The organism is Betaproteobacteria bacterium, assembly GCA_016720925.1.
In the GTDB taxonomy this organism is placed as follows: Bacteria; Pseudomonadota; Gammaproteobacteria; order Burkholderiales; family Usitatibacteraceae; genus UKL13-2.
The window spans coordinates 1-88,621 of sequence record JADKJR010000025.1 but is presented as its reverse complement, the minus strand read 5'-3'; the positions used below and the strand labels follow the sequence as shown (position 1 = coordinate 88,621).

Sequence of the window (88,621 nt, the reverse complement as noted above, 5' to 3'; positions counted from 1 at the left end):
CGATATTGTTGTGCGCTGATTGTCGGGTACGCCGGTCAAGGTGACGGTGACGTCATTTCCGCCGGCAAGTGGTGCGGCGGTGGCCGTGCCGATCGTCGTCGTCAGCGATCCTATCAGGAAATCGGCTGATTGAATTCGAATATGGTCTGGTGACCGGCGCCGATGGTCCTCGGCTCCACCTTCATCGGTGCACCGACATTAGTTGGCAGGTCATAGGGACGCTGGCGTGCACTTTGCGGGACAATACGCCAAGCAGTCCTACCGGCGCGACAGTGTTCTTGATCTTGACGACAAAGCCATTGTCGATGGTGCTTCCGGTCGTGCCGTCACCGCGATCCATGTCAAACTGGCTAACTTGCCCGCCTGCGACGATGGTGCCATCCGATAACAGATGGATATCGCCGATGTTCTCGAAATTTGCGGTGATCACGAAAGCATAAATGCCGCCGGTGCCGAAGGTGGTGTCGAGGGATCCGTCCGGGTTATGGCGAACAATGACGCTGTCTGAGCCTGAAAGGCAGGCGCCACCACAATTGCGACGGCCCGCAACGAGAATCTTGCCGTCAGTCATCAATTGCATCGGACCGGCAAGATTGGTGCTAGGCGATCGCGGTTCTTTCCACGCCCGGCGGTGCCGAACAATGTATCGGGTGAACCGTCCGCGTTCAGGCGCGCCAGAACCGTCAGGTAGGTGCCGCTGCCGGAAGCACGTTCGGTGCGCGACATCAGCAGGAGCTTCCCGTCGGGCTGCACTCGCATGTTTCGCACGTTGTCTTCAAGCGCGGTTGCCGCGACGTTTACGCGGCCACCGGTTCCCCAACTCGCATCGATGCCCCCACTCGTAGTGAGCCTGTAGAGGGCAATATCGCGGGCACTGCCCCACCGTACGAATAGGCTACGAATATCTTGCCGTCCGCGGCAAACCGGTGCGAAGCGCGCCTGGGTATGCGGCGGCTGCATGGTATCCGGCACCAGGATGTCCGCGCGTCCGGCAGTTCCAAAGCTGCCATCAAGGCCGCCATCGGCATTCAGGCGGACGAGGCCAATCTTGTTGAAGTTCACATTGTCGGCGTTGCCGCTCGCGAGCATCCGGTCGTCCGCGTAGAACTCCAGGCGCATGGATCGAGATTGGGCACCACGGTACTGCCGCCGGTGCCGAAACGCGTCGACCTGGCCTGCGGAATCTAACCGGTAAATGACCATGTCCGCATTGGCGACTCCATTCGTGGAAGCAAGTGCCACGATCACTTTGCCGGTCGATTGAACATGCACACCGGCGGTGCCGTTGAAGAAGGCGTTCGCCGCAGCGGGCACCAGCCGAACAAGCCCGCGCTGCCCCAGGTCGTGTCAGGGTTGCCATCGGTATTCAGGCAGGCCACACCGGCGACAGCAATGCCATCCTCCACCGCCTTGCGCGCCCACACAAAGGCAATGATCTTGCCGTCGGGCTGTAACGCCAGCCGGTCCACGGACTCCACACCGTACGGGCCAAAGGGAGACGAAGGCCTTTCCGCCACCGCCGGGGTTTGTCGTCGCGCCAAAGGACGGGACAAGATTGCCGTCGTTCGCCATATTCTCGGCGATCCCATAAAGCAAGGAAGGGATAGGACGGATTCTGGATCGGAGAAGGCGAGGTGTGGTTGATGCTCAACGTCTGGTTGGTGGTGCCTGCACCGGTAGGCGCGTAGGTCACATCAAGCTGGCAGCTGCCGCCCGCCGGAATTGTCGTGCCACAAGTGCCACCGAGGCTCATCGGCGCGGAAACGCCAGAGAAGTTCACGGTCGCCGTCGCCGTGCCAACATTTAACAAGTTCACAGAAATGGTCCGCGAGGTGCCGATGCCCTGATTGCCAAAAGTGATTTCCCGCGTGGTCTGCTGCGTGTAAAAACCAGGATACGCGGGCACCATGCCGGTCATTCGACAATACCAACGCGGGTTGCCCAATCTGGATGCCGATTCCATAAGATTGACGGCGACGCCTGTCACAGGCCCCACCGCTGTTAGCACTGCGGAACTGGTGCACTAAATCGTGGTGTAAAGGTAACGTTCGCCATTTACAGACGCTCCCGCCGCTAGCGCGAGCGAGCGGTTGTGACTCAGGACCGAAAACTCATCGTTGTTCGTGCCAAAACCAACGACGGTCGCGGTTGTTAGCGACGTGTTGGTTATGGTGACGGCTTTGCTGGGACTCGTGGTATTCGTTGTCTGGTAACCGAGGAAAACCCTTGAGAATATTCCCGGCGCCTCGGTGATGGCAACCGATAGCGGGACGGAAGGGCGGCGGTCCCGCCGGGTTGTGGGTGTGAATCCGTTTTCAAGAGACAGGGAAAGCATGGTCGAACGATCGGCGGCAACGCCAAAGGTACGGATATCGCTGCCGTTCAATCCGCCGGAATAGGGCGCAAACGAGGTTCCGCCATTTGTCGACAGCAACACGGCTGGATTGCCCGTGGTGGCCGAGATGCCGGCATAGATATCGCCGGTCGACAGCACGCGCACCTGTGATACCGCCTGGCCGGGGAGAATGTTGGTCCAGTTTTCACCGCCATCGATACTCTTGTGCAGGCCCGAAGATGGCGCGAGCGTGCCGTTGGCATTCACGTTATTGTTGCCCATGTCAAGCTCTAGCGAATTGCCGGTGCGGACCCGCAATGCGTGACGGGAAGCGGGGAGCCTCCGTTATCAGTCGCCGAATACTTGAGTGTCCAGTTCGCGCCGCTATCGGTAGACTTATACAAGCCCCGTCGGTTGCCGCATAGACGATGGCGGATTCGTTGTGATCCCGTGTCACCGTGTTGATCGACCGCGCCTCCGGGGTCGTGAGGCCGCTGTTCGATGCCACCCACGTCGCGCCGCCATCAGTGCTCTTGAACACGCCGGCGGCATCGCAACCCTAGATACAATATTTGCGAGTTATTTTCATCGATCGCCAGCCGGCTGGTTTGGCCGATCATGTTTGGCAGGCCATTGTTGATCGCGCTGAACGAGGTGCCGCCATTGGTGCTCTTGAAAATACCGCGATTGGTCGTCGTGACGTAGATAATCGCAGGGTTGGATTTGTCCTGAATAGGCGACACCTTCAATGGTGTTCCCGGTCACCCGAGTCCATCGGCGCGCAACCTGCACTGCAATTACCGTAGATGTAATCAATCCGGAACAATGTGTGCCCGGTCACGTAGCCTTTGTATGGCGTGTCGCGATCATGAGTAATGGCATTGACGCGACCGCCGCCATCGCCCATCTGCACGCCGTTAATCGTCGTGGCGTTGTCTGTTGTTTTCGCCAGACCATTCAGCGTGCCGAAATAGTAGGTCGATCCGGCGGTTGCGATCGCAACTGTGCGCGTGATGAGCATCCTGTCGTCAGTAAGCGGGTTTTCCCCACAGCGTCCAGTTGACGCCGCCGTCGATAGTTTTATATACGCCTTCCTTGTCCAGTCCGACGTGCAGGATTGAATTGCTCGTGGCGATACCGCCGAGTGCCGCGATCCCCTGGCAATGACGTGGGCAATCCCGCATTGCTCAAGGTCAGCTCGCGCCAGTGTAGGTCGAACGATACATGCCGCTGCCGTGGACATACGCCAAAAGATTGGTTGGGGCCAGCGGGCGGACCCGCTGTTGCAGCGGATGTGAATTGAATGTTGAACGTATTGAGGGTTCCATTTGGTGCCGTGATGCCGCTGTTCGCCGCGGACCATGTCGCGCCCGCATCGATGCTCTTGTAAATGCCATAGTTGCTACTGGCTAGGAAGTATGTATTCGAGGCAACGTCCCGGGTCAATGCGGATACGGCGACATCGTCCGGCAAGGTGGCGTTACCCAAGCGGCTCCAGGTGAGGCCATCGTCGATGCTTTTGTAAAAACCGCTGTTGTTGCGGCACGCCGTGCCAATGATGAGCGTGCGGGGTGTTGTCGCGTCGAAGTTAATGCCGGCAAACATTGAGCAGCCCAGCGCCGTCCGCCCGAACCGTTGAGCGGCAGCCAGTTCGCGCCGCCGTCGCTGGTTTTGAACAACCCGGCGCCGTCGGTGCCCGCATACATGGTGGTGAAATCGGTGGTGCTGATACTTGAGTGCGTCCTGACCTCGACGATCGGCAAGCCGTTACTTATTTTCTGAAAGGTCGACGTCTGCGAATTGCCCGTGTCGATCACCTTGTACATGCCATCGGTCAGCGTGGACACAATGAAGCGTATTCGTGCCCGTCACGGGCGTATTGAGGAAGACGCCGATGTTGCGAATGTACGGATCGGTTGCGACGCGATAAGTCCACTGCGCGGCGGCATCCTCTAATGCCGGTTGATAGCGTAAACATTATGAAGCCGGCGAGTGCCAGGAAACGACGAATTGCGGGTGCGCCCATGCTGAGTTCTCCCTGTCCATTCCAGCCGCGGGTGCGCGACTGCAGAAACTGCCTGTCCTTGCGTGGCGCAATGACAGCCTAAGCGATGCGTGTGGTGCGGTTGAGAGACGTGTGCCGGTGCTGATTCTGGTGCAAGCGCGGTCGATGGTGGCGAGTTAGCTCTGCGCATCCAACCGCAATTTAATTTACTCGCTTCACACGGCAGGGTCAATCGGCAGCATCGTCACGATGCGCCGTTGAAATGGCCCGATCCGGCAGGTGAAACTCCGGCACTGGCGCGGCGTTTCAGCCATTTTATGCCTGAGAGGCCCGCCGGTGGTGGAGTTTACGTCCAGCAACTTCTCGAAGCCTCAAATTTCCGTCATTCCCGCGCAGGCGGGAACCAAGTTAAGCACAACGGTAGGGATATCTCAACAAGTTTGGATTCCCGTCTGACAGGGAATGACGAGATCTTGGGGTTCCCTTACTTGAGATAATGCCGCCAGCAGGCGCGCCAGCGCTAGACTTTGCCTACGACCCGTGCGATCAAACGTTTCACCGCGTCGGCATCGACATTCATTACTTCGAATCGCTGTGGAAGCGCCTCGATGCCTTCATATTGCGGCGGCCGTGTGGGTTTTCGTCCGAGCGCCTCGACGATGCTCGCCTCGAACTTCGCCGGCAACGCTGTTTCCAGGCAGATGAGCGGCACACCAGGTTCGCGATGCGCCAGCCCGACCTTCAATCCATCCGCCGTATGCGTATCAATTTCGATTTGATACTTCTGCCAGACGTTGCGGATGGTGTCGATGCGATCCGCATGTGAACTGCGGCCGGAAATGAAACCAAAGGCCGGCATGCGTTTCCAGATGTCGCCGCAGTCGGAGACATTGAAGCCGCCTTCGTGTTCGACTTTGCGCATCAGTTCGCGCACGCAGGCGGGATCGCGCCACAAAAAGTCGTACAGGAAACGTTCGAAATTCGACGCCTTCGAAATATCCATCGACGGGCTCGATGTCTGCAGGGTTTCCGCGGCCTTTCTCGGGCGGTAGTTGCCGGTACGGAAAAACTCGTCCAGCACGTCATTTTCGTTGGTGGCGACGATCAGGTGTTTGATCGGCAAGCCCATCATGCGCGCGATATGCCCTGCCAGCACGTTACCGAAATTGCCGGACGGCACAGCGAACGAAACCTTTTCCTCGTTGGAGGCGGTGACGGCAAAATAGCCCTTGAAGTAGTACACCACCTGTGCAACGATGCGGCCCCAGTTAATTGAATTCACCGCGCCGATTTTGTACTTAGCCTTGAATTCGAGATCGTTGGATACGGCCTTGACCATATCCTGGCAATCGTCGAACACACCGCGCACCGCGATATTGTGGATGTTGGCGTCCTGGACAGAAAACATCTGTGCGGTCTGGAACGGCGACATCTTTTCATGCGGGCTCAACATGAACACGCGCACGCCATGCTTGCCCTTCATTGCATATTCCGCGCTGGAGCCGGTGTCGCCGGAGGTCGCGCCGAGAATATTCACTTCTGCGTGACGTTTAGCCAGCACGTACTCGAACAGGTTGCCGAGAAACTGCATGGCGATATCCTTGAACGCCAGCGTCGGGCCGTTCGAGCATTGCAGGATATGCAGGCCAGGCTCAAGGGTTCTGACCGGCGTGATGTCTGCATTGCCAAATGTTTTTTCCGTGTAAGTCTTGGTGAGCATGGCTTTCAGGTCATCGGCCGGAATGTCATCCGCGAAGCGGCTGATGATCTGGAACGCGAGCGCCGGATACGATAGCGGACGCAGCGCCGCCAGTTCTTCTTCGCTCAGGCTCGGATACGCCTGCGGCAGGAACAGGCCACCGTCCGGCGCAAGGCCCTCCAGCAGGATGTCGCAGAAGGATTTGGGATGGTCGTCCGGCGCGGAACCGGCGCCGCGCGTGCTGATGTATTTCATATTCAACTCACCACTTCAGGCAAACGCCATGGAGGATTGAGCCGGTTGTCACCGGCATGGAACAGGCAAATCGGATTGCCGCTGGGATCACGCAATCGCGCCTCGCGCCAAAGCCAGCGCTGGTCGGCGGGCTCGGAATCAAATGTAATCCCCTCGGATTTCAGTTTTTTGACCACCGCATCGAGTTGTTCGTTCTCGAAGTACACCACGGTTGATGCCACCGCTGACACCTCGCCCAGGTGGATCGAGAACGTGCTTTCTCCCTGCGGGCATTCGAAGCGGGCGTAATGCGGGCTTTTCACAATCGTCTTGAGCCCGAGCGTGCGATAGAACGCGGACGCCGATTCGATGTCCGTCACCGTGACAGTGACCTGGTTGAGGCGCATGTCAGCTCAGTTCTTCCATGCGAATCCGCACGACCTTGCCGGCAATGGTTGGCAGCGCTTCAATGCGTGCGATCGCTGCATTGACATTTTTCTCCAGTGACGGGTGGGTGAGGATGATCACGTCCACGACATCTTCGCCCTCTTCCGCTTCCTTTTGCAGCATGGCGGTTATCGATATGGAGCCGTCGGCCAGAATGCGTGTGACATCGGCCATCACGCCGGGCTTGTCGTACGCACGCAATCGCAGGTAGCAGCCGGTCACGACCTGTTCCATTTTCAGTATCGGCGTGTCGTGCAATTGATCGGGCTGGAACGCGAGATGCGGCACGCGGTGTTCCGGGTCGGAGGTCAGCATACGCGTTACATCAACGAGATCGGCGACCACCGCGCTGGCGGTGGCTTCCGACCCGGCGCCGCGCCCGTAGTACAGCGTTGCGCCAACCGCATCGCCTTTGACAAGGATGGCATTCATCACGCCCTCCACGTTCGCGATCAGCCGCTTCGACGGAATCAGCGTCGGATGCACCCGCAGCTCGATGCCCTCGTTTGCCCGGCGGGTGATGCCAAGGAGTTTGATGCGGTAGCCCAGTTGTTCGGCGTACTTGATGTCCTTGTCGGTGAGTTGAGAGATGCCTTCGGTATAGGCTTTGTCGAACTGCACCGGAATGCCGAACGCGATGGCCGACAGGATGGTGAGCTTGTGCGCGGCGTCGATACCTTCGATATCAAATGTGGGATCGGCTTCGGCATAACCCTTGTCTTGCGCTTCTTTCAGTACCGCCTCGAAACTCGCACCGCGCGAACGCATTTCCGACAGGATGAAATTGGAGGTGCCGTTGATGATCCCGGCGATCCACTCGATGCGGTTCGCCGTCAACCCCTCGCGCAGCGCCTTGATGATCGGTACACCACCCGCGACGGCGGCCTCAAAGGCCACCATCACCCGGTTTTTCAGCGCAGCGGCGAAGATTTCGGTGCCATGTTTGGCGAGCAGCGCCTTGTTGGCTGTCACCACATGCTTGCCATTGGCGATCGCCTTCAGCACCAGTTCTTTGGTGGTGGTGTCGCCACCGATTAATTCACAAACGATGTCGATATCGGGATGGCTGACCAGCGCATCACCATCGGGCAACAACTCAATTCCCTCGAGTGAAAAATCGCGGGGCTTGTTGAGATCGCGCGCGGTAGCATGCGTGACGCGAATTTCGCGTCCGGCGCGACGGGAAATTTCCTCACGATTACGTTTCAATACTTCAATGGTGCCGGACCCGACGGTACCGAGTCCCAGCAGTCCTACGTTGATCGGTTTCATGTTGCGGATTTCTGAATGGGTTTGGAAAAATGAAACGAAGGAATGGTCATGCCTTCGCGAAAGTAAAATTTGTGTGCCTGCTGGCGCTGACAGCCGGAATCCAGCGCGAGGCAATCGCAGCCGCGCTGCGCGGCGATGCTTTCCATGTGCTGCATCAAAACATGGCCGACACCAGTAGACCGTTCGGCTTCGTCGGTGACCAGATCATCGCAGTACATCTCGCGGCCGCTGAAGGTTTTTTCCTGAATGCGGAACACCGTGAGGCCGCGCACTTTGCCATCGCGGACGCATACCGACATTTCCGCGCCGCTGGCGAAGACCGCTTTCATGCGTCCGGCGTAATCCAATGGCAAATGTGGTCGAAGTTGCCGGTGGACGGCCTCGGCCTGGATGAGCCATTCGCGCTCGATGATTTCGCCGATGGCATTGGTGATGGGAATGATTTTCATGGTATCTGCAATGTCATCCCGAGCAATGCAAAGGGTGACTGCGTTGGTGAGGCAGTTTATTTTTGAGGAACGTCCTTGATAAACCCATCCTTGCGAAACATTTCCTTGATGCCCCTCACGGCTTGCCTGGTTCTCTCCGCGTTTTCGATCAACGCGAACCGTACATGATCGTCACCCAGCTCGCCAAAACCCACGCCCGGGGACACACAGACCTTGGCCTCAATCAGAAGTTTTTTCGCGAATTCCAGCGAGCCCATCTTCCGGTATGGCTCGGGAATTTTTGCCCAGATGTACATGGTTGCCTTGGGCTTGGTGGTCACCCAGCCGGCTTCCGCCAATCCCTTGTGCAGCACGTCGCGCCGAGTCTGATATTCCGCGACAATTTCTTTCACGCACTCCTGCGGGCCGTCGAGGGCGGCGATGCTTGCCACCTGGATGGGCGTGAAGGTGCCGTAGTCGTGGTAGCCCTTCATGCGCGTCAGCGCGGCGACCAGCTTCTTGTTACCGACCATGAACCCGACCCGCCAGCCGGCCATGTTGTACGACTTTGACAAGGTGAAGAATTCGACCGCCACGTCACGCGCACCCGGCACCTGCATGATCGACGGGGCTTTCCAGCCGTCATAGGTGATATCGGCGTAGGCCAGGTCGTGCACCACCAGCAAATTGTTGGCCTTTGCCAATGCCACGATACGCGCAAAAAAATCCAGCTCGACGCACATTGCCGTCGGGTTTGACGGAAATCCGAGGATCAGCATCTTCGGTTTCGGATCGGACTCGAGGATCGCCTTTTCGGCCTCCGCGACAAAATCGACGCCCTCGGTCATTTGCACGTGCTTGATTTGCGCGCCGGCAATGACGGCACCATAAATGTGAATCGGGTAGCTGGGGTTTGGTACCAGCACCATGTCGCCGCTATCCAGCGTGGCCAGCATCAGGTGGGCAAGGCCCTCCTTGGAGCCGATGGTAACGATTGCTTCCGTTTCCGGATCCAGATCGACGTCATAACGCCGCTTGTACCAGTCGGCAATCGCCTTGCGCAAACGCGGAATTCCCTTAGAGACAGAGTAGCCGTGCGTATTGGGCCGCTTGGACGCTTCGACCAGCTTGTCGACGATGTGCTGTGGCGTGGCGCCGTCGGGGTTGCCCATCGACATGTCGATGATGTCCTCGCCACGATGACGTGCCGCCATCTTCAGTTCGGCGGTGATATTGAAAACGTAGGGCGGCAGACGCTTGATGCGGGAAAATTCGTGAGTCATGAAATCGGTCTGGTGAGATGGACTGGCTATAATTATCGGCGCGGCACTGACTGGCATGCACCATGTTTGTGCGCCGCAATATGTCCATTCTATCCGAGCACAATGCGGTTTTCATACTACGCCGCTAAAACCATCAAGCCATCACGACGCTCCCTTTCCACTCGCCATGAAACTCCACCTCAATTCCTTCGATGGCCAGAACTCGATTTCTGGTCATGGTCCCGGCTTTGTCATGGTCAACAGCACGCGCCTGGAAACCGCTGCGATCGTCATGCCCGACAAAATCATCTCGCCTTGGGCCGTGTCCGATCCGTCTGCGATGGACATCGCCGATTTCGCCGTCTTGCTGGAGCTTAAACCCGAGTTGGTGCTTTTCGGCTCCGGGGAGTCCTTTCGTTTTCCGCACCCGCGCATCATGGCGGCTTTTTCCCAGGCGCGAATCGGCTTTGACGTCATGGATACCCCGGCCGCCTGCCGCACCTACAATGTGCTCACGAGCGAGGGCCGCATTGTCGCGGCCGCGTTGCTGATTTAGTCCGGCAGGAACGGCTGGCATCCGGTTTGCTTGATAACCTCGGCGCAAACCCGAGCTTGAAAAAAGCGTAATATCTGCCTGTTGGATTTCAGGGCTACGCAGCATCGGCAATTCCAGCAATATTCTCATCATAAATACACGAGGAGCACCACCCATGAAGTTTTCCACCCTTTCCACGCTGAGCGCCGGATTGCTGGCCTCAGCCCTGTTGGCGGTCCCGGCAACAGCGCAAGAACTTACCGGCACGCTGAAGAAAATCAAGGATAGCGGCGCCATCACCATCGGCCATCGCGATGCATCGATTCCTTTCTCCTACTACGATGACAAGCAACAGCCAATCGGCTATTCGATGGATCTTTGCGCGGCAATCGTCGAAGAAGTAAAGAAGGAACTGGCACTGCCGACGCTCACCGTCAAGTACAACCCGGTTACCTCGCAAACCCGTATTCCGCTGATGTCCAACGGTACGGTGGATCTCGAATGTGGTTCCACGACCAATACCCTGACACGCCAAAAGCAGGTTTCCTTCGCACCCGTCACCTTCGTGACTGGCACCAAACTGGTGGCGAAGAAATCCTCCAAAATCAAGTCCTACAAGGACCTGAAGAACAAGACCGTGGTCGTCACACAGGGCACCACCAACGAACGCACCATCAAGGCGCTTTCCGACAAGGAAAACCTGAATATCAAGTTCCTGAACGCCAAGGACCACGCTGAATCGTTCCTGACTGTAGAGTCCGGCCGCGCGGTGGCATTCGCGATGGACGATGTGCTGCTCTATGGCCTGGTGGCGAAATCCAAGAAGCCAAAGGATTTTGAAGTCGTTGGCGATTACCTGTCCTACGACCCATACGGCATGATGTATCGCAAGGGCGATGCTGATTTTGGTGTCGTGGTCAATCGCGCGCTTGCCAAACTGATGGCGACGGGCGACATCAACAAGATCTACGACAAGTGGTTCATCGGCAAACTGCCTTCAGGCGAATCTATCGGCATGCCGATGAGCCCGCTGCTGAAGGCTGGTTTCCAGCTGCAAGCCCTGCCGGAATAAGTTAGCGATACAAAGCGAAGGGGAATCGAGAGATCGATTCTCCTTTTTTGTAGGCATTTACGTGATGTATGGTGGGCAAAGCGCAGCATGTCCACCGTCTGTCATTCGCTTGGGCACGCTGCGCTTTGCCCACCGTACAAGTTCTACACGAAACCGCAGTCCGGCGCGTTTTGCCGCACGCATAAGAACAAAATAAATTTCGTTACCATCCGGTTGATTGACTGACACCCTCAACCATCAGGGGAGCGCGACATGGATTGGAAAGTCTTTCTCGAACAGGCGCCATCCGGTGGCATGACATATCTGGACTGGTTGTTGTCTGGCGTCATGTGGACCATGCTCGTATCGATCGCCGCGTGGATCATCGCTTTTACGCTGGGCTCGATTCTGGGGGTCGCCCGAACCGCGCCGGTTAAATGGCTCCGGGTTCCCGCCACGATCTATGTCGAGATATTCAGGAATATTCCACTTCTGGTGCAGATGTTCCTGTGGTATTTCGTCATGCCCGAGGTACTTCCCACGGCATGGGGTGACTGGCTGAAAGGTACTTATCCCAATCTCATCACCCTGCCTTTTGCGCAGTTCAGTTTGTGGGAGTACACCGCAGCCGTATTGTGCCTGGGGCTATATACCGCGTCGCGCGTCGCTGAACAAGTGCGCGCCGGTATTGAGTCGCTTTCGAAGGGGCAAACCAATGCCGGGCTGGCCATGGGTTTCTCGCTGCCGCAGGTATACAAACACGTGCTGCTGCCGATGGCTTTTCGTCTGGTCATTCCGCCGATGACCTCGGAGTTCCTGACGATTTTCAAGAACTCGTCGACCGCGCTGACCATCGGCGTACTGGAACTCACGGCCCAAAGCCGGCAGATTTCGGAATACACCTTCAAGACATTTGAGGCATTCACTGCCGCCACTCTTCTTTATATTGTTATCACCCTGACCGTCATCTACCTGATGCGTTTGCTTGAAAACAAGTTGCACGTACCGGGCTATGTATCGCAGGGAGGCAAATAGCATGGGTGACTTCGATTTCGCCATCATCATCAAGAGCCTGCCGATTTTGTGGAGCGGCATGCTGCTGTCGCTCAAGTTGTTCGGAATTGCCCTGGCAGGAGGCATTTTCCTGGGTACGCTTCTGGCCATGGCGCGGCTGTCGAGTTTCAAGCTGCTCTCCTACCCGGCAGCCGGATTTGTAAACTTGATACGGGCGATCCCGTTCATCATGGCGCTGTTCTGGTTCTATTTTCTGACACCGATGCTGGTCGAGAAACTAACGGGGCAACAGGGTGAAGCAGTAGGACCTTTCACATCAGCGATCGTCGCTTTCATCATGGTTGGCGCCGCGTATTACTCGGAAATCATTCGCGCGGGCATCCAGTCCGTTCCGCGCGGGCAACCGTGGGCCGCGTATGCGCTGGGACTGAATTACTGGCAGACGATGCGCCACATTGTGCTTCCGCAGGCGTTCCGCAACATGCTGCCGATATTGCTGACCCAGTCAATCATCATGTTCCAGGATACGTCGCTCGTTTACGTGGTCGGTCTCAAGGATTTCCTTGGCTCGGCGAGCACCGCCGGACAACTGACGGGCCGCTCAACGGAGTTGTACGTCTTTGTCGCGCTGGTGTTTTTTATTATCTGTTTCGGCGCGTCCAAGCTGGTGAAATACATTGAGGTCCGCACCCAGCCTGGCAAATAGTTACAGCCGTCCGCCACTGCCGCCAGTTATTGAAGCCCGACGCATTCAACCTCCACTCCACTCATTCATCGAAACAGGAAATCCACCATGGCCATGATTGAAATCAAAAACGTCAGCAAATGGTATGGCGAAAAGCAGGTGCTGGAAGACTGCACCACGCACGTCGACAAGGGCGAAGTGGTGGTGGTCTGCGGCCCGTCGGGTTCGGGAAAATCCACGCTCATCAAGGCCGTTAACGGCCTGGAGCCGATCCAGAAGGGCGAGATCTTCGTCGATGGCATATCGGTCGGCGGCAAAGGCGCCAACCTGTCGAAACTACGCTCGCGCGTGGGCATGGTGTTCCAGAATTTCGAATTGTTTCCGCACATGAGCGTGACCAAGAATCTGACCATTGCGCAAACGCAGGTACTCGGCCGCAGCGAAGAAGAAGCCCTGGCAAAAGGCCTGAAGCTGCTTGAACGGGTTGGACTGATCGAGCACAAGGACAAATATCCTGCCCAGCTTTCCGGCGGACAGCAGCAACGCGTGGCCATCGCCCGCGCGCTGTCAATGGACCCGATCGCCATGCTGTTCGACGAACCCACGTCCGCACTCGATCCGGAAATGATCAACGAAGTGCTCGATGTCATGGTCGAACTTGCCAAGGAAGGCATGACAATGATGGTGGTGACGCACGAAATGGGTTTTGCCCGAAAAGTGGCCGACCGCGTCATCTTCATGGAAAAAGGCGGCACCATCATGGAAGATTGCACCAAGGACGATTTCTTCGGATCACCGCGCAAGCAGCGGACGCAGGACTTTCTCTCAAAGATCCTGCAACACTAATTACTTTGTTACAACTTTAAGGCGGAAAAATGGGGCACTTCGCCCCATTTTGTATTTCAGATCGTCGTTTCCGCTAAGATGCAAGCAACTCCTTTCAGGGCAACGCCCATGAACAAGTCATTGCTGATAATTCTCGGAACATTCGCGGCGGTGGTTTCCGCGAGCTGGTATTTCCTGCGCCCCCCCACTGACGCCGTCATGAATGCTTCGGCGGAAAGCGCAGCCACCTCGAGCAAGGCTCCAATGGCAGCGGGCGGCTCTGCCTCGGTGCTGCCGTTGGACAACCTGCAGCAATCTTCGCCGGTCAAAATTTCTGTCGCGCGCAGCGTGGTTCCACTGAAAAGCGCGTTGGCGCAGGAGTTCGAGAAGGCCCGCCAGTTGAAGGTTTTCTACGATCGCTACGCCGCCAATCCAGAGGGCGCCGATGCCGAAACCAAATTCTTTGCCGCGCTGGCGATGGAACGCTGCGTTGGCCGGGGCCGCGGATCGCAAGGCCCGTCCGAGGCAGACAAGACGCGTTTCCAGAATCGCCTGAAGGAAAATGATCCCAGCAATGCGCAGCGAATCGAGGCATTCAACCGCGTCACCGAAACCTGTGAAGGATTTGCCAGTACCAATATAAGTGCTGCCGATATTTCAAAACTCTACCGCGAGGCGGCAGCACAGGGTAACCCGGCGGCAAAGGTGGCGGTCGCGGCCGACCTGAACCGCGAGCAGAATCGCAACGCCCGTGGCATTGAGGAGCGCCGCATGTCCGAAGACCAGTTGGCGATGGTTCGCGATGCACTCAGTACGGGTGACCCGTTCGCCATTGAACGCGCCGGTCAGTTGCTTTCGTGGGGCTCAACGCAATTGGCCGATCGCAAGGTTGGCCCGAACGGTGACCCGTATACGCCGCGCGACTGGGCGCCGGCGTGGCAGCTCGCCGCGTGCGACCGGGGTGCGAATTGTGGCGCCGATGCCTACAAGGTGCTCTATGGTTGTGCGCACCTCGGTGCCTGCGGCTACGACAATCTGGAAACATATATGCAGTTCAATGAACTGGCGCCCAACACCTACGCCGCGGCCGTGCAGATTCGTGCCACTATTCTTGAAGCGATTGCCCAAGGACGCTGGGACTGGCTCGGTATTGCGGCGGGCATGGGCCGCACCGTCACGCCGGCAGCCGTCGCCAGTAACACCGGCGGAACGCGCACCACATCGGTCGCACCGCCCGGGCCGGCTAAACGCGGCGGATAGCGCGGCGCATCGCAAGTCGCTGGCAATCCATGCCCTGGTTTCGACACGACAAGGACTGCCTCATCCTGTCGGTGCATGCACAACCTGGCGCCAAGCGCACCGGGATCCAGGGGCTGCACGGTGAAGCACTGAAAATACGCGTTGCCGCGCCACCCGTCGAAGGCGCCGCCAACGACGAATTGCGCCGCTTTCTGGCGCAGATCTTCGATGTCGCATTGCGGGATGTCGATCTGGTTTCAGGTATATCTTCACGCGCGAAGCGATTCGCGATTCGCGGCAGCCGCGTGGATCCGCGCGCGTTGTGCGATGCGGAAAATAGCTAAACGCAAGCATTGGCGCGCCTTTCCGGGCATTTTTGCCGGAAACACCGCGCCAAATGGCGATCTACATGCGTTTTCCGGGGGGTGCAATCGGCCACCCGCTTCGGTCCCCGGCCTGCCCGTTACCCGCGGCCGCACGTCGGGGCGCAGCCCCGTGGGGCGTCCACCAGGGCCTCCCCGACCCCCCCCCCTCACCAAATTCGGGTCAACTGCTGACCGGTCGAGGGCGTTTTACTCAACCTCATCCTCTCAACGTTCATACCCACCACCTTTGCGACCCCCACTCCCCCCCATGACAAACCTGCGCCACATCTTGTTTAATTCGTCTTTCCTCGCCTGTGCCGAAACCTGTCCCCCCCCCTAAACCTTGCCCCAGTCTCACAAAGTCCTCTCGACTGCCCTACATTTTCACCCGTATTCCCTTCTAATTCCCCTCCGACCCTCCCACGCTCCCTAAAAACCATTCCTCAATTCACTTTAACCACCTTCTCTCAAAAAATACACACCCTTGAAACCCAAACTGCATTTCACCAATACTTTCGGACGCGATGCGCACCATTGCCTGCGCCAATACCACCGCAACGTGCACCGCCTCACGCTGTGCGCCATCGGCAATCTGGTGGCGACAGCTGGTGCCGTCGGCGACGATGACTGCGTCCTGATCGGCGGCCCGCACGGCAGGTAATAACGACAGTTCGCCCATTTTCATCGATACGTCGTAATGACTGGTCTCGTAGCCGAATGCGCCGGCCATGCCGCAACAACTCGATTCGATAGTCGTCGTTTTGAGTTCTGGAATCCATGACAGGACTTCTTCGACATCACTCATCACACCGAATGCCTTCTGGTGGCAGTGGCCGTGCAACAGCGCACGATTCGCCTCAATTGGCTGTAAAGCGAGCCGGGACGGATCGAAGCGCCCCGCGGTCTTCTCCCGCACCAGAAATTCCTCAAACAGAAATGCATGTGCCGCGAGCTTGTCGGTTTCGTCCCCCGGAAACATCGACTTGAATTCATCGCGCAAAGTGAGCAGGCACGAAGGCTCCAGGCCAATGATGGGCACGCCACGCTCGATGTACGGCTTCAATGCATCGATGGTGCGCCGCGCTTCTTTTTTGGCCTGATCGACCATGCCGGTGGCCAGAAACGTGCGCCCGCAGCACAGCGGACGTTCGCCGGTCGCGCCGCCGATCAGGTCGACGTTGTAACCCGCCTTATGCAATACGATCGATGCGGCCTCCGCGCTGATGCCGGGAAAATATTTGCTTGGGCCTTCGAAGTAATTCGTGAACGTGTCGACCCAAAGGACGACGTCACGCTCCTTGCCAAAATAGGTTTCCGATCCGTCCGCCTTGGCCTTGCGCATCGCCTTCTGCCAACGTGCGGCGCCAATGGATGCCAGCAGTGGCCGGTGCCACAACGGCAACTTTCGCTTCGAGGAAAACCCCATCGTCTTCTCGCCCAGCCACGCCGCACCCGGAATAACATTGCGCAAGTTCATCAGCCAGCCGAATGCCCACGCGTACGGTGCATAGCGTGGCAGCCAGGCAACAAGCCTGTCGTGCAGGGTATGGCCATGTCTTTTCTTGTATTGATGCAGGAACTCGATCTTCATCTTCGCCATGTCGATGCCGGTGGGGCATTCGCGCTTGCAGCCCTTGCAGCTCACGCAGGGTAGCTGGGACACATGGTTCCGGCGTCGAACTTGCGGCAGTGGCCGTTGTTGTTGCACATCTCGACGGCAGGTGCAAATCCGCCCCACTCTTTCCAGTCGAGCGCCGTCTCGAATTTCGTTGCTGCATAGCCCGGCTGGAAGCGGAATAGCGAGCGGTCATCCTGCTTCGACGGGCTGACGATCTTGCCGGGGTTCATCAGTCCTTTCGGATCGAACAAAGCCTTGATTTCACCCAGCGCCGATGTCAAGCGTGGACCGAAAAACGGTGCAATCCATTCGCTACGTACGAGGCCATCGCCATGTTCGCCGGAATAGACACCCTTATATTCGCGTACCAGTTCGGCCGCTTCCTCGGCGATCGCACACATCTTGATCGCGCCGTCGCCGCGCATATTTAGAATTGGCCGCACATGCAATGTCCCGACGGACGCATGCGCGTACCAGGTGCCTTTGGTGCCGTGCTTCGTAAATACTTCGGTGAGCCGGCGCGTGTATTCGGCCAGGTGTTCCAGCGGCACACAGCAGTCCTCGATGAAGCTGACCGGCTTGCCGTCGCCGCGCATCGACATCATGATGTTGAGCCCGGCTTTGCGTACTTCCCACAACGCTCTTTGTGCACCGGCTTCGCTCATCTTCACCACGGACCGCGGCAGACCCAGGTCACCCATCAATACAACGAGGTCATCGAGCTTTTTCAGCAACGGTGCGTGCTCGTCGCCCGCGAATTCCACCAGCAAAATGGCCTCGGGTTCACCGATGAGCGCGGCGTCGATGACCGGGCGAAACGCCGGATTGTTGCGCGACAGGTCGATCATGGTGCGATCGACCAGCTCCACCGCCGTCGGACCCAGTTTGACGAGATGCTGCGTCAGGTCCATCGCCTGGTAGAAGGTCGGGAAATTCACCACGCCCAGCACTTTGTGTTTCGGCAACGGAGAGAGCTTCAGTTCCAGTGATTTGAAGTACGCAAGCGTCCCCTCGGAGCCGACCAGCATGTGCGCGAGATTCGGCACCGGCGTGTTGTAATTGAGCGGATCGCGCGGCGCAAAGATGTCGAGGTTGTAGCCTGCCACCCGTCGCAATAACGGTGGAAAGCGAGCCGCAATTTCATCTTTCTCGCGTTCGCAAATGGCACGGATGCCGGTGAGAATGTCGCGGAACCGTTGTGAGCGGCCCGCTTCGATATTGGCGTTCAATTCACCAAATCGCTCGATGGATCCATCCGCCAGCACCGCCTCAATACCCGCAACGTTGTGCACCATGTTGCCGTAGAAAATCGAGCGCGAGCCGCAGGAATTGTTGCCCGCCATGCCGCCGATCGTTGCTTGCGCGGACGTGGAGACATCGACCGCAAACCACAGACCGGTCGATTTCAATCTGGCATTGAGCTGGTCGAGCACGATTCCCGGTTCCACCGTCGCGCGCCGGTTGGTGGCATCGACGTCGATCAATTTGTTGAGGAACTTGCTGTTGTCGATTACCAGCGCCGCACCCACCGTTTGCCCGCACTGCGAGGTACCGCCGCCGCGCGGCAGGATCGGCACGCCCTGCTCCGCCGCGATTTGCATGGCGCTGATCGCCGCATCGATGCTGCGCGGCACCACCACGCCCACCGGCATGATCTGGTAGATGGATGCGTCGGTCGAATAGCGGCCGCGCGAGGCATTGTCAAACATGACTTCGCCGTCGACCTCACGCACCAATCGTTCCTTCAGGGGATGATCATGGGCAGCGGGTATGAAGCGAATTGACTGGCTTTCTGACATAAGATAATTGACCGGTGGTAATGTCTGGTTTGACGTAACACCATAGTGTACGAAAAACGCCTTCAGGAGTAATCGACATGGCTCAAGACATGACCCACGCAAATTCTGCCGCCGTTTCCACCACCACTTACCGCGCCGGACGCCATTTCCTGCAGATTCCCGGCCCGACGCCGGTGCCCGAACGCATTCTGCGGGCAATCGATCGCCAGGTCATTGATCATCGCGGACCGGAATTTCAGGCGCTGGGAAAGGAAGTCCTCGCCGGCATGAAGGAGATTTTCCAGACACAGCATCCAGTGATCATCTATCCCGCCTCCGGCACCGGCGCGTGGGAGGCTGCGCTGGTAAATGCCCTTTCAGCGGGCGATCGCGTGCTGATGGTCGAAACCGGGCACTTCGCATTCCTGTGGCAGCGACTGGCGACGCGCATGGGCTTGAAGCCTGAGCTGATTCAAACCGATTGGCGGCACGGGGTTGATGCGGCAGCGATTGGATCCGCGCTGGCGGATGACAAGTCGCACTCGATCAAAGCCGTTTGCGTGGTGCATAACGAAACCTCGACCGGCGTCACGTCCAATATTCCCGCCGTGCGAAAGGCCATCGACAAGGCGGGACACCCCGCACTGCTGATGGTTGACACGATTTCATCGATCGGTTCCGTTGAATACCGCCACGATGACTGGGGCGTGGATGTCACGGTGGGCGGGTCGCAGAAAGGCCTGATGCTGCCACCGGGCCTGAGCTTCAACGCGCTTTCTCCCAAGGTGCTGGCCGCGTCGAAATCCTCCACACTGCCAAAGTCATTCTGGTCGTGGGACGAGATGCTGGAAGCCAACAAGACGGGTTTCTTTCCCTATACGCCCGCCACCACCATGCTCTACGGCCTGCGCGAGGCGCTGGCCATGCTGCGCGAGGAAGGCTACGCGAACGTATTCGCGCGCCACCAGCGGCATGCGGAAGCCACGCGCCGCGCGGTGCGCGCGTGGGGACTGGACATTCTCTGCGCAAACCCGGCCGAGTATTCACCGGTGCTCACCGCCGTGATGATGCCGGCTGGTCACGACGCCGACCGTTTGCGGGATTTCATTCTCAAGCACTTCGACATGTCGCTCGGCATGGGACTCAACAAACTCAAAGGCAAGATTTTCCGCATCGGCCACCTGGGCGATTTCAACGATCTCACCTTGATGGGAACCCTGGCGGGCGTGGAGATGGGGCTGGAGGTGGCCGGTGTGCCGCATCAGAAAGGCGGCGTCGATGCGGCGATGCAATATCTGGCGCAATGCGCGGCACGCAATACTCCCGATAGAATGGCAGCTTAGTTTTTCAGGCACCGTCCACCAGAGAGCGGACGTTTTATTACTACATTTGGAGGATTCATGAATCGACGCAATTTGCTTTGCACACTGGTCGCTGGCGCGTTTTCACTGTCGTTCGCATTTCCTGCGTCGGCTCAGACTCCCGCTTGGCCGACCAAAGCCATCAAGTGGGTCAACCCTTTCCCGGCCGGTGGCGGTACGGATGTCTTTGCACGCCCCATGGCCGCCAAGGTGGGTTTATCACTCGCGCAAAGTGTTTACATCGAAAATCTCGGCGGTGCGGCGGGTACCGTCGGCGCGAATGTCGCGTCGAAGGCTGCGCCCGACGGCTACACATTTTTCGTCGGCGCCATCCACCACACCATCGCCGAATCGCTGTACATGAATCGCGGCTACAAGCTGGAGGAAAACTTCGTTCCCATTACTGTTTTTGCCTTTGTACCGAATGTGCTGGTCGTGCATCCGAAACTCGGCATCAAGACCGTCGAGGACTTCGTGAAATACGCCAAAGCCAATCCGGGCAAGCTTAATTTCGGCTCGGCCGGCAGTGGCGCCTCGCATCACATGGCGGCGGAGCTGTTCAAGCGCCTGGCCGGTATCGAAATGGTCCACGTGCCGTACAAAGGTGTCGGGCCGATGATGCAGGATCTGCTCGGTGGCCAGGTTGATCTCTGCTTCGACAGCCTGAGTTCGTCATCGCCGCAGATCAAGGCCGGCAAACTGATTCCGCTCGCCATCACCAGTGCCACGCGCTCGCCGGCCTTCCCTGATCTGCCGACCATGGCGGAAGCCGGTTACAAGGGATTCGAAGTGACCACCTGGTATGCGCTCTGGGGGATCAAGGGCACGCCGCAACCGATACTCGACAAGATGTACGCCGAGAACGTGAAGGCGCTGAACGACCCTGAAATCAAGAAGATCTGGGAAACTCAGGGAGCGACAGTCGGTGGATTGCCGCCGAAGGAATTCGCCACCTTTATTTCTTCCGAAATCACCAAGTGGGGCAAGGTCGTCAAGGACTCCGGAATCAAGATCGATAACTGAAACACATGCACTGGCGCGGCGAGTGGCAGCGTTTCTGGCTGCGAGCCGCGCCAGTGCTGGGGTTTGCCGCTTTTCATGGGTACGGCCAGCGACACAAAACTTCTCGTATAGAATCGGCTTCATGAGATCTCCTTCCACCGCAGCAAGCGCCAACGCCGACACCGACACCGACACTACCACCTCCTCCCTACCCCCCAACAGCGCGACCGATCTACTTACACGCGTGCAACAGGGCGACGCCGCCGCCAAGGATGAGTTGTTCACGCACTGTTACCCTGAGCTGAAGCGAATTGCGCATGTACGGTTGCTGAATACCAACCGGTCCGCGACGCTTGACACGACCGCACTTGTGCACGATGTGTATCTCAAACTCGCCAACATGGGCGGGATCGCCACCGAAAGCCGCGGACATTTCATGGCCTACGCTGCCCACACCATGCGCTCACTCATCATTGACATCATTCGTGCGCGTTCGGCGGAGATTCGCGGCGGCAACGCGCCGCATTTGTCGCTGGACACGGATTTAAGTGATCGAATCGGCCAAAGTGAAGACAACGTGCTGGATATCCACAACGCACTGGAACAGTTGGCACAAGTCGATCCACGCCTGGTGCAGGTGGTTGAGATGCGCTATTTCGCCGGCTTTTCGGAGAACGAAATTGCCACATCGCTCGGCGTGGCGGAACGAACCGTGAATCGGGATTGGCAGCGCGCGCGCGTACTGCTCGCCGCCACATTGGCACCCGACAGATAGCCTGCCATTCGTAGCGTCGCGGACCGCGTGCCACGAATATTGCCGTCCACATGTCTGGTGGAACAGTTTTATTTCGTTTAGTGCGGGAATCCACGAATTTACCTGTCCAGACATGATTTTCACGTTCAATCCCTTGTTATGCCGCTGACGATCGCTGAACTCCAGATCCTGGATCGTTTGCTGCAAGAGGCGCTCGATCTCAAACTGGATGACCGGGCCGCATGGATCGATGCCTTGCCGCCGCCGCACGACCGCCTCGCCCCATTGCTTCGCGCCAATCTGCTGGCTGGCACCGCACCGGATGGCGTGGAGACCGCCGACTTTCTCGATGCGCTTCCAACGTTTCCGCCGCTTGCGCGGCAGGATGGCGATCCGGCGATCGGGGAGCGCGTGGGACCGTATCGACTGCTCCGCCCCTTGGGCGAAGGCGGCATGAGCAGCGTCTGGCTGGCCGAACGAGCTGATGGCACTATCCGTCGCGAGGTGGCGCTGAAACTGCCGCACCGTCATTTGCTTGACCGTGGTCTTGCCGCGCGTATGCAGCGTGAACGCGACATCCTGGCGAGCCTCAATCACGACAACATCGCGCGCCTTTACGATGCCGGTGTCGATGACGCGGGACGGCCGTACCTTGCGCTTGAATTTGTGATGGGCGAGCCCATCAACACCTATTGCGAGACCGCGCAGGTCGATCTACCTGGGCGCATTCGCCTGATGATCCAGGTGGCGCGCGCGGTCGCACACGCGCATGCCAATCTTGTCGTGCATCGCGACCTGAAACCCAACAACATACTGGTGACGCCGGGAGACACCGCGCCCGGCGTGAAGCTGCTCGATTTCGGCATTGCCAAACTGCTTACGCGCGATGAGGATGCCACGCAGGCTCCCGATCTTACGCAGACGCTTGGCAGCGCCCTGACGCCGGACTACGCCAGTCCCGAGCAATTGCTGGAGCAACCCGTCACGACCGCCAGCGACATCTATTCGCTCGGCGTGGTGCTGTATGAAGTACTGACCGGCGAAAAACCGTACAAGTTGAAGCGCCAGTCGGCATCTGCCCTTGCGGAAGCCGTGATCCACGCCGATGTGTTGCGGCCCAGCAGACGGGCAGCCCAGAGCAGGCATCGCCATGAGGCCAGGCGACTTGCCGGGGATCTTGACGCCATTGTCATGAAAACGTTGAAACCGGCGCCGGCCGAGCGATATGCCACCGCCAGCGCGCTGGCCGATGACCTCGAGCGTCACCTCGCCCACCAGCCGGTGATCGCGCAGCCGGACAGCGTGGCCTATCGCACCCGGCGTTTTGTGCGGCGTCATGCGCTGATGGTTGGGGCCGGATCATTGGTATGCGTTGCGCTGGTCAGCGGTACAACCCTGGCACTATGGCAAGCGCAACAAGCGCGACTGGAAACCGCAAAAACCCGCGCGGTGAAGGAATTTCTTCAAAGCATTATCAGCGTCGGCAACGTCGACCAGCAGGACGCCCTGATACGGCGCAGGCAGCCGATCGGCGATGTATTGCTTGATGCGGCCAAATCGTTGCCGGGCCGATTTGCTGATCAGCCTGAAGTTCGCTCGGAAGTACAGGCTGCGCTGGGTGAAGCATTGAACAATCTGTCGTTGGACGAGTCGGCGAGGTCGATTCAGGAAACGCGACTGGCCGAGTTGAATACCCGGGGCGCACCGCTCATCGAGCGCATGCAGGCGCAAGTGGCGCTCGCTTCCACACTGGCCGATACGGGCGAGTTCAAGCGCACCCTGCCGATGCTGCAGGAGGCAATTGCTGCCCTGGATGGCAACACCGATCCCCTCGCGCGACGCACGCTTGTCACGGCGCTACGTGATTCGGCGATGAGCAAGACGCAGCGCTACGACGGAACCAGCGGTGTGGCCGATGCCGCGCGCGCAGTCCGAATCGCCGGGCAGGATGACCCCGGCAGCCGGACGCATGCGGCCGCGCTGTCCGTGCTGGGTTTTGCGCAATCGCACCAGCAGGACATGCCCGGCGCGGAAGTCTCCTTTAACCATGCGATTGCGCTGGCGGAAGCACTGCCGCAGTCGGAGCGGGCATTCGAGGCAACGGTTCGCCGGAATTACGGCGAGGCGCTGATGCTGGGGCGAATGCATATGCGCGCGCTGGGCGAGATGGCCAAAGCCTTGAAGGTGATCGAACGCAGTTCCGGCAATGAGACGTTTCGCTGGGCGCGCACGGCTGTCCTGGTCGCGAATCTGACGGCGGCCAGCGGCGATGCGCCGCGGGCAATCGCCATGTTCGAGCAAGTCATTCGGGTCTACGAAAAGTTCGGCAATGAACTGGATCCTCTTTTTGTGAGCGCGGCGCGCGCGATGCTCGCGCAGTGCCTGGTTGAATTTGGTCAATTCTCCGACGCACAACGTATCGGGCGCTTGGGGTTCGAGCCGTATGCAGGCTTCACGAACGGGGCGCCATCGAGCGTGTGGCTTTCCGCATCGCGCTATGCACATGTTCTGCAGATGCTGGGGGATTATGCAAAGTCGGAAAGCGTTCTAGCCGGCGCGCTCCGCGCCATGCGCGCCGCGAATGTCGCGCGAACGATTTCCGATGTGTTGGCCGGAGAGCGACTGCTGGCGATCAGCAAAGCACATCGCGGCCAACATGCCGAAGCCCAGGCGATGCTGAAGGAAATCATCGAAATCGACCGTGCGCCCGCTGGACGCTTCGTCAATCAACGCAATTTCTCCCGCCTGTCGCTAGCGCAGTCTTACCTGCTCGAGGGCAGACTCGACGACGCGCAAACTGAAATCACCACCATGGACCGCATAATCAAGGGTGTGGCCGAGGATGAAATCGCCTTCAGTCGGCCCGCCGCCGCGCAACTTGAAAGCCTGAAGGGTGCGCTAAGCCTCAAGCGCGGCGATGCGAACGCTGCCGCCGAACATTACCAGCGCGCCATCGATATCCAGACCCCGCGACAGCACCCGCAATCGCCGCATCTGGCCAGCGCACGCGCTGACCTCGCGCTGGCACTGGCAACCAAGGGCGATCATGCCGGCGCCAAATCACTTGCCGCGCAGGCGCGCGCTGCGTTTGCGCGGCATCCGGCGGTGGCGCCGCATCTGCGGCAAAGTCTGGCGGCAGTGGAGAAATCGCTGGCTCGACGATAGGCGCCGTGTTTCCCGCCTCGCCGATGTCTGTTTTCGCCCGTTTTATCCGTCTAGGGGGTACGGATAAAACGGTTTGAGGCAGACGATGCAGATGAAAAAACAAAACTCCAGCACTGGCGCGGCTTCTGGCGGCAATTGGACCTGGAACGTGCGCCAGTGCTGGAGTTTGGCAGTCGGCCTAATACTGGGTGCCAGCACGTTCACCGCGTACGCGGCGAACGTGCAGACGTCCCCCGTCTCGTTCTTCCCCAACACCGTCGATTTTGGCGAACGCGTTCCAGGCTTCACCTTCAGCCAGGGGTCGATCTCGTATTCAAACGACGGCGTCGTCCCGCTTACCATTGCGGCCATCAACGTGAGCCCCGGGTTCGCGGTCAGTGGTTGCCCGGTCGGCACCGTGATCGCCGCCAGTTCCGGGTGCTTCCTGACCGCTAGCGCCACGCCCGCGACAGTCGGATATGTCGAAGGAACAGTGGAGATCATCACCAACCCGCCGTCGACGAATGCGCTACTGATACTGCAAATCCGCGGCGTGACGGCAGCCGACGGCACGCTGGTGCAGAACACCATCAGTACCGGCACCGGTTCGCTCAACAAGGCGTTGACATTCGTGCGGAACAATTGCGCCGCCGGACCTCACACGATTCGGTTCAACATTTTTGGCACCGACGCAAAAATCATTGCTATCGGCGAGGTGCCGCTGCCAAGGGTCGATTGCGATGGCACCGTGATCGACGGGTACTCCCAGCCAGGGTCTGCGGCGAATACCGCGACAGACGGCACGACCAACGCCGTGATCAAGATCGGGCTCGATGCCAGCGGCCAGTACAGTCGCCTGGAAGTGCAGGCCAGCAACGTGACGGTACGCGGCTTGTCGATCACCGGCAGTGCCGGTGGCGATGGAGGAATCTATATCGATGGCAACAACAATGTCATTGTCGGTAACTTTATCGGCACCGATCCAAGCGGGGTGGGCGGCGGCGCAAATGACGTAGGTGTGCTGGTATACGGTGGCTCAGGCAACAGGATTGGCGGTGAGTTGGCGGCCGAGCGCAACCTCATCACCGGCAATAACGGCAATGGCGTCATCTTTGATTGTTGCCAGGCCGCGTCCAGGATGCTGATCCGAAATAACCTGATCGGTGGGTCTGCCATCGGCGACAACATGATCAGCAACGGTGGTGCAGGCATCGACCTTCAGGAACCCGGTGCAACGGTAATCGACAATGTGATCCGGTTCAATGGCTCGCACGGCATTCATGTCAAGGGTGGCGACAACGAGTTGTCCCGAAACCGTATTTATGGAAACGCCGGGCGGGCTATCTGCAACTTGTACGTCACTCCGGTCACGTTCGATACCACCTGTGCGCCGACGCAGGATGACCTTGTTGCTCCCTATGATCAGGATGGCGGTGCTGGCCTCAACAACAGCGGCAATCACCTGCAGAACCATCCGGTGATCAGCAGCGTCATCCATGCCGAGGGTAGCACCAAGGTCGGCGGCGTCTTGCGCAGCGACGTCGCCAATGCGCAATACCGGATTGAGCTGTTCTCGAATTCGGCGCCCGGAGTTTCACAGGCAGAAGACTACGCCGATACATTTCTGGTCACGACCGACGCCACGGGTGAAGCGACATTCCTGCAGATCTTTGGCGAGTACCGTAACCACATTACCGCGACCGCGACACGCATTGCCGCACCGTACGACACCAGCGAGCTATCGCCATCGGTCTCACTGGCGACGGCCAATCGGACGCTGACGGTGCAAAAGACTGGCACCGCTGACGGTCTGGTAGTCTCGTTTCCGGCCGGGATCTCATGCGGCTCGACCTGCACTGCTGACTTTGCGCTGGGAACCAGCGTGACGCTCAGCACGGATGCGTTTGGTAACAGCGTGTTCACCGGCTGGAGCGGTGGCGGCTGCTCGGGAACCGGGCTGTGCATCCTCACCATGGATGCCGCCAAGACCGTCACGGCCAACTTCGCATCGACGGCACGGACACTGACGGTGCAAAAGACTGGCACCGCTGACGGTCTGGTAGTCTCGTTTCCGGCCGGGATCTCATGCGGCTCGACCTGCACTGCTGACTTTGCGCTGGGAACCAGCGTGACGCTCAGCACGGATGCGTTTGGCAACAGCGTCTTCACCGGCTGGAGCGGTGGCGGCTGCTCGGGAACCGGGCTCTGCACCGTGACTATGGATGCCGCGAAGACCGTCAGCGCCACTTTCGCGACCACCACAACGACTCTCACCGTCCAGAAAGCCGGCGGCGGCAGCGGCTTGATCGTCTCCAACCCCGGGGGCATTTCCTGCGGCAGCACCTGCACGGGCGATTTTCTGCTCGGCTCGCAGGTCACTCTCACGCACGATGTCGGCGCCAACAGCGTCTTCTCCGGATGGTTCGGAGCATGCAGCGGTACCGGCCCGTGTGTGGTGACAATGAATTCCCCTTCAGTCGTGACCGCCACGATCGCCTCCACACTGAAGCTGCTCACCGTGCAAACAACCGGCGCGGGCACCGGCACCGTGGCTTCGTTCCCGGCCGGCATCAACTGCACAAGTACCTGCAGCGCCGAATTCCCACAGGGCACAATGGTCACGCTCCTGCATGACCCCAGCGGCACCAGTGTCTTTGGCGGTTGGAGCGGCGCCTGCACGGGCACCGGCGCCTGCACGGTCACGATGGATGCGGCCAAGACGGTGCTCGCGTCGTTCGTTCCGGCGCCGACCGTGGTCACCGTCCAGAAAGCGGGTAATGGCACCGGTATCGTGGCTTCGAATCCGGCCGGCATCGACTGCGGGGCGACCTGCAGCGCGACGTTTGTGCCAGGCACCACGGTGACCCTTAGCGCGGATCCTTCCGGGGCCAGCATCTTTGCGGGCTGGGGTGGCGGTGGCTGCGCGGGAACCGGCGTTTGCACGCTGACGATGAATGCCGCCAAAACCGTCACTGCGAATATCGTGCTGCCGCCGGTAGCCGCGGTCAGTGCACCTGCCACCGGGCGCATAGGCGTCCCGTTCACCCTGAATGCCTCGACATCCACCGCGTCGGGACAAGTTGTGCAGTACCGCTGGTCTTCGGTAACTCGTCCGGCCGGCAGCGTTGTTCCCGGCTTGCCGCTGGTGACGCCCGATGCACTCCTTACTTTCAGTCCGGACAAACTCGGCCGCTATGACTTTCAGCTCATCGTCGCGGACGATCTGGGCCTTCAGAGCACGCCAGTGGTCATCACATTCAATGTCATCGATGCCGACAACCCCACCGCGCTGCTGGAAGCGACACCGGCTTTGCCTTTGGTCGGCACGCCCGTGACGTTGTCCGGCAGCCGTTCAGCGGATACCGGCGGCGGCCGCATCGTGAGCTACCTGTTCAGCGCGATCTCGCGTCCCGCCGGTGCATCGGTGTTCGGCGCGCCGATCAACTCGGCGTCACCGTCAATGAACTTTACGCCTGACCGGGCAGGTGTGTGGCGGCTGAGCCTGAAGGTGACAGATGACTCAGGCAACCAAAGCGCGGTGACCGAGATTTTGCTGACGGTGACGGTGCTGCCGACGGCGGTTGTCAGCGCCCCGGCGACCGGCAAGGTCGGCGTTTCGCTCACACTGGATGCAGGTGGATCCACCTCGCCCGGCAGCGTAGTGCAGTACCGCTGGAGTCTGGGTCAGCGTCCGTCGGGAAGCGTGGTGCCGAGCTTGCCGCTGGTATCGGCCTCGCCGCTGCTGTCTTTCGCGCCGGACAAGCTGGGACGATATGACATCCAGCTGGCGGTGACCGACGATAACGGCAACCAGAGTTCACCTGTGGTGGCGACCATCATCGTTGCCGATACCGACAATCCGACAGCGGTGCTGGATGCAACACCCGCGTCAGGTACGGTTGGCTTGTCCGTGACGCTATCCGGCAGTCGCTCAACGGATACGGGCGGTGGCCGGGTTGTGGGCTACCAGTTTACCGCCGTCTCACGACCCGCAGGTGCGACCGCGTTTGCCGCGCCGGTAAATTCGGCCAGCCCCTCAATCGCATTCACGCCGGACAAAGCGGGCGTGTGGAGAATTAGTCTGGTGGTGGCCGATGATTCGGGCAACCAGAGTGCGGCAACCGAAGTGTCGCTGGTGGTCACGGCGGTTCCGGTCGCCAACATCAGCGCGCCGGCTACCGGCAAGGTGGGCGCGTCGCTCACATTGAACGCCAGCGCATCCACGTCGTCTGGCAGCGTGGTGCAATACCGCTGGAACCTGGGTCAGCGCCCGTCAGGCAGTGTGGTGCCCAGCCTGCCGTTTGTATCCACTTCGCCGCTACTGACGTTCGCACCAGACAAGTTGGGCCGCTACGACATCCAGCTGGTGGTCGTGGACGACAGCGGCAACCAGAGCGCGCCGGTGATGGCAACCATCATCGTGACAGATTCTGACAACCCGACCGCGGTATTGGATGCAACACCGGCGTCACCCGTGGTGGGTTCGGTGGTGACGTTGTCGGGTGCTCGCTCGGCGGACACCGGCGGTGGGCAGGTCGTGACCTACCGGTTCAGCGCCATCTCCCGCCCAGTCGGAAGCACCGCGTTTCCCAGTGTGATCAATTCGACCAATGCATCGATCACGTTCACGCCCGACAAATCCGGTGTGTGGCAACTCGGCCTGGTGGTGATTGATGATTCGGGCAATCAGAGCGCGATGACAGCGATTTCACTGAATGTCATTTCAGACGTGCCTACGCTCGAATTGAAAAACGTGGCCTCCCGCAAGGATCACGGCACCACCGGAACCTTTGATCTGCCGCTGAAAACAACCATCCCGGTAACCGGCGACGTGACGGTTGAACCCAGAATCTCGCAGTCGGGCCACAGGATTGTCTTCACGTTCAATCAAGCTGTGACCTCAATCTCCGACGTGACCGCGACGAATGCCAGCGGCGCCAAGATCGGTGCAGCATCGGCGGAATTTGCCGGCAATGAATTGATCGTCGCGCTTACCGGAATTCCTGATAGCAGCCGGGTGAACATTCAATTGAAGGGAGTCAATGGTGAACTGAATACCGCTGTGTCGGTTGGCTTCCTGACAGGCGACGTGAATAGTTCACGCAAGATCGATGCAACCGACCTGAGTGCGACCAAGGCGCGATCCGGGCAAGTGACCAATTCGTCCAATTTCCGATTTGATCCGGACCTTTCCGGAAAAATCGGGGCAGTTGATATTTTTGTCGTTAAGGCTCGACAGGGGGGCTTGCTACCGTAGCGCTGCGTCGGGTTGCTGCAACCGCGGCAGCACAAAAACTCACCCAACAACCGCGTTCAGGGCATTCCTGCTCGGCCCAATGCGACAGCGCATGACCGACGAGCCAAAACACCAGCACCCACGAGCCTTTCCGACACTTTTCGGCCTGCGCGGCTCGCCAATGCTGGAGTTTAGCTCTGCTTAAAGAGATGAAAATACTGCCGGGAAACCGGCAGTTTTTCCTTGTGACCCTTGATGTGTACCACCAGTTTTTCCGGGCCTTCGCGCACCGCGCGGTCGATGGCATTCGCATTGATGATGACACCGCGATGTACTTGCCAGAAAACATCTTCGTCGAGGCCTTCAATCAATTCCCTTAGCGGCGTGCGCACCAGCGCTTCGGAATCCTTCAACACGATGCGCGTGTACTTCGTATCGGACTGGAAGAACAGTACCTCCTCGACATTGATCAATTTGGTCTGGTTGCCGAGTGATGCGCGGATCCATTTCAACTTTGGTGCGCCGGATTTGGCGCCCTGATTAAGCAATTTCCCCAGCAGTCCCGTCAGGTCGGCAGGCGCGGAATTGAGACGTTTCTTGACGCGCGCCACGGCGGCCGCCAAGCGATCAGTCTCGACCGGCTTCATCAGATAGTCCGCTGCGCCGTTCTCAAATGCCCGCACTGCGTATTCGTCATAGGCAGTGATGAAAACGAAGTGGGCGGCATCGCCGATCTCGGCCGCGACCTCCAGGCCAGTCTTCCCCGGCATGCGGATATCGAGAAAGGCAACATCGGGTTTGTTTTTACGCCACAGTTCCAGCGCCTCGATGCCGTTCTTCGCGATGCCCGCAATTTCAAGTTCGGGCCATACGTCTTTCAACGCCGCCAACAGGCGGTCGCGCATGAGGGGTTCGTCTTCTGCGATCAGCGCGGTAGTCATATCCCACTCCTGCATAAATGGGGCAGACCCGGCCTCGGGAAGCAAGCAGTTTGCTTCAACGAAACCCCGAAGTCTGTCCTCAGCGATCAGTGCGGTCGTCATTCTTTTCTCCCTTTCGAATTCTCATCACTCAACACGTTTTCAGTCTCTGCCGGCATCGGCAAATCAATCACCGCAATGAATCCATGTGGCACGTTGCGCGAAACGATGAGCCGCGCCTGATCGGAAAACAACACCCGCAGACGCTGACGAATATTGTCGAGCCCCACGCCGCCACCCGAATGCGAAATGGTCGGTCCCTGGCCCGTATCTCTTACGGTGATACGCAATCGGTCGGCGTCGCGGGCGGCACTCACCTCAATCTTTCCGCCTTCCAGGCTAGGCTCCAGCCCGTGCTTGATCGCATTCTCCACCAGTGAAATCAGCATGGCGGGGGGCACCTGCAGGTCTCGCAGTTCTTCAGGCATCTCCAGCGAGAATACCAGGCGGTCACGCATGCGGGTTTGCATGATCGCGAGGTAGGCCTGCATGACCCTGAATTCACGGCCAAGCGTGGTGGTTTCCTCGCGCAAACTGGCCAGCCCGCCGCGCAGGAAAGTGATCAGCTGCGCGGTAAGCTCCGCGGCTTCCGGCGCCCTGCCCTCGGCCAATTGCTGCACGGAGGCAAGGGTGTTGAACAGAAAATGCGGCTCGACCTGCGCTTGCATCAGCTTCAATCGCGCATCGGCCAACTGCCGCCCCATGCGTTCCTGCTGTGCTTGCCGTTCCAGTTGCTGGTTACGGCGCAGCAGTTGTCCGCGACGGTATTGCACGATGCTCACCATCAGCACCGAATATACGAGGCCGGCAATAAATCCACCCACCAGAATCCGTGGCGCCACGCGTATCACTTCATCGGCCACGCTGGAAAGCGTACTGGTATGGGTGATGGTCGCGCCCAGCCCGCCGACGATATAACCCGCCAGCGTGACACCCAGCAAAACGAATCCCTTTGTGCCGGTGGTGAAGCGCGACGGACCAAACCAGGCGCCGGTAATGGCGACGATCAGCGACATCAGAATCAGCGCGCTCAAGGCAAACGCCCCGATCCAGCCCACGTTGTTTAGCAGCAGTTTGGCAAGGACGCCAACGCCGAGCCAAAGCGCAACAATGATTGCCGCATAACGCTGGCGATACTTCTGGAATGACGCCTCGAATGCCAGCAAGTCGGCGCGCTCATCGGGCGTCAGTTTGGCGCGGCCCTTGGCCTCCGCCCGCGCGTACCAGTGGTTAAACGCTTGAATTGGATTCATAGTCATCTCAAGTTGAGAGACTACCGAACATTGGCGGCGGCAACAACGGCGACGCGATGAATGACGATTTGGCGGGATGAAAAGCGAATTGTGGATTCGTTGCGGGCGAATTGATGAGATTTGACAAGCCCAGGTGATGGCCGTGCCAGACCACGCCGGCCTGTGTAAACTGTGCCAACTGTTCCGAATACGCGCCCATCGGACAGGCGTGCCCAATAGACACTTCCCGGAGGAATAACGCATGGCTGATATTGAGCTGCATCGCACCCACCATCATGGCCTCAAGGGCGCCCGCGCGGCAGCCGAGAAGATGGCGAAGAAACTGGACGAAAAATTCGACCTCACGAGTGAGTGGCAAGGTGACACCCTGCATTTTCATCGCTCCGGCGTGAACGGCCACCTCGCCGTCACGGATCACGACATGAATCTCAACGTAACGCTTGGCTTCATGCTGAAGATGATGAAGGGGCCGATCGAAAAGGCCATACACGAGCAGCTCGATAACGTCCTCGACGCGGCGCCCGCGGCATCAGCCAAGGCGCCCGCGAAAGCGGCACATAAGCCAGACGTGAAAGCCGCTGCGAAAAAGGCCGCCACGCGGAAGAAATAGATCGCGATTGGGCCCGCTATTCTGCCAGTCGCGTGACGCAAGGACGTTTACAATCGAAAGGCGGGTTTCGGCCACAACCGGTCCTTTGACTCGAAGTTCCATTATTCTGGGCACGATGCGTCCATGACCACAATTTTTCTACAGCACCGTTATACCGGGGCGCGGGGTCGCTGCTTTCGGATGACTGAAGCATGACCACGAATCCATTCGTTGCGGGCTCCAAAGACTACACTCACGCCTTTGCCTAGCAGTCGGAGTAGTCGCCGCATTAGGGGAATGACTTTGGCTGCGCGCCGCAATCAGCGATGGAACAACACTTGGGTCCGGCCTTGGTTGCTGGAATTGGGGCGACATTCATTTCCTGCGCGTCAAGCTGAAAAAGGAATGAAACCATCGACGCACTTAAGGGCACGCCAAATGCAGTCGATAAACGCGACAACTAACTCGTCATATATGGGCTCCGTTCCCAAAACAAGAGAATGATCAATTGGTGTCTCAGTCACAATGAATCGCAGCTTCAATTGCTTTGCCAAAATTGGAGCTTACAATCGACAGGCAAGTTTCGGCCAGGAGCCGCCGTTGAGTTTTCCTTTTATGTCGTCACAGTGAATTAGAACGCCATGAATGAACAAAAGCTCAAGCGGTTGATTCAGCTTGGCAAAGAGCGCGGGTATCTGACACGCGGCGAAATCCGCGAAGCGTTACCGCAAATACCCTCGCCACCATTGCATCCCCAATACGCAGACCCAAATTGGCGTGAGCGGCGTTCGCCAATAGACGACGAACAGTGGCTAGCTATCACCGAAACTTTCCGCGATATGGGAATAGAAGTACACCAATAAAAAGCTATGCCTGCCGGAGTGAAAGTTGACCGCTGGATCGCCAGTTGAATGACTGCTTTTGTGCAAACCGAATGTCCGCAACGGGTCGTTACCAGCCTGTCACGCTTCTCCAACTTTCAAGCGTTCCCATTCAGCCACGATGGCGAACGGTTCGGGATGATTGTCGAGTAAGCGTTCAATCAGCACGGTTTCGCGTTCGGCGATGGTTTGCAGGAAGAACTTCGCGCCGTTCATGTGGCGGAAGGCGCTAAAGCCTTTTTCCAGAAACTGCTGGATTTCACCGAGGCCGGCCATTTGCGCCGGTTTCCGCACCATTTTCAGCGTGGCGTAGAGCAATGGTGTCTTGACTACCCGGTCCAGACCGTTGCCGACTTCACGCATCAATTCCACCTGATGCAACCGATCCGCACGCCGGCCAACCGCGCGAAAGGCGGCGGCATAGCGGGCGTCAGTCAGGGTTGCGCCACCTAGTTGCTTCGCCAGCGCTTGGTCGAATTCTTCCGCCAGTACGTCGAGTTCCAGCGCGCGATCCACGGTATCAAAGGCAAACTTCGGCAACAGGCGTTTCATGGTCGGATACATGCGAATCAGGTCGCGATCGCGGATCGCCGAATCCTTCGTGCCGTAAAGCTCTTCCAGAAAGAACGCGACGGCCATTGCATATCGCGAATCCGCCGCAAGATCGGTATAGCAACGCCGCAATCGCTGCTGCTGCCAGACTTTGACAGTCTTGACGCGTTCGTGGAAAACCTTGTCGCTGGCGTCCGCGAGCGCTTCGTGTCCCCTGAGGGCTTCGAGTTGTTTGAGTCGTTCAAGCATTTTGAATGGTCAATGAGGTCCGCCTGAACAACAACACCCGAGAATGTTAGAGCAAACAATCTAATCGAGTTCTCGCAGACTCTGCCGGCACTGGTATTCTTGATGTCATCTGTGGAGATTTTTCGCAATATGGATCTGAATCAATCAATCCGTAACGATTCGGCGGCGCTGCAGGTTAGTTTTGCGGCTGCGCGCAAAGCCTGTGAGCGCGACCGGATGCCTGATGCGTCTGCACGCCGCGATGCGCTATCAAAGCTGGAACAGTTGTTGTCCACGAATGCAGGCGCAATAGAAGCCGCGATCAGCAGCGATTTCGGCAATCGCTCTGCGCACGAAACCCGTCTGCTGGAAATGTTTCCCGCGTTGGCGGCGGTGCGCGATGCGATGAAGCACCTGAAATCGTGGATGAAACCGAGGCGGTCGTGGGCGTCGATGTGGTTCCTGCCGGCGCGCAATGAGATTCGTCCGCAGCCGCTCGGGGTGGCTGGCATCATCGTGCCGTGGAATTATCCGATCCTGCTGGCGGTCGCGCCACTGGCTGCCGCGCTCGCCGCGGGGAATCGGGTGTTGATCAAGATGAGCGAACTTACGCCCAACACCAGCGAACTGTTCGCGACGCTGATCGCGCAGTACTTTTCGACTGATCAGGTGACGGTGATCATTGGTGGTGTTGAGGTCGCGCGGGAATTCGCAAGCCTGCCATTCGATCACCTGCTGTTCACCGGTTCCACCTCGGTTGGCAAACAGGTCATGCGCGCGGCAGCGGAGAATCTGACGCCGGTTACACTTGAACTGGGTGGCAAATCGCCGGCCATCATCGGACCGGAATGCAATATCGATGAAGCGGCTGCAAAGATCATGTTCGGCAAGTGCCTTAACGCCGGACAAACCTGTATTGCGCCGGACTACGTGCTGCTGCCCCGTGCCCGCGAACAGGCGTTTGCCACCGCCGCGCAACGCGTGGTTGCGTCGCTCTATCCGACGCTGGCGCGCAACAGGGACTACACCAGCATTGTCAACGCCCGCCATTTCGGGCGCCTGCAGTCGTACCTCGATGATGCCGCCGCACGCGGCGCATCGGTGCTGCCGATCATGCCGGCCAGCGAGTCTCTCGACGGCACCGGCAAGATGGCACCGACACTGGTGGCGAATGTCACGGATGAGATGCGGTTGATGCAGGATGAAATTTTCGGCCCGATTCTGCCGCTGGTGCCTTACGACAACCTCGATGAAGCCATTCGCTACGTGAATGCGCGGCCACGGCCACTGGCGCTTTACTACTTCGGTAATTTCGATGACCACATTCAGCAAGTGCTCAATGAAACCATCGCCGGCGGCGTGACCATCAACGATACGCTCCTGCATATTTCGCAGGACAATCTGCCGTTTGGCGGAGTCGGGCCTTCCGGCATGGGGGCTTATCACGGCAAATGCGGCTTTGAAACGTTTTCCAAAATGAAACCGATTTTTCACCAGTCGCCGGTGAATGGCCTCGGACTGTTCAAACCCCCGTACGGAAAGCGTTTTGATACGTTGATCAAGTTTCTGTTGCGTTAAGACACCCAGCAAACGAAGTACACCAAGAAGTAATCGCGATGAATCGTCGGTCGTTCCTCAAAGTCGGTATGACAAGCGTGTGCCTGCTGATGGTGACGCGCAGCCTGGATCGTGATGTATTTGCACAGGCTGACGGCCCCGGGTCTCTGGACCTGAAAAAACTTGCCAACCGCGATGCCGCATGCATTGCCGCACTGGCGCCCGCCGTGCTCAAGGGCGCGTTGCCGGATGATCCCGCCAGCCGGCAAGTCGCGATCAATGAAGTCGTGGAAGCGTTCGATCGCACCGTCGCCGGTCTCTCTCCAGCCATCCAAAAGGAAGTCGAGGAACTGCTGAGCCTGCTCACTTTCAGCCCGACACGGCGTTTCATCGCCGGTGTGTCAAAGCCCTGGAATGAGGCCAGCGAAGCCGAAGTCAGCGCATTCCTGAATGGCTGGCGGCAGAGCCGGTTTGCCCTGTTGCAGCAGGGCTACCAGGCATTGGCGCGGGTGATGCTCGCCTGCTGGTACGGCAATCCATTGTCTTGGGGAAAAATCGGCTACGGTGGTCCACCCCATGCGCAGGAGTTGGGGTTGCAATGAGCGCCTCCGTCGTCCAGGATCCCATCTCGCTGGCACTTGCCGACCGTTCGCGGGGCTGGAAAGTGATTGACGGCACGCGTATCACCCGCGACTACAACATTGAATGCGATGTGGTGATTGTCGGTTCGGGCGCCGGTGGCGGCACGGCGGCCGAGGCCCTGACGCTTGCGGGCCTCAACGTGGTCATGATCGAAGAAGGGCCATTCAAAAGTTCGTCGGATTTCCGCATGCGCGAACGCGATGCCTATCCGCAGCTTTATCAGGAATCGGCGGGCCGCCAGACCAAGGATAAAAGCATCACCATCCTGCAAGGCCGTAGCGTCGGTGGGTCCACGACCGTGAATTGGACATCAAGTTTTCGCACGCCACCGGCTACGCTTCAGCATTGGGAAAAGGTTTGGGGGCTTGACGACTATACGGTTGCCAAAATGGCGCCCTGGTTTGAAAAAATGGAAGCGCGCCTGTCAATTTCGCCCTGGCCGGTGCCGCCGAATGAGAACAATGACATCCTGCGCCGCGGCTGTGAAAAACTCGGTATTCCCGCCGCTGCCATTCGACGCAATGTGAAAGGCTGCTGGAACCTCGGCTATTGCGGCATGGGTTGCCCGACCAACGCCAAGCAATCGATGCTGGTCACGACGATTCCGGATTCGCTGGACCGGGGCTTGTCGCTTATTCATTCGACGCGGGTTGAAAAGCTTTCACATCGCTACGGGCGCGTCACCAGCCTGATCGCGAGCGGCATGAGCGCTGACGCGGTTGGCGTGAATACGGCAGCCGGCCCATGGAAGATTCGCGTCCATGCCCGGCATTTCATCCTCGCCGGTGGCGCAATCAACAATCCCGCGCTGATGCTGCGCTCGCAATTTCCTGATCCGCATCACACTCTCGGCAAACGCACTTTCCTGCATCCGTCGCCAATCTGCGCGGCGATCATGGACCGGAAAGTCGAGGCTTATTCCGGTGCGCCGCAAAGCATTTATTCCGACCATTTCGTCGATAGCCTGCCCCACAGCGGCCCGATGGGATTCAAGCTGGAGGCACCGCCGCTTCATCCGGTGCTGGCGGGAATCACCCTGCCCGGCTTTGGCGATGAACACGCAACCTGGATGAAACGAATAGAGAACATGCATGTGGCCATCGCGCTCATGCGCGATGGATTTCATCCCCAAAGCAAGGGCGGACAGGTATCGATTCGCAATGACGGCAGCCCGATCCTCGATTATGTCATCAGCGGCTACGTGTGGGATGGCATCCGGCACGCGCTTTCAGTAATGGCGGAAATCCAGTTTGCCGCCGGCGCGAAAATCGTCATGCCGATGCACGAAGATGCCAAGCCGTATCGAAGCTGGGCCGACGCCAAGCTTGCGATCGAATCACTGCCGATGGCGGCGCTGCGCACGCGGGTGGCGAGCGCACATGTGATGGGCGGTTGCACGATGGGCAACGATGCGCGCGTGTCAGTTACGCGCGGTGACGGCCGCCACCATCAACTGGAAAACTTGTGGGTCTTTGATGGTTCCGTGTTCCCGACGTCCATCGGTGCGAATCCCCAGCTCACGATCTACGGCACGGTGGCGCGAAACGCCAGCCGCCTGGCGGATCAGATCAAGAAACCGGAAGCGAGGTTTGCGTGATAATGGCGGTTCTGTAACCTACTCCGACCCCAAACATGGCTCTCGACAAACAAGAACAAGAATTACCGGCTTCCAAACCTGTCGTCATTCCGACCGATCGTACCGTCACCAGCAAACACAAGATTCGCATCAACGGCGAAAACATCGCTTACACCGTAATGTGCGGCACTGTCGTGTTGAAGGAAGATAGCGAAAAGGACGGTAATCGCGAGGCAGACAAACCACGCGCCACGGTCTTTTTCATCGCCTATACCCGCGATGGGGTAAAAGACCGGGCCAAACGCCCGCTGACGTTTTCCTTTAACGGCGGCCCCGGGTCCTCGAGCGTGTGGCTGCATTTGGGCGTTCTTGGCCCCAAGCGCGTCAAGCTCGACAGCGAAGGCAACGCCCCACCGCCGCCCTATCAACTGGTGGACAATGAATACTCTCTGCTAAGCGAAACCGACCTCGTCTTCATCGACCCGGTCGGCACCGGCTACAGTCGCATGCTTGAGGGAGAAAAACTCAAGGAATTCCACACCTATCAACGCGACTTGGACAGCGTCGGCGAATTCATTCGCCTGTACACGTCACGCAACGAGCGCTGGGCCTCACCCAAATTCATTGCCGGCGAATCGTACGGCACCACGCGCGCGGCCGGACTTTCCTCGTTGCTGCAGGAAAAGTACGGGATGTACCTGAATGGACTGATGCTGTTTTCCACCGCGCTGGATTTCAGCACCTTTCGGTTCATCAACGGTCACGATCTGGCGCATGTCCTGTTTTTACCGACCTATGCCGCGACCGCATGGTTTCACAAAAAGCTCGACAAGCGCCTGCAGGCAAAATCGCTGCGCGCCCTGCTCGATGAAGTCGAAGCATTTGCCGAGGGCGAATACAACGCCGCTCTGTTCCTGGGCGACAAACTTGCGCCCAAGGCGCGCGATGCGATCATTGCCAAAATCTCGCAATACACCGGGCTCACGCCGGAATATGTCGCCTCCACCAATCTGCGCGTGCAGATCCATCGCTTCTGCAAGGAACTATGCCGCGACGAACATCGCACGGTGGGGCGCCTCGACAGCCGCTTCAAGGGAATTGATCGCGATGCCGCGGGCGAAAATTTTGAATTTGATCCCGCGCACACCAATCTCGATGGCGCATACGCGGCTTGCATCAATGATTATCTGCGCCGCGAACTCAAGTTCGAAATCGACACACCCTATACGATGATTTCCAAGCTATACATGACCTGGGACTTCGGCTCGAAAGACCAGCATCTCAATGTCGCGGAAAGCCTGCGCAAGGCGATCTGCAGCAATCCGCACATGAAAGTGTACGTGGCGTCAGGTTACTTCGATCTCGCGACACCGCATTTCGCCAGCGATTACGTGCTCAACCACATGGCGCTCGACAAGAGCCTCAGTGGAAATATCACCCGGCACTATTACGAAGCTGGCCACATGATGTATGTGCACATTCCGTCGCTGAAAATGCAGGCAAAACACTTGCGGGATTTTGTGAAGAAAGCGAGCTGAGCGTCGCGATCAAGTTGCAAAACCCTAGCACTGGCGCGTCTTTTCCGGCATTTAGTGCCGGGAAGGCGCGCCAAATGGCGATCTGCGGTGCGGTGCGTTAGGAAATAAATTCAACCCAATCCTGGTTACTAGAGCGAAAGACCGCATGCTTTCGCGGCTCATCAGAATTGTCTGTGGTCTGTCCCCGAATACCCTTCTGCGGGACCATATCTCCAAGCAATGACAACTAATTTCCGGAAGCAACCTTAGCTATCGCCCTCCCAATTTCCTGTCTCGCAAGTGGCGAACTTACAGGATACGCGACCAGCCGATATGCTTGATATTCAGTTTCCAGCCAGCTCAAAAGCGTTTCCTTATCGCTGTCGGAGGCGTGGCCGTTCGGACACGAAAATAGTTTCTTTATCTTACTGCAGATTACTTGATCCACCACGGAATCGTAGGCACCGTGCAGGATGAGATCTCTCGCCATAGCCAACGTCCCAGCATGCCTAGTATCAATGTAGTCGATTAGCATTTGTCTGGTGTCATACAATCAAATTGCCTGCAACAGCGTTGTAAGTGTTGATTTCCGCGTAAATCGCTACCAATTCTGAAGGGTTTTTTCACGCAAAACGAGGCCACATGAATCAACTACCCTGCTTATTTTTTAGGCGGGGAGAACTGAGGAGTGATTACAGTGGCCATGTTAGCCAAAGTCAGGCGGATGTTTTATCGGGAGCGCCTGCCCAAGCGAGAGATCGCGAGAAGAACAGGTCTTGCCGCAGCACCATTGATCGGTGGTTGGATCAGCGTCCTGATGTACTGGAGCCGAAGTACCCGGGCCGTCGCGTGGAGACCAAGCTCGATGCCTATGCCGAAACGTTGTCTGGCTGGCTGAAGAGCAATCAACATCGCGGCAAGCGCGACCGGCGGACGGCGCACTCAATGTACCAGGAGCTCACGGCGATGGGTTATCGCGGCGGCTATGGCCGTGTCGCCGCCTACGTTCGTCGGTTTCGACAGGAGCTGTCATCGCAGGGCAGTGGCCGCGCCTTTGTGCCGCTCAAGTTTCAATTGGGCGAAGCCTTCCAGTTCGACTGGAGCACCGAGTACGCCTTTGTTGGTGGCCTGCGTCGACGGCTGGATCTGGCCCACACCAAGCTCTGTGCGAGCCGTGCTTTCTGGCTCACCGCCTATCCCACCCAGACCCACGAGATGCTGTTCGACGCCCATGCCCGCGCCTTCGCCGCCCTTGGCGGCATCCCCACGCGTGGCATCTACGACAACATGAAGACGGCGGTGGATAAGGTCGGTCGCGGCAAGGCCCGGACCATCAACGCACGCTTCGAGGCCATGGCCTCCCATTACCTGTTCGAACCCGAGTTCTGCAATGTCGCTTCGGGCTGGGAGAAAGGGATCGTGGAGAAGAACGTCCTGGATCGCCGACGGCAAATCTGGCGCGAGGCGATGGAAACCCGCTGGACGGATCTTGAGTCGCTCAACGAATGGCTCGGCAAACAATGCCGGATGGTGCGGACGGAGACGAAGCATCCGGAGTGGCCGGAAATGACGGTGACCGAACTGCTGCAGGACGAGTTGCCCAAGCTAATGCCCTGCCCAAAGCCTTTCGATGGTTACGTCGAGCATCCCGCACGCGTATCGTCGACTGGGTTGATTCATCTGGAGCGCAACCGCTACAGCGTGCCAACCGAACATGCGCACCGCATCGTCAGTGTGCGGGTCTATCCAGCCACCATCGACATCGTCGTCGATGACGTGAAGGTGGCCAGCCACGTCCGCTCGTTTGAACGTGACCAGACATTCTATGACTGGCGCCATTACATCGATCTGGTCGTCCAGAAGCCGGGGGCGCTCCGTAACGGCGCGCCCTTCAATGCCATGCCGGAACCGCTGCGCCTGCTGCAACACCAGTTGATCCATCGGCCGGGCGGTGACCGGGTGATGGCACAGGTGCTCGCCGCCGTTCCCGTGCATGGCCTGGATTCCATCCTTGCCGCCACCGAGGCAGCGCTGGCTGTCGGCAAGCCCAGTGCCGAGCATGTGCTGTACCTCCTGGCGCAATTGAAGGACCAGGCGCAGCCCAGGCCACCAATGGTGGAAACGGCACTGACGCTCACCGAAGAACCAAGGCTGATGTCGATCGCTATGACCAATTGCGCCTGACCCCGGCGATTCAATCGGTATTGCTCGCAAGCCCGGTATTGGCGTCGCTGATGATGAATGGAGGCGCGCATGTCCGCTGAGATCATCGCCGAACTGAAGCAACTGAAGCTCAATGGCATGGCCTCCTGCTATCCAGAACTGGTGGCGAAGTCACGCCACACCGAATTCAAACCGGACCTGTTCATGAAGCAACTGGTCGATGCCGAGACGGCGGAGCGGATGGTGCGCTCGATGGCTTATCAGATGGGCGCGGCCCGGTTTCCGATGCATCGGGACCTGGCAGGTTTCGACTTCGCCGCTTCGCATGTCGATGAGGTGCTGGTGCGTGAACTGCACCAAGCTTCACGTTTATTGAAGCGGCCCAGAACGTGGTGCTGATCGGTGGCCCGGGCACGGGCAAGACCCACTCGGCGACGGCCATCGGTGTCGAGGCTGCGCACGCATGCCAAGCGGGTGCGGTTCTTCTCCACCGTGGAACTGGTCAATGCGCTGGAGCTGGAGAAAGCGACAGGGCGTGCCGGCCAGATTGCCAACCGGCTCATGCACGTTGATCTGGTGATCCTGGACGAAGTGGGCTACCTGCCGTTTAGCCAAGCGGGTGGCGCACTATTGTTCCACCTGTTGTCGAAACTCTATGAACGCACCAGCGTGATGATTACGACCAATCTGACTTTCGGCGAGTGGAGCAGCGTGTTCGTCGATGCCAAGATGACGACGGCACTGCTCGACCGACTCACTCACCATTGCCATATCGTCGAAACCGGCAACGAGTCCTGGCGGTTTCAGTCCAGAGCTCGATGCGGCAGGATCAAAACGCAAGGCCAACACCAAAGCGAAAGGAGCAGCTTCAATTCAGACCAACGACTTATCCACAGCGGCATAGTCCCCTATGCCAAAATAGGGTGGCCTCGTTTTAAATGAAAACCGTGGCAGCGTCCGACGTTGAAATCAACAATTGTTCACCACCACTAATGAGATGGATTTGTATTTCGAATTTACGAATTGCTGTGTTACGTTTATTTTAAACACGAAACAGACCTCCCCAAGTCAGTACACGATAGAGCATTTCTTCCCACTGCCGAATTCATAAAAGTGTGGCGTACTATTTCTATCTAGAATGCCCGATTCGTTAGAGTGGATTGCTGCCATGGTTAAGCCAGAAGCAACTTGTGTATCGAAGTAAGCCCCAGCAAGCATTCGACCGTCAGTGGTTGTATGCAGGCGGTAGCAGTTCAGGTAGGCGCGAAAGATTCGACGATCAGGCTGACGCTGCCATACGCTGGCAGTCAATGTGTTTCTTGAATAGCGAACAACGTGTCTTGGGCGTATCAAGGATTAGAGCCAGATACCTACTGCGATTTTTGAAAGAACACGATTACGCCGAGTTCTCCGCCATGATCAGTGAATTCGACGTGAAAACGGCGCACTCCCGCTTTCTGCATCAGGAAAAGCATTTCATTCATGTGATATGTGTTCATCTGCATTTCCGGATCCGCGTTCGGCGGGTGTGGATTCGGAACAAGTATTTTTTGAGCAGTAGATGATTTTGTAGGTAGTGCCGGTTGCGGCGCTAAACCATGCGTTTCTTCATAATGACTTTTGGAATAGGAGAAGTGAATTGCTCCTACACCGCCCACGGGATGTGGCACAGCAACTTGCCAAAAATCGCTCGTCCCCGTTCGGGCGGAATGTTTGGAACACAATATACGAATGAATCAGGTCAAATTGCCTCCCCAGCAGCAAAAGCTCGTCATCTGCTACAAGCAATTGCACGTTATCAATTCCTTGCTCATCGCAGTTCTTCTTCGCTTCCAATAGCATGGCGCTTGAAACGTCCAATCCGACAACCTCTGCGGCCAGCTTTGCGAAAGGTACGATGAGCCGCCCAACGCCGCAACCAAAATCCAGTACAAGTTGTGGCTTAAAATTGGGATCGATGTGTTGCCTGATCATCTGCATCACATACCCTGCATGCGCGTGCCCGGAGTCGAAGAACTCTCTTTTCGCTTCCGCCGTCAACGTCGATTTCCGGAACTTTGGATCAGTGATGACACCGTAGTAGGGATCTTGTTGCCCCCACGCTTCCCATGCAGAATCCGTATTCATTTCATTTCCCGCTTCCTTTGCAGGTTTAGGCCGTTAAGTTCACCCGAAGAAAATCGTTCCATTTAGGCAGAATTCTTTCGGGCAAATACTGTGCGGAGACGTCAGCACCCTTGGCCACCAGTTCATCTCGTCGCTGTAAGTTCGACTGACCGATAACTTCGTCGATTGCAGTAACTAGTTCGGCAGTCGAATCCGGGCTAACATATTCAGCGGCGTCCGCATAAACCTCCCGGTGAACCGGGATGTCTGAGGCGACCACTGCGCCACCGCACCGCATTGCCTCAACGCCGGAGAAATCAAACCCCTCGCCAAAGCTAGGGCAAATCGTCGCCGGGCGTGCTTGTATAGCACGCGCAGCTCAGGGGAGGGCACGTCCTCCAGCACAAAAAGCTGCCCGCGCTCCATCCAGGGGCGGAACTTTTTCACGATGCCTCATGATCCCAGCCCAGCATGCCGACGATCACCAGTTTGAGATGGGGATATTTCTCGGCGCGCATGTTTTCCCACGCGGCCAGCAGGGTTACATGATTCTTGCGCGGTTCGATCGTGGAGACACTAAGCAGATAGTCTTGAAACGGTTCTCCCTCCTGTGTCGTCAGCCGGCCCTTCGCCGCAGTTGATTTCATTGCTGGCAAATTTGATACCGTCATTCAGGCGAGTCTGGATGATTTCCGGCACGCGTCGGCGAAGAATCTTCCGGGTGGTAGTGGGGGAGAAACCATATTGTGAATTGTGACGAGGTTCGCGGGGCCACCTCGGGAAAAGCGAGAGCAGGTCACTGCGCGTGGATTCTGAAACGCACGCGAAAAAGGCGCCATAGTCACGTTTTTTCTCAAGGCATGGTAGTGGGATGCCTGGTGAAAGTCTTTGTCGGTTATCGTATGCGGCATCAGCACCGGGATTGCATCGTGGTATCGGACCACCAGCCTGGTGCGTGATGAAACCGTGCCCGGATAGGGCGTCTCGAGACCATCACATCGAAGTCGGTTGTATCGAGTCGAGAGACCGCGTAGCCCAGTTTGCGGGTAACCAACGCGCATCGGTGCATCGCAGTCCAAGGCACGCGCGCAATGCGAAAATGGGCGCCCGTCACGCTATCGAAATCCTCGGCGTGCAGCGTGCGGGCAAACAGGCTTCGCCAGATGAAGTCCTGAAAGTGTGTCGCGTCGAACCGTAAAGCTCCTTCGCGGCCGCCGGCCAATTGGCGTATCGCCATCCAGAACCGCCAGCATATGCATTGGACAATTCGCTTCATCGAAATAAGACCCCGTGATATCGAAGTTAGGTGCGCCAGAGCGGGCATTGCGACGCTCATTTCCGATGATGCCGGCAGGCCTTCAGCCAGTACTGGCCGCTGCTCTGGATGAGCCCTTCAACCTCCAGCCCTCGATCAGGCGCAGGCCGCGGAATAGCAGGCGTCGCTTCGCGGGATACCCGCATGGCCGTCGAGCGCAGGCCGCATTTCGAGCAAAATCTTCATCATGCACCGTGGCTCAGCCGCGCAATCGTGCTGGCCGGAATGATTGCCGATCCGACATTAAGCCGGGAGGAGATTCTTGAGCCGATTGTTATAAAAATCGTAGGCCTCATCGACGGTATCAAATGGATAGAGCTTTCCTTCGTGCAATACGCTGGCCCGCTCGCAATAGAGCTTGATCACATTGGCATCATGCGTCACGAGAATGAATGCCCGGTCTTTGCGCTTTTGGAACATTTCGATGTGGCATTTTTCGTGAAAGCGCACGTCGCCGACCACCATTGCCTCATCGATCAGGAAACAATCGAATTCGATTGCCATCGAGAGCGCAAATGCCAGCCTGGTCAGCATGCCGGTTGAATAGTGCATGACCGGCTCGCGAAAATATACGCCGAGCTCGGTGAAGTCCTCCACGAACGGAATGAGCGGCTTGTAGTCGACGCCATAAATTCGGCAAACGAACTTCAGGTTGTCCAGGCCTGTCAGAAGCTGAAATGCGCCGCCGAACGCGAGCGGCCAGGAGACGCTCATGCCGCGTTGAATATGACCGGACGTCGGCTTCTCCGCGCCACTGATGAGACGGATAAGTGTAGATTTGCCGGCACCGTTTAACCCAAGGATGCCGATGTTCCTGCCGCGTTCCAGACGAAAACTTACGTTGTCGAGAATCGTCCGCGGGCCAAATCGCGTGGAGTAAGTCTTGCTGATGTTTTCAACCGAGATCATCGCCCTTCGACCTTTTCGCCGGCGTCACGTACAAGATAGAGTCCGGCCAGCGAGAGCATGAGGCAGCAGATCGCCATGTAGCCCGCATCATAGTGTGCCTTTACTGCGTTGCCAAAATAGCCTTCGCGCAGCATTTCCACTCCGTGCACCATTGGCAGCAGCAAAACAATTTTCTGAAACGCCGGCGCAAGCCAATCCACCATAAAAACGGCGCCCGAAAGGGGAAAGAGCAAATACGAGGCTGGGCCCCATAGTTTTTCGACTATATCGCTGTATGCAGTCCCCGCGCCAATGACCAAGGCCATCACTGTTCCAAACCACGCCAACATGAACCATCCGAAGATGACTTGCAGCATATCAACCGGCGCCGCCATCCATCCGATTGAGGTGAAAAACGCAGCCAATATGGCAAAGGAACCGGTGGCGCCGGCAATTTCAAGGACACTTCGCGTCAGAAAAACATCAATTACTTTGACGTTGCGGTGAAACAGCAATGGCAGATTTGCTTTAATCGCCATGACGGAGCGGTTCGCACAGTTGCGCCAAAGCAGCACGGACGAATAGCCGGTCACGGCGAAGGCGACGATCGGCATGCTTGAACCGTGGTTCATGCCCATAGCAGTCCAAGCGTCGCAACGCCAAGAGTAAACAACATTGGCTCCGCGATCAACCACAACGCACCGAGATTGTCGCGGCCGAAACGCGTAATGACTTCACGCATCATCAGCGCGTGCAATGTCCTGCTCTGGATCGTCAGCGAACGCAATATTGAAACGTCACCATTCATCTTTGATGCCCGGCTAGTCCGTGTGTTCTTTGATGCTGGCCACCAGCAGGCTGATCACGCCCCACGCGACCAGCCCTAGCACAAAAACCATCAACACCGATCGTATCCGCCGCGGCTCGACGGCCTTGTCCGGCAAATTGGGTTGCACCAGCCGTTCCAGATAAAGCTGTTTGCGTAGCGCCTCGCTTCGCGCAGATTCCAGAGATGCCAAGGCGGCGCCAAGCTGTTTTTCGGCGAAAATTTTGTCGAGCGCCAGGCGTTCAAAGGCCGCGGATTTTGAGGTCAACGAGCCATGCGCCGCCGGCGACCTTCGCGGTTTCGTTGGCGATGGCCTTGCGCAATTTATCGACGCGGTTTTTCAGCGAGGCGACTTGCGGATTGTTCGGCGAGACCCGCTGAATCTGCGCGAGTTGGGCCTGCCGTGGTAGACAGTTCTTCCTTGCAGTTTCGACACGCCCTGCAGTTGCAGCGCGGATTGCCGGTCGGGGTCAAAGACGGTTTGCGTATTGGATCGATAGCCGGCGAGCGCGACCGCAGCCTTCTTTACTTTTTCTTCGGCCACGCCCACTTCCTGCTCGGCGGTCTTGATGAGGTCCTGCCGGCTGCGGTCGTTCAGGTTGTTCACCAGCCGTTCGCCCATCTTCAGCAACAGGTCGTTGATTTTTTTCGAGTCCTCGGCCGTGAACGCGCGTACTTTCAGGATGGTAATCGACGAGACGGTGTCGTAGTCGATTGTGACGCGGCTGCGATAGTAGCGGTGGAATGCTTCAAAGCTGTCGTCCCAATCCAACCCCGGAAAGCGATTGATGATGTCCGCGTCCTTGCTGGAGTAAGCCTTCCGTATCGCGAGTTGATCGTCCAGTTCCTTCAGCGCATCGCGCGAGAGCACGAAATCGTGAACCGAATAGGTGTCGTCCTGCGAACGTGCAAATCCGGTGCCTTGCAGCAGAGCGCCCAAACCGCTCTGCGCGGAACGCTGCGGCTGCGCACCACGAAACGCGATTCGGAGATGTACACGTCAGACGCGACGAGGCCGTAATAGATGATCGCGAGCGTCGTCGGCAGGATGACCGTCAGGAACAGGATCACGTTGAATCGCTTGCGCGGCGATTTGTGGGCCGGGAATGTTTGGGGGTTGCGTTCAATGCCGTTGTCCGATGGTGGAAGTGGGGTTCATGTGTGTCGTGGTTGAGGGTAGCATGCCGCTACCTTGAGGTGCGAAGCGCATGCAGGGTGCATGTAGGGTGCATGACAAACGGAAATCCGTCTATTGAGATTTCCATAAATCAATTCACCGTTCGGGCTGAGTTATCGAAGCCTTATCACCCTTCGATACCTCAGGGCGAACGTGAATACTGGCTGTCACAAATATTGGAAAGCACAATAGCCCGTTCGTGGTGAGCTTGTCGAACCACATGCTGATTTTACTTAATCAGCCATTCTTTAGGGGTAGGGTGCAATGGCAATGGGTGGCTGACACGCTCACAATAACCTGAGCGTATCTTCACGACTCAATTCGCAATCACGAAGAATTTTCGATAGCAGACCGGGGCCAATTGTTTCGCCAGCGTGGAAAGGAACGACCGTGGTCCGTCCATTTGCATTGCGAAGGAAATGATGACTACCCTTCACGCGCACGACAATGAAACCGGCTTTGGCCAAGGCAGAGAGCAGCCCTTTGCCTGTAACAGCGGGAAAAGTGGTCATGCCGCGACAGTTACGCGCTGAACGCCCACAAAATCAAGACTTTCGAATGATTGCTCTTGTACTTCCAGGCAAAGTTCGATGGCTTCGCGGATGCGCGACATGAGCTCATCAAGAGATTTCGCCTGCGAATGACAGCCCGGCAATGCGGGAACAGAGGCAACGAAATAGCCTGCTGAATCTCGCTCAACCACGACATCAAATTGGTGGGTCATTTTTGGCTCCATGGCTGGATTCTACGCCAAGTGTTCAGCAATCATAGGTCCATTCGGCATCGCTTTGTTGCGTGCGCGCGACCGTTTACTTCGCCGCTTGCACGCGCCCATAAATATCATCGAACCGAACGATGTCATCTTCACCCAGGTATTCGCCGCTTTGCACTTCAATCATCACCAGGTCAATCAGTCCGGGGTTTTCGAGCCGGTGTTTGTGGCCGGCCGGGATGAACGTGGATTCGTTGGTGTTGAGCAGCTTGTCCTTGATGTCGTTGACGATCTTGGCCATGCCATGCACCACGATCCAGTGTTCGTTGCGGTGGTGATGCATCTGCAGCGATAGCGACGCGCCGGGTTTGACCTCGATGCGCTTGATCTTGAAACCGACGCCTTCTTCAAGCACCGTGTAAGTTCCCCACGGGCGATACACGGTGCGGTGCAGCTTGTAGCTTTCGTGCCCCTTGGCCTTGAGTGCGGCGTAGATGTGTTTCACGTCCTGCGCGCGGCTGCGGTCCGCCACCAGCAGTGCGTCGGGCGTATCGATGATGATCAGGTTATCGACACCGACCGCGCCCACCATGCGCGCGCCACTTTGAATGTAGTTATTCGTCGAATCGTGCAGCATGGCATCGCCCAGGATGCGGTTGCCATTGGCGTCGGGCGCGGATAGCTCACCCACGGCATCCCAGGAGCCGATATCGCTCCAGCCAATCTGGCAGGGCACCACCGCCACGTCTTTTGATTTCTCCATGACGGCATAGTCGATCGAAATATCCGGCACCTTCGCGAAGGTGTCGGTATCCAGCTCCATTTGCGCAAATTCCACGCCTTGCGCGGCGCCTTCTGCTATGCGTGAGAGCGCGATGCACGCTTGTGTGGCCGTCAGCACCTCCCGAAGGCAATAGCGTTCATCTCCTCGTAGCATCGCGCCTGCGCTGAAGCAGAACATGCCGGAATTCCACAGATAGTCGCCGGATTCGACGTAGGATTTCGCGATCTCCAGCGATGGCTTTTCAACGAACCGCACGACGCGATTGCCGTCCGCCTGGATGTACCCATACGCGGTCTCAGGGATGTTGGGCTTGATGCCAAAGGTCACCAGGCTACCGGCCTGCGCAAGCTTCACCGCCGCGGCTACGGCGGCGGCAAAGGCAGGCAGATCGGCGATCAGGTGGTCCGCCGGCAATACCAGCAGGATTGCATCCTCGCCATGGGTCTTGGCGACGTGGAGGGTGGCCACCGCGATGGCTGGCGCCGTGTTGCGGCCAAACGGTTCGAGAATGTACGACGTCGGCATCTTCGCTTTGTTGACTTCGCGATACTCGTCCTCGGTCTTAAAGAACAATTCCCGGTTGGTCACTGTGATCACCTCGGTCACGTTCGCCAGCGTCGCGCCGCGCAGGAATGCCTTCTGCAGCAGACTTTGGCCATCGGCCAGCCGAATAAACGGCTTCGGATGAGTCTCGCGTGAAACCGGCCAGAGGCGCGATCCGGCGCCGCCGCAGAGGATGGTGGGAATGAGGTTCATATTTGGTGTGGCCCTATAAAGTCCTTCTCCCCCGGGAGAAGGGTGGGGATGAGGGGAAACGGTGGCACAAGTGACGCAACATCCGCAATCCACCCCACAAGGTCAAATCTTACTATGCGATGCCCGGCTTGTGAGGATCACGCCGACATGTTTGCGCGATGCAAGCCCGCAGAAAATAGATCAAGCCCGCACAGTGCGGGTTTGGTATAATCCGTTTCCGTTTTACGTCCCACCGAATTCCGTCTGTGTGACACACAAGTCAATGGTGAAAGCGTGGCTCAGCGGTAGAGTCCTGGATTGTGATTCCAGTTGTCGTGGGTTCGAACCCCATCAGCCACCCCAGAATAGAAAAAAGCCACCCTCGCGGTGGCTTCTTTCTATTCTGGGGTGGCTGATGGGAATGAGGAATGTACTTCACCTCGACCAGGCACAGCCGAATCATCCAGAAGGGTACTTCTATCAACCTCATTTCCGTTCGCCCTGATCCTTCGAGTCCCTCAGGACAGGGTACGCTGCGCGTATCGAAGGGCATTCCGGACGCAAATGAATCCAATGCCTTACATTGGTGTGCTTCGATACCTCAGCACGGACGGGGAGTTATTAGAAGTCCCAGCATGAACCTCAAGCGCTGGCGCGCCCTCCAAGCCGAAAAATGCCTGAAAGCCCCCGCCAAATGGCGTTCTGCGTCATTTTATCCCGCAAAACGAAGAATTACCCGACCCGCTTCTTCATCAGTTGCTCCTGCTCGCGCTTCCAGTCCTTTTCCTTCTCCACATCGCGCTTGTCGTGCTGCTTCTTGCCTTTGGCGAGGCCGATTTCGAGTTTGACGAACCCGCCCTTGTAGTGAAGATTAGCGGGACCAGCGTAGCCGCGCTGTTCGATCTTGCCGACGAGCTTTGGTTTCATCCGCCTTCAGCAGCAGTTTGCGGGTGCGCACCGGGTCGGGGATGACGTGGGTGGACGCCTCCGGCAGGGCGGAGATATGCGCGCCGATCAGACAGTTCACCTGTTTGAGGATCACGTAACCTTCCTGATCTGCGCGCGGCCGGCGCGGATGGCTCACTTCCCAGCCATGGAGTACGACGCCCGCTTCGTAGCGCTCTTCGATGAAGTAATCGAAAAAGGCTTTTTTGTTGTCGACAATGCTCATAAGCCGGAATTATCCCATGGGATGCTTGCGCCCCGGTCGGATAGAATCTGATTGCCATGGCCCACGTCGAAAAATCTGCCCTTGTTCCCTATTCCGCCGCCAAGATGTACGAATTGGTGGACGATTGCGAGCGCTATCCGGAATTCCTGCCATGGTGCGGCGGCGCCGAGACGCCCGTGCGCGATCAGACGCGAACGCTGGCGACCATCCATATCGACTATCGCGGGATCCGGCAGTCCTTCACGACCGAAAACACCAAAATCGAAAATGTCGAGATTCAAATGAATCTGCGTGAAGGGCCATTCAGCGAACTCGAAGGTAAATGGCGATTTCAGGCGTTGTCGGATTCGGCGTGCAAGGTGTCGCTGACGCTCGATTACGGATTTTCCAGTACGTTGCTGGAGAAAGCGGTCGGTCCCGTGTTCGGCATGATCGCCAACACTATGATCGAACGTTTCGTGACGCGGGCGGAAGCGCTGTACGGCGACCCGGTGTGAGCGTCTTGCGGGTGCGTGTAGCTTGGGCGGAGCCTGAATCGCAAGGCGAAATTGCCGTGGAATTGCCGGAACCCGCGAACGTGCAGATGGCCATTGATGCCGCATGTCAATCGGTGCCCGGGATCGCGACGATTGCGGCGAACGCGGTGGCTGTCGGCGTATGGGGCAAGGTACGTGCCCGCGATCATTGGCTGCGTGACGGCGATCGCGTCGAGTTCTATCGTGCACTGCAAGCCGACCCGAAAGATGCGCGTCGCGCCAACGCAAAACGCTCGCCGGATAAAACGGGAAAGATGTGAAGTGGAGATTGGCTACTTCTTGCCAATCACCTCAAACCGCAATCCGACCCAATCGCCACCCTTGCGCAATACGCGATTGATACGAACCCGAAAATTATTGGTTTTGGTGGGAAGGCTGAATACGTTTTTCAAGCCGAAATCACCGCTTGGCAGCACCAGGGCATCGGATTTTCCATCCTGGTCGCGCCCCGGCAGGTAAATCGCCGGAACGGGCGGATTGCCAGGGTCGGGCATGGCATCGCGGGCATTGGTATAGCGATAAAGGGTCATCGGCAATGGGCGATAGGAAAGCATTTCAACGCCCAACAGCGTGTCACCCTGCGTGTCCTGGGTGCGCTGGGTCAGTTTACGTACGATCACGCCGAGCATGAAGTACGCGAACCCATCCGGCTTTACCGCCAGCAACTGTCCGACGCTAATGCGATCGCCGGTCGCGCGATCCACGATCAGGCCGATGCCCTTTGAACTCATGTCGTGAATTTTCCAGCGGGTCTGGAGCGTATCGGATGCCGGTGGGACCGTCGCTGCGGATGTCTCAATGGCGGTCGATGCGTTGCCCGTGGCCCGGCATTTCCAGGGTGAGCTGGAGGCCGCCAAATTCCGCGTGCGTGGTCCCGGTTGCCGCAGGCCGGCGGGATGTGCGGGGTCACGTTGCCGGCCTCGCTGTTCATCGCCCGTCGTGCCTCGCTAAACCCGAGCCGTACTTCCGCCGTCAAGTTTTCAACTGGTTTGCGTACCTCAATGCGCGACGCGCTGGCCTGCAAAAGTGTGGCATACAGGCGCTCAATGGTCGTCAGCAGCGCAACATGCTCTTCCATCGAGAATGAATCGGATGCACCGCGGCCGCGATACGGGTTGCCGGTGCGTAGCTGCGCGCGCACCGCCTCGACCTGCTCTTTCAGGCCTTCGATACGCGCATAGCGGTAGGATGGCTTGGCCGCGCTGCTTGTGACCAGTTGCAGGCCTGCCATGAGGTTGAGATCGACAAACAGCGCATGCGAACGCGGCGAGTAGGTTTCATCGAACGCGTACTCTGTTGTCCACTCCGCCAGCCATTTATCGGCGATTTCAATTTGCGGTACGGTCAGGCTGCCGGTGTTCAATACTTCCAGCATCAACGCACGCAAATACAGCGACTGCGCGGTGACGTCGTATTTCGCCTCGACAGCAAACAGTTCGATCGGTGTGTTGGCGAACCCGTGGCTCTCGGCAAACTTGTAGAGCGCATGCAGGTCCGGCCAGAGGGTGGGCTTGATCGGTTCGTGGCGGAAGAAGCACCACTTTATCGCCGCGCCATGGTGATACAGGGCGAAAGCGACGATGCGTTGCAGCAGCGGTTCGGCGTCTTCTTTGGTCCACTCGCCGCGCCGCTGCACAAGAGTCTCCAGCGTCTTGGCCGCCACGCTGTGCATCAGGTGCAGGTCATGCGCGAATTGCTCCGCCGCCGTTTTTTCGGTGATGGCAAAGAAAGCGACTTTGTCGGATTGAATGACTTGATACAAACGGTTTTCGAATGCAACCAGTTCGCGGACCGCTTCCGCCGCAATGGGCGCCGGCGTATCGGCAAATGCCTTTACGGTTCCAATCAGTGCCATGCACTGCGCGCCAGTCTGCGGCGCCGGGGCATCCAGCGCTGTCGACATGGGGAGGGAATCGTGTTCGGGTGACTTGCCTGTTTGCATTTTTTTTGCCGCTACTTGTTACGCCGATCCGTCGGCAGTCGCGAAACGGGCCGTGATGGATTCAAAGTCAGCGCGACTGACGCCGTGATCATCCAGCAATGCCAGGCGCAGGTCGGACATCAATGCGTCAGAGGTAAAGTCCATGGGGGCATTGAGCCAGTTTTCGGCAATCGGGTCAAAACGCGTTTCTCCCGCCAGCAGCGGGCTGCCGCTGGCCGCAAACAGGGGATTGCCGGGGTCTAGCTCGTGGCCGACATGGCGCACCTTTGGCCACGCCGCAGTATGGCTGAACAATACATGGAATTTACCGGCCAATTCGTGGAATTCGGCGGCCATGTTTTCGAGGCGAAAGATCTCGAACTGGGCCAGCCAGAAACGGATTTCCTGCGGGCGTTCTTCCACCGCGAAGGTGAGCAGTTCGCTGGCCTTTTCGCGGCCGTTGCCCTTGTCGCCTTCTTCGTAATAGAGCCGCGCCGCCGTGATGACCGAATCGGCATCGTCGATCGAAACCGTATTGCTTTTCAGCTCGGGAGCGCTCGTGCATGTACCTGCAGGCGCCGCACTCTATCCTCGGGGAGCTTCTCGTCCATCCCAACCAGAAAATCGACGGCGGTCGCGGTATTCGCATCGAGTTCGTAGCTTGCCGGCGTGTCGTCGAAAACGACCGGTGCATCCACTTGGTGGTGAGTGTCGATCCTGGCCCCGACAGTGCCACGACCCGCCGCCATATCGGCCTGCCAAATCTCGGTCAGTTCGTCGGGCACGCCGTGTACTGTTCGAAAATGGGCGTCGCCGGCTGGTTGCTCCGTCGAAGGGGTGTCGCCAACTTCTTCATTCTCCCAATCATCGAATGCGGCGTCGTCCGAACCCGCCCCGTGGATTTGCCCTGTGTGGATTCTGCCGTCGCTGCGCTGGAGCGTTGCGCACTCGTCGCGACGGAATTGCGGATTTTTTTCGATTTGCCATCGCGGCGCGACCAGGCCCGGGACACCAGCATCGCAAGCAGTACAACGACGATTCCCCCCAAGGCCAGCGGCGACGTGAGATAGCCGATAATCTTGTCGGCGATCGATTCCCTCGGGCGGATGGGTTTCTCGATTGGGCGGGCTGCTGGCGTGGCGACGGGTGCGGCCGGCTCGGCGGCGGCGGGAGGCACCGCTTCAGTTGGTGTTTGCGTGATAGTCGCTGCCGGTGCCGCGCCGGATGAAGCGGGCGCCGCGGACCGAATCGGCAGTTCCGCGGTCTGTTTCAAATGTATTTCATTGAGGCGCTGTTCCATCTGCTTCACCGTGTTCTTCAGTGACAGCAGTGCCGCGACCTGATCATCCGCATCGAGCATGAGTTGTCTTTCGCGCAACTGCCGGCGTTGCGCTTCGGATACGTTGCGGCTTCGAGACAGGTCTATTGGCGAGCCGGAAAGGCGCAATGAGAAGCCTTCGCCGCGGACGGCGGTTTCAGCTCTGGCGGCAGCTTTGGCCGCGGCCCAGGTGGCGGCGATGGCTGAAGATCGTGCTGCGTTGGTTGCCGCGCTTGCGTTTCCTGCAGGGGCTGCCGGTACAGCAACGGCTGCGGCGTTTCTTAGTGGTCGTGTGCCTTCAATGCCACGTGGCTTGCCTGATTTACCCCGCGTCATCGAAGTGGGCGGCGAAACCGGGCGCGTGCGCGCTTCCGTTGCCATCGACACTACAGGCGGCGCGATGAACGGCGGCGGATCAAGCAGTACCGTGAAATCCCGATCGAACGCTGGTTCGCCGGGACAGCCGATGCGTATCGAAAATCGCGCAACCGGCTCGTTGTACGCATGATGGCTGCGGATTTGCAGGTAACGCGAACTGCGCAGTTCCACCATCGTCAGGATCAGATCTTTACGCCGCAGCGCGTTTTCGTGCCGATCATTTTCGATGACGGATTGGCAAATTCCGCCGCTATCGGGTGACGTTGAGGCGGCGAGCGCAACCCGCAGATTCAGTGGCTCGCCGAGGAATGAGCGCACCTCAATGTCGCCCAATACCGGATTCTGCGCACTTGCAAACGGTATGAAGATGCTGGAAAGAACCAGCGTCCTGACCAGTCCATTGAAGCCATCAAAAACCATTGCATCACGCTCGCGAAACTTCTTCAAGGCATGAATACAACGACGCATGCATCAGGCTTTACATGATGCGGCGGCCGCGGCGCGTACCTTGGTAAGTTCGGCTTCACGCTCTTCTTCGGTCATGACGTTGATCTCGCCCTTTTCGTTGGTACGGCGAATCGGCCGTCCGCTCTCCAGATCGCGCAAGCCGGCGCGGGCCGATTTGCAGTTCTCTTCGGCGATTTCGTCATTTTTTCGTGTTGCTTCCGCTTTCTTGGCACTGTCCGCCACGTCGGTGCGGCGTTTGTCATAGTCCTTGGCGCGATCCTGCAGAGTTTTCGCGGGCGTGTTGGCGGTTGATGCCACCGGCGCACTGGTCTCAACTTTCTTCGCCTCGGCCTTCGACGACCCCGGCGGAGGTGGCGCATCGCTGTATTGCACTTGGCCATCCTTGTCTACCCACTTGTAGACCTGTGCCGCGACAGTCGCGGTCGCCAGCAAAATAGCGATGGCAATGAATAATTGAATCGGGGATTTCATGTGGACCACTCCTTGCAACATGTTCAGGTATTTACCACTTGACCGGCGGTAGCGCCGTTTGTTTGATTGAAAGTGCGCATAGCGCCACCACTTCCTTTGCGTGCACAAGGGTCGCGCTGCTATCCAGTATTTGCGCGGCTGCACGCGCTTTGTTCAGGTGCTCAACGGCAGCGGTCCACAATGCACGCTTTACCCGCGCTTCAATAACGCTCTGCTCGGCGGCCTTCAGTGCGGAATCCGCTTCCGCCGTCAGTTCAATTGGTTTGGCGACCGGGACGATGACAATCGGTGCGATCGGTGTTGCTTTGGGTGGCTCGGGGGCGACACAACCGCCGACCAAACCGAGCAAACCCATGCTTGCCACCGCCAAACCAGCCCCTTTGCGGTATTTTGCGCCAATTTTTGCGAAAAAATCTGGAAAAACAGCCAAAAGTATATTTATTGTCAACGGGTTAGCCAAAGAACTTCGCCTAGATTCGCTAAGGTAATCGTAAATATCCTTCGCGTCAACCGAATATGAGCATTGTGCGCCCGATTTTGAAGGTAAATCCGGCTCGCGTATAATGCTGATTTTGTCGGAGTCAAAAACGTGAAAGTCGTCAAAAAAGCCCTGACCTTTGATGATGTGCTGTTGATCCCCGCGCATTCTGCTGTTCTTCCCCGCGACGTTTCCCTTCAAACCCGTCTGACCGCCAAAATCGGCCTGAATATCCCGCTGCTGTCCGCGGCGATGGATACCGTCACGGAGTCGCGCCTTGCGATTGCGCTGGCGCAGGAGGGTGGCATCGGTATCATTCACAAGAACATGACCGGACAAATGCAGGCGGCCGAAGTTCTGCGGGTGAAGCGATTTGAGAGTGGGGTGGTCAAGGATCCAATTACGGTCACGCCGGATATGAGTGTCCGCGATGTGATCGCGTTGACCCGCAAACATAATTTCTCGGGACTTCCGGTGCTCGTCGGCAAGAAGGTGGTGGGCATCGTCACCAACCGCGATCTGCGCTTCGAGACAAAGCTGGATCAACCAGTCAAGAACGTCATGACGCCGAAGTCCAGGCTGGTGACGGTGAAAGAAGGAACGACCCGCGAAGAAGCACTCGCGCTGATGCACAAGCATCGACTGGAGCGCGTGCTGGTGGTGAACAAAGCCTTTGAGTTACGCGGCCTCATCACGGTGAAGGACGTGCTGAAATCGAGCGAACATCCTTTTGCCTGCAAAGATGACATGGGTCGCCTGCGTGTTGGCGCCGCGGTCGGCATTGGCGAAGGCACGGACCAGCGCGTTGAATTGCTGGTGGAAGCTGGCGTTGATGTCATCGTGGTCGATACCGCGCACGGGCATTCGAAAAATGTGATGAACCGCGTCAAATGGGTGAAGAAACATTTTCCGCAAGTCGACGTGATCGGCGGCAACATTGCCACCGCCGCTGCGGCGCTGGCACTCATGGATCATGGTGCGGATTGCGTGAAAGTCGGTATTGGGCCAGGCTCGATCTGCACCACGCGCATTGTCGCGGGAGTGGGCGTGCCGCAAATCACGGCCATTGCCGACGTCACGGCGGCGCTGGCGAAACATGGCATTCCCTGCATCGCCGATGGCGGGATTCGCTTTTCAGGCGACATGGCGAAAGCGCTGGCAGCGGGTGCCTCGACGGTGATGCTCGGCGGGATGTTTGCTGGCACGGAAGAGGCGCCCGGCGAGACCGAGCTCTATCAAGGGCGTTCGTACAAGAGCTATCGCGGTATGGGTTCGGTGGCCGCGATGCAAAAAGGATCTTCGGATCGGTATTTCCAGGATCCGCAAAACAATGCCGACAAGTTTGTGCCGGAAGGCGTGGAGGGTCGCGTGGCGTACAAGGGCAGCATGCTGGGTGTCGTGCATCAGTTAACGGGCGGATTGCGTTCCAGCATGGGCTACCTGGGCTGCAAAACCATCGACGAAATGCACAAGAATGCACAGTTTGTCGAAATCACGTCTGCCGGCATTCGTGAGTCGCACGTGCACGATGTGCAGATCACCAAAGAAGCGCCTAATTATCGCGTCGATTGACGCTCGCCGATGAGCAACGAAAAAAACCAGGCACTATTGGTCATCGACGTACAGGTGGGTATTGCCCGCGGGAAGGACATGCATGCCGGCTGGCCAAAAATACTCGGCAATATTGTCGATCTCATTGCGCGTGCGCGCGAAAATGAATTGCCGGTGGTTTTTGTTCAGCATGACGGAGGGCCGGGAGACCTGTTGCAGCCGGGACGCGATGGCTGGGCATTGTGCCCGGAACTCGGCGTGCTGCCGTCCGATATCATCGTTCGCAAGGACGCCTGCGATTCGTTTTTCAATACGAGCCTGGAATCGGTATTGCGCGCGCGCGGTATCCAGCGCTTGATTGTCGCCGGTTGCATGACCGAATACTGCGTGGACACTTCAGTGAGGCGCGCGGTGTCGCTGGGCTTTGATGTCACGCTCGCCGCGGACGCGCACGGGACGTGGAATTCGCCCACACTCAATGCCGATCAGGTCATCGATCATCACAATCGCCTGCTCGACCAGTTTTCGGCCGGTCACGCCGCCGTCACCGTCGCGCCGGCATCGGCCGTGGCATTTTCCTGAGTGGCTGAAACCGCCATGCTGAAATTGTTTGGTTCACCCGGAATGGGCTCCGCTGCCGCCGAAGTGGTTCTGCAATTGGCCAATCAACCTTACGAGGTACATCAAGACGTCGTTCTGGGATCAGAACGAGCAATTTGCCGAACTGGTAAAAGCCAATCCACAAGCCAAGGTTCCCACGCTGGTGTTCGAAGACGGTACGGTGATGACCGAGAGCGCCGCGATCCTTCTCCATTTTGCCGAGAAGGTTCCGGGCCTGATTCCGCTGGAACCGGCGAAGCGTGCGGCGTTTTTTCGCTGGATGATTTTCATCCCGGCAAACATTTACGCCATGTTTGACATTGGTGATGAGCCGTCGCGCTGGGTCGACGGCGACGCATTGCAGGCGGCGCTGAAAGAAAAATCCGTCGAGAAGCAGAAGTTTTTCTGGGGCTTGCTGGAACAAAGCCTGTCGCCGGCACCCTATGTGCTTGGTGAGCACATGACCGCGTTGGATATTTACATCACCATGGTCAGCCGCTGGCGTCCCGGACGCGACTGGTTCAATGCGCAATGCCCGAAGCTCTCGAAAGCGGTCGCCTTGACCGAGCAACATCCGGTGGTCGCGAAAGTTTGGGAGAAGAATTTTGGAAAGTAGCACAACGGTAGATGCCGCGAGTGGCAAACCGGCCAAGGCCGCCAAGCCGGTGGGCCTGAATTTCATCATGGTCTGTGTCTTCATCGACATGCTGGGAATCGGACTTGCGGTGCCTGTATTGCCGGTGCTGGTCGGCCAATATGTCGAAGGTCGTGAATTGCAGGCACATTGGTACGGGGATCCTGGCGATGGTATTCGGCCTGTGCCAATTCCTTTGCATGCCGCTGCTCGGCGCCCTGTCCGACAAGGTCGGCCGCCGGCCGGTGATGCTGTATTCGATGATTGGCATGGCAATCAATTTTTTCTCGACCGCGCTGGCGACCAGCCTGGCGATGCTGTTCATTGGTCGTGTCGTCGGCGGCTTGTCCTCGGCGAGCGTGTCCGTGGCGAACGCCTATGCGTCCGATGTGAGCACGCCGGAGACGCGCGCGAAAGCGTTCGGCATGATCGGCGCGTGCTTCGGCATGGGGTTTATATTCGGTCCCGTCATCGGCGGGTTCCTGGGCAGCATCGATCTGCACTTGCCTTTTTATGTGGCGGGCGGATTGTGCCTCGCCAATTTTATTTTTGGCTATTTCTTTGTGCCGGAATCATTGACGCGCGATCGTCGCAACCACTTTTCGTGGGCCAAGGCGAACCCGTTTACCGCCCTCGTCGGCCTGGCGCGACGCGTGGAGATTCGCGGACTGGTGGCGGTGTTTGCGCTGGCGAGCCTTGCGCAGATTCTGTTGCACACTGGGTGCTGTACACCAACTTCGCTTTGGCTGGGGACCATTTTGAAAACGGTCTGTCGCTGTTCTGCAGAGGCATCACGGCTGCCGTGGTGCAGGCCGGACTGCTGGGGTGGCTACTGAGAACATTTGGCGAAGTGCGTCTGTCTCTGCTTGGGCTGATCTCCGGCGCGGTGGTCTATGCGCTATACGGACTCGCCACGCAAGGCTGGATGAGGTACGTCTTCATCCTGGTGAACGCGCTGGCCTTCGGCGCCGTCCCGGCAATGCAGGGCATCGTGTCGAAGCAAACCGATCCCAAGGAGCAAGGTGCATTGATGGGTTCCCTGCAATCGATCAATAGTCTGGCCGTCATCATTGGGCCGCTGATCGGCGCCTCGCTGCTCGGCGTTGTCAGTCAGTATCCGCAAGGAGACTTCCGCATCGGCACCGTGTTCTTCCTGTGCGCAGCATTGAATATGGTGGCGGTGTTCGTTGCTTGGCGCTACTTCAAAAATCACGCGATTTGCTCCACTCCCTACATTAAACCCCTGCGTTAAACCCCAACGCTAACCTCCACCGTCAATCGAACAACAAATGTCCGACAAAATCCTCATCCTCGATTTCGGTTCGCAAGTCACACAGTTAATCGCGCGCCGTGTGCGTGAAGCAGGTGTGTATTGTGAACTACATCCATTTGACATGTCCGACGAGGACATTCGCCAGTTCAATCCACGCGGAATTATTCTGTCAGGCAGCCACGCCTCCGTTACCGAAGATGGCACCGCGCGTGCGCCGCACGTGGTATTCGAACTCGGTGTGCCGGTGCTGGGCATCTGTTACGGCATGCAGACCATGGCCGCACAGCTTGGCGGCACGGTCGAGACGGGACGGGTGCGTGAATTCGGTTACGCCGAAGTGCGCGCGCGGCCACTGAAATTGCTCGAAGACATTCAGGATCGCTCCAACGCGGAAGGTCACGGGTTGCTCGATGTGTGGATGTCGCACGGCGACAAAGTCACGGAGTTGCCGCCCGGATTCAAGGTGATTGCCTCGAACGACACCACGCCGCTGGCCGGCATGGCCGACGAAGCGCGTGGCTTCTATGCCGTCCAGTTCCACCCGGAAGTGACGCACACCCGCCAGGGACGCGCGATCTATAACCGTTTCGTCCACGAGATCTGCGGCTGTGATGGATCGTGGAACATGCCGGACCACGCGCCGCACGCGATCGCGCATATCCGCGAGCAAGTGGGCAGCGAGGAAGTCATTCTCGGCCTGAGTGGTGGGGTGGATTCGAGTGTCGCGGCGGCATTGGTCCACCAGGCGATCGGCGATCAGCTCACCTGTGTGTTTGTCGATACCGGCCTGCTGCGTTTGAATGAGGGCGAGCAGGTGATGGATATGTTTGGCAATCACATGCACATGAAGATCATTCATGTTGACGCGGCGGACGAATTTCTCAGCCAGCTGAAAGGCATCTCGGACCCCGAGCAGAAGCGCAAGATCATCGGCCGCGTGTTCGTGGAAATCTTCCAGCGCGAAGCCGCGAAATTGCCGTCGGCCAAGTGGCTCGCGCAGGGGCACCATCTATCCGGACGGGATCGAAAGTGCGTCGGCCAAAACCAAGAAAGCCCACACCATCAAGTCGCACCACAACGTCGGCGGCTTGCCCGAGTCGTTGCACTTGAAGCTGCTGGAACCCTTGCGCGAATTGTTCAAGGACGAAGTGCGTGAACTCGGCGTGGCACTGGGCCTGCCGCGCGAGATGGTGTACCGCCATCCCTTCCCCGGGCCGGGACTGGGCGTGCGTATCCTCGGCGAAGTCACCAGGGAGGCGGCCGATCTGCTGCGCCGCGCCGATGCCATTTTCATTGACGAGTTGCGCGCAACACTGGATGCGGACGGCGTCAGCTGGTATGACAATGTTGCGCAGGCGTTCGCGGTCTTCCTGCCGGTGAAAAGTGTCGGCGTGATGGGAGACGGGCGTACTTACGAATATGTGGTGGCCCTGCGTGCGGTGCAGACCACCGATTTCATGACGGCGCATTGGGCGGAATTGCCGTATTCGCTGTTGGCGAGGGTATCGAACCGCATCATCAACGAAGTGCGCGGGTTTAACCGGGTGGTGTATGACGTTAGTGGCAAGCCGCCGGCGACGATTGAATGGGAGTGACCCAAATCATATGCGAAACAATTGATTATTTGTCGAGTTTTGCGTATGTTATGGCATGGCTTCCATCGATTCTTACCTCGACGATCTGCTCAGGCACGGTCGCGCTTGCTTCTCCCGGAATGATGTATCCGCTGCGCTGGGCCTAAAGCCGCAGGCACTAGCCGCGGCGCTCACGCGTGCAATCAGCAAGCACCGGCTGGCGAACCCTAGGCATGGCTTCTATCTGATCCTGCGCCCGGAAGACCAGATCGCCGGCGCGCCAGACCCAGTGAAGTGGATTGACCCGCTGATGAAGCATCAGGGGATCGACTACCGTATTTCGCTGCTGCGCGCGGCGGCATTCCACGGCTCTTCGCATCAGGCCAGCATGGTCTTCCAGGTCGTCGTCCCGCGGCAGTTGCGTGACGTAATCATGGGTCGTCACCGCCTGCAGTTCCTCTATCAGCGGCCCGAGGCATTCGCTCAACTCAACAAGCCCGACCTGGTCGATCAGATGAAGAGCGATGCCGGCTTCGCAAAGGTGGCCGGCGTCGAACTGACGCTGCTGGATTGCGTACGCTACTTCCACAAGGCGGCCGGCATCAACGGCGTCGCGCATGTCGCCAAGGACATCGGCGCAAGGGCCAATCCGCGCGCGTTGACGAAGGCGGCTGCCGCGTATGAAAACTCGGCTGTACGTCGGCTCGGATATTTGCTCGAACGCGCGGGGCACGGTCGCCAGGCCCGTGCGCTGGAGCCGTTCGTCAGTCAAGCCAAGACGACGCTGTCACTGGATCCCGCCGTGAAGCCCATCGTGGCGGCACTGGCGCAGATTCACGAGAGAAACGTGAAATGGAAGCTCATGATCAATGAAACGGTGGAGGTCGCAGAATGATTCCCACCGCCTTTCTGCAGGCATGGAGTGTCAAGGCGCCTTGGCCCGACTTGAGGCAGATCGAGCAGGACCTGATCATCAGCCGCGCGCTGTGCGACCTGTTCAATGCGCCGGCACTGAAGGACAAGATAGCGTTCCGGGGCGGAACGGCGATCCACAAACTGCTGTTCAAGCAGCCGCTGCGCTATTCCGAAGACATCGACCTCGTGCAAATGAAGGCAGAGCCCATCGGTGCGACGGTCGACGCGATCCGGGAAGCACTGTCGTGGCTTGGAAGATGTCAGCGAGAGCAGGCAGGTCACTCGATGCATCTGGTGTTCAAGTTCACACCGGAGGGCGATTCCCAAGCAACGCTCAAGCTCAAGGTCGAGATAAACACTCGCGAGCACACGAACCTGCTCGGTATCAAGCGGTATCCCTTTGCATTGGAAACCGACTGGTACCGAGGAAAGACCGAGATCGCGTCATTCGAGCCCGAGGAACTATTTGGCACGAAGCTGCGCGCGCTACTGCAGCGACGCGCGAGCCGCGACCTTTTCGATTTGCATCAGGGACTGGAGCAACTTGCGCTGGCCCCGGAAAAAGTCATCGCATGTTTTGATCACTATCTGGCAATGGAAGGCAAGCCGATCACGCGCGCAATGGCCGAGCAGCGCATGCTTGAAAAGCTCACTCGGAGTCTGACAGAGGACATCACTCCGTTGCTGCCGGTGGGGATTCAATTTGGAGAACTGGATGCGATCCATGCCTTCGAGCGGGTTTGGATAGAGCTGATCGCGAGGATGGGCGGGGAGGGGTGGAAGCTCGCGGAATCGGTCCTCGAAGAATTGCGTGAAAAAAGGTTTCCGGGACTTCTGACGTCGCGGGATCAGTAGCGGTGTGCGTACTTATATGGACGACTTGATTGCCGGTTATGGGGCTCATGGTTGAACGCGATCCATCGGTGGAGTTAAAGGCCGAAAACGCCCGGCTCAGCGCGCGGCGGTATGCGAACGGCATTCAATGGCGCATCCAGCAGTCAGAGCGCTCGTCGCCTGCCTCAACGCCGGAGTCATCACGGCTCTCCACGAACGAGAAGGTGGCGCTGTTTCGGCGGTTATTCCGGGGGCGCACAGATGTCTACCCGATTCGTTGGGAGAGCAAGACGTCGGCCAAGTCCGGTTACTCGCCGGCCTGTGCCAACGAGTGGCGTGCAGGTGTCTGCGAAAAGCCGCGCATCAAGTGCGGGGACTGTAGCAACCGAATGTTGATTCCGCTGACCGACTCGGTCATCTTCGACCATCTGACCGGTGAGCACACGGTCGGTGTCTATCCCCTGCTGGAGGACGAAACTTGCCATTTCCTCGCCATCGATTTCGACGAGGCCGAGTGGAGAGATGACGCCCGCGCCTTTGTACAGTCGTGTTGCGAACTTGGCGTGCCCGCTGCCCTCGAGATTTCGCGCTCGGGGAAAGGGGCGCACGCCTGGGTATTTTTCGCCGGCAGGGTCTCGGCCCGCGATGCCCGTCGCCTGGGCACGGCCATCATCAGTCACACCTGTTCGCGAACCCGGCAATTGAAGTTGGAGTCTTACGACCGCCTGTTTCCCAATCAGGACACGATGCCCAAGGGCGGCTTTGGCAACCTGATCGCATTGCCCCTGCAGAAGGTGCCTCGTGAGAACGGCTGCAGCGTTTTCGTTGATGCGGAATTGCATCCCTACCACGACCAGTGGGCGTTCTTGGCGTCCATCCATCCGATGGCACCGCATGACATCGAGCCGACCATCCTGCGTGCGACGGGCAGGGCGCATCCACTGGATGTCACTTTCATCGACGAAGAAGACTTGGCTACGCCGTGGCAGCGTTCGGCCCCGTCGACGAAGCAGCTGCCGGGGACAATGCCGAAGTCACTCACCGTGACGCTGAGCAATCTCATCTACTTCGAGAAGGCGCAACTGCCGCAATCGCTGGCCAACCGCCTGATCCGCCTTGCCGCGTTCCAGAACCCGGAGTTCTACAAGGCACAGGCGATGCGGATGTCGGTCTGGGACAAACCGCGCGTAATTGGCAGTGCCGAAAACTACCCACAGCACATTGCCCTGCCGCGCGGATGCCTGGATGCCGTGCAGGAATTGCTGAGACACAACGGCATCCGCAGCGACCTCCGTGAAGAGCGTTACGGCGGAGAGCCGCTGGACGTCACCTTCTTCGGTAAGCTGCGTCTCGATCAGCAATCGGCGGTTGCCGCAATGCTGAGGCAGGACACTGGCGTGCTGTGCGCGCCTACCGCCTTCGGCAAAACGGTCGCGACGGCAGCGATGATCGCCAAGCGTGGCGTGAACGCCCTGGTACTAGTGCATCGCACCGAGTTGCTCAAACAGTGGCAGGAACGTCTGCAGGCCTTCCTCGGCATCGGCAAGGGCGTGATCGGCACAATCGGCGGCGGCAAAGCCAAGGCCACAGGGAAGATCGACATCGCGGTGATGCAGTCTTTGTCACGGCAGGGCGAGGTGAATTCGCTGGTCGAGAACTACGGTCACGTCATCGTGGACGAATGCCACCACGTCGGCGCGGTGTCATTCGACGCCATTCTGAAGCGCGCCAAGGCGAAATACGTGCTCGGTCTGACCGCCACGCCGTTCCGCCGCGACGGCCAGCAACCGATCATCTTCATGCAGTGTGGCCCGATACGGCACACAGCAGCAAAACCTGCTAGTGCACCGCACGACCTCGAGGTGGTACCGTATTCGTTACCCGCACGGATCGACCTGCCGACCGACGCCGGAATTCAGGATGTGTTCCGGCACCTCGCCAACGATCAGGCTCGCACGACCGCAATTTCCGGTGAAATCGAACATGCCTTCAACCACGGACGCAAGGTGCTGGTGTTGACCGAACGCACCGACCATCTCGCTGCCATCGCGGCGGCTTTGGACGGAAAGATTCCGTCTCCATTTGTCCTGCACGGCCGGATGTCACGAAAGCAGCGCGCCGCGCTAATTGGGCAACTCGAGGCTTTGCCACCGGAAGCTCCGCGCGTACTGCTTGCGACCGGCAAACTGGTAGGGGAGGGCTTCGACCATCCTCCTCTGGACACCCTGGTTCTGGCGATGCCGGTGTCGTGGAAGGGAACCTTGCAGCAATACGCCGGGCGTCTGCATCGAGAGCATGCGACCAAGACTGACGTGCGGATTATCGATTTCGTCGACATGGGCCACCCCGCGCTACTACGGATGTGGGAGAAGCGCCAGCGCGGATACAAGGCCATGGGGTATCGGATCAGGAGCGGCCTGCCATCGATCGCATCGTGGATCCGACAGATTCAAAGGGAATATGTTTGAAATGAAGATAGTCTAATTTCGCGCAAAATCACTCGACATGAGCGAATACCAGTACTACGAATTTGTTGCGATCGATGAACCATTGACGCCGAAGCAAATGGCGGAACTTCGCTCGCATTCGTCTCGCGCCAACATTACGCCGACCAGCTTCGTAAATGACTACCAGTGGGGCAATCTCAAGGGAGATCCAGTCGACTGGATGCAGCGATACTTCGACGCCCACGTTTATGTTGCTAACTGGTGTACTTGCAGTCTGTACTTGCAGGTGCCAAGGGGTGCTTTCGATGCTGAGACCTCCGGACCTTTGAAACTGAATCCGCTTTTTCGGTGGAGCAGACGAAAACACATTGGCTGTTCGAATGGGCACTGAGCGAGAGTGACAACTACGATCGCTTTGCCGAGGAGGATGGGCGGGGATGGATGGGCAGGTTGACTCCATTGCGCGACGAACTGCTGCGTGGCGACATGCGTTCACTTTTATCTCGGCTGGCTGGCCGGCGTGAGCGCTGGCGTAGTCGACGACGAGAGCACCGAGCCCCGCCACCGCCTGAGCTTTCCCGACTGACCGCTGCGCAACACTCGCTGGCAGAATTTCTTGAAGTAGATGAGGACCTGCTGACAGCAGCCGGACTGTCCGACCAGCAAGCTACAAAGCCCGATGGGAAGAGCGATGCGGAACTGGACGCCTGGATCGCCGAACTTCCAACTGCAGAGAAAGCAGCGATGCTCAAACTGCTCTTGACAGGGCACGCGCAGCAAGCCGAGCGTAGGCTGAGATTGCGCTACCTTGCCTGGCAGCGCGAACAGCGGCCAAAGGAGTGGCGGAACTGCGGCGCCGTACCGTCATGGAACTTCAAACGCCGGCTGTGTCCGCTGCCGAAACGAGAAAGACGAAGGAAGCAGCACAGCGCAAAAGGGCCGAGGCCGAGCGGCAGGCCAAGCGGGAAGCCTACCTGTGCTCGCTGGCTGCCAATTTCGACCACTGCTGGCGGAATGCCGATAAGCGAGCCGACCGTGGCATCGCCTCTGCCTAAGAGGAGGTAAAATGTGCCCTCGTCGATCTATCTGATGCCTATGCTCTTTGCGCCTCCCGCGCTGACTTCGACCGTAAATTGCCCCAATTCATGGTCCGGCATGGAAAACGCGGCGCCTTGGCCCGACGTCTGGCTGACGCGGGACTCTGGAAGAAGTCGTAGCACTGATAAAAGGTGAGAATGGGAAAGACAGCGAAGTTCACCGCGAAATACCTGGATAAGCTGATCGAGGAGGCGACTACCGACGCCTACAACGAATCGGAGCAGGCTGGCTGGTTCTTCACCATGATCGAGAAAAATCTCGCCCTTCCGTTCGTGACCCAAGTGCTTGGGCAGAAAGTGACGGTTGCCGAACTCGATATCATCAAGCGGGGCGAAATCGTCGCCATTTACTCGCGTGGAAAGTCGACTCAAGCAATTCCAATCCTCGATCTGCCGATGCCGAAGCAGCGGCAAGAAGGTGCAGAATGGATTGATGCTTACCGCCGCTGGTACGGATATTGATGGGGGTTGATTGCAATGCGCAAGACCAAATCGGCAATTTTTGAGACCGTGCACGAAACAGCGAAGGGGCTGCATGCCGCTTGCGTGATGGAGTGTTACGCTGCGCAAATCCGACTGTCTGTCTCTACCGCCGAATTTGTGCTGCCGATAGCCCTTTTAAAGATACTGAAAGAACGCATGGCGAGAAAAAGCGGTGCTCTCGATAGATACCAATAGATGCCGAACGATCCTTAAGGGGCTCAATTCAGAGCTCGATCCATTTCGATACATGTCGATAGATGATGAGAGTATTTTCGGGGATCAAATGAAATTGATGGTAAATCTGACGGTAAAAATGCAACCTGCCGAAAAAGCCCATATGGCTGACAAAGGCGTGCAAGTGCCGTTGATGATTGAGTGGGAATAGCGATCGTGGATCTCGTCAGTCGTTTCCGCAAACTTGCCATCAAGCGTGGCCTCACGCCGGGCGCGTTGCTCGACGCCAGTCCCGACGATTTCGATTTGCTGCTCCTGTCGCTGCGATGCGAATTTCCGGCTGCACGAACTTTCGCCGAGCGAGAAGTGAACGAAATTCTTTATCGTTGGTTGCAGTCTGCCGGCGGTATGCTGGATGTGGACTACGTCGAATTGCGGCGCTGGCTGGTGGATCTGAAAATTCTTTCCCGTGATGCATATGGCCGGGCGTATTTGCTGGCGCCGGTACCATTGCGGCTGGCGGAATTGAATGCAACTGTGGCGGGAGTGGATTTCGGTCGCGAATTTGCCGATGCCAATACGCAGGAATCGCAAAAACGCGCTGCCAGAAAGATGGCCTGGCAGCAAACCAAGGCTGTGTCGTGAATGTCTGAACGCGAGAACATCTCTTCCGGCGCGCCTTGGGAATCCGTCGTGGGTTACTCCCGTGCCGTTCGGATCGGTCAACACGTCTGGGTGTCCGGCACCACCGCGACCGATGACCATGGCCAGGTCTTTGGCGCAGGCGATGCGGCCGCACAAACGCGCTACGCTCTGCAAAAGATTGAACGCGCGCTGCGTCAGGCAGGCGCATCCATGGTGGACGTGGTGCGCACGCGCATGTTCGTCACCGATATTTCGCAATGGGAGGCGATTGGCCGGGTACATGGCGAGTTTTTCGGCGACATCCGTCCGGCCGCGACCATGGTGGAAGTGAGCAAGCTGATTGATCCCGGACATCTGATTGAGATAGAAGTTGACGCTTACGTCGGGGAGTGATGTGAGCCACGATGTTTGAACACGTCTCCAAGCCGGTTCTGCCAAAGCAACAGTTCCTGTCGCGATTGATGCGCGCGGTCCTGCTCGGTCTTGGGATGATCGTGATTTCGTTGGCGATTGGCATGGTCGGCTACCTGTACTTTTTTCCGAAGCTGGATTGGGCTGACGCCTTCGTCAATGCCGCCATGATTCTCTCCGGCATGGGCCCACTTGCCGTGCCCGAAACCACTGGCGCGAAGATTTTTTCGGGTTGTTACGCGATCTATTCGGGCCTGATGCTGGAGATGAGCGCGGGTGTCGTGTTCGCGCCGTTGGTGCACCGGTTTCTGCACAAACTGCATGCCGACGAAGTTGATGTTCGCGAGAAAGGCAAGCGTGTTGCCAAGGATAAAGTCTAGCACTGGCGCGGCGTTTAAGGCATTTTCGGCTGAGACGCCGCGCCAGTGCTTGAGTTTTTGCGCGCCCATCTCATGCGGTTGCGTATGGCTGAAAGCCGCGACGAGTCTTTCATGCGCGAAGCGCTCGCCCTCGCGCAACGCGCGTGGGACCTCGGTGAAGTGCCCGTCGGTGCGGTCGTCGTCAAGGACGGCGAAATTATCGGCCGTGGCTTCAATCAGCCGATCACATCATCGGACCCCACGACGCATGCCGAGATCGTCGCGTTACGCGCGGCTGCCGCGCACCTCAAGAATTACCGGCTGGTGGATTGCGCGCTTTACGTCACGCTGGAACCCTGCATGATGTGTGTTGGCGCGATGCTGCACGCCCGCGTCAGGCGCGTGGTGTTTGGCGCGAATGACCCCAAGACCGGCGCCTGCGGCAGCGTCATCAACCTGCCCGCCGAGGAAAAACTGAATCATCACGCCACCTTTGAAGGCGGCATGCTGGCCGACGAGTGCGGCGAGATGCTGAAGACCTTTTTCCGCGAAAGGCGACAATCCGGTTAGCTTGGCAAAACATGCCAAAATGAACCGCCGCCGGTAGATCGCTCCAGAAGAAACCGCCCGCGGCGAGGAGACCCGCACATGCACCACCTGAGCGCGCTGGATGCACTTTTCCTTCAACTCGAAACGCCGGAAGTGCCCGCGCATGTCGGCAGTGTGAGTCTGCTGCAAGAGCCGAAAGGCCACCGCGGCAGTTTCTACCCGCGAGTCCGCAAACACATCGAGAGCCGCCTGCACCTGGCTCCGCTGTTTTCCCGCCGCCTGTCGTTCATGCCGCTCGATCTCGCCAATCCCATCTGGCTAAGCGGCACCAAGGTCAATCTGGATGACCACATCACGCATGTGGTGTTGCCAAAGCCCGGCACGCAAGCGCAGCTCGACGCAGCAGTGGCCAAGTTGCACGAAGAAACGGCGTGGACCGCGACAGCCGCTGTGGCAATTCACCGTCATCGAAGGCTTGCGGACGGCAACGTGGCGTTCTATTCCGAGGATTCATCATGCCGCGCTCGATGGCCGGGTGGCGTGGCATTGGCGCACGCGATTCTCGACACCAGCGCCACACCGCGCGCGGTGGAGCCGCCCGGCAGCAATACGAATCGGCAAAACCGCGACTGCCGCCCACGACCGCCAGGATGCTGAGCGCGGCATTTCGCAATACGGTTGCGCAGTACACGCGAATCGTGAAGGCGGTCCCCGATGCGTTGAGACTGGCCGGCGCGGCTGGTGCCGGCTTGCTGTCGTCATCGCAGGCAAAGAAAGCCGGTGCGCCATCGGAGCAAGGAACGGGATTTGGCCACCTGGTGGATTTCAAACCCGGCGATTCGCTGCAGCGAATTGCCACGTCGCTTCTGAAGAAGATTCCCGGTGGAATCTCCCTCGGGCCGCGTACGTCGCTGAATGTGGCGATCAGCGGGGAACGCGCCTTGCAGGCGCTGAATTGTCTCTTGCCGAAACGAAGGCGATCGCCAGCCATTTTGATACCAAGCTCAACGACATCGTGCTCGCGGTTTGCGCGGGCGCGCTGCGCCGCTATTTCGCCGGGAAACAAGGCGGCGCTGGCCAAAGCCATGATCGGCGGTGTCCCGGCCAGCCTGCGCATTCCCGGCGATACGTCGCAAAGCAACCAGGTGACGATGATGCTCATCAGCCTGGCGACCAATATTGTCGATCCCCGCAAACGCCTTGCCGCCATTGTGAGAGCCAGCACCAAGGCGAAGTCGCTTACCGGCGGCATGAAGAGCCTGATTCCAACGGACTTGCCCTCGCTCGGCATCCCCTGGTTGATGAGCGTGATCACGCCGCTATACCGAACCGCGGTGGCGAGCAATCGCATTCCAGTGGTGGCCAATCTGGTTGTCTCCAACGTACCAGGACCGCAAATACCGCTTTATCTGGCGGGCGCGAAACTGATCACCTACTACCCGGTGTCGATCGTCACCCACGGGCTGGCCCTCAATATCACCATCCAAAGCTATGCCGGTTCACTGTATTACGGGCTGATTGCCTGCAAGGAGGCGGTACCGGATTTGCGCGGATTTGCGGCGCACATTTGCGCGGCGCATCAGGAATTGCTGGCGCTCTCGCGAGAGCCGCGTTCTCCGGCGAGCAGGCGTGCCGGCGAAACCGGCGCCTCGTCGGGCCGCGCCGAAAAAGTGTGCCTAAATCATCGGTGCGGAACGTAAAGACGAAAGCGGTTACAAAGAAGACCATTGGCGGCAAGCCGACAATCAAGAAGCCGGTGCCCAAGGTAGCGGCAACGAAAAAAACGAGAATGAAGGAAGCCGTTGGCGGGAAGACCGCCATGGAGAAAACGGCGGCAAAAAATACGGACACAAAGAATAAGGTGAAATTGTTGCCGGAAATTGACCCGCACCAAGAAAGTCGCGAAGAAAAATGCATAATTCCCGCAGAAAGACGGGCGGCAAAGACCGCCCGCGCAAACCTGAAATCCCCATCGGCAATGGGTTCGAGACGTCATGCAAAACACACTGGACAAAATCTATGCTGCGCCCACCCAGGCGCGTTTCTGCTAACTGGAAGGGCGCGCGCCGCTGGAGTTCGGCGCAACCCTTGCGGCGTGGCCATTCCTGAAAAACACCCCGCAAGGCGATGGCCATCCGGTGATTGTGTTTCCCGGGCTGGGCGCGGGCGATTTGACGACGGTGACGCTGCGAAATTTCCTGACCGCCCAAGGCTACGATACCTACGGGTGGGATCTCGGGCTCAATTTCGGTCCACGCCAGGGCGTGCTGCAAAAGAGTATCGAACGGGTGCAGCAGATTCATGCCGACACCGGTCGAACCGTCAGCCTGATCGGCTGGAGTCTGGGGGCATCTACGCCGGGGGTCGCCAAGGCACTGCCGGATCACATTCGCAGCGTGATTACGCTGGGAACGCCGTTTGCCGGGGATCCCAAGGCCACCAACGCATGGCGGTTATATGAATTTGCCAGTGGCCACAAACTGGAAGATCCCGAAAGCTCGCGCATGTGAAGGAAGCGCCACCAGTGCCGACCACCTCGGTTTTCAGTCGCACCGATGGCGTCGTGTCGTGGCCGCTGTCGTATCAGCGTGAATCAAAGCACGCTGAAAACATTGAAGTCATGGCCAGCCACATCGGGCTCGGCATGAACCCGATTGCGCTGTGTGCCATTGCCGACCAGCTCGCCCAGGCGGAAGGCGCCCGGTCAAATTCGATCGCGGCGGTTGGCGGCAGTGGTTCTTTCGCGATCACTTGCGCAACGCCGACCAGGTGTTCTAGAAAAATTTCGTGCCGGATACTCAGGCCAACGGCCTCACCTTTCACTACGAATCGCGCGGAAACGAAATCCGATCCGGTGATTTTGATGATCATGGGTCTGGGCGTGCAGATGATTCTGTGGCCGGAGCCGTTGATCGATCTGCTGGTACAGCACGGTTTTCGCGTGGTGCGGTTCGACAACCGTGATGTGGGGCTTTCCAGCCGAAAGCGACCAGATGCCCGTGCCAAACGTGCCTCTGCAAGCCCTCAAGTTCATGATGGGCTGCCGGTCAAGGCGCCGTACCGGATCGAGCAAATGGCCGCAGACACAGCGGCGCTGATCGATGCGCTGGGCCTCGTGCGACCACATGTGGTCGGTGCGTCAATGGGGGGGATGATCGGCCAGAACCTCGCGGCGAATTATCCGGAAAAAGTGGCCAGCCTGACGTCGATCATGTCAACCACCGGCCGCCGCAGTCTGCCAAAGCCAACCTGGGATGCGCGCCGCGCGATTCTGCAACCGCCCGCCAGGCGCGGTGATATCGAAGGCGCGATTCACCGCATGATGCACGTATTTCGCGCGATCGGCAGTCGCACCTTTCCGCCCAATCAAGCTCATATGCGCGAAGTGTGCGAACGCCATGTCAATCGTTCGCATTACCCCGCCGGCGCCGCGCGCCAGCTGCTCGCCATTGCCGCGAGCGGTGATCGCACCGCCGTCATTCGCCGGATCAAGGCGCCGACGCTGGTGATTCACGGCGACGAGGATCCGCTGGTGCCGTTGGCGTGCGGCGTCGATACGGCTCGAGTGATCAATGATGGCGGCGGCAGCGCGACCTTTTCTGTCATCAAGGGGATGGGACACGATTTCCCGCTGCCGTTGCTGCCCAGGGTTGCGGAGGAGATTGTCGCGCATTGCCGCAATGGCGGCGTCAAAGGTAGCCAGACAAGTTCCTGACGCGTGATGGGAGGTGCCCGCGAATGTTAAAATTGCATGGAAAGTTTTCCGTGCAATCCAGAATTGAAAGCCCCCTCCTGAACTCCCCTCGCGCCCTTCATTCATCTGCGTTTGCACACCGAGTATTCGATCACCGATTCGATTGTTCGAATTGACGACGCTGTCAACCGCGCACACGCGGAGCGCATGCCGGCGCTGGCGATTACCGACCTTGGCAAGCTTTTCGGCGCGGTCAAGTTTGTCAAGACGGCGAGCGCCTGCGGCATCCAGCCGATTATCGGCTGCGATGTGTGGATCGAAAATGAAAAAATCGCGACCAGCCCTCGCGCGTGTTGCTGCTGTGCCGAAACCAGAGCGGCTATCTCAACCTTTGCCAGTTGCTGACGCGTGCCTATCGGGAAAACACAGGCGGCCCGGGCGGAACTGAGTCGGAAATGGCTCTCGCGTGACGCAGGCGCGATGTCGGGCGCCAATGCGACCGAGGGCCTGATCGCCTTGTCCGGGGCAGGTTTTGGCGATATCGGTCATGCGATCCTGCAGGGTGACCTGAAGCGTGCGAATACTCGCCGAGGCCTGGGCGGCCGACTTTCCTGACGCGTTCTACATTGAGCTTCAGCGCGCGGGTGGCGATGGTCGCGATCGCGCTGAAGCGCTGTTGAGCGCATCGCTGCGGCTGGCGGCCAAACTCGACCTTCCCGTGGTCGCGACCCATCCGGTGCAATTCATGGCGGCCGATGATTTCAAGGCGCACGAAGCGCGCGTGTGCATCGCTCGCGGCGAAGTGCTCGGCGATAAACGTCGCTCCCGCGATTTTTCCGCCGATCAGTATTTCAAATCGAGCGAGGAGATGCGTGCGCAGTTCGCCGATATTCCTGAAGCACTTGAAAACGCCGTCGAAATTGCCAGGCGCTGTCATTTTGAATTCACGCTGGGCAAGCCACAGTTGCCAAATTTTCCGACGCCAAACGGGGAATCGATTGAAACCTACTTCTTCGATGCGGCGAAGGCCGGGCTGGAAAAGCGCCTCGCTTTCCTGTATCCGAATGTCACCGCGCGCGACGCGCAGCGCGCGCGTTATTTTGCCCGCCTTGAGTATGAACTCAAGATTATCGTTCACATGGGTTTTCCGGGGTACTTCCTGATTGTGGCCGACTTCATTGGCTGGGCGAGGAACAATGGCGTGCCGGTCGGCCCGGGGCGCGGTTCAGGCGCCGGTTCACTGGTCGCGTATTCGCTTGGCATCACCGATCTCGATCCCCTGCAGTACGACCTGATTTTTGAGCGTTTCCTGAATCCGGACCGGGTGTCGATGCCCGACTTTGATATCGATTTTTGCCAGGAAGGGCCGTGACCGCGTCATCGACTACGTGAAGCGAATACGGCGCGGAAGGTCGGTCGCAGATCGCCACCTTCGGCACGATGGCGGCCAAGGCGGTGATCCGCGACGTCGGCCGCGTGCTCGGCATGGGCTATAACTATGTCGACTCCATCGCCAAACTGATTCCTAACCAGCTCGGCATCACGCTCGCGGACGCGATGAAGGCCGAGCCGCAATTCAATGAGAAGCGCAAGAGCGAAGAAGAGGTCGATGAACTGCTGACGCTGGCCGTGAAGCTGGAAGGTATTGCGCGCAATATAGGCATGCACGCGGGTGGCGTGCTCATCGCACCGGGGCCGCTGACCGATTTCACGCCGCTATATGTCGCGGATGGATCGGATTCGGTGATCTCGCAATACGACAAGGACGATGTCGAAGCCGTCGGCTTGGGTCAGTTTGACTTCCTGGGGCTGACCACGCTGACCATTCTCGAAGAAGCCGAACGCAACGTGCACACGTTGAACGCCAACCCGGGCGATGATGTGTTCGATCTGGAAAAGGTTCCGCTGAACGATCCGAAGTCATTCGAGATTTTCACCCGAGGCAATACCGCCGCCATCTTCCAGTTTGAATCGAAGGGCATGCGCGACATGTTGATTCGCGGCGCGGCCCCGACCCGGCTCGGAAGACCTGACGGCGCTGAACGCGCTGTATCGCCCGGGCCCGATGGATTCGATTCCCGACTATTGCGATCGTAAGACCGGCAAGGCCAAGGTGGAATATCCCGATGCCAAGCTGGAAGCCATTCTCAAGCCGATTCTCGGTCCGACCTACGGCGTGATGGTGTATCAGGAGCAGGTGATGCAGATTGCACGCGAGATCGGCGGCTATTCGCTGGGCGGCGCGGATTTGTTGCGGCGCGCGATGGGCAAGAAGAAACCCGAAGAGATGGCCCAGCACCGGGCAATCTTTGGCGAAGGTGCGGCGAAGAACGATGTCTCGGCCGCCAACGCGAAGAGCGCTTTACGATGCGATGGAAAAGTTTGCCGGCTACGGATTCAACAAGTCCCACTCCGCCCCTTATGCTTACCTCGGCTATCTGACCGCTTATCTCAAAGCCAATCACGGTGCGGCGTTCATGGCCGCCAACTTGTCATGCGTGATGGATTTCACCGACAAGGTGCAGCAGCTGTTTGAAGATACCAAGGCGAACAGACTTACGGTCCTGCCACCGGATATCAACCGTGGCGCATACCGGTTTACGCCCATTGACCGCAATACCATCCAGTACGGCCTGGGCGCGGTGAAGGGTACCGGCCACGGTGCGATAGACAACATTGTCGCCGCACGCGCCGCAAACGGGCCGTTCAAGGATTTGCTCGATTTCGTCAGGCGCGTTGACCGGCACACGGTCAATCGTCGCGCCATGGAGGCACCGATCCGGGCCGGCGCGTTCCGACACCATCGAGCCCAACCGCGCCATGCTGACGTCCTCGCCGCAGGCGATTGAACTCGCGGAAAAGGCTGAGCGCGACAAGCAGCAGGGTGAGCCTGTTCGGGAGCCACGCACGAGGGCGGGCGGTGCTGACGCTGGTCAACGTGGCGCCCTGGAGCGACCGGGAGCGCCTGAATCACGAAAGCAATCGCTGGGTTTCTATCTATCTGGCCATCCTTTACCAGCTACGCCTCTGAAGTCCGTCAATTCGCCAAAACCGAACTGAAAGATATACAGCCCAATACGGTGGTGTTGCTCGCGGGCGTGCTGCACGAGCAGCGGGTGCGCAACGGCAAACGCGGCAAGATGTGCGTCATGTCACTGGACGATGGCAGCGCGCGCATCGAGGTGCTGGCCTATGGCGAAGTCTTCGACAAGCGCCGCTCGATGATCGTTGACGATCATCTGTTGATCGTGCGCGGCAAAGTTTCATACGACGATTTCTCCGGTGGTAACCGTGTGACCGCCGAGGATATTTTCGACATTGACACCGCGCGCCGGCAGTACGCGCGCAAGCTGGAACTGTTCATGAACGGTCAAGCCGACAGCGAGCGGCTGCGCCGCACCTTGTCGCCGCATCTGGCGCCGAACCAGCCCGATAGCTGCCCGGTGCTGATTCACTATAACCAATTTTGGCGACGCCGTGGTCGATGTGCCGCTACCCGAGCAATGGCGCGTGCGCATTTCCGAGCCGCTCATTCAGTCACTGCACGACTGGCTCACCGAGCCAAACGTGGTAGTGCTCTACGATGCGTCCGCCGCCATCCCCACGCAACAGGTGCGGGGCTACGGCAATCATGGCGGTGGCGGGTATCAGAGTTTCGGGTGGGGATTACTGAGCCCCAGCCCGTCAAAAGTCGGGCGAATGGCATTGGATCCGCGCCAATTGGAAATATTGAAAACTGTGTGGGAATCACTTGGTGCCCTTCGCGGGGGTGTTCGACAATTTGCGAACACTTTAAACAACACCGCGACCATGAAAACCACCGACAAAAATCTTGAAAACAAAGTTGAGGCACTGGATTCCCTGCTCGCCGACCCCCGGCCCGACGACTGTAACTGGTTCGACCAGTTGCTGATCGCGCTTGAAGAAGTCGCAGAGTATTCGCTCAATCCCGGTGTTCCTGTCAGGGCATTGTCGCGAACCTTGCGCGCGCTCCCGCAAACCGGCATTTGATTCGTCTTTCCAGCACGCTATCGCAGGGTTGCACGCGCGGCAAGTGACGGGCGCTTGCTGACCGATGGACAGGTCAACAGAGCACAAAAAGAACGTATAACGCCATTTTACGGCGATTGCAGGCCAAAAAGGCTCGGAGAGCCGCGCCAGTGCTGGTGTTTTAGATCCGGATCAGGTTGCTTACGCATGCAGTGCGTGCACGGGCCGACGAAGGGATCCCCGTTACGGCATGCCCCATCCCGACCGTGCTTTCGCCGCAGAAATATCCACGGGGCTGATCGTGCCGGTTGCATTCAAGTCCAATCGGAAATTCGTGGCCGTAGTCGGCTGTCCAAGATTTGCCTTGATCGCACTGATGTCGGCCGCATTGACCGAGCCCGAATTGTTCACGTCGCCCACCAGGAAGCCCATCGATACCGGGGGCGCACTGGTGCCGCCGTTGACACCCGTAAGCAATATCGTGACGCGCTGGCTGTCGGGCACACCGCTCAGCGTGACCGTGACTTCGGTGCTGGTGCCTGAGAGCGACGCGGTGGCCACACCGGCGGGCGAAGCATTCGGGCCAATCACGGTTGCCTGACCGTGGTCCGTAATAACGGTATCGAACTCGAACACGATTTGATGTCCGACGCTGCCGATACGCGGTTCCACGGTGACCGCTTCATGGATCAACCTGCTCTTGTCGATGTCCAGGTTGAATGGCCCCAGGTTCCCGTGCGTCTTGCGCGATACCACTTTGATCAGCGCCGGTGGCGCCGCGTCGTCACGTTGAACGTTGCCGACACGCCACCGATGGTCAGCACGGCGCTGGTTTGCGTGGAGTAGCTTGCCGAGGCCGTCTGCCGGACGCGCACCTGATCATTGGCATTCACACTCGCGGGAAGCGTGGGCGAATACGCGGACCAATTCGCGCCGCCATCAGTGGAGACCGCGTACTCGCCACCGGTGATCGAGATTGATGTCGCGTTGCTGATTCCGCTGACCGTGATGGCGTTTGATGCCGCGACCGAGCCCACGGCCACGCCGGCTTGCGCGTTGAAGGTGAACGGGTCCGGCACCAGTCCTGAGGCGGACGCAATCTCGGCGGCCGAAAGTGGCCGATCATACAGCCGGATTTCGTCCAGCAGACCACCGAACAGCTGGCCGCCGCAACTGGGTTCGCCGCCGAAACGCAGCGAAACAGGCGCCGGGTCGAATGCCATTGCATGACTCGTCACCGGCAGGCCGTTGATGCACATCGTGGCATTGGTTCCGTCAAAGCTGATGGCGATAAAGGTCCAGACGTTGAGCGGCAGCTTGTCCGCGGTGGTGACGACACCGCTGCTGGAAGCCACCGGTGCTGGAGAAGGCGAACCAATCACCTTCTTCATACCATTGCAGTTGATAGTGCGCCTGCGCACCGCAACCGGCGCGCTTGGCGAAAATGATCTGCGATGTATTGGTGCTGGTGCGCTTGACCCATAGCGAAATGCTCATCGGCTGATTGGGACTGAAATTGATACTGTCGCTGTTGGGCACATCGACATAGTCATCCACCGCGTCGAAGCTGAATGCCTGACCGACCAATCCGGCCGCATAGGTTGCGCCATTTATCGCCGTGCCATGATTGCTGCCGATGCTGTCCAGGGCGTTGCCCTCGCCACGCCACATGGAAATCAGGCCAGTCGATGCCTGCACCGCGGAACTGGTCAATACGTTGCCGTAGTCAACATTGGGGCTGACTCCGTTGGCACCATTCAACGTCGGCCCGTCCGCGGTGCCCCACCAGTTGTAGCGGGCATTCAGCAAGCTCGGTGTGTTTACGTTCACAACCGCAAGCGTCGTGTTGCCCAGAAAATCGTTGCCCAGGCCCGGCGCACCGCCGACGATGGGGTTCGATCCGCTATCGGCGTAGACACCGTATGGGTTGTTGGAGATGGTGTTGCGGGTGATGGTAGGCGTCGCATTACCCGCCGCCAGATAGATTCCGTAGGCCGCGTTGTTGCTGATGGTATTGCCGGTGATGTTCGCGCTGCTGTTGTATATCTGGATTCCGGGGCCCGCATTGTTCTGGATGATGTTACCGGCGAACAAGGTATTGCCGGTGGTATTGTCGAAAAGGATGCCGTTGACGTTGTGGTCCTGGATCAGGTTGTCGCGCACGGTGACGTTGCCGGTGGCACCATTGATCCAGATGCCATTTGTGGCACTGGTTTCCAGGATCGAGTTGGTGATGCTAAAGATTCCCGAGCCGGTCTTGAAGATCGATCCCATTCCTGTCCATATTGCCGAGCCGTCAAAGTATGCGCCCGCGTACCGGATGACGGCATGATCGATGGACGCGTTGCCTCCATCTGTCAGATACAAGGTGGCCCAGTTGCCTTTGGCCGGTAGCGTCGCGCTGCCATCGCGGTTCGAATCCCCGCCGACCGAATCATCGGCAAGGCTGGTGAAATAGACGGGCTGCGCGGCCGTTCCCGTCACATTCAATGTGCCGTAGACGTAGATGTACCCGCTGAGCTTGATGACGCGGCCCGCCGGAATGGTCAGCGTGACGCCGGCATCGACGTTGATCGGGGCGACTGAGTAGGTGCGATTGTTCGACCAGGTCATCGAGCGCGACACGCTGCCGCTCGCGACGTAAATAGGCCCGGAAAAACATTGTCGTCGTCAACCATCATCAGCGAACTGTTGGCGCCAACGCCGATCGGTCCTGCCGTGTTGCCGTCAAGCATATTGGCGGACACTGCCGCCGGTGTCGCAAGACCGTAGACATACATACCGTAACCGGTGTTCGCGGTCACGGTGTTGCCGGTAATTGAAGGGCTGCTGTTGTAGATCTGGATACCGGATTCAGTGTTGTCCCGGACAGAATTCCTGCGAAAGACATCGTCGCGCTTGAACCTTCGACGACGATGCCGTTCACGGCATGCCCGCGGATAATCGAGTTGGCAATCGTCACGCTTCCGGTCGCGCCACTGATCCAGATGCCCTTGCTGGTGCTCGTTTCCACCGTAGAATTGTTGATGCTGAGTGTTCCCGCGCCGTTCTTGTAGATCGAGCCCATGCCGGTCCAGATCGCGGAACCCGTGAAATACGCACCTGCGTAGCGGATGACGGCGTGATCCAGCACGGCGCTGCCGCCATCGTTGACGAGGATCCCCACCCATTGTCCTGCGGCTGCGGTCGTGGCGCTGCCATCGCCATTGGAATCGCCACCGACGCTATCGTCCCGCACCGTGGTAAAGGTGATGGGCAAACTGCTGGTACCTTGTGCGTTGAGCGTACCGTTGACGAGGAAATATGTCGCGTAGACGTAGTTGTCAGCAAACTTCACCACTGTGCCGGGTTCGATGGTCAGGGTGGCGCCCGCCGCGACATTGAGGTCACCGACCACATGGTATGGGCTCGCGTCCATCGTCCATATCGTGTTGGCGGAAATCGTTCCACTCACGGGGGTAAAAGCCGCGGCACCGTATGTCCACAACAGACAGACGCCGAAGACAAAGCGCCGCAGGGCGACGAATTTTCGTGCAACGAATCGCTTCATAAAACGACCCCTCGCCAGGTCAGATCAAACCGGCGCCGGCTAACCGTCACCCGTTACGGCTCCTCCGCCGTTGAAATGGTTTTTGTAATGTCGAGCTTAGGCTGATGGCCGGAGGAAACGTTGACAAAAATCAGATGAGGTGTCGATTGGTGGCCGTTCAATCGCGTATCCTGCGAATTGCCTCGATCGCGCTGGTAAACAAGCGAGTTCGAGGATCGCCAATTAGCGCGCTTTCCGAGGCAAAAAGTGCCCCCAAAGTCCGCGTCAGTGCTAGAGTTCACAGAATGGGAACTTCCAATAATCCCCGTTCGTGCTGAGGTATCGAAGCACACTCAATAAGGCATTGATTCATTTGCGCTCGGAATGCCCTTCTTCGATACCTCAGGGCGAACGGAAATGAGGTTAATAGAAGTACCCCAATGGAAGTACCCCAATGCATCTCGCATGATTGAATTGAGAAAGCCACGCCTCCATGACCGACCGCAAAATGTCCGAACTCGAAACCCCGGCATTGCTGCTTGAACAGGGCCGCATGAAGAACATCGCGCGCATGCGCGAGCGAATCACCCGCCTGAAGGTTGGTTTTCGCCCGCATGTCAAAACCGCGAAATGCATTGAAGTCGCGCTCGCCATGTCGGGGGTACGCCGGGGCCGATCACAGTATCCACGTTGCACGAAGCGGACTATTTCGCTGATCGCGGCTTCACCGATATTCTCTATGCCGTCGGCATTACGCCAAACAAGATGGGCCATGTGGCGGCGCTATTGAAACGTGGCGCAAACTGACAGTCATTCTCGACAGCATTGAGGCTGCCGTGGCGCTGGCGCAGGCGGCCGCCGCCCTGCCGATGCCGCTCAGCGTCTTGATTGAAATTGATTGCGATGGACATCGCGCAGGTATCTTGCCGGAGAGTCCCGATTTGCTGGCGGTGGCGCAAAATGCTGGCGGCGGGCGGTGTCACCGTCGCTGGCGTGATGACCCACGCCGGCGGCTCATTACGATTGCAGAGGCGATACCGCGCTACGAGCCATGGCCGAACAGGAACGTGCGCGCACGCTGCGCGCCGCCGAGAGATTGCGGCAGGCAGGCCACGCCGCCCCCGTGGTCAGCGTCGGCTCGACCCCCACCGCCCTGTTTGCGCAGGATCTCAACGGCGTGACCGAAGTGCGCGGGGGTGTTCGTGTTTTTCGATCTGGTGATGGCGGGACTCGGTGTGTGCCGAGTCGATGACATCGCGCTATCGGTCCTCTCCACCGTGATTGGCCATCAACGCGAGAAAGGCTGGACGATTGTCGATGCCGGCTGGATGGCCATGTCGCGTGACCGCGGCACCGCTGCGCAGACAGTTGATCAGGGCTTCGGCCTGGTGTGCGATGTAAACGGCAAGGCGATGCCTGATTACATCATGGTCTCGGCCAATCAGGAGCATGGCATCATCGCGCATCGTCACGGCACCAATGGAACAGCGCTTGATCTGCCATTGGGGGCGCTGCGGATTCTGCCCAATCACGCTTGCGCGACAGCTGCCCAGCACGCGCGCTATCACGTGGTCGACGGCACGCCAGCAGTGACAGCGGTGTGGGAGCGGATCAGCGGTGGTAGGCGTGGGAAGCGTAGAGGGTTTCTACATTGTGGCAATTGCTTCGGGCGGTTTCACCCGCTGACGGGCCGCGTAAACCGCAACAGCGACGACCGCCATGCTCCAGACGATCACCGCACCCGATGGCAGGTCAAACAGTGAAGACAGCACCAATCCCGACGCATAACCGGCGGCCGAGGTCGCATAGGCGGCGGGCAGTCTTCGCGACTGGAACTTGCGGGTCGCGAGCGCAGGAATGATGAGCCCGGCAAACACCAGATAGACGCCGACCAGTTGCACCGAAATCGTCACCGTGCACGCAAACAACACGTAGAATCCGGCGCGCCCCAGGCGATCCCTGAAACCAAACCACAGCGCCAGGATGACGGCATAAGCCAGCAACACCGGCAGCAGCGAATTCAGGTTGACCCAGAGAATCTGACCGACCAGCAGATCCTTGAGGTGTTCGCCGCCATGCGGATTGCCCGCGAGCAGCAGCAGCGCCGCACTCGCCGCGAGCACGAACGACACGCCGATCGTCGCCTCCTGCACATCGGGCCAGCGCTTCTCGGCCCAGGTGAGCACGATGGCGCCTATAACGGCTGCGGACATGGCCACTCCCTGCGCCGCCCAGCCCTGCGGTTCCCAGCCGAACATATCCGCCAGCATGATGCCGAGGCCGGCGATTTGCGCGATCGCCAGGTCGATGAAAACTATCCCGCGCTGTAGCACCTGAATGCCCAGCGGCACATGGGTGGCGGTGACCAGTAATCCAGCCAGAAAGGCCGGAATCAGGATGCTGAATTCGAGCGCGGAGAGATTCATTTCAATGCGGCCAGCAGGCGTTGAATGGAATCGTCAAACAGCCCGAACAAATCCTTGGCCTGTTCGTTTCCACTCACCGTATACGGCAGCGTCACCGTGGGAAGCTTGGCCCGCTCGGATAACCATGCAGCCGCCTTTGGGATCGGAATAGGCAGAACGCAGGATCATCTTCGCTGGTTCGCGTTGCAGCTTTAGCGAGCATTTCCGGGACAAATGGCCGGTGGTTGGCGGGACGCCGGGCTTCGGTTCCAGACTGGCGATATCGCGCATGCCCAGCCAGCGCAGCAGATAGGACAGATCCTTGTGATACACGACGACCGCAACACCTTTCGAGCGGCGCCGCCTGTGCTTCCCATTTCTGCAAGGACTCGCGCCATTTTTTCTGGAACGCCGTTGCGCGGAATTTGTAGGTTTCGCCGTTGACGGCATCGAGTTGTGTGAGGCGCGCGGTAATGGCCTCGCCTACCTTGGCGGTGTTCTGCGGGTCGAGATGAATATGCGGATTGCCGGCCGGATTCACATCGCCTTGCGGGCGATCCAGCAATTGCGGCACTTCCATTTTTTCACCGAGGCCGCGGCTTCCAGATAACCCGGTTGCCCCGGTTGAATTTGCCGGTTGCCCGATTGTGATAACAGTAGCGGCAACCAGCCGATTTCCAGCTCCGCGCCGGTGCAGATCAGCAGGTCGGCATTGCGCGCGCGGGCGATGAGGCTGGGGCGCGCCTCGACGTGATGCACGTCCTGCAAGGCGGTGGTGGCTGAAGTGACTTTGACTTTGTCGCCGCCCAACTCCAGTGCGAGTGCGGCCCACTCGGGTTCACAGGTGAATACATTCAGCGTCGCGGCCGCCGGTAGCGCGGTTGCACTCAGCATTGCGGCAAATACTGCAGGAAACATATTTCGAAAATTGATGTTCATGAGCGGGCCCTAGAATTTGTGCGCGCCGTGGGCGCCAAGACTGAAGATGTATTGCAGGACGATCTGGTTGTCGGTCACGTTCTGCCGCGATTTGTCCTGCCCGAATTGCAGACGGAAGCGCGTGAATTCGCTGGGGTTGTAATCGAACATCAGGCTCACGCGCGACGGGTTGTATTCCGTGCGCTGGAAATTGCCAAGGTTGGCGGTACCGATATTGACCGTGCCGCGAGCGAGCGTGTCAAAGCGCAATCCGACGCCATTGCGGCATGAACTGATACACGCCCTGCAAATACCAGCCGGCTTGGGACGTTCCATAACTGCTCGCGATGTTGGACGCCGCCAGGCCGTCAATGCCGGCGAAATCGTAAGTCAGCGCGCCGCTTTCGCGACGATGAAAATATTCCCCCTGCAACTTGAAACTGCTGCGTGTGGCGTTGCCATCGGGAGCGTACTTGTAGACGAAATCCGCGCCAACGATTGTCGTCTTGCCGGTGAACGCATTGGTGACATTCGCGCCCGCCGGATCGATGTCATTGACCGTCGCATCGCGCGGCGACGTGCGCAGTGTCGAAAGCCCAAGGCGGTACGATTGGCTATCGCCGATATCACCGCCCAGGTGCGCGAACAAGGTGCCTGAGCCGCCACCGTTCTTGTTGCGATTACTGCCCGGTCGATCCTTGCCGCGGCCGATCTCGGCGCCGAACTCAAGCAGGCTGTCAGTGGGCGCCAGCCATTTCAGTTGGAGCCCATCGTCGGCGTAATTTTCGCCGCTCAAGAAAGCACGGTAGACCAGCGGGGCATCGACGAAATCCCAGGCGTGGCTGTGAATCTCGTTCTGGTAACCGAGCGCTGAAAAAAAACCTGCCGCCCTTTAGGCTCAAGCCCTTGCCAAGGCCGATGGTTTCGAAATATGCCTCCTCCACACCGACGGCGTTGGCTTCATCGAATGAGAGCAGCAATTTGCCGCGAAAATCGGGATCGATATTGGCCGCGATCGCGAGTTCCGATTCACGCAGGCTCAAGCCGCGCGTACCCGGCGAAAGACCGTTGTTGGCCGGCACGAAACCACTGAGTGCGTAATGGTCCGGATTCTTGGAAAAATTTCCATACGCGCCATTGAGCACCACCGAAATCGCCGGATTGAATGCCCCTTCACCGGCGGCGCGACCGGGTGCCGGTGCGACGGGCTCTGCGCGGGCCGCTACCGGCGCCTGCTTGCTGGCAGCCGCTTCGAGTCCCTGTAGCCGCTGCTCCAATGCCTTGATTTGTGCTTCGTACCCATCCTTCAGTTGCTTGATCTGTGCGCGAACTTCATCAAGCGCGGTATCGCTGGCCGCCTGCGCAACCGTCGATATCCCCAGCGCCGTGGCGAACAAGGTCGCAACGAATCGTAATTTCAAAACCATGAAAACCTCCTTTGAAGCCATACAACGAGTGCGCAGCGCTGGACGACATTGGTCCAGGCGTTACGCGGCGTGATGTCAAATCAAAGGAAGGCGGGAGGTGCCCGGGCAGAATAGACCGGGTGGGTAAGGGCGGGAAAAAAAGATTGTGCGCCGGACGCGATGACGATATATGGCGCGGGTACCTGAAGCGCGGAATGCGCAGTGATCGGTCCCGCGCCGCTGACCTCAGCATAGACAACGCACTTATCGCAGCTCTTGGCATGCGGCAGATGTTTTTGCGACCCCGTGGAATGCTCGCCGGCGAGGTGCGAAAGCTCGTGGAACGCCGCGCCCTGCTGAAGGCCAAGCAGGCACAGCACCGCCACAAAGGCGATGAACGTGAACTGAAGGCGGCGTAGCGTGTGCAGGGTCGTTTTCAAGAGAAGCAGAATATACAAGATTTTGGGTCTGCTGTCGGGGGAAAGGCGGATTGTCACCGCGCCGCGTCATAATGGCGGGTCTGCCTTTCCAATCTTCCAGAGGTTGCTCGCCATGTCGTCACCCCGTCCCATTCTCGACGAAACCCACATCCATCCCGCGATCCGCGAAAGATCGCCACCTTGCACGTCGATATCATCGATGAAGTCCGCGCCGCGATTGCCGCGAACCCGGTGGTGGTGGTCGGCATGGCGCAGAACCCCATGCCCAAGAAAGCGCGCAAGGCACTCGCTGCCGCCGGCATCGCCCACAAGTATCTGGAATACGGCAGCTACCTCAACACCTGGCGGCGGCGCAACGCACTCAAGATGTGGACCGGTTGGCCGACTTTTCCAATGGTGTTCGTCAAAGGAACGCTGGTTGGCGGAGCGGATGATGTCGCGCGATTGCTTGCGAGCGGTGAAATGAAGAAGATGATTCAGATGGTTGCCTAGCGCCAAAGATTGAGTCTTGGCGTATATCCAGACACGGGCAGGCATGAAACATAAACACTAGCACTGGCGCGCCTTTCCGGGAAGTTTATGTCTGGAAGGCCCGCCAAATGGCGATCTGCGAGACGATATGCTGGGGAACTAGGTTCCGTTCAATCACGGATGCGAGAGCGATGGACCACATTATTTTGTGTCTCGTCAGAAGTTATCCGTGGTCTGCTCCCGAACACCTCTCTCGCCGAGTCTGGCCTATCTGGATGCAGTGGCCATCGTCAACATCTATTCACGGCGTATGCGCATCGAGCATCAGTTTCGCGACACGAAAAATGCGGCGCACGGAATGGGGCTCGCCAGTGCGAAGTGCCGCAGGCAGCGGCGGTTGCAGGCGCCGTTGCTGATCGCGCACCTTGCGGGGATGGCAAAGCGACTGATCGGTGAGGCAGCCCAAGCGCAGCAACTTGAGTTGAAACTGATGAGCAATAACATCAAGAATCGCAAGACGATTTCGGTGATGACGCTCGCTACGCGCGTGGTCGAGAGACCGGATTTGTTGAGAAAGATTTCTAATGATTGGCCACACATTTATGCGCTGCGACAACTGGCGGCAGCGGCGACAGGCGGTGCTGGCGCACGGATTTGATTCGTGGGGAAACCTCAAATCACGGCCCCTTTGAGAATCGACCCTCTTTGAGA

General features: G+C 58.5%; 76 protein-coding genes and 14 pseudogenes. 45 read left to right on the top strand and 45 right to left on the bottom strand.

Annotation, left to right across the window (positions count from 1 at the left end; translation table 11 throughout):
* Positions 1 to 181 precede the first annotated feature (181 nt).
* The 14 genes from IPP88_21825 to alaC all read right to left on the bottom strand — a co-directional run bounded on the left by IPP88_21825 (position 182) and on the right by alaC (position 9,703).
* A complete protein-coding gene (locus IPP88_21825; GenBank protein ID MBL0125220.1) occupies positions 182 to 580 on the bottom strand; it encodes a hypothetical protein in 399 nt (132 codons plus the stop codon).
* Positions 571 to 1,242 (bottom strand): hypothetical protein, encoded by a 672-nt coding sequence (locus IPP88_21820; GenBank protein MBL0125219.1) that lies wholly within the window; start codon positions 1,240 to 1,242, stop codon positions 571 to 573. Before IPP88_21820 ends, IPP88_21825 begins: the two co-directional genes overlap by 10 nt.
* Before the next feature lie 2 nt (positions 1,243 to 1,244).
* The gene (locus tag IPP88_21815) at positions 1,245 to 1,424 is read right to left on the bottom strand and encodes a hypothetical protein (GenBank protein ID MBL0125218.1); all 180 of its coding nucleotides are present in this window, start codon (positions 1,422 to 1,424) and stop codon (positions 1,245 to 1,247) included.
* A complete protein-coding gene (locus IPP88_21810) occupies positions 1,367 to 1,918 on the bottom strand; it encodes a choice-of-anchor D domain-containing protein (protein ID MBL0125217.1) in 552 nt (183 codons plus the stop codon). The genes IPP88_21815 and IPP88_21810 overlap by 58 nt, the downstream gene beginning before the upstream one ends.
* 105 nt (positions 1,919 to 2,023) lie before the next feature.
* The gene (locus IPP88_21805; GenBank protein MBL0125216.1) at positions 2,024 to 2,617 is read right to left on the bottom strand and encodes a hypothetical protein; all 594 of its coding nucleotides are present in this window, start codon (positions 2,615 to 2,617) and stop codon (positions 2,024 to 2,026) included.
* Positions 2,618 to 2,859: 242 nt separating this feature from the next.
* A complete protein-coding gene (locus IPP88_21800; protein ID MBL0125215.1) occupies positions 2,860 to 3,084 on the bottom strand; it encodes a hypothetical protein in 225 nt (74 codons plus the stop codon).
* Complete coding sequence (locus tag IPP88_21795) at positions 3,081 to 3,356, bottom strand: hypothetical protein (protein ID MBL0125214.1); 276 nt, start codon at positions 3,354 to 3,356, stop codon at positions 3,081 to 3,083. Before IPP88_21795 ends, IPP88_21800 begins: the two co-directional genes overlap by 4 nt.
* Before the next feature lie 7 nt (positions 3,357 to 3,363).
* Positions 3,364 to 3,519: a hypothetical protein gene (locus IPP88_21790; protein MBL0125213.1), complete on the bottom strand. Its 156-nt coding sequence runs from the start codon at positions 3,517 to 3,519 to the stop codon at positions 3,364 to 3,366.
* A gap of 258 nt (positions 3,520 to 3,777) precedes the next feature.
* Positions 3,778 to 4,182 carry a hypothetical protein gene (locus IPP88_21785; protein MBL0125212.1) on the bottom strand — a complete coding sequence of 135 codons (405 nt, stop codon included), beginning with the start codon at positions 4,180 to 4,182 and terminating at the stop codon, positions 3,778 to 3,780.
* Positions 4,183 to 4,860: 678 nt separating this feature from the next.
* Entirely contained in the window at positions 4,861 to 6,294 is a 1,434-nt protein-coding gene (locus IPP88_21780) for a threonine synthase (GenBank protein ID MBL0125211.1), read from the bottom strand.
* Between the two features lie 2 nt (positions 6,295 to 6,296).
* Positions 6,297 to 6,680 carry a VOC family protein gene (locus IPP88_21775; GenBank protein ID MBL0125210.1) on the bottom strand — a complete coding sequence of 128 codons (384 nt, stop codon included), beginning with the start codon at positions 6,678 to 6,680 and terminating at the stop codon, positions 6,297 to 6,299.
* Position 6,681: 1 nt separating this feature from the next.
* Complete coding sequence (locus tag IPP88_21770; protein MBL0125209.1) at positions 6,682 to 7,992, bottom strand: homoserine dehydrogenase; 1,311 nt, start codon at positions 7,990 to 7,992, stop codon at positions 6,682 to 6,684.
* A complete protein-coding gene (locus IPP88_21765; protein MBL0125208.1) occupies positions 7,989 to 8,441 on the bottom strand; it encodes a GNAT family N-acetyltransferase in 453 nt (150 codons plus the stop codon). The genes IPP88_21770 and IPP88_21765 overlap by 4 nt, the downstream gene beginning before the upstream one ends.
* Positions 8,442 to 8,497: 56 nt before the next feature.
* A complete protein-coding gene (alaC, locus tag IPP88_21760; GenBank protein MBL0125207.1) occupies positions 8,498 to 9,703 on the bottom strand; it encodes an alanine transaminase in 1,206 nt (401 codons plus the stop codon).
* A gap of 166 nt (positions 9,704 to 9,869) precedes the next feature.
* Between alaC and IPP88_21755 the strand changes: the two genes are divergently transcribed.
* From IPP88_21755 to IPP88_21725, 7 genes are all read left to right on the top strand, one after another.
* On the top strand, positions 9,870 to 10,238 hold the full coding sequence (locus IPP88_21755; GenBank protein MBL0125206.1) for an Mth938-like domain-containing protein: 369 nt from the start codon (positions 9,870 to 9,872) through the stop codon (positions 10,236 to 10,238).
* Between the two features lie 154 nt (positions 10,239 to 10,392).
* On the top strand, positions 10,393 to 11,289 hold the full coding sequence (locus IPP88_21750; GenBank protein MBL0125205.1) for an amino acid ABC transporter substrate-binding protein: 897 nt from the start codon (positions 10,393 to 10,395) through the stop codon (positions 11,287 to 11,289).
* 252 nt (positions 11,290 to 11,541) lie between these two features.
* Complete coding sequence (locus IPP88_21745) at positions 11,542 to 12,303, top strand: amino acid ABC transporter permease (GenBank protein MBL0125204.1); 762 nt, start codon at positions 11,542 to 11,544, stop codon at positions 12,301 to 12,303.
* Position 12,304: 1 nt separating this feature from the next.
* The gene (locus IPP88_21740; protein ID MBL0125203.1) at positions 12,305 to 12,988 is read left to right on the top strand and encodes an ABC transporter permease subunit; all 684 of its coding nucleotides are present in this window, start codon (positions 12,305 to 12,307) and stop codon (positions 12,986 to 12,988) included.
* A gap of 93 nt (positions 12,989 to 13,081) precedes the next feature.
* Entirely contained in the window at positions 13,082 to 13,813 is a 732-nt protein-coding gene (locus tag IPP88_21735; GenBank protein ID MBL0125202.1) for an amino acid ABC transporter ATP-binding protein, read from the top strand.
* Positions 13,814 to 13,921: 108 nt separating this feature from the next.
* Positions 13,922 to 15,052 (top strand): hypothetical protein, encoded by a 1,131-nt coding sequence (locus IPP88_21730; protein MBL0125201.1) that lies wholly within the window; start codon positions 13,922 to 13,924, stop codon positions 15,050 to 15,052.
* A 29-nt stretch (positions 15,053 to 15,081) separates the two neighbouring features.
* Positions 15,082 to 15,375, top strand: coding sequence for a YggU family protein (locus IPP88_21725; protein ID MBL0125200.1), 294 nt, complete (start codon positions 15,082 to 15,084; stop codon positions 15,373 to 15,375).
* A 469-nt stretch (positions 15,376 to 15,844) separates the two neighbouring features.
* Here IPP88_21725 and IPP88_21720 read toward each other — a convergent pair.
* Positions 15,845 to 18,813 (bottom strand): annotated as a pseudogene (locus IPP88_21720) (FAD-binding protein).
* Positions 18,814 to 18,902: 89 nt separating this feature from the next.
* On the opposite strand from IPP88_21720, the gene IPP88_21715 reads away from it, so the two are divergent.
* The 5 genes from IPP88_21715 (at position 18,903) to IPP88_21695 (ending at position 30,310) form a co-directional block, all read left to right on the top strand.
* Positions 18,903 to 20,135 carry an aminotransferase class V-fold PLP-dependent enzyme gene (locus IPP88_21715; GenBank protein ID MBL0125199.1) on the top strand — a complete coding sequence of 411 codons (1,233 nt, stop codon included), beginning with the start codon at positions 18,903 to 18,905 and terminating at the stop codon, positions 20,133 to 20,135.
* A gap of 57 nt (positions 20,136 to 20,192) precedes the next feature.
* Positions 20,193 to 21,176, top strand: a complete 984-nt coding sequence (locus IPP88_21710) for a tripartite tricarboxylate transporter substrate binding protein (protein ID MBL0125198.1) — start codon at positions 20,193 to 20,195, stop codon at positions 21,174 to 21,176.
* Between the two features lie 121 nt (positions 21,177 to 21,297).
* Complete coding sequence (locus IPP88_21705; GenBank protein ID MBL0125197.1) at positions 21,298 to 21,930, top strand: sigma-70 family RNA polymerase sigma factor; 633 nt, start codon at positions 21,298 to 21,300, stop codon at positions 21,928 to 21,930.
* A 138-nt stretch (positions 21,931 to 22,068) separates the two neighbouring features.
* Positions 22,069 to 25,074: a serine/threonine protein kinase gene (locus tag IPP88_21700; protein ID MBL0125196.1), complete on the top strand. Its 3,006-nt coding sequence runs from the start codon at positions 22,069 to 22,071 to the stop codon at positions 25,072 to 25,074.
* A gap of 91 nt (positions 25,075 to 25,165) precedes the next feature.
* Entirely contained in the window at positions 25,166 to 30,310 is a 5,145-nt protein-coding gene (locus IPP88_21695) for a PKD domain-containing protein (protein ID MBL0125195.1), read from the top strand.
* Positions 30,311 to 30,480: 170 nt separating this feature from the next.
* On the opposite strand, the gene IPP88_21690 is transcribed toward IPP88_21695, so the two are convergent.
* Together IPP88_21690 and IPP88_21685 are read right to left on the bottom strand one after the other, a co-directional pair.
* Positions 30,481 to 31,230 (bottom strand): response regulator transcription factor, encoded by a 750-nt coding sequence (locus IPP88_21690; GenBank protein MBL0125194.1) that lies wholly within the window; start codon positions 31,228 to 31,230, stop codon positions 30,481 to 30,483.
* A 98-nt stretch (positions 31,231 to 31,328) separates the two neighbouring features.
* Positions 31,329 to 32,522, bottom strand: a complete 1,194-nt coding sequence (locus IPP88_21685; protein MBL0125193.1) for a histidine kinase — start codon at positions 32,520 to 32,522, stop codon at positions 31,329 to 31,331.
* A gap of 241 nt (positions 32,523 to 32,763) precedes the next feature.
* Here IPP88_21685 and IPP88_21680 point away from each other — a divergent pair, with 241 nt between their 5' ends.
* Together IPP88_21680 and IPP88_21675 are read left to right on the top strand one after the other, a co-directional pair.
* Complete coding sequence (locus tag IPP88_21680; protein MBL0125192.1) at positions 32,764 to 33,132, top strand: polyhydroxyalkanoic acid system family protein; 369 nt, start codon at positions 32,764 to 32,766, stop codon at positions 33,130 to 33,132.
* Between the two features lie 620 nt (positions 33,133 to 33,752).
* Positions 33,753 to 33,974, top strand: coding sequence for an RNA polymerase sigma factor region1.1 domain-containing protein (locus IPP88_21675; GenBank protein MBL0125191.1), 222 nt, complete (start codon positions 33,753 to 33,755; stop codon positions 33,972 to 33,974).
* A gap of 99 nt (positions 33,975 to 34,073) precedes the next feature.
* Here IPP88_21675 and IPP88_21670 read toward each other — a convergent pair whose 3' ends face one another.
* A complete protein-coding gene (locus IPP88_21670; protein MBL0125190.1) occupies positions 34,074 to 34,793 on the bottom strand; it encodes a hypothetical protein in 720 nt (239 codons plus the stop codon).
* Positions 34,794 to 34,922: 129 nt separating this feature from the next.
* On the opposite strand from IPP88_21670, the gene IPP88_21665 reads away from it, so the two are divergent.
* The 6 genes and pseudogenes from IPP88_21665 (at position 34,923) to IPP88_21640 (ending at position 43,169) form a co-directional block, all read left to right on the top strand.
* Positions 34,923 to 36,350: a coniferyl aldehyde dehydrogenase gene (locus tag IPP88_21665; protein MBL0125189.1), complete on the top strand. Its 1,428-nt coding sequence runs from the start codon at positions 34,923 to 34,925 to the stop codon at positions 36,348 to 36,350.
* Positions 36,351 to 36,388: 38 nt separating this feature from the next.
* Complete coding sequence (locus IPP88_21660; protein ID MBL0125188.1) at positions 36,389 to 36,931, top strand: hypothetical protein; 543 nt, start codon at positions 36,389 to 36,391, stop codon at positions 36,929 to 36,931.
* Entirely contained in the window at positions 36,928 to 38,568 is a 1,641-nt protein-coding gene (locus IPP88_21655; protein MBL0125187.1) for a GMC family oxidoreductase, read from the top strand. Before IPP88_21660 ends, IPP88_21655 begins: the two co-directional genes overlap by 4 nt.
* Positions 38,569 to 38,603: 35 nt before the next feature.
* Positions 38,604 to 40,085, top strand: coding sequence for a peptidase S10 (locus IPP88_21650; protein MBL0125186.1), 1,482 nt, complete (start codon positions 38,604 to 38,606; stop codon positions 40,083 to 40,085).
* 676 nt (positions 40,086 to 40,761) lie between these two features.
* A pseudogene (locus IPP88_21645) lies at positions 40,762 to 42,244 on the top strand (IS21 family transposase).
* 73 nt (positions 42,245 to 42,317) lie between these two features.
* Positions 42,318 to 43,169: pseudogene (locus IPP88_21640) on the top strand (ATP-binding protein).
* A gap of 666 nt (positions 43,170 to 43,835) precedes the next feature.
* Here the strand turns inward: IPP88_21640 and IPP88_21635 are convergent.
* From IPP88_21635 to smpB, 11 genes and pseudogenes are all read right to left on the bottom strand, one after another.
* Positions 43,836 to 44,354, bottom strand: coding sequence for a methyltransferase domain-containing protein (locus IPP88_21635; GenBank protein MBL0125185.1), 519 nt, complete (start codon positions 44,352 to 44,354; stop codon positions 43,836 to 43,838).
* 25 nt (positions 44,355 to 44,379) lie between these two features.
* The gene (locus IPP88_21630; protein ID MBL0125184.1) at positions 44,380 to 44,700 is read right to left on the bottom strand and encodes a glycosyltransferase; all 321 of its coding nucleotides are present in this window, start codon (positions 44,698 to 44,700) and stop codon (positions 44,380 to 44,382) included.
* A 76-nt stretch (positions 44,701 to 44,776) separates the two neighbouring features.
* The gene (locus IPP88_21625) at positions 44,777 to 45,004 is read right to left on the bottom strand and encodes a hypothetical protein (GenBank protein ID MBL0125183.1); all 228 of its coding nucleotides are present in this window, start codon (positions 45,002 to 45,004) and stop codon (positions 44,777 to 44,779) included.
* A gap of 239 nt (positions 45,005 to 45,243) precedes the next feature.
* The gene (locus IPP88_21620; protein ID MBL0125182.1) at positions 45,244 to 45,570 is read right to left on the bottom strand and encodes a hypothetical protein; all 327 of its coding nucleotides are present in this window, start codon (positions 45,568 to 45,570) and stop codon (positions 45,244 to 45,246) included.
* A gap of 321 nt (positions 45,571 to 45,891) precedes the next feature.
* Positions 45,892 to 46,557 (bottom strand): ABC transporter ATP-binding protein, encoded by a 666-nt coding sequence (locus IPP88_21615; protein ID MBL0125181.1) that lies wholly within the window; start codon positions 46,555 to 46,557, stop codon positions 45,892 to 45,894.
* Positions 46,554 to 47,344 (bottom strand): annotated as a pseudogene (locus tag IPP88_21610) (ABC transporter permease). Before IPP88_21610 ends, IPP88_21615 begins: the two are co-directional and overlap by 4 nt.
* A 13-nt stretch (positions 47,345 to 47,357) precedes the next feature.
* Positions 47,358 to 48,433: pseudogene (locus tag IPP88_21605) on the bottom strand (hypothetical protein).
* A 393-nt stretch (positions 48,434 to 48,826) separates the two neighbouring features.
* A complete protein-coding gene (locus IPP88_21600; protein MBL0125180.1) occupies positions 48,827 to 49,051 on the bottom strand; it encodes a type II toxin-antitoxin system HicA family toxin in 225 nt (74 codons plus the stop codon).
* Complete coding sequence (locus IPP88_21595; protein ID MBL0125179.1) at positions 49,048 to 49,263, bottom strand: type II toxin-antitoxin system HicB family antitoxin; 216 nt, start codon at positions 49,261 to 49,263, stop codon at positions 49,048 to 49,050. The genes IPP88_21600 and IPP88_21595 overlap by 4 nt, the downstream gene beginning before the upstream one ends.
* Positions 49,264 to 49,348: 85 nt before the next feature.
* Positions 49,349 to 50,791, bottom strand: a complete 1,443-nt coding sequence (locus IPP88_21590; protein ID MBL0125178.1) for a mannose-1-phosphate guanylyltransferase/mannose-6-phosphate isomerase — start codon at positions 50,789 to 50,791, stop codon at positions 49,349 to 49,351.
* Positions 50,792 to 51,502: 711 nt separating this feature from the next.
* Positions 51,503 to 51,941, bottom strand: a pseudogene (smpB, locus tag IPP88_21585) (SsrA-binding protein SmpB).
* Between the two features lie 56 nt (positions 51,942 to 51,997).
* On the opposite strand from smpB, the gene IPP88_21580 reads away from it, so the two are divergent.
* Both IPP88_21580 and IPP88_21575 read left to right on the top strand, forming a co-directional pair.
* A complete protein-coding gene (locus IPP88_21580) occupies positions 51,998 to 52,438 on the top strand; it encodes a type II toxin-antitoxin system RatA family toxin (GenBank protein MBL0125177.1) in 441 nt (146 codons plus the stop codon).
* Positions 52,435 to 52,737, top strand: coding sequence for an RnfH family protein (locus IPP88_21575; protein MBL0125176.1), 303 nt, complete (start codon positions 52,435 to 52,437; stop codon positions 52,735 to 52,737). The genes IPP88_21580 and IPP88_21575 overlap by 4 nt, the downstream gene beginning before the upstream one ends.
* 12 nt (positions 52,738 to 52,749) lie before the next feature.
* On the opposite strand, the gene IPP88_21570 is transcribed toward IPP88_21575, so the two are convergent.
* The 7 genes from IPP88_21570 to IPP88_21540 all read right to left on the bottom strand — a co-directional run bounded on the left by IPP88_21570 (position 52,750) and on the right by IPP88_21540 (position 57,388).
* Positions 52,750 to 53,208: a hypothetical protein gene (locus IPP88_21570; GenBank protein MBL0125175.1), complete on the bottom strand. Its 459-nt coding sequence runs from the start codon at positions 53,206 to 53,208 to the stop codon at positions 52,750 to 52,752.
* On the bottom strand, positions 53,205 to 54,419 hold the full coding sequence (locus tag IPP88_21565) for a hypothetical protein (GenBank protein ID MBL0125174.1): 1,215 nt from the start codon (positions 54,417 to 54,419) through the stop codon (positions 53,205 to 53,207). The genes IPP88_21570 and IPP88_21565 overlap by 4 nt, the downstream gene beginning before the upstream one ends.
* An 18-nt stretch (positions 54,420 to 54,437) precedes the next feature.
* Positions 54,438 to 54,821 (bottom strand): hypothetical protein, encoded by a 384-nt coding sequence (locus IPP88_21560; GenBank protein ID MBL0125173.1) that lies wholly within the window; start codon positions 54,819 to 54,821, stop codon positions 54,438 to 54,440.
* 119 nt (positions 54,822 to 54,940) lie between these two features.
* On the bottom strand, positions 54,941 to 55,183 hold the full coding sequence (locus tag IPP88_21555; protein MBL0125172.1) for a hypothetical protein: 243 nt from the start codon (positions 55,181 to 55,183) through the stop codon (positions 54,941 to 54,943).
* Positions 55,168 to 56,541, bottom strand: coding sequence for a hypothetical protein (locus IPP88_21550; GenBank protein MBL0125171.1), 1,374 nt, complete (start codon positions 56,539 to 56,541; stop codon positions 55,168 to 55,170). Before IPP88_21550 ends, IPP88_21555 begins: the two co-directional genes overlap by 16 nt.
* 24 nt (positions 56,542 to 56,565) lie before the next feature.
* Entirely contained in the window at positions 56,566 to 57,033 is a 468-nt protein-coding gene (locus tag IPP88_21545; protein ID MBL0125170.1) for a DUF4124 domain-containing protein, read from the bottom strand.
* Positions 57,034 to 57,064: 31 nt separating this feature from the next.
* Positions 57,065 to 57,388 carry a hypothetical protein gene (locus tag IPP88_21540; GenBank protein ID MBL0125169.1) on the bottom strand — a complete coding sequence of 108 codons (324 nt, stop codon included), beginning with the start codon at positions 57,386 to 57,388 and terminating at the stop codon, positions 57,065 to 57,067.
* A 234-nt stretch (positions 57,389 to 57,622) separates the two neighbouring features.
* Between IPP88_21540 and guaB the strand changes: the two genes are divergently transcribed.
* From guaB to IPP88_21455, 17 genes and pseudogenes are all read left to right on the top strand, one after another.
* Complete coding sequence (gene guaB, locus IPP88_21535) at positions 57,623 to 59,083, top strand: IMP dehydrogenase (GenBank protein ID MBL0125168.1); 1,461 nt, start codon at positions 57,623 to 57,625, stop codon at positions 59,081 to 59,083.
* Between the two features lie 9 nt (positions 59,084 to 59,092).
* A complete protein-coding gene (locus IPP88_21530; protein MBL0125167.1) occupies positions 59,093 to 59,644 on the top strand; it encodes a cysteine hydrolase in 552 nt (183 codons plus the stop codon).
* A 28-nt stretch (positions 59,645 to 59,672) separates the two neighbouring features.
* A complete protein-coding gene (locus tag IPP88_21525) occupies positions 59,673 to 60,278 on the top strand; it encodes a glutathione S-transferase family protein (protein MBL0125166.1) in 606 nt (201 codons plus the stop codon).
* Between the two features lie 67 nt (positions 60,279 to 60,345).
* Positions 60,346 to 61,548 (top strand): annotated as a pseudogene (locus IPP88_21520) (TCR/Tet family MFS transporter).
* A 37-nt stretch (positions 61,549 to 61,585) separates the two neighbouring features.
* Positions 61,586 to 63,164, top strand: a pseudogene (gene guaA / locus IPP88_21515) (glutamine-hydrolyzing GMP synthase).
* 55 nt (positions 63,165 to 63,219) lie between these two features.
* Positions 63,220 to 64,038, top strand: coding sequence for a hypothetical protein (locus IPP88_21510; GenBank protein ID MBL0125165.1), 819 nt, complete (start codon positions 63,220 to 63,222; stop codon positions 64,036 to 64,038).
* Complete coding sequence (locus tag IPP88_21505) at positions 64,035 to 64,913, top strand: nucleotidyl transferase AbiEii/AbiGii toxin family protein (GenBank protein ID MBL0125164.1); 879 nt, start codon at positions 64,035 to 64,037, stop codon at positions 64,911 to 64,913. The genes IPP88_21510 and IPP88_21505 overlap by 4 nt, the downstream gene beginning before the upstream one ends.
* Before the next feature lie 47 nt (positions 64,914 to 64,960).
* Positions 64,961 to 67,360: a DEAD/DEAH box helicase family protein gene (locus tag IPP88_21500; protein ID MBL0125163.1), complete on the top strand. Its 2,400-nt coding sequence runs from the start codon at positions 64,961 to 64,963 to the stop codon at positions 67,358 to 67,360.
* A 37-nt stretch (positions 67,361 to 67,397) separates the two neighbouring features.
* Positions 67,398 to 68,556 (top strand): annotated as a pseudogene (locus IPP88_21495) (hypothetical protein).
* Between the two features lie 18 nt (positions 68,557 to 68,574).
* On the top strand, positions 68,575 to 68,898 hold the full coding sequence (locus IPP88_21490; protein ID MBL0125162.1) for a hypothetical protein: 324 nt from the start codon (positions 68,575 to 68,577) through the stop codon (positions 68,896 to 68,898).
* A gap of 15 nt (positions 68,899 to 68,913) precedes the next feature.
* Positions 68,914 to 69,114 carry a hypothetical protein gene (locus tag IPP88_21485; GenBank protein MBL0125161.1) on the top strand — a complete coding sequence of 67 codons (201 nt, stop codon included), beginning with the start codon at positions 68,914 to 68,916 and terminating at the stop codon, positions 69,112 to 69,114.
* Between the two features lie 195 nt (positions 69,115 to 69,309).
* Positions 69,310 to 69,738: a DUF2087 domain-containing protein gene (locus IPP88_21480; GenBank protein ID MBL0125160.1), complete on the top strand. Its 429-nt coding sequence runs from the start codon at positions 69,310 to 69,312 to the stop codon at positions 69,736 to 69,738.
* Positions 69,739 to 70,131: a RidA family protein gene (locus IPP88_21475; GenBank protein ID MBL0125159.1), complete on the top strand. Its 393-nt coding sequence runs from the start codon at positions 69,739 to 69,741 to the stop codon at positions 70,129 to 70,131.
* Positions 70,132 to 70,142: 11 nt separating this feature from the next.
* Complete coding sequence (locus IPP88_21470; protein MBL0125158.1) at positions 70,143 to 70,529, top strand: hypothetical protein; 387 nt, start codon at positions 70,143 to 70,145, stop codon at positions 70,527 to 70,529.
* Between the two features lie 84 nt (positions 70,530 to 70,613).
* On the top strand, positions 70,614 to 71,078 hold the full coding sequence (tadA, locus tag IPP88_21465) for a tRNA adenosine(34) deaminase TadA (GenBank protein MBL0125157.1): 465 nt from the start codon (positions 70,614 to 70,616) through the stop codon (positions 71,076 to 71,078).
* A gap of 78 nt (positions 71,079 to 71,156) precedes the next feature.
* Positions 71,157 to 71,714 (top strand): hypothetical protein, encoded by a 558-nt coding sequence (locus IPP88_21460; GenBank protein MBL0125156.1) that lies wholly within the window; start codon positions 71,157 to 71,159, stop codon positions 71,712 to 71,714.
* Positions 71,708 to 72,757, top strand: coding sequence for a DUF1298 domain-containing protein (locus IPP88_21455; protein ID MBL0125155.1), 1,050 nt, complete (start codon positions 71,708 to 71,710; stop codon positions 72,755 to 72,757). Before IPP88_21460 ends, IPP88_21455 begins: the two co-directional genes overlap by 7 nt.
* Before the next feature lie 45 nt (positions 72,758 to 72,802).
* On the opposite strand, the gene IPP88_21450 is transcribed toward IPP88_21455, so the two are convergent.
* On the bottom strand, positions 72,803 to 73,192 hold the full coding sequence (locus IPP88_21450) for a hypothetical protein (GenBank protein MBL0125154.1): 390 nt from the start codon (positions 73,190 to 73,192) through the stop codon (positions 72,803 to 72,805).
* Positions 73,193 to 73,195: 3 nt separating this feature from the next.
* Here IPP88_21450 and IPP88_21445 point away from each other — a divergent pair, with 3 nt between their 5' ends.
* The 3 genes and pseudogenes from IPP88_21445 (at position 73,196) to dnaE (ending at position 78,762) form a co-directional block, all read left to right on the top strand.
* Positions 73,196 to 73,567, top strand: coding sequence for a hypothetical protein (locus IPP88_21445; GenBank protein ID MBL0125153.1), 372 nt, complete (start codon positions 73,196 to 73,198; stop codon positions 73,565 to 73,567).
* 14 nt (positions 73,568 to 73,581) lie between these two features.
* Positions 73,582 to 74,772: an alpha/beta hydrolase gene (locus tag IPP88_21440; GenBank protein MBL0125152.1), complete on the top strand. Its 1,191-nt coding sequence runs from the start codon at positions 73,582 to 73,584 to the stop codon at positions 74,770 to 74,772.
* A gap of 186 nt (positions 74,773 to 74,958) precedes the next feature.
* Positions 74,959 to 78,762 (top strand): annotated as a pseudogene (gene dnaE, locus IPP88_21435) (DNA polymerase III subunit alpha).
* 222 nt (positions 78,763 to 78,984) lie between these two features.
* On the opposite strand, the gene IPP88_21430 reads toward dnaE, so the two are convergent.
* Genes IPP88_21430 through IPP88_21415 form a run of 4 tightly spaced genes read right to left on the bottom strand, consistent with a single transcriptional unit; the run spans position 78,985 to position 81,911 of the window.
* The gene (locus IPP88_21430; GenBank protein MBL0125151.1) at positions 78,985 to 79,497 is read right to left on the bottom strand and encodes a hypothetical protein; all 513 of its coding nucleotides are present in this window, start codon (positions 79,495 to 79,497) and stop codon (positions 78,985 to 78,987) included.
* Positions 79,498 to 79,502: 5 nt separating this feature from the next.
* Entirely contained in the window at positions 79,503 to 80,096 is a 594-nt protein-coding gene (locus IPP88_21425; GenBank protein ID MBL0125150.1) for a LamG domain-containing protein, read from the bottom strand.
* Entirely contained in the window at positions 80,017 to 81,366 is a 1,350-nt protein-coding gene (locus IPP88_21420; protein MBL0125149.1) for a right-handed parallel beta-helix repeat-containing protein, read from the bottom strand. Before IPP88_21420 ends, IPP88_21425 begins: the two co-directional genes overlap by 80 nt.
* The gene (locus tag IPP88_21415) at positions 81,351 to 81,911 is read right to left on the bottom strand and encodes a right-handed parallel beta-helix repeat-containing protein (GenBank protein ID MBL0125148.1); all 561 of its coding nucleotides are present in this window, start codon (positions 81,909 to 81,911) and stop codon (positions 81,351 to 81,353) included. Before IPP88_21415 ends, IPP88_21420 begins: the two co-directional genes overlap by 16 nt.
* An 852-nt stretch (positions 81,912 to 82,763) precedes the next feature.
* Between IPP88_21415 and IPP88_21410 the strand changes: the two are divergent.
* Positions 82,764 to 84,033 (top strand): annotated as a pseudogene (locus tag IPP88_21410) (alanine racemase).
* Here the strand turns inward: IPP88_21410 and IPP88_21405 are convergent.
* From IPP88_21405 to IPP88_21390, 4 genes and pseudogenes are all read right to left on the bottom strand, one after another.
* Positions 83,917 to 84,696 (bottom strand): metal ABC transporter permease, encoded by a 780-nt coding sequence (locus tag IPP88_21405; GenBank protein ID MBL0125147.1) that lies wholly within the window; start codon positions 84,694 to 84,696, stop codon positions 83,917 to 83,919. The pseudogene IPP88_21410 and the gene IPP88_21405 sit on opposite strands and share 117 nt — an antisense overlap.
* Positions 84,693 to 85,614, bottom strand: a pseudogene (locus IPP88_21400) (zinc ABC transporter substrate-binding protein). Before IPP88_21400 ends, IPP88_21405 begins: the two are co-directional and overlap by 4 nt.
* 9 nt (positions 85,615 to 85,623) lie before the next feature.
* Positions 85,624 to 86,990: pseudogene (locus IPP88_21395) on the bottom strand (hypothetical protein).
* 110 nt (positions 86,991 to 87,100) lie between these two features.
* Positions 87,101 to 87,439 carry a hypothetical protein gene (locus IPP88_21390; GenBank protein MBL0125146.1) on the bottom strand — a complete coding sequence of 113 codons (339 nt, stop codon included), beginning with the start codon at positions 87,437 to 87,439 and terminating at the stop codon, positions 87,101 to 87,103.
* 112 nt (positions 87,440 to 87,551) lie between these two features.
* On the opposite strand from IPP88_21390, the pseudogene IPP88_21385 reads away from it, so the two are divergent.
* Together IPP88_21385 and IPP88_21380 are read left to right on the top strand one after the other, a co-directional pair.
* A pseudogene (locus IPP88_21385) lies at positions 87,552 to 87,931 on the top strand (glutaredoxin).
* Positions 87,932 to 88,139: 208 nt separating this feature from the next.
* Positions 88,140 to 88,568, top strand: coding sequence for a hypothetical protein (locus tag IPP88_21380; protein ID MBL0125145.1), 429 nt, complete (start codon positions 88,140 to 88,142; stop codon positions 88,566 to 88,568).
* The last annotated feature ends 53 nt before the right edge of the window (positions 88,569 to 88,621 follow it).

Bases quoted from the DNA above. Each gene is read 5' to 3' on its own strand.
- IPP88_21725 (MBL0125200.1), top strand. From the start codon at position 15,082: ATGCCCTGGTTTCGACACGACAAGGACTGCCTCATCCTGTCGGTGCAT.
- tadA (MBL0125157.1), top strand. From the start codon at position 70,614: ATGGCTGAAAGCCGCGACGAGTCTTTCATGCGCGAAGCGCTCGCCCTC.
- IPP88_21450 (MBL0125154.1), bottom strand. From the start codon at position 73,192: ATGGCCATCGCCTTGCGGGGTGTTTTTCAGGAATGGCCACGCCGCAAG.
- IPP88_21530 (MBL0125167.1), top strand. From the start codon at position 59,093: ATGAGCAACGAAAAAAACCAGGCACTATTGGTCATCGACGTACAGGTG.
- IPP88_21825 (MBL0125220.1), bottom strand. From the start codon at position 580: ATGCAATTGATGACTGACGGCAAGATTCTCGTTGCGGGCCGTCGCAAT.
- IPP88_21620 (MBL0125182.1), bottom strand. From the start codon at position 45,570: ATGGCGATACGCCAATTGGCCGGCGGCCGCGAAGGAGCTTTACGGTTC.
- IPP88_21615 (MBL0125181.1), bottom strand. From the start codon at position 46,557: ATGATCTCGGTTGAAAACATCAGCAAGACTTACTCCACGCGATTTGGC.
- IPP88_21505 (MBL0125164.1), top strand. From the start codon at position 64,035: ATGATTCCCACCGCCTTTCTGCAGGCATGGAGTGTCAAGGCGCCTTGG.
- alaC (MBL0125207.1), bottom strand. From the start codon at position 9,703: ATGACTCACGAATTTTCCCGCATCAAGCGTCTGCCGCCCTACGTTTTC.
- IPP88_21485 (MBL0125161.1), top strand. From the start codon at position 68,914: ATGCGCAAGACCAAATCGGCAATTTTTGAGACCGTGCACGAAACAGCG.
- IPP88_21625 (MBL0125183.1), bottom strand. From the start codon at position 45,004: ATGACGGTATCAAATTTGCCAGCAATGAAATCAACTGCGGCGAAGGGC.
- IPP88_21795 (MBL0125214.1), bottom strand. From the start codon at position 3,356: ATGCTCATCACGCGCACAGTTGCGATCGCAACCGCCGGATCGACCTAC.
- IPP88_21580 (MBL0125177.1), top strand. From the start codon at position 51,998: ATGGCCCACGTCGAAAAATCTGCCCTTGTTCCCTATTCCGCCGCCAAG.
- IPP88_21715 (MBL0125199.1), top strand. From the start codon at position 18,903: ATGACCCACGCAAATTCTGCCGCCGTTTCCACCACCACTTACCGCGCC.
- IPP88_21415 (MBL0125148.1), bottom strand. From the start codon at position 81,911: ATGGGTGGGGATCCTCGTCAACGATGGCGGCAGCGCCGTGCTGGATCA.
- IPP88_21775 (MBL0125210.1), bottom strand. From the start codon at position 6,680: ATGCGCCTCAACCAGGTCACTGTCACGGTGACGGACATCGAATCGGCG.
- IPP88_21755 (MBL0125206.1), top strand. From the start codon at position 9,870: ATGAAACTCCACCTCAATTCCTTCGATGGCCAGAACTCGATTTCTGGT.
- IPP88_21765 (MBL0125208.1), bottom strand. From the start codon at position 8,441: ATGAAAATCATTCCCATCACCAATGCCATCGGCGAAATCATCGAGCGC.
- IPP88_21540 (MBL0125169.1), bottom strand. From the start codon at position 57,388: ATGGGTTTGCTCGGTTTGGTCGGCGGTTGTGTCGCCCCCGAGCCACCC.
- IPP88_21455 (MBL0125155.1), top strand. From the start codon at position 71,708: ATGCTGAGCGCGGCATTTCGCAATACGGTTGCGCAGTACACGCGAATC.
- IPP88_21660 (MBL0125188.1), top strand. From the start codon at position 36,389: ATGAATCGTCGGTCGTTCCTCAAAGTCGGTATGACAAGCGTGTGCCTG.
- IPP88_21490 (MBL0125162.1), top strand. From the start codon at position 68,575: ATGGGAAAGACAGCGAAGTTCACCGCGAAATACCTGGATAAGCTGATC.
- IPP88_21665 (MBL0125189.1), top strand. From the start codon at position 34,923: ATGGATCTGAATCAATCAATCCGTAACGATTCGGCGGCGCTGCAGGTT.
- IPP88_21680 (MBL0125192.1), top strand. From the start codon at position 32,764: ATGGCTGATATTGAGCTGCATCGCACCCACCATCATGGCCTCAAGGGC.
- IPP88_21670 (MBL0125190.1), bottom strand. From the start codon at position 34,793: ATGCTTGAACGACTCAAACAACTCGAAGCCCTCAGGGGACACGAAGCG.
- IPP88_21460 (MBL0125156.1), top strand. From the start codon at position 71,157: ATGCACCACCTGAGCGCGCTGGATGCACTTTTCCTTCAACTCGAAACG.
- IPP88_21595 (MBL0125179.1), bottom strand. From the start codon at position 49,263: ATGACCCACCAATTTGATGTCGTGGTTGAGCGAGATTCAGCAGGCTAT.
- IPP88_21735 (MBL0125202.1), top strand. From the start codon at position 13,082: ATGATTGAAATCAAAAACGTCAGCAAATGGTATGGCGAAAAGCAGGTG.
- IPP88_21470 (MBL0125158.1), top strand. From the start codon at position 70,143: ATGTTTGAACACGTCTCCAAGCCGGTTCTGCCAAAGCAACAGTTCCTG.
- IPP88_21475 (MBL0125159.1), top strand. From the start codon at position 69,739: ATGTCTGAACGCGAGAACATCTCTTCCGGCGCGCCTTGGGAATCCGTC.
- IPP88_21790 (MBL0125213.1), bottom strand. From the start codon at position 3,519: ATGCGGGATTGCCCACGTCATTGCCAGGGGATCGCGGCACTCGGCGGT.
- IPP88_21590 (MBL0125178.1), bottom strand. From the start codon at position 50,791: ATGAACCTCATTCCCACCATCCTCTGCGGCGGCGCCGGATCGCGCCTC.
- IPP88_21650 (MBL0125186.1), top strand. From the start codon at position 38,604: ATGGCTCTCGACAAACAAGAACAAGAATTACCGGCTTCCAAACCTGTC.
- IPP88_21770 (MBL0125209.1), bottom strand. From the start codon at position 7,992: ATGAAACCGATCAACGTAGGACTGCTGGGACTCGGTACCGTCGGGTCC.
- IPP88_21675 (MBL0125191.1), top strand. From the start codon at position 33,753: ATGAATGAACAAAAGCTCAAGCGGTTGATTCAGCTTGGCAAAGAGCGC.
- IPP88_21545 (MBL0125170.1), bottom strand. From the start codon at position 57,033: ATGAAATCCCCGATTCAATTATTCATTGCCATCGCTATTTTGCTGGCG.
- IPP88_21510 (MBL0125165.1), top strand. From the start codon at position 63,220: ATGGCTTCCATCGATTCTTACCTCGACGATCTGCTCAGGCACGGTCGC.
- IPP88_21695 (MBL0125195.1), top strand. From the start codon at position 25,166: ATGAAAAAACAAAACTCCAGCACTGGCGCGGCTTCTGGCGGCAATTGG.
- IPP88_21750 (MBL0125205.1), top strand. From the start codon at position 10,393: ATGAAGTTTTCCACCCTTTCCACGCTGAGCGCCGGATTGCTGGCCTCA.
- IPP88_21705 (MBL0125197.1), top strand. From the start codon at position 21,298: ATGAGATCTCCTTCCACCGCAGCAAGCGCCAACGCCGACACCGACACC.
- IPP88_21635 (MBL0125185.1), bottom strand. From the start codon at position 44,354: ATGAATACGGATTCTGCATGGGAAGCGTGGGGGCAACAAGATCCCTAC.
- IPP88_21570 (MBL0125175.1), bottom strand. From the start codon at position 53,208: ATGAGTTCAAAGGGCATCGGCCTGATCGTGGATCGCGCGACCGGCGAT.
- IPP88_21780 (MBL0125211.1), bottom strand. From the start codon at position 6,294: ATGAAATACATCAGCACGCGCGGCGCCGGTTCCGCGCCGGACGACCAT.
- IPP88_21710 (MBL0125198.1), top strand. From the start codon at position 20,193: ATGAATCGACGCAATTTGCTTTGCACACTGGTCGCTGGCGCGTTTTCA.
- IPP88_21405 (MBL0125147.1), bottom strand. From the start codon at position 84,696: ATGAATCTCTCCGCGCTCGAATTCAGCATCCTGATTCCGGCCTTTCTG.
- IPP88_21805 (MBL0125216.1), bottom strand. From the start codon at position 2,617: ATGGGCAACAATAACGTGAATGCCAACGGCACGCTCGCGCCATCTTCG.
- IPP88_21730 (MBL0125201.1), top strand. From the start codon at position 13,922: ATGAACAAGTCATTGCTGATAATTCTCGGAACATTCGCGGCGGTGGTT.
- IPP88_21745 (MBL0125204.1), top strand. From the start codon at position 11,542: ATGGATTGGAAAGTCTTTCTCGAACAGGCGCCATCCGGTGGCATGACA.
- IPP88_21655 (MBL0125187.1), top strand. From the start codon at position 36,928: ATGAGCGCCTCCGTCGTCCAGGATCCCATCTCGCTGGCACTTGCCGAC.
- IPP88_21810 (MBL0125217.1), bottom strand. From the start codon at position 1,918: ATGACCGGCATGGTGCCCGCGTATCCTGGTTTTTACACGCAGCAGACC.
- IPP88_21685 (MBL0125193.1), bottom strand. From the start codon at position 32,522: ATGAATCCAATTCAAGCGTTTAACCACTGGTACGCGCGGGCGGAGGCC.
- IPP88_21600 (MBL0125180.1), bottom strand. From the start codon at position 49,051: ATGACCACTTTTCCCGCTGTTACAGGCAAAGGGCTGCTCTCTGCCTTG.
- IPP88_21690 (MBL0125194.1), bottom strand. From the start codon at position 31,230: ATGACTACCGCGCTGATCGCAGAAGACGAACCCCTCATGCGCGACCGC.
- IPP88_21500 (MBL0125163.1), top strand. From the start codon at position 64,961: ATGGTTGAACGCGATCCATCGGTGGAGTTAAAGGCCGAAAACGCCCGG.
- IPP88_21565 (MBL0125174.1), bottom strand. From the start codon at position 54,419: ATGCAAACAGGCAAGTCACCCGAACACGATTCCCTCCCCATGTCGACA.
- IPP88_21740 (MBL0125203.1), top strand. From the start codon at position 12,305: ATGGGTGACTTCGATTTCGCCATCATCATCAAGAGCCTGCCGATTTTG.
- IPP88_21700 (MBL0125196.1), top strand. From the start codon at position 22,069: ATGCCGCTGACGATCGCTGAACTCCAGATCCTGGATCGTTTGCTGCAA.